The 110,521-nt window shown below is 56.6% G+C and carries 118 protein-coding genes and 3 pseudogenes (2 of these 121 only partly in view); 72 read left to right on the top strand and 49 right to left on the bottom strand.

What is annotated here, in order from left to right; all coding sequences use genetic code 11:
• The 8 genes from AC1Q8Q_RS11930 to AC1Q8Q_RS11895 all read left to right on the top strand — a co-directional run.
• On the top strand, positions 1-4,904 hold the 3' portion of the coding sequence (locus AC1Q8Q_RS11930; RefSeq protein ID WP_102685512.1) for a DUF4165 domain-containing protein. 2,491 nt of this gene lie to the left of the window's left edge; the window shows 4,904 of its 7,395 coding nt (coding positions 2,492-7,395); the start codon falls outside the window, past its left edge; its stop codon occupies positions 4,902-4,904.
• 140 nt (positions 4,905-5,044) lie between these two features.
• Positions 5,045-5,389, top strand: coding sequence for a TraA family conjugative transfer protein (gene traA, locus AC1Q8Q_RS11925; RefSeq protein ID WP_013100908.1), 345 nt, complete (start codon positions 5,045-5,047; stop codon positions 5,387-5,389).
• 118 nt (positions 5,390-5,507) lie between these two features.
• Positions 5,508-6,221 (top strand): DsbC family protein, encoded by a 714-nt coding sequence (locus AC1Q8Q_RS11920; protein WP_102685514.1) that lies wholly within the window; start codon positions 5,508-5,510, stop codon positions 6,219-6,221.
• Positions 6,222-6,232: 11 nt separating this feature from the next.
• On the top strand, positions 6,233-8,698 hold the full coding sequence (gene traC / locus AC1Q8Q_RS11915; RefSeq protein ID WP_013100910.1) for a type IV secretion system protein TraC: 2,466 nt from the start codon (positions 6,233-6,235) through the stop codon (positions 8,696-8,698).
• Complete coding sequence (locus AC1Q8Q_RS11910; protein WP_102685515.1) at positions 8,698-9,270, top strand: S26 family signal peptidase; 573 nt, start codon at positions 8,698-8,700, stop codon at positions 9,268-9,270. Before traC ends, AC1Q8Q_RS11910 begins: the two co-directional genes overlap by 1 nt.
• Complete coding sequence (locus AC1Q8Q_RS11905) at positions 9,264-10,505, top strand: TrbC family F-type conjugative pilus assembly protein (protein WP_102685516.1); 1,242 nt, start codon at positions 9,264-9,266, stop codon at positions 10,503-10,505. Before AC1Q8Q_RS11910 ends, AC1Q8Q_RS11905 begins: the two co-directional genes overlap by 7 nt.
• Positions 10,492-11,544 carry a TraU family protein gene (locus tag AC1Q8Q_RS11900; RefSeq protein WP_102685517.1) on the top strand — a complete coding sequence of 351 codons (1,053 nt, stop codon included), beginning with the start codon at positions 10,492-10,494 and terminating at the stop codon, positions 11,542-11,544. The genes AC1Q8Q_RS11905 and AC1Q8Q_RS11900 overlap by 14 nt, the downstream gene beginning before the upstream one ends.
• Before the next feature lie 36 nt (positions 11,545-11,580).
• Positions 11,581-12,300 carry a nuclease-related domain-containing protein gene (locus AC1Q8Q_RS11895; RefSeq protein ID WP_256585967.1) on the top strand — a complete coding sequence of 240 codons (720 nt, stop codon included), beginning with the start codon at positions 11,581-11,583 and terminating at the stop codon, positions 12,298-12,300.
• 232 nt (positions 12,301-12,532) lie between these two features.
• On the opposite strand, the gene AC1Q8Q_RS11890 is transcribed toward AC1Q8Q_RS11895, so the two are convergent.
• A complete protein-coding gene (locus tag AC1Q8Q_RS11890; RefSeq protein ID WP_102685519.1) occupies positions 12,533-13,219 on the bottom strand; it encodes a hypothetical protein in 687 nt (228 codons plus the stop codon).
• Between the two features lie 410 nt (positions 13,220-13,629).
• On the opposite strand from AC1Q8Q_RS11890, the gene AC1Q8Q_RS11885 reads away from it, so the two are divergent.
• The 6 genes from AC1Q8Q_RS11885 to AC1Q8Q_RS11860 all read left to right on the top strand — a co-directional run bounded on the left by AC1Q8Q_RS11885 (position 13,630) and on the right by AC1Q8Q_RS11860 (position 21,439).
• On the top strand, positions 13,630-13,947 hold the full coding sequence (locus AC1Q8Q_RS11885; protein WP_102685520.1) for a hypothetical protein: 318 nt from the start codon (positions 13,630-13,632) through the stop codon (positions 13,945-13,947).
• The gene (locus AC1Q8Q_RS11880) at positions 13,944-14,561 is read left to right on the top strand and encodes a DNA primase (protein WP_102685521.1); all 618 of its coding nucleotides are present in this window, start codon (positions 13,944-13,946) and stop codon (positions 14,559-14,561) included. The genes AC1Q8Q_RS11885 and AC1Q8Q_RS11880 overlap by 4 nt, the downstream gene beginning before the upstream one ends.
• A 51-nt stretch (positions 14,562-14,612) precedes the next feature.
• Entirely contained in the window at positions 14,613-15,728 is a 1,116-nt protein-coding gene (locus AC1Q8Q_RS11875; protein WP_102685522.1) for a DUF7146 domain-containing protein, read from the top strand.
• Positions 15,729-15,846: 118 nt separating this feature from the next.
• Positions 15,847-16,872 (top strand): thioredoxin family protein, encoded by a 1,026-nt coding sequence (locus AC1Q8Q_RS11870; protein ID WP_102685523.1) that lies wholly within the window; start codon positions 15,847-15,849, stop codon positions 16,870-16,872.
• The gene (locus tag AC1Q8Q_RS11865; RefSeq protein ID WP_047297003.1) at positions 16,869-18,269 is read left to right on the top strand and encodes a conjugal transfer protein TraH; all 1,401 of its coding nucleotides are present in this window, start codon (positions 16,869-16,871) and stop codon (positions 18,267-18,269) included. The genes AC1Q8Q_RS11870 and AC1Q8Q_RS11865 overlap by 4 nt, the downstream gene beginning before the upstream one ends.
• Positions 18,270-18,280: 11 nt before the next feature.
• Positions 18,281-21,439, top strand: a complete 3,159-nt coding sequence (locus AC1Q8Q_RS11860) for a conjugal transfer protein TraG N-terminal domain-containing protein (protein ID WP_047297001.1) — start codon at positions 18,281-18,283, stop codon at positions 21,437-21,439.
• 27 nt (positions 21,440-21,466) lie between these two features.
• On the opposite strand, the gene AC1Q8Q_RS11855 is transcribed toward AC1Q8Q_RS11860, so the two are convergent.
• The 7 genes from AC1Q8Q_RS11855 to AC1Q8Q_RS11825 form a co-directional block, all read right to left on the bottom strand.
• Complete coding sequence (locus AC1Q8Q_RS11855; protein ID WP_043859881.1) at positions 21,467-21,772, bottom strand: hypothetical protein; 306 nt, start codon at positions 21,770-21,772, stop codon at positions 21,467-21,469.
• Positions 21,773-21,956: 184 nt separating this feature from the next.
• Complete coding sequence (locus tag AC1Q8Q_RS11850) at positions 21,957-22,328, bottom strand: hypothetical protein (RefSeq protein ID WP_169715582.1); 372 nt, start codon at positions 22,326-22,328, stop codon at positions 21,957-21,959.
• Positions 22,329-22,346: 18 nt separating this feature from the next.
• Complete coding sequence (locus tag AC1Q8Q_RS11845; RefSeq protein ID WP_028621615.1) at positions 22,347-23,648, bottom strand: RNA-guided endonuclease InsQ/TnpB family protein; 1,302 nt, start codon at positions 23,646-23,648, stop codon at positions 22,347-22,349.
• Positions 23,649-23,730: 82 nt separating this feature from the next.
• A complete protein-coding gene (locus AC1Q8Q_RS11840) occupies positions 23,731-24,765 on the bottom strand; it encodes a hypothetical protein (protein ID WP_013100922.1) in 1,035 nt (344 codons plus the stop codon).
• Between the two features lie 10 nt (positions 24,766-24,775).
• The gene (locus AC1Q8Q_RS11835) at positions 24,776-25,345 is read right to left on the bottom strand and encodes a transglycosylase SLT domain-containing protein (RefSeq protein WP_013100924.1); all 570 of its coding nucleotides are present in this window, start codon (positions 25,343-25,345) and stop codon (positions 24,776-24,778) included.
• On the bottom strand, positions 25,338-25,610 hold the full coding sequence (locus AC1Q8Q_RS11830; RefSeq protein ID WP_080922816.1) for a hypothetical protein: 273 nt from the start codon (positions 25,608-25,610) through the stop codon (positions 25,338-25,340). Before AC1Q8Q_RS11830 ends, AC1Q8Q_RS11835 begins: the two co-directional genes overlap by 8 nt.
• Positions 25,611-25,646: 36 nt before the next feature.
• Positions 25,647-26,627 (bottom strand): ParM/StbA family protein, encoded by a 981-nt coding sequence (locus tag AC1Q8Q_RS11825; RefSeq protein WP_028621613.1) that lies wholly within the window; start codon positions 26,625-26,627, stop codon positions 25,647-25,649.
• A gap of 260 nt (positions 26,628-26,887) precedes the next feature.
• Here AC1Q8Q_RS11825 and mobI point away from each other — a divergent pair, with 260 nt between their 5' ends.
• Positions 26,888-27,382: a conjugative transfer protein MobI(A/C) gene (gene mobI, locus AC1Q8Q_RS11820; protein WP_013100926.1), complete on the top strand. Its 495-nt coding sequence runs from the start codon at positions 26,888-26,890 to the stop codon at positions 27,380-27,382.
• Positions 27,383-28,164: 782 nt separating this feature from the next.
• Here the strand turns inward: mobI and AC1Q8Q_RS11815 are convergent.
• Positions 28,165-28,425, bottom strand: coding sequence for a hypothetical protein (locus AC1Q8Q_RS11815; protein ID WP_158247788.1), 261 nt, complete (start codon positions 28,423-28,425; stop codon positions 28,165-28,167).
• A 386-nt stretch (positions 28,426-28,811) separates the two neighbouring features.
• Here AC1Q8Q_RS11815 and AC1Q8Q_RS11810 point away from each other — a divergent pair, with 386 nt between their 5' ends.
• The 8 genes from AC1Q8Q_RS11810 (at position 28,812) to AC1Q8Q_RS11775 (ending at position 35,495) form a co-directional block, all read left to right on the top strand.
• Complete coding sequence (locus AC1Q8Q_RS11810) at positions 28,812-29,288, top strand: hypothetical protein (RefSeq protein ID WP_011154398.1); 477 nt, start codon at positions 28,812-28,814, stop codon at positions 29,286-29,288.
• Positions 29,289-29,317: 29 nt separating this feature from the next.
• The gene (locus tag AC1Q8Q_RS11805; RefSeq protein WP_256585968.1) at positions 29,318-30,025 is read left to right on the top strand and encodes a DUF2786 domain-containing protein; all 708 of its coding nucleotides are present in this window, start codon (positions 29,318-29,320) and stop codon (positions 30,023-30,025) included.
• A 321-nt stretch (positions 30,026-30,346) separates the two neighbouring features.
• A complete protein-coding gene (locus tag AC1Q8Q_RS11800; protein ID WP_013100930.1) occupies positions 30,347-30,976 on the top strand; it encodes a hypothetical protein in 630 nt (209 codons plus the stop codon).
• A gap of 73 nt (positions 30,977-31,049) precedes the next feature.
• Positions 31,050-31,262, top strand: coding sequence for an exodeoxyribonuclease VII small subunit (locus tag AC1Q8Q_RS11795; RefSeq protein WP_013100931.1), 213 nt, complete (start codon positions 31,050-31,052; stop codon positions 31,260-31,262).
• Entirely contained in the window at positions 31,249-32,643 is a 1,395-nt protein-coding gene (gene xseA, locus AC1Q8Q_RS11790; protein ID WP_013100932.1) for an exodeoxyribonuclease VII large subunit, read from the top strand. The genes AC1Q8Q_RS11795 and xseA overlap by 14 nt, the downstream gene beginning before the upstream one ends.
• Before the next feature lie 89 nt (positions 32,644-32,732).
• Positions 32,733-33,203, top strand: a complete 471-nt coding sequence (locus tag AC1Q8Q_RS11785) for a ParB/RepB/Spo0J family partition protein (protein ID WP_102685525.1) — start codon at positions 32,733-32,735, stop codon at positions 33,201-33,203.
• Positions 33,204-33,218: 15 nt separating this feature from the next.
• Positions 33,219-33,449, top strand: a complete 231-nt coding sequence (locus AC1Q8Q_RS11780) for a hypothetical protein (protein ID WP_028619968.1) — start codon at positions 33,219-33,221, stop codon at positions 33,447-33,449.
• Between the two features lie 105 nt (positions 33,450-33,554).
• Positions 33,555-35,495 (top strand): DEAD/DEAH box helicase family protein, encoded by a 1,941-nt coding sequence (locus tag AC1Q8Q_RS11775; protein ID WP_102685526.1) that lies wholly within the window; start codon positions 33,555-33,557, stop codon positions 35,493-35,495.
• Here the strand turns inward: AC1Q8Q_RS11775 and AC1Q8Q_RS11770 are convergent.
• Entirely contained in the window at positions 35,474-36,364 is an 891-nt protein-coding gene (locus tag AC1Q8Q_RS11770) for a hypothetical protein (protein WP_102685527.1), read from the bottom strand. The two genes, AC1Q8Q_RS11775 and AC1Q8Q_RS11770, sit on opposite strands and share 22 nt — an antisense overlap.
• A 223-nt stretch (positions 36,365-36,587) precedes the next feature.
• Here AC1Q8Q_RS11770 and AC1Q8Q_RS11765 point away from each other — a divergent pair, with 223 nt between their 5' ends.
• Genes AC1Q8Q_RS11765 through AC1Q8Q_RS11750 form a run of 4 tightly spaced genes read left to right on the top strand, consistent with a single transcriptional unit; the run spans position 36,588 to position 38,220 of the window.
• Positions 36,588-37,175, top strand: a complete 588-nt coding sequence (locus tag AC1Q8Q_RS11765) for a hypothetical protein (protein WP_102685528.1) — start codon at positions 36,588-36,590, stop codon at positions 37,173-37,175.
• 12 nt (positions 37,176-37,187) lie between these two features.
• A complete protein-coding gene (locus tag AC1Q8Q_RS11760; protein ID WP_102685529.1) occupies positions 37,188-37,724 on the top strand; it encodes a hypothetical protein in 537 nt (178 codons plus the stop codon).
• Between the two features lie 34 nt (positions 37,725-37,758).
• Entirely contained in the window at positions 37,759-37,953 is a 195-nt protein-coding gene (locus tag AC1Q8Q_RS11755; RefSeq protein ID WP_102685530.1) for a hypothetical protein, read from the top strand.
• 12 nt (positions 37,954-37,965) lie between these two features.
• A complete protein-coding gene (locus tag AC1Q8Q_RS11750) occupies positions 37,966-38,220 on the top strand; it encodes a hypothetical protein (protein WP_102685531.1) in 255 nt (84 codons plus the stop codon).
• Between the two features lie 35 nt (positions 38,221-38,255).
• Here AC1Q8Q_RS11750 and AC1Q8Q_RS11745 read toward each other — a convergent pair whose 3' ends face one another.
• From AC1Q8Q_RS11745 to AC1Q8Q_RS11680, 14 genes are all read right to left on the bottom strand, one after another.
• Positions 38,256-38,507: a hypothetical protein gene (locus AC1Q8Q_RS11745; RefSeq protein ID WP_102685532.1), complete on the bottom strand. Its 252-nt coding sequence runs from the start codon at positions 38,505-38,507 to the stop codon at positions 38,256-38,258.
• Between the two features lie 69 nt (positions 38,508-38,576).
• Positions 38,577-40,352 (bottom strand): phosphoadenosine phosphosulfate reductase domain-containing protein, encoded by a 1,776-nt coding sequence (locus AC1Q8Q_RS11740; RefSeq protein WP_102685533.1) that lies wholly within the window; start codon positions 40,350-40,352, stop codon positions 38,577-38,579.
• 123 nt (positions 40,353-40,475) lie between these two features.
• On the bottom strand, positions 40,476-41,594 hold the full coding sequence (locus tag AC1Q8Q_RS11735) for a phosphoadenosine phosphosulfate reductase domain-containing protein (protein ID WP_102685534.1): 1,119 nt from the start codon (positions 41,592-41,594) through the stop codon (positions 40,476-40,478).
• A 201-nt stretch (positions 41,595-41,795) separates the two neighbouring features.
• Positions 41,796-41,984 carry a hypothetical protein gene (locus AC1Q8Q_RS11730; protein WP_033039631.1) on the bottom strand — a complete coding sequence of 63 codons (189 nt, stop codon included), beginning with the start codon at positions 41,982-41,984 and terminating at the stop codon, positions 41,796-41,798.
• Positions 41,985-42,002: 18 nt separating this feature from the next.
• Entirely contained in the window at positions 42,003-42,413 is a 411-nt protein-coding gene (locus tag AC1Q8Q_RS11725; protein ID WP_102685535.1) for a hypothetical protein, read from the bottom strand.
• 119 nt (positions 42,414-42,532) lie between these two features.
• Positions 42,533-42,775, bottom strand: a complete 243-nt coding sequence (locus AC1Q8Q_RS11720; protein WP_146024091.1) for a hypothetical protein — start codon at positions 42,773-42,775, stop codon at positions 42,533-42,535.
• A gap of 252 nt (positions 42,776-43,027) precedes the next feature.
• Positions 43,028-43,333, bottom strand: coding sequence for a hypothetical protein (locus tag AC1Q8Q_RS11715; RefSeq protein WP_102685536.1), 306 nt, complete (start codon positions 43,331-43,333; stop codon positions 43,028-43,030).
• A gap of 10 nt (positions 43,334-43,343) precedes the next feature.
• Positions 43,344-43,793, bottom strand: coding sequence for a hypothetical protein (locus AC1Q8Q_RS11710; RefSeq protein ID WP_102685537.1), 450 nt, complete (start codon positions 43,791-43,793; stop codon positions 43,344-43,346).
• Between the two features lie 49 nt (positions 43,794-43,842).
• Positions 43,843-44,034, bottom strand: a complete 192-nt coding sequence (locus AC1Q8Q_RS11705) for a hypothetical protein (RefSeq protein ID WP_102685538.1) — start codon at positions 44,032-44,034, stop codon at positions 43,843-43,845.
• Positions 44,031-44,720, bottom strand: coding sequence for a hypothetical protein (locus AC1Q8Q_RS11700; RefSeq protein WP_047883083.1), 690 nt, complete (start codon positions 44,718-44,720; stop codon positions 44,031-44,033). The genes AC1Q8Q_RS11705 and AC1Q8Q_RS11700 overlap by 4 nt, the downstream gene beginning before the upstream one ends.
• A gap of 84 nt (positions 44,721-44,804) precedes the next feature.
• Positions 44,805-45,152 (bottom strand): hypothetical protein, encoded by a 348-nt coding sequence (locus AC1Q8Q_RS11695; protein ID WP_047883084.1) that lies wholly within the window; start codon positions 45,150-45,152, stop codon positions 44,805-44,807.
• A 127-nt stretch (positions 45,153-45,279) separates the two neighbouring features.
• Entirely contained in the window at positions 45,280-45,591 is a 312-nt protein-coding gene (locus tag AC1Q8Q_RS11690; protein WP_033039648.1) for a hypothetical protein, read from the bottom strand.
• A 10-nt stretch (positions 45,592-45,601) separates the two neighbouring features.
• A complete protein-coding gene (locus AC1Q8Q_RS11685; protein ID WP_158247789.1) occupies positions 45,602-45,760 on the bottom strand; it encodes a hypothetical protein in 159 nt (52 codons plus the stop codon).
• Between the two features lie 192 nt (positions 45,761-45,952).
• Positions 45,953-46,510, bottom strand: coding sequence for a hypothetical protein (locus AC1Q8Q_RS11680; RefSeq protein ID WP_102685539.1), 558 nt, complete (start codon positions 46,508-46,510; stop codon positions 45,953-45,955).
• 129 nt (positions 46,511-46,639) lie between these two features.
• Here AC1Q8Q_RS11680 and AC1Q8Q_RS11675 point away from each other — a divergent pair, with 129 nt between their 5' ends.
• Positions 46,640-46,939 carry a helix-turn-helix domain-containing protein gene (locus AC1Q8Q_RS11675; RefSeq protein WP_011600738.1) on the top strand — a complete coding sequence of 100 codons (300 nt, stop codon included), beginning with the start codon at positions 46,640-46,642 and terminating at the stop codon, positions 46,937-46,939.
• A gap of 1 nt (position 46,940) precedes the next feature.
• Here the strand turns inward: AC1Q8Q_RS11675 and AC1Q8Q_RS11670 are convergent, their stop codons facing one another.
• The 6 genes from AC1Q8Q_RS11670 to AC1Q8Q_RS11645 all read right to left on the bottom strand — a co-directional run bounded on the left by AC1Q8Q_RS11670 (position 46,941) and on the right by AC1Q8Q_RS11645 (position 52,353).
• Complete coding sequence (locus tag AC1Q8Q_RS11670) at positions 46,941-47,714, bottom strand: PRTRC system ThiF family protein (RefSeq protein ID WP_084341307.1); 774 nt, start codon at positions 47,712-47,714, stop codon at positions 46,941-46,943.
• Positions 47,711-48,415, bottom strand: coding sequence for a PRTRC system protein B (locus AC1Q8Q_RS11665; RefSeq protein ID WP_096069747.1), 705 nt, complete (start codon positions 48,413-48,415; stop codon positions 47,711-47,713). The genes AC1Q8Q_RS11670 and AC1Q8Q_RS11665 overlap by 4 nt, the downstream gene beginning before the upstream one ends.
• Positions 48,405-49,679, bottom strand: coding sequence for a hypothetical protein (locus AC1Q8Q_RS11660; protein ID WP_173677895.1), 1,275 nt, complete (start codon positions 49,677-49,679; stop codon positions 48,405-48,407). Before AC1Q8Q_RS11660 ends, AC1Q8Q_RS11665 begins: the two co-directional genes overlap by 11 nt.
• A 195-nt stretch (positions 49,680-49,874) precedes the next feature.
• Complete coding sequence (locus tag AC1Q8Q_RS11655) at positions 49,875-50,087, bottom strand: PRTRC system protein C (protein ID WP_011600742.1); 213 nt, start codon at positions 50,085-50,087, stop codon at positions 49,875-49,877.
• Positions 50,088-50,098: 11 nt separating this feature from the next.
• The gene (locus tag AC1Q8Q_RS11650) at positions 50,099-50,578 is read right to left on the bottom strand and encodes a hypothetical protein (RefSeq protein WP_096069749.1); all 480 of its coding nucleotides are present in this window, start codon (positions 50,576-50,578) and stop codon (positions 50,099-50,101) included.
• A 14-nt stretch (positions 50,579-50,592) separates the two neighbouring features.
• On the bottom strand, positions 50,593-52,353 hold the full coding sequence (locus tag AC1Q8Q_RS11645; protein ID WP_096069750.1) for a PRTRC system ParB family protein: 1,761 nt from the start codon (positions 52,351-52,353) through the stop codon (positions 50,593-50,595).
• A gap of 170 nt (positions 52,354-52,523) precedes the next feature.
• On the opposite strand from AC1Q8Q_RS11645, the gene AC1Q8Q_RS11640 reads away from it, so the two are divergent.
• Together AC1Q8Q_RS11640 and AC1Q8Q_RS11635 are read left to right on the top strand one after the other, a co-directional pair.
• The gene (locus AC1Q8Q_RS11640) at positions 52,524-52,796 is read left to right on the top strand and encodes a hypothetical protein (RefSeq protein WP_033039663.1); all 273 of its coding nucleotides are present in this window, start codon (positions 52,524-52,526) and stop codon (positions 52,794-52,796) included.
• Between the two features lie 9 nt (positions 52,797-52,805).
• Complete coding sequence (locus AC1Q8Q_RS11635; RefSeq protein ID WP_011600745.1) at positions 52,806-53,147, top strand: hypothetical protein; 342 nt, start codon at positions 52,806-52,808, stop codon at positions 53,145-53,147.
• Between the two features lie 77 nt (positions 53,148-53,224).
• On the opposite strand, the gene AC1Q8Q_RS11630 is transcribed toward AC1Q8Q_RS11635, so the two are convergent.
• From AC1Q8Q_RS11630 to AC1Q8Q_RS11620, 3 genes are all read right to left on the bottom strand, one after another.
• A complete protein-coding gene (locus tag AC1Q8Q_RS11630) occupies positions 53,225-53,563 on the bottom strand; it encodes a hypothetical protein (RefSeq protein ID WP_143484432.1) in 339 nt (112 codons plus the stop codon).
• A 96-nt stretch (positions 53,564-53,659) separates the two neighbouring features.
• Complete coding sequence (locus tag AC1Q8Q_RS11625; RefSeq protein WP_096069752.1) at positions 53,660-53,929, bottom strand: nicotinamide mononucleotide transporter; 270 nt, start codon at positions 53,927-53,929, stop codon at positions 53,660-53,662.
• A 285-nt stretch (positions 53,930-54,214) separates the two neighbouring features.
• The gene (locus AC1Q8Q_RS11620) at positions 54,215-54,448 is read right to left on the bottom strand and encodes a hypothetical protein (protein WP_096079078.1); all 234 of its coding nucleotides are present in this window, start codon (positions 54,446-54,448) and stop codon (positions 54,215-54,217) included.
• A 214-nt stretch (positions 54,449-54,662) separates the two neighbouring features.
• On the opposite strand from AC1Q8Q_RS11620, the gene AC1Q8Q_RS11615 reads away from it, so the two are divergent.
• From AC1Q8Q_RS11615 to AC1Q8Q_RS11555, 13 genes are all read left to right on the top strand, one after another.
• Positions 54,663-55,118, top strand: coding sequence for an RDD family protein (locus tag AC1Q8Q_RS11615; protein ID WP_083377966.1), 456 nt, complete (start codon positions 54,663-54,665; stop codon positions 55,116-55,118).
• A gap of 116 nt (positions 55,119-55,234) precedes the next feature.
• Positions 55,235-55,669 (top strand): hypothetical protein, encoded by a 435-nt coding sequence (locus AC1Q8Q_RS11610; RefSeq protein ID WP_096069755.1) that lies wholly within the window; start codon positions 55,235-55,237, stop codon positions 55,667-55,669.
• A gap of 56 nt (positions 55,670-55,725) precedes the next feature.
• Positions 55,726-56,061, top strand: a complete 336-nt coding sequence (locus tag AC1Q8Q_RS11605) for a hypothetical protein (protein ID WP_096069756.1) — start codon at positions 55,726-55,728, stop codon at positions 56,059-56,061.
• A gap of 114 nt (positions 56,062-56,175) precedes the next feature.
• Positions 56,176-56,946, top strand: coding sequence for a hypothetical protein (locus AC1Q8Q_RS11600; RefSeq protein ID WP_096069757.1), 771 nt, complete (start codon positions 56,176-56,178; stop codon positions 56,944-56,946).
• 23 nt (positions 56,947-56,969) lie between these two features.
• Positions 56,970-58,214 (top strand): DUF1173 family protein, encoded by a 1,245-nt coding sequence (locus AC1Q8Q_RS11595; RefSeq protein WP_096069758.1) that lies wholly within the window; start codon positions 56,970-56,972, stop codon positions 58,212-58,214.
• A gap of 91 nt (positions 58,215-58,305) precedes the next feature.
• Complete coding sequence (locus tag AC1Q8Q_RS11590) at positions 58,306-58,749, top strand: hypothetical protein (RefSeq protein WP_031325712.1); 444 nt, start codon at positions 58,306-58,308, stop codon at positions 58,747-58,749.
• 422 nt (positions 58,750-59,171) lie between these two features.
• Positions 59,172-59,621 (top strand): Xre family toxin-antitoxin system antitoxin, encoded by a 450-nt coding sequence (locus tag AC1Q8Q_RS11585; RefSeq protein WP_011078033.1) that lies wholly within the window; start codon positions 59,172-59,174, stop codon positions 59,619-59,621.
• On the top strand, positions 59,618-60,055 hold the full coding sequence (locus tag AC1Q8Q_RS11580; RefSeq protein WP_011078034.1) for an RES family NAD+ phosphorylase: 438 nt from the start codon (positions 59,618-59,620) through the stop codon (positions 60,053-60,055). Before AC1Q8Q_RS11585 ends, AC1Q8Q_RS11580 begins: the two co-directional genes overlap by 4 nt.
• A gap of 351 nt (positions 60,056-60,406) precedes the next feature.
• Complete coding sequence (locus AC1Q8Q_RS11575; protein ID WP_023663043.1) at positions 60,407-60,766, top strand: hypothetical protein; 360 nt, start codon at positions 60,407-60,409, stop codon at positions 60,764-60,766.
• A gap of 205 nt (positions 60,767-60,971) precedes the next feature.
• Positions 60,972-61,745: a tellurite resistance protein gene (locus AC1Q8Q_RS11570; protein ID WP_011600753.1), complete on the top strand. Its 774-nt coding sequence runs from the start codon at positions 60,972-60,974 to the stop codon at positions 61,743-61,745.
• A gap of 10 nt (positions 61,746-61,755) precedes the next feature.
• Positions 61,756-62,874 (top strand): toxic anion resistance protein, encoded by a 1,119-nt coding sequence (locus AC1Q8Q_RS11565; RefSeq protein WP_023663042.1) that lies wholly within the window; start codon positions 61,756-61,758, stop codon positions 62,872-62,874.
• Positions 62,874-64,262 (top strand): hypothetical protein, encoded by a 1,389-nt coding sequence (locus AC1Q8Q_RS11560; protein ID WP_023663041.1) that lies wholly within the window; start codon positions 62,874-62,876, stop codon positions 64,260-64,262. The genes AC1Q8Q_RS11565 and AC1Q8Q_RS11560 overlap by 1 nt, the downstream gene beginning before the upstream one ends.
• A gap of 104 nt (positions 64,263-64,366) precedes the next feature.
• Positions 64,367-65,320 (top strand): endonuclease, encoded by a 954-nt coding sequence (locus tag AC1Q8Q_RS11555; protein WP_173677897.1) that lies wholly within the window; start codon positions 64,367-64,369, stop codon positions 65,318-65,320.
• 187 nt (positions 65,321-65,507) lie between these two features.
• Here AC1Q8Q_RS11555 and AC1Q8Q_RS11550 read toward each other — a convergent pair whose 3' ends face one another.
• A complete protein-coding gene (locus AC1Q8Q_RS11550; protein WP_031325709.1) occupies positions 65,508-65,783 on the bottom strand; it encodes a hypothetical protein in 276 nt (91 codons plus the stop codon).
• Positions 65,784-66,097: 314 nt separating this feature from the next.
• Between AC1Q8Q_RS11550 and AC1Q8Q_RS11545 the strand changes: the two genes are divergently transcribed.
• The 7 genes from AC1Q8Q_RS11545 to AC1Q8Q_RS11515 all read left to right on the top strand — a co-directional run bounded on the left by AC1Q8Q_RS11545 (position 66,098) and on the right by AC1Q8Q_RS11515 (position 72,444).
• On the top strand, positions 66,098-67,915 hold the full coding sequence (locus AC1Q8Q_RS11545; RefSeq protein WP_024075432.1) for a TnsB C-terminal domain-containing protein: 1,818 nt from the start codon (positions 66,098-66,100) through the stop codon (positions 67,913-67,915).
• Positions 67,912-68,772 carry a TniB family NTP-binding protein gene (locus AC1Q8Q_RS11540; protein WP_024075431.1) on the top strand — a complete coding sequence of 287 codons (861 nt, stop codon included), beginning with the start codon at positions 67,912-67,914 and terminating at the stop codon, positions 68,770-68,772. The genes AC1Q8Q_RS11545 and AC1Q8Q_RS11540 overlap by 4 nt, the downstream gene beginning before the upstream one ends.
• Positions 68,773-70,234: 1,462 nt before the next feature.
• Positions 70,235-70,393, top strand: coding sequence for a TonB-dependent receptor (locus AC1Q8Q_RS11535; protein ID WP_023628987.1), 159 nt, complete (start codon positions 70,235-70,237; stop codon positions 70,391-70,393).
• 278 nt (positions 70,394-70,671) lie between these two features.
• Entirely contained in the window at positions 70,672-71,061 is a 390-nt protein-coding gene (locus tag AC1Q8Q_RS11530; protein WP_090515957.1) for a PepSY-associated TM helix domain-containing protein, read from the top strand.
• Positions 71,048-71,188: a PepSY domain-containing protein gene (locus AC1Q8Q_RS11525; protein WP_196448528.1), complete on the top strand. Its 141-nt coding sequence runs from the start codon at positions 71,048-71,050 to the stop codon at positions 71,186-71,188. The genes AC1Q8Q_RS11530 and AC1Q8Q_RS11525 overlap by 14 nt, the downstream gene beginning before the upstream one ends.
• Positions 71,189-71,199: 11 nt before the next feature.
• Positions 71,200-72,030: a PepSY-associated TM helix domain-containing protein gene (locus AC1Q8Q_RS11520; protein WP_196448527.1), complete on the top strand. Its 831-nt coding sequence runs from the start codon at positions 71,200-71,202 to the stop codon at positions 72,028-72,030.
• Between the two features lie 96 nt (positions 72,031-72,126).
• Complete coding sequence (locus AC1Q8Q_RS11515; RefSeq protein ID WP_024075430.1) at positions 72,127-72,444, top strand: DUF3325 family protein; 318 nt, start codon at positions 72,127-72,129, stop codon at positions 72,442-72,444.
• A gap of 897 nt (positions 72,445-73,341) precedes the next feature.
• On the opposite strand, the gene AC1Q8Q_RS11510 is transcribed toward AC1Q8Q_RS11515, so the two are convergent.
• Positions 73,342-73,632 carry a helix-turn-helix domain-containing protein gene (locus tag AC1Q8Q_RS11510; RefSeq protein ID WP_023628984.1) on the bottom strand — a complete coding sequence of 97 codons (291 nt, stop codon included), beginning with the start codon at positions 73,630-73,632 and terminating at the stop codon, positions 73,342-73,344.
• A gap of 82 nt (positions 73,633-73,714) precedes the next feature.
• On the opposite strand from AC1Q8Q_RS11510, the gene AC1Q8Q_RS11505 reads away from it, so the two are divergent.
• The 4 genes from AC1Q8Q_RS11505 (at position 73,715) to AC1Q8Q_RS11490 (ending at position 76,705) form a co-directional block, all read left to right on the top strand.
• Complete coding sequence (locus AC1Q8Q_RS11505) at positions 73,715-74,152, top strand: hypothetical protein (RefSeq protein WP_023628983.1); 438 nt, start codon at positions 73,715-73,717, stop codon at positions 74,150-74,152.
• A 401-nt stretch (positions 74,153-74,553) separates the two neighbouring features.
• The gene (locus tag AC1Q8Q_RS11500; RefSeq protein WP_370694611.1) at positions 74,554-74,754 is read left to right on the top strand and encodes a hypothetical protein; all 201 of its coding nucleotides are present in this window, start codon (positions 74,554-74,556) and stop codon (positions 74,752-74,754) included.
• A gap of 240 nt (positions 74,755-74,994) precedes the next feature.
• The gene (locus AC1Q8Q_RS11495; RefSeq protein WP_023628980.1) at positions 74,995-76,239 is read left to right on the top strand and encodes an ATP-binding protein; all 1,245 of its coding nucleotides are present in this window, start codon (positions 74,995-74,997) and stop codon (positions 76,237-76,239) included.
• 232 nt (positions 76,240-76,471) lie between these two features.
• Positions 76,472-76,705, top strand: a complete 234-nt coding sequence (locus tag AC1Q8Q_RS11490) for a hypothetical protein (protein WP_023048074.1) — start codon at positions 76,472-76,474, stop codon at positions 76,703-76,705.
• 329 nt (positions 76,706-77,034) lie between these two features.
• On the opposite strand, the gene AC1Q8Q_RS11485 is transcribed toward AC1Q8Q_RS11490, so the two are convergent.
• Entirely contained in the window at positions 77,035-78,153 is a 1,119-nt protein-coding gene (locus AC1Q8Q_RS11485; RefSeq protein WP_028688847.1) for a site-specific integrase, read from the bottom strand.
• A gap of 117 nt (positions 78,154-78,270) precedes the next feature.
• On the opposite strand from AC1Q8Q_RS11485, the gene AC1Q8Q_RS11480 reads away from it, so the two are divergent.
• Positions 78,271-79,260: a site-specific integrase gene (locus tag AC1Q8Q_RS11480; protein ID WP_023628979.1), complete on the top strand. Its 990-nt coding sequence runs from the start codon at positions 78,271-78,273 to the stop codon at positions 79,258-79,260.
• Positions 79,261-79,558: 298 nt separating this feature from the next.
• On the opposite strand, the gene AC1Q8Q_RS11475 is transcribed toward AC1Q8Q_RS11480, so the two are convergent.
• The 5 genes from AC1Q8Q_RS11475 to AC1Q8Q_RS11455 all read right to left on the bottom strand — a co-directional run bounded on the left by AC1Q8Q_RS11475 (position 79,559) and on the right by AC1Q8Q_RS11455 (position 83,041).
• A complete protein-coding gene (locus AC1Q8Q_RS11475) occupies positions 79,559-79,843 on the bottom strand; it encodes a LysR family transcriptional regulator (protein ID WP_071576115.1) in 285 nt (94 codons plus the stop codon).
• A 10-nt stretch (positions 79,844-79,853) separates the two neighbouring features.
• The gene (locus tag AC1Q8Q_RS11470; RefSeq protein WP_223194054.1) at positions 79,854-80,186 is read right to left on the bottom strand and encodes an ArsR/SmtB family transcription factor; all 333 of its coding nucleotides are present in this window, start codon (positions 80,184-80,186) and stop codon (positions 79,854-79,856) included.
• Positions 80,187-80,195: 9 nt separating this feature from the next.
• Entirely contained in the window at positions 80,196-80,867 is a 672-nt protein-coding gene (locus tag AC1Q8Q_RS11465; protein ID WP_023048077.1) for an alpha/beta hydrolase, read from the bottom strand.
• Entirely contained in the window at positions 80,864-81,679 is an 816-nt protein-coding gene (locus AC1Q8Q_RS11460) for a DODA-type extradiol aromatic ring-opening family dioxygenase (RefSeq protein WP_023048078.1), read from the bottom strand. Before AC1Q8Q_RS11460 ends, AC1Q8Q_RS11465 begins: the two co-directional genes overlap by 4 nt.
• 462 nt (positions 81,680-82,141) lie before the next feature.
• On the bottom strand, positions 82,142-83,041 hold the full coding sequence (locus AC1Q8Q_RS11455) for a LysR family transcriptional regulator (protein ID WP_023048079.1): 900 nt from the start codon (positions 83,039-83,041) through the stop codon (positions 82,142-82,144).
• A gap of 162 nt (positions 83,042-83,203) precedes the next feature.
• Between AC1Q8Q_RS11455 and AC1Q8Q_RS11450 the strand changes: the two genes are divergently transcribed.
• Together AC1Q8Q_RS11450 and AC1Q8Q_RS11445 are read left to right on the top strand one after the other, a co-directional pair.
• Entirely contained in the window at positions 83,204-83,560 is a 357-nt protein-coding gene (locus tag AC1Q8Q_RS11450; protein ID WP_023048080.1) for a putative quinol monooxygenase, read from the top strand.
• Positions 83,561-83,654: 94 nt separating this feature from the next.
• Positions 83,655-84,449 (top strand): SDR family NAD(P)-dependent oxidoreductase, encoded by a 795-nt coding sequence (locus tag AC1Q8Q_RS11445; protein WP_023628975.1) that lies wholly within the window; start codon positions 83,655-83,657, stop codon positions 84,447-84,449.
• 308 nt (positions 84,450-84,757) lie between these two features.
• On the opposite strand, the pseudogene AC1Q8Q_RS11440 reads toward AC1Q8Q_RS11445, so the two are convergent.
• The 3 genes and pseudogenes from AC1Q8Q_RS11440 to AC1Q8Q_RS11430 form a co-directional block, all read right to left on the bottom strand.
• Positions 84,758-84,932, bottom strand: a pseudogene (locus AC1Q8Q_RS11440) (transposase); the annotation flags it as partial.
• A 291-nt stretch (positions 84,933-85,223) separates the two neighbouring features.
• Complete coding sequence (locus tag AC1Q8Q_RS11435) at positions 85,224-85,628, bottom strand: DoxX family protein (protein ID WP_023048084.1); 405 nt, start codon at positions 85,626-85,628, stop codon at positions 85,224-85,226.
• Between the two features lie 83 nt (positions 85,629-85,711).
• A pseudogene (locus AC1Q8Q_RS11430) lies at positions 85,712-86,356 on the bottom strand (NADPH-dependent F420 reductase); the annotation flags it as partial.
• An 88-nt stretch (positions 86,357-86,444) separates the two neighbouring features.
• Here AC1Q8Q_RS11430 and AC1Q8Q_RS11425 point away from each other — a divergent pair.
• Entirely contained in the window at positions 86,445-87,389 is a 945-nt protein-coding gene (locus tag AC1Q8Q_RS11425; RefSeq protein WP_023048086.1) for a LysR family transcriptional regulator, read from the top strand.
• A 39-nt stretch (positions 87,390-87,428) separates the two neighbouring features.
• Here the strand turns inward: AC1Q8Q_RS11425 and AC1Q8Q_RS11420 are convergent, their stop codons facing one another.
• The 4 genes and pseudogenes from AC1Q8Q_RS11420 to AC1Q8Q_RS11405 form a co-directional block, all read right to left on the bottom strand.
• Entirely contained in the window at positions 87,429-87,626 is a 198-nt protein-coding gene (locus AC1Q8Q_RS11420) for a tautomerase family protein (RefSeq protein WP_023048087.1), read from the bottom strand.
• Between the two features lie 233 nt (positions 87,627-87,859).
• A pseudogene (locus AC1Q8Q_RS11415) lies at positions 87,860-88,315 on the bottom strand (IS5 family transposase); the annotation flags it as partial.
• A gap of 214 nt (positions 88,316-88,529) precedes the next feature.
• On the bottom strand, positions 88,530-89,684 hold the full coding sequence (locus tag AC1Q8Q_RS11410) for an acyl-CoA dehydrogenase family protein (protein ID WP_023048089.1): 1,155 nt from the start codon (positions 89,682-89,684) through the stop codon (positions 88,530-88,532).
• A gap of 61 nt (positions 89,685-89,745) precedes the next feature.
• Positions 89,746-90,612, bottom strand: a complete 867-nt coding sequence (locus tag AC1Q8Q_RS11405) for an IclR family transcriptional regulator (RefSeq protein ID WP_023048090.1) — start codon at positions 90,610-90,612, stop codon at positions 89,746-89,748.
• A 236-nt stretch (positions 90,613-90,848) separates the two neighbouring features.
• Between AC1Q8Q_RS11405 and AC1Q8Q_RS11400 the strand changes: the two genes are divergently transcribed.
• From AC1Q8Q_RS11400 to AC1Q8Q_RS11345, 12 genes are all read left to right on the top strand, one after another.
• Positions 90,849-91,634, top strand: a complete 786-nt coding sequence (locus AC1Q8Q_RS11400; RefSeq protein ID WP_023628973.1) for an enoyl-CoA hydratase — start codon at positions 90,849-90,851, stop codon at positions 91,632-91,634.
• 3 nt (positions 91,635-91,637) lie between these two features.
• Positions 91,638-93,179 (top strand): 3-hydroxyacyl-CoA dehydrogenase, encoded by a 1,542-nt coding sequence (locus AC1Q8Q_RS11395; RefSeq protein ID WP_023048092.1) that lies wholly within the window; start codon positions 91,638-91,640, stop codon positions 93,177-93,179.
• 9 nt (positions 93,180-93,188) lie between these two features.
• Positions 93,189-94,391, top strand: a complete 1,203-nt coding sequence (locus AC1Q8Q_RS11390) for a 3-oxoadipyl-CoA thiolase (RefSeq protein ID WP_023048093.1) — start codon at positions 93,189-93,191, stop codon at positions 94,389-94,391.
• 26 nt (positions 94,392-94,417) lie between these two features.
• Positions 94,418-95,656, top strand: coding sequence for a CaiB/BaiF CoA transferase family protein (locus AC1Q8Q_RS11385; protein ID WP_023048094.1), 1,239 nt, complete (start codon positions 94,418-94,420; stop codon positions 95,654-95,656).
• Positions 95,657-95,712: 56 nt separating this feature from the next.
• A complete protein-coding gene (locus tag AC1Q8Q_RS11380) occupies positions 95,713-96,477 on the top strand; it encodes an electron transfer flavoprotein subunit beta/FixA family protein (RefSeq protein ID WP_023048095.1) in 765 nt (254 codons plus the stop codon).
• Complete coding sequence (locus AC1Q8Q_RS11375; RefSeq protein WP_023662939.1) at positions 96,478-97,422, top strand: electron transfer flavoprotein subunit alpha/FixB family protein; 945 nt, start codon at positions 96,478-96,480, stop codon at positions 97,420-97,422.
• Between the two features lie 646 nt (positions 97,423-98,068).
• Positions 98,069-99,430: a purine-cytosine permease family protein gene (locus tag AC1Q8Q_RS11370; protein ID WP_033902867.1), complete on the top strand. Its 1,362-nt coding sequence runs from the start codon at positions 98,069-98,071 to the stop codon at positions 99,428-99,430.
• A gap of 153 nt (positions 99,431-99,583) precedes the next feature.
• Positions 99,584-100,756 (top strand): porin, encoded by a 1,173-nt coding sequence (locus AC1Q8Q_RS11365; protein ID WP_031637015.1) that lies wholly within the window; start codon positions 99,584-99,586, stop codon positions 100,754-100,756.
• A 499-nt stretch (positions 100,757-101,255) separates the two neighbouring features.
• Positions 101,256-102,629, top strand: coding sequence for a group II intron reverse transcriptase/maturase (gene ltrA, locus AC1Q8Q_RS11360; protein ID WP_049950174.1), 1,374 nt, complete (start codon positions 101,256-101,258; stop codon positions 102,627-102,629).
• A 300-nt stretch (positions 102,630-102,929) separates the two neighbouring features.
• Positions 102,930-104,675, top strand: a complete 1,746-nt coding sequence (capB, locus tag AC1Q8Q_RS11355; protein WP_024075427.1) for a caprolactamase subunit beta — start codon at positions 102,930-102,932, stop codon at positions 104,673-104,675.
• Between the two features lie 35 nt (positions 104,676-104,710).
• Entirely contained in the window at positions 104,711-106,801 is a 2,091-nt protein-coding gene (gene capA / locus AC1Q8Q_RS11350; RefSeq protein ID WP_023662936.1) for a caprolactamase subunit alpha, read from the top strand.
• Positions 106,802-106,898: 97 nt separating this feature from the next.
• Entirely contained in the window at positions 106,899-107,858 is a 960-nt protein-coding gene (locus tag AC1Q8Q_RS11345; protein WP_033902870.1) for an AraC-like ligand-binding domain-containing protein, read from the top strand.
• A gap of 377 nt (positions 107,859-108,235) precedes the next feature.
• Here AC1Q8Q_RS11345 and csiR read toward each other — a convergent pair whose 3' ends face one another.
• Positions 108,236-108,955: a DNA-binding transcriptional regulator CsiR gene (gene csiR / locus AC1Q8Q_RS11340; protein WP_023048102.1), complete on the bottom strand. Its 720-nt coding sequence runs from the start codon at positions 108,953-108,955 to the stop codon at positions 108,236-108,238.
• 192 nt (positions 108,956-109,147) lie between these two features.
• Between csiR and glaH the strand changes: the two genes are divergently transcribed.
• Together glaH and lhgO are read left to right on the top strand one after the other, a co-directional pair.
• Entirely contained in the window at positions 109,148-110,125 is a 978-nt protein-coding gene (gene glaH / locus AC1Q8Q_RS11335; RefSeq protein ID WP_023628647.1) for a glutarate dioxygenase GlaH, read from the top strand.
• A gap of 84 nt (positions 110,126-110,209) precedes the next feature.
• Positions 110,210-110,521: the beginning of an L-2-hydroxyglutarate oxidase gene (gene lhgO / locus AC1Q8Q_RS11330; RefSeq protein WP_023048104.1), read on the top strand. Its footprint extends 918 nt past the window's final position; 312 of the gene's 1,230 nt are visible here — the first part of the coding sequence; its start codon is at positions 110,210-110,212; the stop codon falls past the right edge of the window.

The raw sequence follows: 110,521 nt of genomic DNA, 5'->3' as shown, positions 1-110,521 counted from the left end.
TGCCCAAGGTCACGCTTGGCATCAACAATAAAAATCCTGTACAGGCAATGACTGACACCACGGTAAAGTTGTCCGCTTCGGCTAGCAGCATTTGCCCTCTAACGACATCTTCCGCGGTGGCAAGGTCTGCCGATCCCATCAAGTCGCCCATCTGCTTGCTTGAGTGGACGAGCATTCCCCGAGGCCTTCAGCAAGTAGAGGTTTCTGGTGCACCGCACCCGGTCACTCAGCTGACAGGGCGAGTCCTCGACGCAGGCCAGCAGAAGGTCGCTTATTCCCTCTATGTATTCAACAAGGGTACGGAAAAGGTACTGCTGAGCAGCGGTGAGGAAATACTGAGCGTCAAAGCTGCGACCGGCTCAACAACCTTCATCCAATCGCTGCATGAGAAAAGTGTTACTCGTGCGATTGAGACTGCATCCGTCACCATGACGCAGCGCTCGGGCCCAACGTGTTCGATCACTGGTGATGACGCAGCGGCAAAGAGTGCTGGCATGAGCGGCGGTGCCTTGAAGTGCTTGATTGAGTTCTCGGTCATCCCGAAAGACCTGAGCATCAAAGCGCTCGATCCTCTTGAGTTGACAGGAGTTTTCACCCGTTCCGGGCTGCATCCGATCCGCTGGACGGCTAGCGTCTACGACACAACCGGGAAAAAGATCACCCTCGAAGAGGGGCAATCGGTCATTCAGGTAATAGAGCCGCCTGTAACAACGAAACTGACGGTCAGCGTCAACGAAAGCTCATCGGTGGACGCAACTCCCGTAGAGGATTTCCCGGCGGCGTGGGAGAAGAAAACCTATTCAGTTCTGTCGAGCCCGTCCCAGGGCTCTGTAGTAGCGACCCCTACCGGGTTCACCTACACCCCGAACACTGGATACGTTGGCCCCGATGAGTTCAGGTACCGCGTGCAGGACGTGTCTGGGATGAAGGCTGAAGCCACCGCGGTTGTGAATGTCGCGAAGTTCAATTACGCCCCTACCTGGACGGGAGTAATCATTCAGGCCCGTGAAGGGCAAGTTAGTGACCAAGTTGATCCTGAGGTGCATGACATCAATCTCTGGGACAGCCATACGTTCAAGATCCTCACGAACCCGACGCACGGGACTGTCCGTGTGTTCTATGGCCGTATGGAGTACACCCCTAATCCGGGTTTCTATGGGGAAGATTCGTTCACTTTCAGCGCCACGGATCAGGAAGGGCTCAGTGTAGAAGGAGAGGGGAAGGTCACTGTTACTCAGTTCAATTTTGCACCAACGGGTATCACCCCTTCGACAGTGAAGATGTACGCAGGAATCGGTGGAACGGCCGATCTGAAAGTGATCGATCCGAACAACTGGGGCTCGCACACCTTGCAAGTCGTCAAACAGCCAGCACATGGCCACGTGACGGTGAAGGGAATGAGCATCACCTATAAGACCGATGGCCAGGCTGAAACCTCAGTACAGATTCGTGCCATTGACCAGGATGGCCTCTATGTCGATCAAGATGTTGTCCTGAAGCTTTTGCCGGCCTGGGAGATGTTCAAAGACCGCGAAGTTCAGCCTACCTCGGTGGCCCCGAGCATCCCGGCCGTGAAGCACCAAATGACGACTCGTTTGGGTGCCTATGCGCTCCGAATTCCCGACCAGGAAGTGATTCAGGCTCTCGGCGGCGAGATCATCGCCATCGTCACGCCTGACTCGAAAGTTGGGGTGACACTGGAGCATCGTGAGCTTTCTCAAGGCACTGGTATGCGTCTGGTACCTACGAAAATGACTGCCGATCTGCTGGAGGCCCGTTTAGGTGGCCTGGATGTTGGGGTCGATGGCCAGGCGCTGGTCTATCTCAGTCGCGCCGATATGACCGGCCCTGTCTATTCCGTGCCGGTAACCGTATGGGCTCCGGAGGGCGTACTGACGGCTGATGCATGGGAGATTCTGCAAGCGTCCGGCCGTGCTCAAATCAGCTTCAGCCCGAGCAATGGGGCATGCAGCATCTTGACCAGCGAAGCTGTCGCGAAGCCGAAAAATGCACTTCAAGATCGTGCTTGCTACGTCACTTGGACGAAAACCCCCGATGAATGGCGCAACGCTAGTACCTTGGCCAATCTGATGATGGATGCCGGCGGGAGTTCTTTGGGAAACCAGACTATCGAGGCTACCGCCTATGTGTTTGACCCTAGCGGCGTGAAGCACAAGATTGCGAGCTTCACTCGTGACTTGAAGATCCTTCCGGTTGCAGATCAGATCCGCTTTGGCCTGAAGCCAGCACCGGCAGAGGCCTATCAGAAGGTGCAGCAACTTTCCTTGTTGCTCCGTCACACGGATGGCCCTGTGTGTGATGCAACGGCGAACGAAGGCGTTGCGAAAAAGACGGCTCAGCAATGGTCGAGCCGCCCATCGTGCCTTATCCGTTGGATGCAGATGCCAGAAGGCATGGCCCAGCAACGCAACACCGTCACGCCACTCGCGGAAGGAACAATGACCCTGCTTGGCGCGAACAACATCTCCTGGAAGGCATCCATGTTTACGCCGAGTGGTCAGGAAATCGATATTGGCTACGGAGAGCACACCGTAAACGTGATCGAGCCGCCGGCAATCGAAATCGATATGCCGGCAAGCAACCTGGTGAAAGAAGGGCTGTATTCGGTCTCACAACTCGGCGGCTATGTTGGTAGCGCATCAGTGACTGCAATCGCAGCTTCCTTGGACGTGGCGATCAATCGGGCGGATGCAGTGATCGAACGGTCTACGATTCCGAGTTACGGTCGTGCCCAGCGGTTTACGCGCTACATCGAGGGGGTCGAGGCTCCCCTGTGGAGCGTAACGCCATACTCCGTTGACGTTGGATACACCGCGTTGCCAGAGATGAGGTCGACCAAAACCGCGTCACTCCTGGCGGTCCCTCACGACAAAATTCTCCCTGTCATTCTCAACGACGAGAGAACTGTCCTGGATACGGTCAGCCTTCCAATCCGCGTGGCCATCAAAGACACCCGCTACATGGAGGATGCATATCGGCTGAGCAGCATGGGCGACTGGGATATTCGCCTGCTTTCGACAACTGCCGGAGTGAATTATGAGCCGATGACAAACTGGGAGCCCATCGACGAGAACGGGGAGGTTGAGTTTGAGATCGATCTACAATCGTTGACGAACAAAGCGGTTCGCATCATTGCTGAAGCGCGTGTTCGCTCCCCTGTGCCGGAATACGAGCTGACTCGGGAGTCGGGTTCGCCAATGGTGCTCTCCGTTCTCAACGGCGAATCTCTCGATGGTTCAATCCAGGCATTGCGGGTTATCGGCCCAGCTCCTCTTCGCAGCAGCTTCTACGCCGTCACCAACGATCGCTACCAGTCAGGAGACCTTGGTGACGTGCGCTGGGAAATGAGCAAGGACGGCGGCGTGACGTGGGAGGACGTTGAAGCCAATGCGAAGCTGCCGCAACGGCTCAGCATGGTCTTTCAGCGGGGTACATATCTGCTGAGGGCAGAGTTGACGAACCGCCATAGCGGCGCGAAATCCATGACCCCTACCGTTGAAGTTATTGCCTATGTCGTGCCCGTTGCCCGCCTTAAAGGCCCAGCAAACGTGTTTATTGGTGATAGCGGTACGTTCACGCTCACTGACCTCAAAGGTAATGCGCTCGATACGACCGGAATGGTTGTGGAATGGTCGGAGGATCGCGGTAAAACCTGGGCCGCTGGGGAGGGCTCCTACCGGCTGAGCCGCAACTCTGCTGATCGTGTGTACCTCACGGCCAGGCTGAAATACTCAGACTCACCAGAGGATAAGCGCGTCTACAAAACCCTCCGCGCAGGCGTTGCGTTTAGACCCGTCCGGCCGCCTCGTGTCCAGATCATCGGGCCGCGCCGTCCTGAGGTAGGAAAGGAAGCTACCTGGGTCGCCAACTTGATGATGCCGTACCCGAAAATGGATATGACAATGGATGGTGAGTTCATCCTGCCTGACGGCACAGTCGTCGACTCCACTGAGGTGAAGTACACCCCAACTCGGGAGGACATGGAGAAAGAAGAGAGCTACATCAGCGTCCGATCTTGGATCAATGGGTATGAGGATCGAGGCGGTTTGGGCCTAACTCAGCACCGTCTTATTTTCTGGTCGTACGACTGGCCTGAGTGGAAGATCAACACCAAATACTCAGCCAAGTATGCGCCGGCAGACTTGACCATGACGGCTCGCTCTCTTGGCTTGTTCCGAGAGTTCGAGGGCTTGACCATCGAGTGGGATATCCCACCTTACGCCGGCCTCGAAATGATCAAGGACTCCAGCCAGACCAGTCGCATCGTTCGACTGACTGAGCCGGGGATCTACACATTCGGTGCTCATATCACCGACTCGCGGGGCAACTACAGCTATGCCGAAACAGAGATGGAGTTTTTGGAGCCAATTCCGTGGGATGTGAAATTGTCCTGGAGTGGGGATAACGACGCGAATCGTGCCCCGCTGGGCGTTCTGATCCGACCATCAATCACCGGCGGGCATCCCAAGGACCAGATACTCAGCAAAACGTTCAGTCTCAACGGGGAGACGCTATCAAGCTCAGGGGACTATGGGCGAGCGACCCTTGAAGAGGAGGGCGTGTATACGGTGAAACTGGATGTTGCCAGCGCAATGGGGCACACAGCAACAGGCCAGGTTGATATCTCGGTGGCAAGGAATAAGCCCCCGGTCTGCAAGCTGGAGCTTGTGGTAGGTCGAACCTCCTGGCTGGCAAAAGCCGTTTGTACTGATGAAGATGGCCGCATGGCCAAAAACCTTTGGTTCATCAATGGTGAGCAGCAGGCTCTCAGCTCAAACAGCATCTCTGTGCCAATGTGGCGTTATCCAGATGGCGAGCCGGTAATTACGCTGGTAGGTATCGATAACTCCGGCGCGGAATCGCCTCCAGTCTCCAACAAGTAAAAGAGAAGGGCCGCATAAAGCGGCCCTTTTTAATTTCCGTCGACAAATGCGCCTGAAAGCGAAACACAGGCTTACGGAAAGCACGAAAAATGTCTCCTGAGCGCAGCCCCTGCGCATGTCAACCTCTAGGAGCAAGACCAATGCACGTCAACAAAGCAACCCTCCAAACGATGGCCATCGCAGCGGCAATGGTGGTCGCCGGTACCGCGCTCGCGGGTACCGGCGGCGATACGTTCGATAGCGTGTGGATTACCTTGACTGAGTGGATGCAAGGTACCCTCGGCCGCATTCTGATCGGTCTGATGATCCTCACCGGCATCGGCGCGGGCGTTCTCCGCCAATCGCTTATGCCGTTCGTTACTGGCGTTGGCGGCGGTGTTGGCCTCTATGCTGCGCCGGATGTTATCGAGTCGGTAATGTCGGCAACTATCCCAGCAGCAGCTGTAGTCACCAACGCTCTCCAAGCCCTGCCTGTAGGCTTCTGATCTCAGTCAGAACGCCTCTCTGAAAGGCCTCTTTTTCCGACGCTAAAACGTCCTGAAAAAGAGGCCTTTTCTTTTCCGGGCCAAATACTCTGGGTGAATCGACTCAGGAGGTAAGCCCATGTTCAAACCAACCCGAACCATTCTTGCGATGACGCTGCTTGCATTGGCTGGCACCGCAGTAGCAGCGAGCCCTGCGGACAAGAACGCAGACAAGGTAGTGATGCTTCCTGCGTCTGCAATGCTGGCGATCGAGAAGAACGGCAAATTCGCCATCATCAGCGATACCGGCCGATTCATCATCCAGGGAACGGTTTATGACGTGTGGGCGAAGAAAGAGTTAAAAACCATCGAGGATGCTCGGATCGCCGCCCACTACATCCCAGTGGATAAGACCAACCTCGGTTTCAAGGATCTCGCCCCCCTCACAGTCGGCAACGGTGAGAAAGCAATCACCATGTTCTCCGACCCTGCTTGTGGTTTCTGCAAAGAGATCATTCAACAAGCCCGCTCATCCCTTCCCGAGGGGTATCGACTCGACGTGCTGATGTTGCCGCTGCTCAGCCAAGAGAGCGCGATTCGCACCAAAGAACTCCTCTGCGCGAAAGACAAGGTTGCTGCGTGGAAAGCCGGCGCTTCCGGCGACATGAAAACTCCTCTCGAACAGCTCCCAACCGCGCAGTGTGATCTCGATGTGATCTCGAAGCGCCGGATGACAGCTCAGTTTCTTGGAGCTCGAAATGTCCCTTTCCTCATTCGTGATGACGGTTTGACCCGAGAAGGCAAGCCTGAAGAAGGCCTGCGCGCCTGGATTGAATCGAATCGCACCCTCTAAGGAATTCAGAAATGCTCAAAGCGCTTATCCGCTCAACACCGCGGCTCTCGAAGCTGATCAACGGCCTCGCCTACGAGCCGAATCTTTACCTGTTCCAGCTGGAAGGGAACCGCCTAGGATTCGCATTCCTGTGTTCCCCGCTCTCAGGCTCAAACGGGGATGAAGGCGACCGCCTGAAGGCTGGTTTGACGGTCGACTGGCCTGAGAAGACAACAATCCAGTTCAGCCTGATTTGCACTGAAAATATCAATGAGATGAAGACGGGATTCCTTCGCCTGCGTCGGGCCTTCCGTGAATCTGGCCGCACTGACCTTCCCGTGGAAACCCAAGCCTTGCTGGAGAAAGTGACGAACGCGCGGGCCGAGTATTTCAGTGACCGAACCATGCGCCCAGTTGATTCAATCTCAGGTGTACGCATTCGTGAACAGAGCCTGGTCGTATCCGTAACAATTCCGATCGCCAATGCGTTGCCTACCCAGACAGAAGCGAACGCGGCGAAGGAGCTTTTCGACGGACTGCGAACCTCGCTGGACAGCTGCAACCTGGCAGCCGTGCCGCTCACCAACGATTCCTACCGTGAAATTTTCTCCTCCATCCTGAACCAAGGGCCATCGGCATCGTGGCGCGAAGATCCGGACATGAAGGCGGACACAGACAAGCCCCTGAATGAGCAGATCCTCGACTACAACCGCAGCCTCGACGTGAAGAAAGACCACCTTCAGATCGGAGATGACTGCTTTGTAAAAACGCTGTCGGCCAAGCGCTTCCCTGATGTCATGTGGCAGGGCGATGCCTCTCAGTACCTCGCTGACATTCTGTCCCAGCGCGGCGGAATCCGGGGTAACTGCATCATCAACATGACCCTGTATTTCCCTCCCCAGCTGGAAACAAAGGACAAGCTGTCGAAGCGCCGCCAATGGGCCATCAACCAGAGCTTCGGCCCGATGGTGCATTTCGTACCCGTTCTACGGAAGACGAAGGAAGCCTATGACACGCTGTTTGAAGATCTCGACAAAGGGCTTCCCAACGTACAGGCGACAATGACCCTCGTGGTATTCGGCCGGAACCGGGAAGACCTCATTCAGGCAGCGTCGAATGCGAAGAGCCATTTTGCCACGCAGGGCTTCAGCCTCATGGAGGACAAGTTCTGTGTGCTGCCCGTGTTCGTGAACTCCCTGCCTATGTGTGCCGACCCGGATGCGATGAGGGAGCTGTTCCGGTTCAAGACATTGAGCCTCACCCAGGCATTACCTTTGCTGCCGATTTATGGCGATTGGAAGGGCACTGGAACCCAGGTGGCCCCGTTCATTTCCCGAAACGGTCAGCCGGTTAGCTTCAACCTCTTTGACTCCGACACCAATTACAACGCGATGATCGCGGCCCAGTCGGGCTCCGGTAAGTCGTTTGCGACCAACTATCTCATCACGTCGTATCTGAGCATTGGAGCGAAGGTGTGGGTCATCGACGTGGGCCTGTCCTACCTAAAGCTATCTGAGGCGTACAAGGGCGACTTTGCACGCTTTGACCAGGAGTCGAATCTCTGTCTCAACCCCTTCGAGCTGATTGAGGACTACAGCGAGGAGGAGGATGTCCTGGTTGGGCTGCTCTCTGCCATGGCTGCCCCAACCGTGCCCCTGATCGACTTCCAAACTGCCGGGCTAAAAAGGCACCTCACACAATGCTGGGAAGAGCTGGGCAAGACGATGATCGTCGACAACATCGCCGATTCTCTACTTGGCGACCCAGATCCGCGTATTCAAGACATTGGCCATCAGCTCTTCGCATTCACCTCGAAGGGGCAGTACGGCCGTTTCTTTAACGGGAAGAACAATCTCAACTTCAAGAATCCCTTCACCGTACTCGAGCTTGAGGAACTGAAGGGCCGCCAACACCTTCAGCAAGTGGTGCTCCTTCAGCTGATCTACCAAATCCAGCAGGACATGTACCTCGGTGAGCGTGACCGCCCGAAAATTGTGATCATCGATGAAGCCTGGTCGCTGCTCTCCCAGGGCAACGTTGGTGAATTCATTGAGCACGGTTACCGGCGATTCCGGAAATATGGGGGTAGTGCCATCGTCATTACCCAGGGGGTCAACGACCTCTATCAGAACAAAGTCGGACAGGCCATTGCTGAAAACTCCGCGTTCACCCTCCTACTCGGTCAAAAGGCCGAAGCTATTGATGCTATCCAGGAAAACAAGCGTCTGCCGCTGGGAGAGGGTGGCTATCGAATCCTGAAGACTGTTAAGTCGTACAAGGGGCATTACTCCGAGATCTTCATGCTCACCCCCCGCGGGGCCGGTATCGTGCGCCTCACGGTGGACCCATATTCGATCCTCCTCTACTCGACCGCACCTGAAGATGTGCAGGCGATCCGAAATTACACGCTCACTGGCGTTCCGCAGGATGAGGCAATTCTGCGCGTGCTCCGTGACCGAGGTGTCGAGTACAGCTCTAATCCGGCGGAAGTCGCGTAATGGCGTTGTCGAACCCCTTCAGCATTGAGGCCAAGGTGCGAAGGGCAATGGCGAAGGTTGAGCGAGATCGAGCTCCAAAGCGACTCTCGGCAGCCTTTCTCGGCAAAGGCCTACTCTTTTCCGCAGTGGTTGCCGGCAGCGTTGTGCTGCTGGCATCCCGTTATTCGATCGCTATCGCTAGCCAGGACTCCCTATGCCTGCCCCCTTACAGGCTATGGATCATCGATAAAAAGCAGGATGACCTGGTGCGAGGGGAAATCTATGCCTTTCACTCCAAAGGTCTGAGTCCGATTTTTGCTGACGGCACGATCATCGTGAAGGTGCTCGAGGGGATGCCTGGCGATCGCGCCAAGGTCACGCTTGATGAGACAACCATCAATGGCGTGTCCGTGGGCAAAGGGCTTCAGGTAGCCAACCAGCACGGGATTGATCCCCAGAAATACGTTCGGGAAGGGGAAATAGGCGAGGGCCGTTACTGGTTCTTCGGCCGCACGCCAGATTCTTTCGACTCCCGCTACTGGGGCTCAGCGTCGACGGACCAAATCATCGGGAAGGCGTATCCAATATGGTGAAAAAGCAACTAGCCATGTGCATTGGGCTGGCCTTCGGCTGCACGATGGCCATCGCCGGCGATGACCTTGGCATTCGCAAGTACGACATCAATGAATTCGATCCGGCGCTCCTCGAGCAGGTCAGGGAAATCAGCCGAAATGCGAAAGCGGCACGCGATGAAGTAAGCGGCCGCGATGACATGAGTTGGGTGGGTGAGATGGCCGAAAAGGCGATCGCTCAAGGCAGTGATGAGGAGTCCCTGCAGAACGAGTCAGCACTCGCCAGCGCAGATGGCTCAGATCGCGAGAAAAAACATCCCCTGGGCGATGGAAACCGCACTCTAATATTCGTGTCGTGGTCGATGGGAGCCACTGCCCTCAAAGACATACTGCTGTCCTTTGACGGACTGCCTGGTGTTGGCATCGTTTTTCGAGGCATCCCTGATGGTATGTCGATGAGCGATGCTGTGACCAAAATGCACCTCCTCACGCAAGAGACGCAAAGCACTGTGAGTGTTCTGCTCGATCCTCTCGCATTCCAGCGTCATAGCGTTTCAGCCGTCCCCACCGTCGCTCTCGAAGCACCGAATGATGCATTGATCGCTAAAGCTGCTGGTTCGTCCTCTGTCAGCTATATCGAGGGGGCCGTTAAGGATGGTAAGCGTGGGGATCTAGGCACTATTGGCACTACACAGGAAATCATCGAGCCAGACCTCATGGAGGTTGCGAAACAGCGCATCGCAGAGCTGGACACCGACGCCATGAAGAAGCGAGCGATCGCTCGATTTTGGGATAACCACAAAGGGCACCCATTGCCGCCGGTAACGGAGAGTGCGACACGTCTCGTCGACGCATCTGTCATCGTTCCTAATGACATCCTCGACAGCCAAGGAAGGGTTGTTCAGAAGGCGGGGAGGATCAATCCACTCGACATGATGCCGTTTGACCAGAAACTGGTCGTGATTGATCCGACGCAGCCTTGGCAGGTTGCCCTGGCCAGGCGTGAATATGCAGACCATGGGGCAAATCTGACCGTCACGGTGATGGCGACTCAGATTCCCACTGCCTCTGGTTGGGATCTGTTCAACAGCGTTCAAGACAGCCTGGATGCGCCCTTGTACCTGCTGCCGCCTGACATGGCGGAGCGCTTCCAAATCCTTCGAGCCCCATCTGTCGTAACAGCCGACACCAAAAACTTTATCGTCCGCGAGGTTGCTCAAACAGCCTTCGAGGAGGCCAATCATGAGCATCAATAAGGTAATAACCGCCGCAATTCTGGTGATTGCAGGCATGTTTTCCCTGCCAGGGGTAGCGGCTGAGGCGTCCTCTTCCGGAGAGGTGATGTGTGAGGACTCTGGCCTTTTTGGTCCGAAGCTGTTCACCGACATCTGCTGGGCGTGCCTTTTCCCAATTCGTGTTTCTGGTGTGCAAATAACCCCCGGCACAGCCCCCGCGAAGGCTACAAAAATGGTCTTCTGCATCTGCCAGCAAGGCTCGTCCTCGATCTACAAGCCCGGAATCATCACGGCAATGTGGGAGCCAGCACGGATGGTTGAAACTGTCCGTAAGCCCGGCTGCTCGCCAACCCTAGGTGGTGTAACGCTGCCGCTTGGCAACAAGCGCAGCTATGGCCGGCTTCGGCAGGACAACAGCACCCAGACAGGTCAGGCTGCCGGTTCGTTCTACCACGCCCATCTGTATGCATTCCCGCTACTTCAGATCCTCGATCTCTACACGCCTACCAAATGCAACCCGGACGGTTATCTCGACCTCGATATCATCTCTTTCACTGAGATCGACCCGACTTGGAACAACGGCACGTTGGCTTTCTTCCAGCACCCTGAGTCCGCGGCCGTAGCAAATCCAATTGCCATTGCGGCCTGTGCTGCCGAATCCGCCCTGGTAACCGCCCGGAAGGAGCCTCTGGAGTCGCTTTGGTGGTGTACCGGGACGTGGGGGAGCATCTATCCGTTTGCCGGCGTAACAGTGGCGCAAGATGCAAACCGGACGACAGCATTGCTGGCTGCGCGAGTGATCGCTCAGCAACACCGCAGGGGCCTCGCTCGTCGCACTATGGGCGATGAAAACGTGTGCAAGGCGGGTATCTACCCGACGATTCCGAAAAGCCAGTACAAAGTGACCCAGTTTTGGCCAAAGTCGCAGAACAGCAGAGCAATGTGGCTCGGAGAACCGCCGCAGACTTGGGAGGGTGGGCCTAGTCGGCATGTTCCAGGTACAGGGAACGATGCCATGTACATGTTCTGGCGATGGACAGATTGCTGCTCGAAGCTCTAATGGAGAATCCGCCCGTAAGGGCGGATTTGCGATGGTATGAATGACTTTCTAATGCTGTACCTACCCCCGGTTTTTATTCTGGGGATTCTCGCGGGCATCGCCCACGTTCGTCTACTTGAATTCCCGGCCTACCGAGGGTGGTGGGGTGAGTACAAGGTGAACTTCATGCTCCGCCTATGCCTCAGTGGCGAATACAAAGTGTTCGCCAACGCGATCTATCGCGGCAAGACAAGGGGAGAGTCGACACAGGTTGACCACATTATCGTGTCGCGCTACGGGATCTTTGTCCTGGAAACGAAGTGTTTCAAGGGAAAGATCATTACCTACCCAGAAGCCCCCGAGAGCTGGTTGCAGATCGTCGGCCGAAGGAAATATCGCGTGCAAAACCCGCTGATGCAGAACTATGCACACGTGAAGGCAGTTCAGAAGGTCACCGGAGTCCACTCTCAGAAAATCCACAGCTACGCAGTGATGGCAGGGCAGGCCAGCTTCACTTATGGAATGCCTGAGCGGGTCTACAGCATTTGGGGCGTGATTCGTAAAATCCAGTCCTACAAAGCCCCGGTTTTTACTCGGGGCCATGTGGTGTCAATTTGCCGGGCGCTGAGCGAGCGCAGAATCAAGGGAGGGTATTGGGCTGCAAGACGGCATGTCGAAAAGCTGAAGCGCCGAGGCGAGGATGGATCTACAACGTGCCATGAAGATAGACCCCGAGAGGAACACCTATCGCCACCCCAACAAGAACAGCAGCAGTGACAGAGATGATTGCGACCGTATCCCAAAATACTGCCTCTGGTGGCGCTTCAAGCGATTCGTGGGTGGCCAGCTCTTCTGCCCACAGTGGGATGGCTTCGCGGGGAGGAGGCTGATCCGTCGCTTGTATGCGTCTTCTACTGGTTCTTGCCGGTGTTGACGTAAGATCATCAAGCATAATGACTCTCCTAAGTAAAACGCCCCGCAATGCGGGGCGTTTTCATTACTGGCGCGATCAAGCAACGGCTTCTTCAGGAAGCGAGTCGAGAGCGTCGGCATTGCCATCAGGCTCAATGTGACCCGCAGCCTCGCGCTCCTCCTTCTCAGCGCTCACTTTGGCTTCAGCCTTCTCAATATCTTCCTGGAGCTCTGCAACCTTGCTGGCGTATGCCTTTGCTCGCGCGCTCTGACCGAGGCCAACGAGTGAGCGGATCAGCCGGGCCATTTGGTTGCTCTTGTTTGCACGAAATTCCTCAGCTTCCGAGCTATCGATTTTCTCATGCAGCCAGGCGGTATCGACCTGGATAATCAGATGGTCAAATGCCTGAAGCAGGCTGCTCATCCGCTTGATTTCTGGGCTGGTGATTTCGAATTCACGAGTCAGTGGGGAGCTGTACCCTGCAAGCTCTTTGATTCCCAAGCTCTTCAAAAGCGTGTCCATCCGCTCAGACTCGTCACGCACGGCTACTTCCATGCGCTCGATTTTCTTCGAGACCGCATCAACCACCGCTTTGTGATCAAAGGTCTTGAGGTTTTTCGCCAGCTTGCGGGACGTAACGTCGATGATAAAAAGGGCCGTCATGAGGCTATCGAAACGGTTGCCGGCGAAGAACTTGGCCTGCTCCGTGTTCAGTACCATTTTTCCTTTGAGGGATGGCTTGGAGTATTGGTATTTCGTAGGTTGTGGTTGAGCGGTCGCCATTAGCGGTTTCTCCGGATGTTGGTGGCCAGCCTATTGCACCAGCTTGCGGAGCCTCTGGATTTCGATTTCACGCACGAATAGCGTCGGAATTTGAGGTGCGTTTTTCTGGTTGACGACAGAGTGAAATGGCGGCGAGAATTGCGGCACTCATCGGCCAAGGTCGATTAAGAATTTGCCTCCTGGAGGCCATTGACCCTAAGTGACAGCATGCTGCTGCCACTGGTACCCAAGACGTGTATGCGTCTGGGAGAAAGCCAAGCTGAGCTTATCAGCTAAAAAACCAAGCCTGCGTTCGCGTAGTGCCGATCAAAAAAGGAAGCCATAGGGCTTCCTTTTTTTGTGTCAAAAAAACCCTGACGGGGAACTCCCGTTAGGGCGTTCTCCGTTCTTAAAAAATGGAGAACTGAAAAATGGCATCTACAACCCTCAAAGTTAAAGTGCTGACCGCGTTTGGCTTCCTCGTTGCGATGTTGGGAGCTGTATACGCACCGCAGTTTGCAGAGCAGATTTTGCCCTTCGCATTCTGTGTGTTCCTCGCTGTGGTACTTCTGAACGCTGAGCAGATCCTGCTGGGTGTTTCTCGGTATCTGCGCAGCTGCCTGAAGGCCTCGTACCCTCAGGCAACTAAGACCTCTCAAGTCGCAGCCAACGCCAGTTGGTGTGACAGCATCGATTATGACAACTACTACATTCCCTCCTACCTGCGTCGCCAGGGAGAAGAGCAATGATCCGTGTTGACTTCGATGTTCCTAGCTACCTCCGACTGCAACAAGGCCTTTGCATTGTCTCTGACCGCCTCGCGCACAAGCTGCCCGAGCCGGAGCATCAGGAAACGACGCAGCCTCTCGAAACTGTTGTGATCAACAAGCTGTATCGGCCGCAAGATCGCAAACAGGTTGCACCGATCGAGAATCAACAGCCGGACGAGATCAAGGGAGAGTTCATCCCTCGCGATTCACAACCCGAGCGCCAAGAAAAAGCGTCAGCAGTCGAATCCGCCGAAGGCGGTGATGACCATGGCGCGCGTGCTACTGAGATCAACTTTCAGGGTGTGGCTGGCAAGTCCGTGACCGGTGAATACCGCGGGTCTGGATTTGCGCCGTATCGGTTCCGCAAGAAGAACGGAAACTCGTTCTTTCTTCGGATCGGTGAGCACCTGGTTTGGGGGATTGAGCTTAGCGCTCAGCTCCGCCAGTCCGGCGCGCAACAAGGTGACGTTATCTCGCTGACCTTCCTCGGGAAAACCCCCGTGAAAGTGCTCAAAGAGGTCGATGTCAACGGCAAGAAAGAACAGGACTGGGTTGATACCTACCGCAACTCCTGGGAAATCAAGATCGTGTAATAGCCAGCAAATGCGCCCTTCGGGGCGCATCTCAACCAAACGGAGGTACCCATGTCCAAAGACTCAGAAGGCAATTACGCCCCAGAGAAGCAAGATGTGCTGGTAGCCGCTGATGGCCGCTGGCATGACATATACGCAAGCCTCGCATCTTCATTGGTGCCGGCTCACAAAAAAGCAGGGCGTGGGGTTCCATGTCCGGTGCATGGTGGGGAAGACGGTTTTAAGATTTTCCGTAAGACGGCAGGCTCGTCGAGCGGCGGGATCTGCCGTACCTGCGGGGTCAAGGCTGATGGCATAGCCTTGCTGATGTGGGTCAACCGCTGGAGCTTTCACCATGCTTTACAGGAGGTTGGAGCATTGCTCCGGGTCAAAGACCCGTATGGACGCACCGCTGATGGATTTATCCCAAGCGTTGTAATCCGTAAGGAGCGAGCCCCAGCAAAACCAGAGGTTTCAGACGATTGGCTGCGTGAAGCTATGCGCAACCTGTGGAAGGGAACCGTTCCTCTCACAGACCCATCAGCGGAACCAGCAAGGCTCTATCTTCGCTCCCGAGGCATTCTTGCTTGGGACCGACCAGAGCTGAGCCGCTACGTTCGCTTTCATCCGGAATTGACCTACAAGGACAAAGCCGGCAAGCGTTCTAAGCATCCAGGGATAGTGTGTACGCTTATCGATCCTGAAGGCCAGGCTGTGACCATCAACCGTCACTATCTGACAATGAAGGGTGAGAAAGCTGATCTCGCTGAGCCGAAAAAAATGTTTCCAATCCCCAGCAACCGCAAGCTTCCCGGTTGTGCGGTGCCAACATCGCATCCAGGAGAAGTCTTGGATGTATGTGAAGGATTGGAAACAGCTCTGTCGGTGGAAACAGCCATGGGTATACCCGTATGGCCCTTGGTGAATTCCTACCTTTTGGAGAGCTTCGTACCACCAGCCTGCACCAAAGCAGTCCGAATCTGGGCTGACAAGGACCGCAAGGAGGGCGGCCAGAAAGCGGCATTCGCTTTAAAAAAACGTCTGTGGGAAATGGGGATCAAGGCGCAAATAATGTTGCCGGACATGCCCATCCCTGACGGCTCCAAAGGTGTCGATTGGAATGATGTTCTTCGTGAACGTGGTTCTCTCGGCTTCCTCGGCCACGAGGTCTATCGCGCACAGCGATAGGCCTCTGGCCTTCTCGACTCTCCTCTCTTTTTCCGACCGTAAAAGCGCCTGAAAACGCGCCCCCTCCTGTTGGCCAACGCTCACAATTCGAGCATCCCCATCTTGGCCAGACGGACTCATGACGCCCCTAAAATTCCCCATCTTGTTGCTTGCTGCCGCTATAAGCAGCATTTCTCTTGCGGGAGAGACCAAGCCCGCCGAGTCAAAAACGCCCCAGGTTGCTGGTTCTTCGTTCTATCAGGACAAAGAACGCGGCTGGTTCTGGTACGAAGATCCGCCTCCTGAACAGGAACCCCAGAAAACTGAGCCCGCGCCGGTTCCAGCGGCCCCACCACCTGCCGAAACGGAAGCCTCCGAGCCGCCCGCGCCCGAGTTGCCACCGACTGGCAGCGTGGCGTGGATTCGGGAAATGCTTCCGAAGCTGCGTGATGCAGCCATGGATAACCCCACGAAGGAGAATGTGAGTGCGTACTTCTGGGCTCAGCGAATCATGCTCGACAAGGCCGAGCGATTCTCGCGTCACTCCGTCGAGGTAATCCGTAATGACCCCTTCCTCGACGAGGATATGCGTTATCCCGCCTCCAACGCCGCCTCCGACGCTCTAGCGACGGCGGCCGGCAAGCAGAAAGAAACCCTGCTGAAGCTCATCGCTGGCAGCTCTGCGCTGATGTTCTTCTACAACGGTAACGACTGCATTCTTTGCGAACAGGCCCTGGCAGCGGTCTCTGCACTCGAGTTCAGGTACGGGTTTACTGTCATGCCCGTCTCTATGGATGGGGCACCCCTTCCTGGCGGCAAATACCCAAACACGCAGTACGACACTGGGCTCGCAGAGCAGCTTGGCATCATCACCTCGCCGGCGCTGGCCCTGGTCATCCCTCCGAATGACGTGAAGATCGTCAGCTTCAGCACCGTTTCAATGGAGACGGCAACCACTCGGATTCTAATGGCGGCGAATGAAGCGGGGCTTATTTCCGATCAGGAATACAACGCCACATCCCGCCTTAACACCATGGGTTTGATCGACGCCACAAAATTGGCTGACGCCCCGCCCGATGCAACCAAAAACCCTAACGAATTCGTGAATCGGATGCGCGATGAAGCTCGTCGTGCCTTTCAAAAAGACAACGGAGGTGCCCAGTGAAAATCAAACCGATCGCCCTTGCTGTAGCGCTGATGGTGCCCTTCGGGGCTCACGCGAACATTCAACAGCAGGTCAATGAAATGTTCAGCGGCATGATCAACGTCACCAGTCCAGGGGCATATAAAACAGCCACACGCGGCGTTATTACCGGCGGGTCCGTTGTCCTTCGGAATCGGATATCCACCGCCAACCTCATCAGCATTACCCCGCCAAGCGCAAAGGGTGGATGCGGGGGGATCAACCTTTACAGCGGCTCGTTCTCCTTTATCAACGGCGAAGAGTTTGTAGCGCTCATGAGGAATGTGGCGTCGAACGCGGCTGGCATTGTTTCGGGCTTTGCCTTTGAGTTGGCCCTCGATGCGATGGACGCTCAGACAGGTGGTGTGATCCGCAACCTGGCCAACAAGATCCAGGCGCTCAATCAAATGTTTTCCAACAGCTGCCAGCTGGCGAGTGGGTTGGTTACGAATGCCAAAAAGGCATACGAAGAAAGCACCGACTTCAAATCCGCGATGACGGCCTTCGGGTCGAACGTCTCATCTGACTTCTTTACCGCGAAATCCACCAAAGAAGACTCACCAGCCAACCGGATTGCTGCCTCTGGTAAGGCCGTTCAATGTGAGAACACAGGGAATGTTCTGTGGTGCGCCATGATGAAGTCTGGCCTCCAGTCGCAGATCCTATTCGGCAGCGACGAAAACGCGGAATTCATCATGTCGATGGTCGGCAGCTACAACGTGTCGCTCACCAACGACGCCAGCGGGGGGAAAAACTTCGCTGCGCATCCCATGCCGAAGCTGATCACCGGCGAAGGTCTGAAGATTCTTGTTGAGGGCTCGGCCAACCTTGATGTCAAGGTCTACCAGTGCGACCAGGATGACCCGGACTGCTCAGACCCGAACATCCGAACTCTCACCAGCTTCAAGGGCCTCGAGACTCGAATCCTAGAGGATCTTCAAAACAACGGAATCCTTGAGCGTTTTGCGAACGGCACTGCAACCGCTGCTGACGGAAACCGGATTGCATACCTCGCATCAAGCCGAGTAGGGGTGAATTTGATGAAGATCACCCAGAAGGCAGGGGCTCAATCCGGTTATGACTATCTGAACCAGTTCGCCAAGAAAATTGCTGCTGATGCTTCGATGAGCCTGATTTATCAGCTGCTTGGGCATACAGAGAAAGGCCTGACCAGCCTGAATATGGCGGATGCAGGGAAGGTGATTGAGGACCTGCGGGCTACCAAGGGTGAGCTCATGGATGAATACCGCTCGTACATCGAGGAAGCAATGCAAGGCAAAGATGCCGATGGCCAAGCCGAGAAAATGCTCCAGATGGCCCCTGTGTTTGATAATGGAACCCTGCCACAGGGAACCATCAACGATAACGCAGGCGCGTAACGGAGATATCCATGGACTTCACTATCTACACGACAGGCAGCGCCGAGTTCCTTGAGATCATGCTCAATGCCTGCGCAATGATCACAGGCAGCGGTGACGCAGAAGACCTTGCCCGTATTGGCGCGCTGATAGGCTTATTTCTGTTGGCGTTCCAAGCTGTTTTCAATAACCAGGCCATTACCTTCGGAAAGGCGGGCCTTGTGCTCGTCCTTTACATGATGTTCTACGGCCCTACAGCCACCACTGTTATCGAGGATACGGTGTCGTCGCAGGTGCGGGTGGTGGACAACGTGCCTCTTGGCCCTGCCTTTGTCGGCTCAGTCATCTCAACGGTGGCCTACGGCATTACAAAAACCGCGGAGCAGGCATTTTCTACTCCAAGCATGACCGACTACGGGCTGTTCTCGAGTCTGAGCACATTGTCGAAAGTGCGCGACGCTCTTCGGAACCCGATGGCACTGGACGGCTTCCAAAACTACCGAAAAGCGGACGGGTGGGATCTGCCCCGATCGGTGAACGAGTACATGACATTCTGTTCACTGAACCCCGTGGCGCTGAGAACGGATAAGACCTTGACCGACCTGTACCGATCGCCTGGCTGGGCGGAGGTGCTGTCAAACCAGAACTCATCGATGTTCATCTACGTCTATGACGGTACCGCCGGCACCATGAAAAGCTGTGCAGAGGCGCGGTCGTTTCTCAACGCCCATTTGCAGAACGTCTATACAGACGTGCTAGAGGACATTCTCCAGAAAGGGTTCAGCGAAGAGGCCAAGACCAACCGCATGACCAGCGGTATCCAGGTTCAAGCCGCTACTGACCAAGCTATTCAGAGCCTCGCACTGAGTAGCAAGTCGGCTCAGGACTACGTTTTGACTTCGCTAATTGCGCCGATTTTCAACGATTCCCGTGTCGATGCCATGAACCATTGGCAAGAGCAAAGAGCCGCAATGGCTCTTCGCGAATCGCTCAACCAGCAAGAAATTCAATGGGCGGGGAAGGGCGACAGCTTCAAACACTACATGAGACCGATGATCGCCTTCTTCGAGGGCATGCTCTATGCGATGACGCCGTTCATGGCCTTTGCTTTGCTCCTGGGTGGGCCTGGCCTTTCTATCCTCGGCAAGTATCTCGTGTTGCCGCTGGCGGTGGGTTTGTGGATGCCGCTGTTGAGTATCGTGAATGCTTTTACCCTCTGGTATGCAGGCTCCCAGATGGAAGCCGTATTCAACGGCTACGACCCCACAGGTTCTGGTTTCGCAATGCTCCAACTCATGGACATAGACAAAGCCATCGGCAAGGCACTGGGTATTGGCGGTCTGCTTGCGGCGTCCGTGCCTCCATTGGCACTGTTCATCGTTTCCGGCTCTGCCATGGTTGCCAACAGCGTCATGAGCCAAATGACGGCAGGCGACAAATTCAAGTCCGAAGACGTGAATCCTCGGGCCCAGGATAGCGCACCTGTTCTCAGTCAAAATGCCTCGTTTACTTCCGACCAGGTAAGCTCCGGGGTGAGCAGAACGGGATCGCCGCAGCTTGCTGAGACGATAACCGGCGACCAAGCTGCGAGTGCAGTCCTTCAGAGCGCCCAAACCGCCTCGCAAACGGCCACGAGCCAGTACCAGAGCAACCTCTCAGCGGCAGGCCAGCAACTAGCCTCGACGAGTACGGGGCGCGAAGCGATGACGCAAATGGGCGAAAGCATCAAAGCTAGCGATGCTCTCAAGCAAAGCTCTTCCTATAACCAGGCAGTTGAGAATCTTCGAAGCAGTGGTTTCTCTGAGTCGTCGATAAACATGGCAACCGCAGCCTCAGCGCTTGGTGGGCAAGCCGGCCTGAAAGGCATCATGGCCAACCTCAAAACCAGTGATGGCAAGTCGCTTTCCGAAATGAGCGGCACAGAGCGTCGAACTGCCGAAAAATCTCTCTCGCAGTTAAGTTCTTCCGTGGAGAGCGCTAACACCCGTGACCTGACATTTGCCACCGGTGATGCCTTCCGTGACTCGTCGATGGCCCAAAGTAGTGTTAGCAACACTGATCAGATAAATCAAAGCCGCACTGAAGCTCTACAGGCACAGAATACGTACAGCCAAGCGGCTTCTCAGCAAGACACCATCAGGGCAAGTCAAGGCCTCAATCTTCGCGATGCAGCGATCAAGTCGCTATCGAGAGGCGGGGTATCTCGAGCAGAGTCTGGCTTAGAACTTCAGCGCATGGCTGGTGCAACTGATGAAGGGAAAAAGCTCTTCGCTGAAGCATTTAATAGCCAAAGCATCAAAGATATGTCGTCGAATACGGACGAGCAGAGGGCGATGGCGGCAATCCGGGCGATTAACCAGCAAGGCAGGCTCGGCGAATTGGTCATGAGCCAATTCAATCCATTCGACTTCAACGTAGCTCAGGGTAATGCGGGAGAGTTTGCAAACATAGCAGACAAAGCCGGCGCAGCAACGGCCGGGAACTCAGGTTTGCAAGGCGAGTTCAATTCAAGATGGCAGGGTAACAGTGACGCATATGCAGGTGCTCAGGACATGAACATTTCTGCTAAGGAAGCGGCTGAAGACCAAGGTGCTGAGCTTGTCGGAAACCGTCATGCGGAGAACAGCCTAGCCCCACAACTCGCGCATGCTCGCAACAGTGAGGATGTTAGAGGGGCGGCAGATTCAGAGGCCGCGCAGCAACTATCGACCTTCGGTAAGAACTACGATGATAAGGGCTTGATGATCAAGGCCGCATCGGCGGTTCAGAGCATCCAGTCGGGCGGCAAAACGCTTACGAACTTCCTGGCTGGCAACGAGAACACACAATTCAGCAATGACGTTTCTGAAGGGCAGCAACTGGGGCTGACAGATAGCCAAGCCGCACTTCGAGCAGCTAGCCGGGCAGGCATGCCAACGGACTCTGATATTTATCAGTGGTCCTCCTACCACACCTACTCGGAAGCCATGATCGCGTCTGGCGGGGATGAAGACTATGCGAAGGGCGTCCATGCTTCATTGACGTACCAGGCAGCAGGAAGTGATGGAACATCTGCTGACCGGCCGGTTGTGGAAACTGTCGCTGCGGGCAATCGTCACAATCCCCTGCCCAAAAACTTTAGACCTGCGGCAATTGAAAATGCTGAACAACCCAAACAGGCCAGCGGACCGAGGAGACCGTCAATCGAATGAGTAAAAAAGGGGCTTTATAGCCCCTTTTTAGTTGAAGCCGACAAAGACAAATCGGTAGATCGCCATGACAGCGAAAAAGAGGGCGATTCCACCAATGATAGTCAGCTCCAAAGAAATCGCTCGAAGCCCAAGAATGGCATCACGACGCAAGCGAGCAAGCCCGCTTTTCCGAGGCATCCCATTCCACTCCTCGCTCAAACAGAAGGGGCAGATGCTTTTGAGAGGCTTCTCACCCCCGACCTGCACACCATCGACATAAATCGATCGCTCCATAACCACACGTGGAACCATCATTTTCTTGCAGCATTGGCACTCAGCCTTGTCGTTTCGCATCTCGTTCACCCCTCGAAAGTTCTTACCCTAAGAATCTCACAGCGCGCTGTAAACCCAAGCGAATCTACGTAATGGCAGGAACTGGCTAGGGCAGGCCTCTCCCTGGATGGGTAGACACCTCACCTTCGCGACTGCGGGCGAGCCTGGCGCACAACGAAACCTTTCTCTCTATCGACTGCCCAATTCATCCCTTGAAGAGTTCGGCCAGCCAACCCTTCACCGCGATGGCAATTCGCTCCCGCAACAGGAACATCAAAACAGACAGGCCAAGGCTCACGCCCAACGCCTCGGCACCCAAGCGGGCGAACACGACGATGTTGATCAGAAGCAACACCATGATGCCAAAAAACTCAGCATTCGCTTTTGCTCCAGTGAGAACCTGCTGCTCAGTCAGCATCCACTTGGGCGACAGGCAAAACGGACAAACCGAAGACTCCGGGTCCCGGCCACCAACGGGGACGCCGCTGATGTAGAAGGGGGCGCTAGTGACCACCTTCGGGACCATCATTTTCTTGCAGCACTGGCACTCAACTTTGTCGTTTCGCATCTCGTTCACCAATGAACTCTTCCGCCACTAAACCGCATGTGCGGTTGTCGTCGGAATTTCGCGGGTCGTTGACTTGGGCTTGACCGCTTGCGCGGACAGCGGCTTGAGTCTCGCCGTCACGCCCGTCCCAGGCGTGTCTTGCAGTATCCAGGCGTCGAGCAGTACGACCCTGGCGCTGTTCTGATCCCTCGGCAGCACGCAGCCACAGGCACAGCGGTGCATGCGCTCACTGAGCAGTTTGGGCACGATGGCCCAGCAGGCTGAACAGCGCTGCGAGGGTTTTAATCGGCGCGTATCGGACAGATGCAAAACGGAACCAGCTTCGTGCGCTTTGTAGGTGAGCATCTGATGCGCCATGCTGAAGCCGGCCGAGAGAATTTCCCGGTTCAGTCCAGCCTTTTGCCGCACGCGACGGCCCGGTTTCTCAACCGTGCCCTTAGCGCTGCGGCTCATGTTCTGGGGTTGCAGTTCTTCCGTGGCGATCAGGGCGCAGCGCTGCACCAGGGAAGTCGTTTGTTTATGCAGGAAGTCGCGCCGTCCATCTGCAATGCGCTGGTGCAGACGGATGATTTCCTGGCTTAGCAGCCGATAGCGGTGCGAACCCCGCTTCCTTCTGGCGCGTTGTCGTTGCAGGTTGGCCAACTGGGGCAGCGCCTCGCGCAGCCAGCGGGGGTTTTCGATCTGGCTGCCATCATCAAAGTTGGCCCAGTGACTGACGCCCAGGTCGATACCAATTGCATCGTCGCCTGTTCGCTCACGCCGACAGGCGGACTCGGGCACCCGTAGGGTGATCGAGGCATACCACTGATCTTGGCCGGTGGCGTGATTGCGGCGGCGGCTGAGGGTCAGGTCATTCGGCGTGAAATCGGCGAAACGGTGGCGGCCCCGCAGACGAATCATCATCGCGCCCTTGCCGCTGCCCAGCCGCAACGTGCCGCCGCGCTGGCCGAGCTGCTGGAGCTTCCAGCCGGCTGGATCGGGGTAGGAGAAGCCCGAGTAGCGGGCGCTGGATTTGAAGCGGGGAAATCCCGGTGACTGGCCAGCTTTGACCCGGCGAAAGAACGCCTGAAAGGCTCGATCCAGTCGGCGCAGGGTCTCTTGCAGGGCATGACTACCCAGCTCGACCAGCTCCGGCCGAAACTGTTTTATGACGGGTAACGTGTTCTGTTGGTCGTAGTAGCTGATACTGATACCAGCTTTGCGGTACGCCTCGATGCGCTCCTGAAGCGCAGCGTTGTACAGTTCGGCGTGCAGGCGCACCCAGCCGTCCAGCCGTTCTTGCTGGCTGACATTGGGGTAAAGCCTAAAGGTCACTTTTCGCCTTTGCATGCTTCCGACCCTACAGCATCTCACCCATAACCCAAGTCGTCCGCTTGGCATGCCGCCTGGCTACGGGCCTGGCAGAGGATGTTCAGTGGTTGCACCAGATGCATCGGCCGGGCTTGAGCGCGTAACGAGCATTGATCTCCTTGCACTTGCTGCATGGGGTGAGAGTGATGTCTCCGGTCTTCATTGCGTTGCTGAGCTGGTAGCCATTGGAAGGGGAGATCATATCGCTGGCCTCGACGCCAACCGCTTTACACAGCTCCACATACTCACGATGAGCCGCAACCACCGCGCGAGCATTCGTCCGCCGAAGAGGATTGTCGGCGAGCAGCCTGTACACAGTGAGGTAGAGCAGGCTGTGAAGAGGGCTTTCAGCCAGTGTCTTATTCGGTGCCTGTATGCGCCCGCTTTGGGACTGGACAAGGGGGGTATCCCGTAGCAAGGAGCGCTTCATCCGAACTACCTCGTCTGCATTCAATCCTGTCCATTGCGCGACCAGCTTCGGCTGTAGCTTCTGCTGAAGCAACTCGGTCGCAACCACATCGAGGGGCATCGTAGACGGATAGTCTTTAACCCGGCCTATGCCACTTACGCCAGGCTTCAGGAAGTACCGAAGGTCGCCAAGCAATACGGTGGTCACGTCTCTCAGTTGATCATCTGGCGATGATAAGTTCATCCTCAGCTTCCTGAGGTTGCACCTGGTGCCAATCGAGAACCCGCCGCGGCTCACCAGCATCATGCGAGAGTCGAAAGATCCTGCCTCGAACACCCGATACCCAACATCGTCGAGGCCTACAGCCAGAATAGGGCTTGTTTCGTTGACGCGGGAGAAATGACAAAACTCCATGAACATGACCATCTTGTTGCCAATCTCCCTGAACTCCTCATCGTCCAGGTAGCCCCTGCCGACTTTCAGGGTGTTGTAGTGAACACGGTAGAGAGAAACGGGAAGGGCATCTACAGCGTTCAACTGACGCTGGTTCGCGCTCAAAGACGAAAGCCAAACCATATCGCTTTGAGTCAAGCGCTGCTCGGCGAGAATGACATTGAAATCCCGCAAGCCAGATGTCAGCCAGCGCAGGCCCATTTGTATCATCGATGCGTTGATCTTAACTCGCATGTCCCTGCCCTTACTTTAAACGCTGTAGTGAACGCCAAATGCTGAGCACATTACTCGCATACTCGCGTGCGTCAAGTTCACGCTTTGGGTTTCGTGTATGGTACCCACCAATAGCAAGTTGCATATCGACAGGATATTGAGCAATCGACTCGCAAAGTATCTGAGCACCAACGCGGATGTTCACCTCGGGGTCAAGAAGAAACTCCGGGCGCGCTACTCTATTGCCGTTCCAACGATAGTTTATTTGCATAATCCCTATGTCGGTGAGGATGTCTTCGGCAATATATTTGCCGAGTACAGCCTTGGCATCCATGTAGGTATTAGGGTACAGAGCGCCACTAGGTTCATTGCGAAGCGCAAACGGGTGTGGTGCAATCATCCCTTTTCCGGCAGATGTTTTAGATTCCTTTAGAGCTAGTGAATATAGAAGCAGAGGGTCCGGCTTGCATGCGGAGGCCATTGACGCTCGCTCCCACATCGTTCCTTTTAATGAAAAGCCATTAGCTTTAGCGCTCACTGAAGTACCTATGGCAATGCATGCAGATACTGCAATAAAAGAACTGATACGGATATTAAACATTTGCCCCCCTTATCCAGCTGGCAACTGGACGAGAGGCTGGCTCATTACTGACCTGTTCCTTTTTGTCATCAGCAACAATATTATCTTGCTGAGTATCTGCTTGCTTGCTTTTAGCATCTTCGGTCGCACTAATCATGCTTAGATATAGCGCTGCCATTGCAACAAGTCTTTTACCCCGATAATCGGGGTCAATAGTTTCAAGATGCGCGTGCAATTCTTGTGTCGCTGGCGTGACTCGACATTGTAGTCTCATCGTTTTATCCACATTCCCTCCTTAGCGCGTCCTTGCGCACCCGTTAAATTAAGAGCGTGCGATATGCCAGAAACCTTCGGCATTGCTTTTTACGCTGTTCACGGGCTTGACTACCAATGCATCGGGAAATTCTTTTCTGGCAAATGGCTCATACAATGAGGCTCCCCCGCCGCCGAGGATCACACAGTCGATAGCACGGCCCTTCAGGAATCGAAGTCCTTGCTTAATCTCAGTGAAAACGGATGGGATAACACGTTCGGCAGCACGCTCTAGATATTCTGCAAGTTCAACCTTGCGGCCATAAATCAGGATGTATGACTTACCCGACTGGAGCGCATGTTCAATCTTTTCTACGCCAGGAATACCGCCATGATCCTTCGCAATCTCTTCATTGCACGCTTCAAGTACAACAGACATAGCCTTGAGGCTGCTGCTGCTGGAGTTGACTACCAGCTCGCGATGGTCAAATACGACCCAATCAACACTGAAAAATCCCGGATCGATAATGATCGAAACTGACTCCTCAATAACTTCCGATGCATCTGAGTTGCAGTAGATCTCTGTCAGAGTCCCGATCGGCTGAGCAACAACCTCTACTCGCTTAACGGTAACCTCTCGCTTTGGCGTAATGCGATGCGTCCCAGTCATACGCTTTACTAGGGCTTCCACATAGGCCTTATCGCGAGCCTGCGAGACAGGAAGGCCAGTTACTAAGCAGTCAATCACGTCTTTATCACCCGCAGCATGCAGCAGAGCTCCCTTAAACAGGGCCTCATAGGCGTGCGAAGACGTGTAATCCTCGTGCAGTTCTCGTCCATCCTGAACACGGCCGGGCGCGGCAAATGCCACCCAGGGCGCTCCATCAACCTCCACGATTACTTCACCAGCGCGTAACCCAGAATCCCCAGGCAGAACGCTCAAGGGAGCGGCCTGCGAGGGGCGAATAATCGACTCCGGATGCCCATCCCCACTGCCAAAAACGCCAATCACGTTGCTGTAACCAATATCCAGACCTAAGGCGTTACCCATTCGAATGCCGCTCCCAGCAAAAAATGACAAAAGAAGTGCGTCAGATGACGACGCGAATGACCCCGCAGCACATGAAACCCCACATCCAAAGAATCCCAAGCGCTATATCTGCATCACCCGGTCACCAGATGACGACGCACCGTAATAATCAGCCTTCCTGAAAGCTTTGGGCTTCGTTTTCAGGACGTTTTAGCGTCTGAAAACGATCCACGCCTTCTCTGTCGACCCGCAAAATGCTCCCATCCACAAAGGAGCAACATATGAACTCACCCTCTGAAGCCCCCAAGCACCCAGCAGTAGCGGAGCTTGATCGCGTCTATTCCAGCCTTGTCGGCCGAGCGGAGGAGCTGCGCGACTCTTTCTTCCAGACAGCCCTTTCACTGCACGCAGGTAAGCCAGGGCACATACCGATCGTGATCCGTATCCGGCAATCCAGCCCGAATGCCGTCACCATCGAATGGGCGAAAGTCATTTTGCCGAGGCTCAAGGAAGGCGAAGCCAAGAAACCGCGGGTCATCCGGACAATCAATAAGGGTCAGGGAAGCAAGTACCCGGTCTCGTCGTTCTCATTCGTCAAGGAGCCCTTGAAGAACATCGTTCGGGCCTACGAAATCCAGCTCGCCGAGATCCGGGAAACGTGCTCGGTCATTCAGCGAGTCCGCCGTCAGCTTGTCCCTGCGGTGAAGAAAGCTGGCGTGGTTGACGGCTCGATTTCTGCGTTCATCACTCATGATTACCCCGCAACGTCCGACTAAGCGAGTCGCCTGGGAACTGTGCCGAAAAATGGTGGAGCCCAACAAAATCAAGGGCTCCGACCTACAACACCTCTTCACGACACCCCTTCACGACACCCTTCGACGATGACGACACCTCTTCACAGTACCGTTTGCTGCAAACTGACCCGGCTGAATAGCCGCGACGCCTTAGCGGGCGGGCGTTTCAGTCCAGCAACACCCCTTCACAACACCCCTTCACGACACCCCTTTGGCGATGACGACACCCCTTCACGGCAACCATCTGACGTGGATATCGCTACACGCCCCGTTGCGCGGGCCTTTCAGAGCGGCGCGCATGAAACTAGCCCCAATGCGATTTTCTCTCTATGTGAGGTGAACCGTCAGACTCCCATAAGCAAGCGAGGTGGTGTGAGGGTGGTTTTCCTGAACCTGTGTCGCGAAGCGGGTGAAGGGGGTGTAACGGAAGTGAGCAAGCACCTGCGGGCAGGTAGAGGGCGGGCAGCGGATTCGGAGCGCACTAAATCCTTGGGATTGATTGCGATGGTGGGAGCATTGGCACAGCGCAAATTTGCGGGCTGGAGTAAGCAGCCAGGATTGAGAGGGAGTAAATCTCATGCTCGGGAGCGAACAACTGGAACTACTGCTTGGATCAATCGGCGCGTTGAGTGCCGGGTTAGCAACCGCCTGGCTGACCTACTACGGATCGAGGTATGTACTCAGCGATGCGAAAACCGACTGCGCGAAACTGCGGGCGGCGATGAAAGCCTTGGCTGGCAAATCTGCGAGCGTAAGGGGAGGGCCTAGCGAATGATCTTCGCGAACCTGCCATACCTCGGAGCATGGACATCAGCAATCCACGGGATGATTTTCACTGGCATGTGCATTACCGGCATCGCTTGCTGCGTAAGCTTGTCGATCAAGTCAGCATTGGTTGTCACCAGCGTGATATCGAACCTAAAGAGCCGGCGAAACACGGCAATGAACAGGCGGTGACATTTGGAGTTTAGAAAAAGAGATGACGGCAGGTTATTCCCGCCGGTGCTACCAAACGGCGATTTCATAGGCGTTGCCCATGGGAGCCAACTCCGGCAGGTTCTTTTTTCAGTGCGGGATGACGGCCTGTACGGGGAGGGTGTATTTCTCCTATGGCACGAAATATCCGGCGTATCCATCACTGACGCCAAAGGATTCCAGATTCGGAGCGGAAAATATGCCAGCGGCGGAATTGGATTTTACGCAGGGGCATCTGCTCTGCTCGATTTGACTGGGGAAATCGTTACCCGGATAGATGGATACACTGTCGACTACTGCCTGATGAACCGAATTAGTTACGAATCAAACAGGAAGATCTAGTTTGATGCTGCGTGCGTGCGCTTTTAAACGTGTCGCGAAGCGGATGGATGCATGTTGTTAAGGTGAACCACAAATTTAGGGACAAGGGGATTTTATGTACGGCGTTAATGAGTTGATCGGGGCCAGCGGTAGTTTTTCTCTTGAAGGATACAACCTCCCTGCGGATAAGGAGTGGTCTGAGGAAATATTGGAGGTGCTGCATGCAGACATTCCGGGCAGTCATGATCTCCTAATTGCAATCGTACTCACTCAGGAGTGCGCAGGGTTGCGTGAGCGGAGTTCTATGGCGATGGCGGTAGTGCTTAGTGAATACGAGTCAACGCTCGGGCAAGCGGATGCGTTGCGAGCAAGAACGTTTTTTGCCGCCGCTATCACAGAGCTGAAGATGGTTCTCGATGAACTTAAAGACCAGCCGCAAGCAGAACAGGAAAAAGTGTTGTCGCGTTTGGGGGAGTATTTCGGGGCTGGCGTCCAAAAGTTGGACACCTCTTTTGAGGGGATGGAGCAAGTATACTTGCTGAGCAACCCGAATACGGGGAGATATTGGTTGTCGCTGAAACGTCATGCTTAATAACGTGTCGCGAAGCGGAGGATTGGCTGGTGAGTGAGTGCGCAATTGCAGACATGGATAAGCGCGCTCGCGCACTAGGCAGAATCAAGAAATGTTTTGCGCTCGCAAAATCCAGCAACCCGCATGAGGCCGAAGCAGCAATGCGGCAAGCCCGCAAACTTATGGACAAGTTCAAGCTGGAAGTAGGCGATGTGCGTGCTACCCAGGCGGAAGAATTCTCCCTGCGGATCGGTAAAGCCAAAAGCGTTCCGCCACAATGGATTCGCATGTTGTCGATGACTGTCTCTAAGGCGTTTGGCTGTGTGAGTTTCTACAGCTATGGGCCTGACGGGCAGTCGCTGATTTTTATTGGAGAAATCGGTAGCGCTGAAATGTCGGCCTATGCGTATGAGGTGCTTATCCGGCAACTGAAAGACTCCAAGAGAAAATACCTCTCAGGGGTCAGCATTCAGGGCACAGTGCAAAGGCGCAGAGCGGGAGTGCTGTATGCAGAAGCGTGGATCATCGGCGTACATAAACGAGTAGAGGAATTTGCCGGCATTACGGAAGAAGGGGAGCGGGCAATCCACGCTTATACCCAAAGACATTATCCTGGTGTTCCGATCACAAAGATGAAACGCCGAAAACTGGATATGGATGCGTACCGAGCGTACATTCAGGGCAAAATGGATGGTGAAAGCGTTTCTCTGCACAAACCCATGGGGCGTGACGAGCACAGGCAGTTGGAGTTGGAATGACGCAGGGCCCAGGAATAAGTCCCGCTCGAGCGGGATTTTTTTCGCCCGAGGTTTGTCCCCTGAAAGTGGGGGTAAGCCTGTGGATAAAGTCCTGGCGTGGCGGTCTGGAAACGCTCCCCCGGCGATGCTCAAATTTCAACCAGCCGGGCGAAATTCGACATCACACTTGACGTTCGCAATCGAGACAGAGATATTCCCCTCGGCACACGGGTAGGTGCCTGCCGTCCACATTGGCAAAGCGAAAGCACTACCGACAAACCAACGGAACCCTTATGGGTGCTCCGAAGTGGACACAGAGCATCAGCCTTTGGAGGCTGCCGTATGCAAAACCCAATCACACTCCGCGATATCGAAAACCTCAAAAAGCTCGCCAAACAGGCAAAGGCCCTTCACCCAGGACTGAGCCATGCGCAGCGCCTCAACCTGATGGCGCAGCATCATCTTCAAGCACGCAGCTATCACGAAGTTCGTAAGTGGGTCGCTCGCTCGTTAGAGCAGCACTACGAGCGGAAGGACGGTGGCGTGGTCTACTGCAAGCTCTGCCGCTTTTCTTTCGTCCCCGATGTAGCCGAGGACTCGACTACTCACGAGAAGCGTCACCTCAATTTTGAGGACGCTCTTTTCTCCCTCGGAGCGTTACCAGCTGCACATGCCACCCGAGAGCAAAGGAAACGCGAGGCGCATAACCTGATCCATTCCGCACCGTCCGCCGGCGAGGAACTGGCTGGAGTCGAGCAGCTGGTCAACGCCTGGTATGACCGTTCGCTGGAATCCGCGATCGGCAATGGCGACTGGAAGAAACACCCGAGCCTTGCCGAGTATGCCGCGATGATCGTTCCAACCGTTGAGGCCTGGTTGCGGCAGAGCAGGGTGTTGTACCTGTCCAAATACGGCTGCAATCGAGGCGTGATCCCAGAGGGTCAGACAACGTGGGTTCAGCCTGAAGGCTGATAGGGTTGGGTCTTTTGGGGAAGCTGCGACAATCGGCACGTTGATTGATCCCATCTTCCCCAGGACTTCCCACATGAGCCGAGATACCTACGAAGCCAACATCGCCTTCATCGACCAGACGGTAAAGCGCCTGGAACGCAATGAAGTGAGCATCGACGAGTTGGAGACCCTTGCTCGCGAATTTGCGGATGCCCGTAAGTTCTGCGCCGACCGGCTTACCCGCATCGAGGGCGTTGTTCAAGCGACCTTGGGCGCTGAAGAGGGACAGGCCGGTGAGCGCACCTGATCCGATTGAGCAGCACCTCACTCTCAGCGCATACCTTACCCAGATCCAGAAGGCCATCCGTGCTGCGGTGCCAGACAGCTGCTGGGTTGTTGCAGAACTCAGTGACTTCAAGCGCCGCCCGAACGGCCACTGCTACATGGACATCTTGGAGTCGCGTGATGGAGCCGAGGTCGCGAAGGCACGGTGCACCATGTTTGCGAACGTCGCCGGCAAGGTACTTGGTGAGTGGCAGCAGGCAACCGGAGGCCTGCCCCAAGCAGGAATGAACGTCCTGCTGAAAGTGAGGGCAGATTTTTCCCCTCAGTTTGGCTTCTCCCTGATGGTCACCGGCATCGACCCGAGCTACACGCTGGGTGACATGCAGGCCAAGATGCAGAAGATCATTGCCTCCCTGAAGGAGCGGCAGTGGTTCGACCTACAGCGGGGACTTCCCTCTCCAGGGGGGTTCTGGCGCGTTGCGGTTGTGGCTCCGCACGAGGCTGCTGGGCTGGCCGATTTTCGGCGTGATGCAGAGCAGTTGGCTGCGGCCGAGGTGTGCGGCTTCGAGTATTTCTCAGCGACGTTCCAGGGGCGTGATGCATCAGACAGCATCCGCTCTGCGTTGCGGACGGTTCATGAGCAACATCAACAGCAGCCATTCGACGCCGTATGCATCATCCGCGGGGGTGGGGCGAAAAGCGATCTGGCCTGGCTCAACGACGCGAACCTTGCGGCTTGGGTGTGCCGGTTGCCTGTGCCGGTATTCACCGGCATTGGGCACGAGATCGACGAATGCGTGCTTGACCTCGTGGCACACCGCCGGTTCGACACACCATCGAAGGTCATCGGGTTCATCAAAACAGCGCTCATGTCTGAGGCCTCAACTGCTCGGGCTCAGGTCGAGCGGGCCAACGGCATGATCTTGCGCCTGGTGTCTGGGCAAGCCCCGCATCTGGATCGCGCTTGGAGCACCTTCAGCCGGCGGGTGACGGAAACGCTCCATGGGGAGCATCGGCAACTGTTGCAACAGCAAAGCAGCCTCGACAAAGGCCGAGACCGCCTCCTCAGTCAACAGCGCATGGCCCTCCAGCTCGCGCAGGATCGATTTTCAAGGCTCGGGGCTGGTCTGTGTGTAGCTGAGCGCCAAAGGGGGCTGTTTGCCGCCTCGAGGGTGGCTTCCCTGAGTAGGGCGCTGATCGCCAAGGAAATTTCGCGCCTGGAGCTTGCATGCACGGTCTACGACAAGACAAATCCGCTTGCACTGCTCGGGAGAGGCTTTGCCTTAGTCCGTGGCCCTGGTGGGGAGATAATCAGCAGTGCCCAGCAGGCTCGCGATGCAGGCAAGCTGGATCTGGCCTTCGCCGATGGCCATGTCATTGCGGAAGTGGCAAAAGCGCAATGACGCAGCAGAAATATTCCATCTAAATTGCCGAAGAAGGCTGCGAGTGGCGAACCGCAGAGCACTAACCCGAAAGGTTGAGGAAACCAGACTTGAAAAAACCCACGGCGGTTCAAACGAACAAGCTGGTGCGAAGCAAGCTCAGCCCAAAAACTCCCAGTCAGGCCCAAGTCGATGCTATGGCTGAGAGCATTCTCAGTTACGGAATCATGGAGCCCCTTTTGGTTACCCGTCTTGGTGACCGCTATGAGATCACCCCTGGCGGTGGCCAGGTTCGCTGGCTGGCAGCTAAGAAACTGGCTATGGATATAGTCCCTATCCGTGTCGTGGAGCTCGATGATCATTCCAAGGCCGCAGTAGCCCTTATTTGCAACACTGTCCGAGAGAATATTGCACCAGAAGAGGTCATCAACAGCCTCGAAAGGCTGGTTTCCGAGTTCGGGGTAAATGCGGCCGATATTGTGACTGAGCGACTACCTGAGCTTCAGGAGATATCTGCTGAGCACCCGGAGTTTCAAGACCGGATCAAATCCTTACTTGATAGCTGTGAAATCGAAAACTGATCAAGGAAAGCGGATATGGCCAGCCGACGCCAGCCCTTCACCCCATGCAAGCTGTACATCGATGGCGCCGACGACCTAAGCGCTGGCGACTACATCCTCACTTCCGGTGGGTCGGCCTACCTGGTGCAGGCTACTCGGCCCAGCCCGAGCAAACCTGAGCGTCTGTATCTGAACTGCCTGCGCTGGCCGTCCGATCAGATCCCCGAGGACGCCAGGTGCTACCAGCTCAACTGGTACCGGCGTTGAGATAGTGTGACCTCCGGCTGGCCTGGCATACACTGGATAGCTGGGCCCGCCTCCGGCGATAGTGCTGGTTGCGGTCGACGATGTTCATTTCACCGAGATAAAAGCGTGAGCGACCCGGTTCTTTACATCCCACTGCTGGCTTCACAGGCCGATACCTTGGTTGATCCGAGTGGTTCTGCCCGTGTCCTGCTGGGGCAATGGGACGTGGCCCAAGTGGCGTCGGTAGCTGTCATCCAGAACTTACCGGCCCTGGACGGAAAGCCGAAAAGCGAAATGCTCGTTGAGAAGGCCCTGGCCGAGTTGATCTCAGTCGGAACGGAACTGAGCCAAACGCATCCACCTGGTACGTTTTCTAGCCTGATTGCCGGCCGATTTAAGCGAGAGTTGTTTGAGCGAGGGCTGGCGCTTATGCCTCGGCTGCGGCTGCGCTTCCTGGATGAGGAGACGCTGGACGCGAAGCAATTCCTGAATGGTGGCCACTGGGACTTCAACTTCTGTGCGGCGCACACCCAAAAGCTCAACCCGCTCAAGCATTCGTTCGAGACCCCATCGGGGAAAACAATTTCTCTGTCGAATCAGCAGAGCCGGACGTTTCGCGTTATTCACGCCGAACCCGATGAGAGCATCCATATCCAGGGCCTGGCTGGTACCGGCAAGACCCACATGATCGAACGCTTGGTGGACTCGCTTTCATCATGTCGACCACTCATGCTGGCGTTCACCGCGGTGCAGCTCCAGGCCCTGATGCAGCGAATCGGAGCCGCGAACGTGAGAGGAATGACGTTCGGAGATCTCGCCAACTACGTGCTTGAACGAAGTGTCGGTTATTACAGGCCGGGCAAGCGGGCATCCGCTCGGCACCAGGTTACCCCGGAAGACATCGCTTCCCGGTTAGGCTTCGGGTCGATAAGTAGGCTCAGTCCAGCCCAAGTAGCCACGGCCTGCGCGAGGATGGTTGCCTCCTTTTGCAACAGCACTGACCTTGCCTTATCAGAGCAGCACATCCCCAAAGGGCTTACCCTCGATGCCGTAGATCGGTTGGTGCTGGTAGGGTATGCGCAAAGGCTGTGGGACCAGACCATAGAACCAACCGATCAGCGCCTTCAGCTCCCGCTTCGCGGCTATCACCGAATCAAGCACATGACCCTTCTTCATGAGGCGGTCATAGGTCTGGAGTTCACCCACATCATTGTCGATGAAGCTCACGACCTGAGCTGGCCACTCTCGGTATTTCTCGACCGCTGTACCCAGCCCGTGATTACCCTGGGTGACGCCTGCCAGCGCCTGGATGGGAGCTACTATCAACGGGCTAGCACACTCCGCAAGCACGAGATCACCCACTCCATTCGCGCCGGCCGGCAGATCGAGGGAGTCATAAACCCCCTCATCGACAAACACCCGATACTGAAATTGGCTTCGCTCGAGGGCAACAACGGCATCGAGACAAAGGTTGTCTACTACGACAAGCCAGAGGTTCCCTCCGGGGCCGTGACGATACTGGTTGATTCCGAGTGGGGATTATTCGAATGGTTTCAGCGCCTGGGGAGCGCTGGCGCGACTTTCAGCTTGCTACCTGGAGCAATCAACACCTTCCGCCGGTTCATTCTCGATTGCATTGGCCTGTTCCATGATCAGGTACGGCCAACCCACAGCGCGCTCTTCAGGTACACCAACTGGGATGATCTCCGGGCGGACATGGGCAGCAAAAACAGTAGCTTTCAGCGCATCGACCGGATGCTCAGTAAGGGCTATAGCTCATCAGAGTTCGAGGCATCGTTACTCAACCTCGATGCATCAGGGACAGCCCAACTACAGCTCGGTCGGGTCATGGACGCACGCAATTCAGAGATCGACGCTGTGATGCTCGCACCAGACTTGCTCAGTCAAGTAGGGCCTGGTGACCGCATTGCAGCGAGCAAGGCTTTTGCAGCCCTTTACACGGGTGGATCGAGAGCTCGTCACAAGCTCATCGTTCCTGGTTATCTCCGCGACTGGGCGTCTGATATGTCCACGGCAGCGAAAGCTCAGATAACCCCATCTTCATGATGGTGGGCTCCATGAAAACAGTGCTGTCTCGAAGGCAGCGGCCAACAGCAATTGAATGGCGTTGCTGCAACGTCCTCCTTGGCTAGAGAGAAAAGATCACCCTGGTAATCGGCATAGCACAGCGCGGCATGGAGCGCAGGCAGCGTGTCGGCGAAGCGTGTCACGCTGGTACCGTCGAAGGAATTAGCACTGGCGGCAGCGCACATTCCGATCCGTCGAGCGCTGTTGACCCGGCCAACGTGGTAGTAGCAGTTGCGGCGACGAGAAAGGACACCCCAGGCAGCCATGGTTTGCAGCTTCCAAGGGGTGCTCCCTCCGAGAAATATCCCTACGGATGGGCTCAAGAACTCACGCACATCGTCTGGCTCCATTCCATCCTGCACAGCAATGAGCAACCTTTGAGGGAATCCCTTTAGCCGATCTAGCCAGCGCAGGCTGAAATCCAGCGACTCCATCCCACCTGCCACGATGTCAGGTAGGACAACCCAGTCAGCGTCTTCGCCAAGAAGATCCACGGCACGGCCGAAAGCACGCTCATCGAACGGCGTGCCCTGCTGGAAAGCGCTCCACGCTCCGTTGTCCAAGGCGTAATGCTCGAACCCCTCCGTGCGCAGAACCCCGGTCGCAGAAACGAGTAAACGCCAACCCGCCCCGCGCATTGCTGCGAGGTTGCGGCGTGTGCCCGTTCGGCTTGCATACGAGACCATCGGCGGAGGGATGTAGCCAAGCCGCTCCTCAATATCCAGCTCCATGTCGGCTGACCCGTCCATGCAGTAGTAATCGGCATAGGCTGCTAGCGCTTGGGCATTGCCTTGACGATGGCCATCGCGGTAAGCCTGAAGCCAAGCGGGGAGGCGGTTGATTTCCATGCTGGTGGTTCCTGGTAGGAGGTGGCCACCGTCTCATTTCCTACCGAAATCCCAACGGCCGCCGGCGCAATGCCTGATAGGGCCAGATACAAGCACTCCAGATAGAAATTATCCCCCTGAGTAGGGAGAACGTTTTCTGACCGCTTTACGACCTGATTACGGCCTTGCTGGCGCTGACGGCGTGGAATAATCGGCCGACATCAGCGATCCAACGGTTTCCCTTATGAAAGATATTGACCTGATCAAGCTACTGCCGGAACTCCAACCAGCGGTACTGCACCTCGACGACCATCCTGGTGGGGAGCCTATGAGCAGAGCAGTGATGGTTACTTACCGCCTCTCAACACCACCGCAAAGGGCGCGGATTTTCGACGAATCAGATCGCCCACAAGGTGATCTTCTATCGCCTACAAATTTCCCGGCCGAAGGGTGCCACGAGATCTGGGTTGGCAACAATTTGGCTGGGCTGTGTTCCCTTGAGTTGACAGCACTCCAGAGCAAAGGCGAGACCAGCTTTCATCTGATGCTCAAGGCCATTTATCTTGCGCCGGTTCACCGTAAGACTGGTCTGTGTCGCCGACTCTGTGAGGTGGCGTTTGAGCATGTCATGCAGCAGGTACTGCTGCTGATCATGACAACGCCGGATCGTACGACACGCCTGTTCGAGCTAGAAGCAGACGCACACCTGTACAGCTTGGGAGGTCAGGCAGCGATCAAGATCATCGCCGAGTTATTGGAAAGTAAGGTGCAACTGATTACTGCAAGCCGCGGTTATGCAGTTGAAGCGCACACGACGACATGCAATTTATAGCGAGGACGCATAATGAATGATCTGTCGAAAGCCCTACTGGGGATGGCGATACTGCCCCTCCCGTTACTGGGCTCGCTTGCTGCGTTACCTGACGTAGACGCACCCAGCCAAGGAACCTGGGTAGTCGCCGGCATCGTCGCTGCTGCTGGCGCTCTCGGGGCTTGGTTTCTTGAGTGGACGGAGCGGAAAGTGGTGGCGAATCGCGTCGTCATCGACCTGAAGCCGAATCAAGTGATCGTCGACGGAGTGCCGATCGACTGCCCGTTTTCCTCCATGACTCATTTCTTCAGGAGCCGCGATGCTCTTGTCGAGGCTGTTGGTATCGCCGTCAACGAGGCCATGCTCAAACAGGAGAAATTCCTTGTCGCACGAAAATCGGCACTCATTAGGATCTGGCCAGGGAGCTTTCAGGTGACCGACTTCGAGCTGGAGGCGCTTTCCGAGGCCATGACAGCCGAGTTCATTTCGCCGGCGTTTGAGCTGATGGGGCAACCGATGGCTCCGCAGGAAAACCGCAACCTCCCCAGTGCTCCGGCAGTGAATCGCTGAGCACACAACGCCTTCCGGACAGAGGAATCGAACAGTGGCCATCAACGAAGAAATTCAAGCGGTACTCAGCAGCCCTGAAACCAGCTACTGGCTGAAGAGCAGTTTGGAGAATGCGCTCCACCGCGATTGCGTGGATGCGGCCAATGACGCCGAGCTGCTGCACGACCTGCTGACTCGGCGGTGCGATGCAGTCTTGAATGGTCAGTTAGAATCATCTCAATCGAAATAGGGAAGTAACCGCATGCTTTTGAAATCTGTAAAGAAGTCACTCGGCACGGCTACGCTGCTCGCTGTCTTTGGGCTGTGCGTCTTCGGTTATCCGACCGAGATCAACAGGATGCTCGGTATCCAAGGGCTCCTTCGTGAGGGCGAGAGGCTGAATGGGCCAGAGGACATCACCATGCTCATACGAGCAGTTTTGGGGATTGTTGTGGGGGCGGCGGCCTGCGTTGGTGTTTGGAAAATCCTCAGATCCCTGTTTCCAACCCCTTCTTGATACTGGGTATAGCTCAGAAACGGCAGGGCCGGTCATCATGGCAGGCGCATCCGTTCGTGATACATGATCTGTTTCAAGAGGTGCAGGGCCACTAGATCACCGCCCACCTGGGCGCGCCAAGACTGGTGGACGGTCTTATAGAGCTTGTCGACCTCTGCCAGCACACGCCGATATCGAGCTACTTCGAGAGCCAGGCGGCGTATGTCAGGATCGTCATGCGCTGACCAAATGCGACGCAGCTCGTCGAGCGTCACCGGCTCGAATGGCGGCAGTTCCGAAGAGGGCATAGTACGCCTCACTGTATGTAAAGACAGTATAGTCGCACAGGATTATGGTCGTTGCTTACACGGACCGAATCAGAACAGATCGATCTGACCCAGTGAGTTACCACCCAGCCGGGCTATCAGCGCAGCACGGTCATGCAGGATGGGCTGAAGATCGCTTCTGAAAATCTGGTTGGACATCCGCATCATCCGATCCCAGTCGCCATGGTCGCCCTTGTAGATCGCGATGGTTCCCAACCCCATCAGGTAATGCAGCCCCGCAGTCGGAGACTGGTCGAAGGTCACGCGGGACAGGGCGTTATCCAGCTCGAAGTTCACGAACAGCTCTGCACCTTCGCGATCGATCTCGAATCCGCTGCTGGTCACCACGTCCATGACCACCATGCCACTGCGTGTTGTGGTCAGGAACTCAGCATCGGCAGCAGCATGGGAAATACTGCGCAGGCCGTTGAACATTCCCTGGTACTGATCATCACAGAACGGCACCTCGACCTCGGGGTAGCGCAGGTCTGCCTCGGTGTACTTTGGCAGCGCCGCGATATCTGGGATCTCATAGCGAACACCTTGCTCGTAGACCTCCAGGAACACCCTCATTGCGGTAAACGGCTTCTGGTATCCATACCGGCCCCAAAGCGCCTCGACCGCCAGCAGTTGCTGGATATCCAGGAGCGTGAAGCGCGGCTTGATACCGGCTTGCTCGGCGGCGTCAAACTCGTCGAGCTGGATCGTGAGCATGATTCCCAGCAGCTCTTTGGTGAATGTCGGCGAGTAGGAATTCGGAGCGATTTTTATCGTCCCCGTTTCCTTATCAACCGTCCGTGCCAGCCAGCATCGAGCGCTTGGATCGAAGTGGCGGGCCTTGATGTAGTTCCGCAAGTCGTTCAGGGGCTTGAGCCAGTCGTACTCGCCGCCTTCTTTGGCAATCATGCTCTCGGCCGACGAGTCTCGAGAGACGCGGGTACATGACCAGCAGCCTGTCCGATGGCCACACGCTGGGCGCTCGGATTGTTTCCCGGCCAGGTAGACGTTCACCATGCAGTCACCGCCATTCATGTCGCGGTAGATCTCAACCAGCTGGTTGAAGCGGTCGTAGCACTCAATCCGGCCGGCTATCACCTGGCCGATGTAGCTGAACACGTCCATGGTGGTCATTTCAGCGATTGGGCTGAGTACCCAGTCGTGCCCGCCAGCGCCGGCGGCGAGGTTCACAGCTTCAAAGGCGCTCTCGCCGCGCTCAGACATTTTCCGCTCGCGCTGCACGGACTCATCGAACCGGGTACCGATCAGCGAAACGATATCGTCATCAGCACACTTGCGGCCGAGGCGAGCCGCGACATCCCTGAGGATTGCCTTCTTCACTCGCTTCAGTGGATCTGCTTTGGTCATTTGCTGGCATTTGGCGTTGGAGCCAACGCTGGCGATGATGCGCCCACCGACCAGGCTAACAAGGTAGTCATTGCTCAGACCCGGCTTCGCTACCCACACCTTCAACTCGATGCCCGCAGCCTTCGCGTAGGCCTGCATTTGCTGCATCTGGCTCTGGTTGTAGCAGTGGATCACCGGGTTTTCCATGCGGGTGTCGGAGTGCATGACGTTCAAGGTTGGCACCGCGAAACCTTCGGTGGCCAGCTCGCGAATTGCAGTGAACGCGATGTTCAGCGTAACGCTTGAGTCCTTGCCGCCACTCCACGCCACAACAGGCTGCTTGCCGGCCCGCACGACGCGCTTCACAGCTTCGACCGCACCGGCAATCTTCTCGGTCAGAGTCTTCTCAGGCCCACGAACAACATTGGCAGGCATCTCCTGGACGCCAGCGGAAGAGAACAGATCGACATCGAACAGCTGCATGACAAGCTCCGTGCTTGAATCCGGCTCCTCACTGGAGCTGATGGGTTCAAGGTACGGCAGGCATCGGAAATCCCAAGGGAATGAGGACGGCCTCGGTTCAGGAGGAGTCCGCGGAGGAGTTTTCTAAACCGATCCGCAGCCTTCGGTTACGAATGCTCCTGCTGGCAACTGCCAGGCTTTGCCCTCGGGCGTGAAGATCGGCAGCACGTACTCGCGCTGGCGCGCCTGGGCAAGTGCGTCCAGATCGGTGATATCAAACGCTTCGGCCGTGGCCGACAGATCCACCACGTTGATTTTCTGCCGACTGATGGTGCAGCCGAACTCGTCCTCGTAACCTGCTATCGGGGTGACTCGTTCAGGGAAGTATTTTCGGATGGTGGCCCATACCTTCGGTGAGTTGTAGATGCACGTCATGCAGCTGAAGCGCCCCCATCCCAAACGGTAGGGGACAGGTGCCTCTACCCGGTGGCGAGCAAGCAGCTCCCACACCTGTTCTTCGCTGTAGTGCAGCACCGGTCGCCAAGCATCTACGTGCCGGCCGAGACGACCCTTGCGTCGGTCAACTGCATGAGGCTCCAACTGGTTGTATTTGCTGCGGTTGCTCGACTCAGCACGGCGCTCGCCAGTAACGAACAAGGTCTTGCTACCGAGGAAGCGCTCCTGGTTGGTGATGGCCCGGCGGCCCACGTCGATCTTGGCCGCGGAACTACACCAGCGCGTTGCCAAGTTGGCGCTTTGCTGAGGGAACCGGCGGCGGGTCGCTGGTGAAGTCCGACTGGTATCACGATCCAAGCAGATAATTCCGCCTGGAGTTTCGACCATGTGAGGCTTGGAGTAGGCGTCCATCTTGAGCATTTCGCCCTCGATGCCACCCTGCAACCAGGAGAAATAGAGCGGCAGATTGAATGCAGCTGCGAACTTCTCGATGAAACTGTCATTGAAAGCCCAGTCCATGAGGGTGCTCCCCTCTGCACCGTCCACCCGATGGTGCCAGAGCTCAACACGACGCAGATCCACACCCTGTTCGATCAGTGCCAGCAGACAAGCGATGCTGTCCTTGCCAGACACACAGACTACAACGTGGTCATAGCTGTCCAGATCCACTGTCGGCGCATCGAAATAGGTTCCCTCTGCCAGCACAGCAGGCTCAGGCTCGAACCCAAGCAGGGTGAGCTGCTGGCCCAGTGCCGGGATAACTACCTGGTCGTCGAACTGGTGTGCGCGGGAGATTGACGGGTGCATTGGCTGTCCTCTGAGCACCTACCTGGTGCCTACAGACTCAGCCTACGGCGGCAACGGGAAATCCCAACTGATGGGCGGTGGAGGCGGCTCCTCCCTGCGCCAGGAGGAAGCCGAGGAGAAATCATCTACAGGAAACAGAGCACGATCGGCTGCTACTTGACAGCGCTTCTCCTGGTTGGGATGGCTCTTGCGTGGCCGGGCTCACCAATCCGACCGATTCAGACGGTACGTGCCTGGAAGGCAGTTCTCGGCATGGCTCAACTTCGCTTCGGCTTCGGCCTGATCGTCCGCGCGGTCGATGGCGATCCAGTCGCCGTTCAGCTGGCGCTCCTCCACGAACCACACAGGGTCATCTTGTTGCTGCATCAACTCGCTGGGTGCGTTTGCCATCGTGGTCTCCATTCAGTTTTATTCGTCGATCCAGCCCTTCGCCTTCATGCGTTCAGTTTGCCGGTTCAGCCAATCCAACTGGTCGAAATAATCTCGCTCCGAGCCGTCCGGGTACTCTTTCGGGTTGATCGCACGGTGCTCGGCTAGCTCGGCCAAGTGCTTTCGCCCGCGATCACGACGATCCGCCCAGATGGCCGCGCCGACCTCGAGCAAGTGTGGATCATTCTCGCGGTGCTGGTAGTAGTAGGTGGCCATCTCGACAAAAATTGCGAAGTGCTGCTGGTCGAAGTTGGCCAGGGTGTCACCCCGGAACTGCCCTAGCTGGCCGTTGTAGCAGCTCAGGGCAAAATCTTGGAGCGCGCCAGCGGCACTGTAGGATTGGTGGAGCAAGATCTCTCGGTGCTTCAGAAACGGAGATTCAGTTGCCATGATGTGTCCTTCTTCATTGTGAGGCCCGAAAGTGGCCCTCTCCTATGACCCCAGCCCCGCTAAGCGGGGCGTGGGCATTAACGGGGTTCGCCCTGCAAAACTCCACTGAAGAATGGGAGTTAGCAATAGGGCTTCTGACCACGAGCGACACGCTCTTTGACAGATTCAGTGGCGGCACGGGTTACTTTTCGACATTGGTACCAGCTATACAGCCAACGTGCCGCAGTCAAAACCACAACTAAGCAACCGAGAGCTATTACCAGTTTTAGGATGCCCAGGAACGGTTCCATCGGTTCGCCTTGACCTGCCGCCTTGACAGAAAATGACACTGCCAGAATTAACAACCCGATAGGTACGTTCATCATTTTTGTTCCCTCTCCGTTGTCCTAGGCGGACTCCCACTCGATCACGTCCCAGTCATAACTCACTTCGCAAAGGTCGCCGGCAGTTCGCCAGGTACAATCGTCCTCGACCACGCGGACTAGGCGATGCTGCTGGACAGTCCCACTGCTGCAATGCCTGAGTTTGCACTGCACGGGCACCCCTGGAGCAGGCATGAGGTCTTTTGTCTTGATCCAGACCAATGTTTTCGCCTCCGCTTTTCGTCAAACAGATCAGTCGTCAGCCTGGTTGCCGGCAATGATCGCGTTCAGCACGGTTTCGTCATCGTCAAACCAGCCGTCTTCAGCCAGGCCCAAGTTCCCGTCGAGGATGACGCAGACCGCCAGAGCGGCTTCCGCAGGATCTGCACCGTATTCACGAATCACACCCTCGATCTGTTTGCGCAGCAGGTGTGCAGGCTCGACTTGGCCTACGCCACGCTCAGCAGCAGGATCTGCAAGCTCCAGGGGTGTCTGCCTCTCAGCCATAGGATCGGCGGTGACGATGGCACCGGACTGGGTGCGAAATTTCATTTCCATGGATGGGTTCCTAGAACTTGATGCTTGTGGGCGCATAGGCGAGTTTGAAGCGGTACGCAATGATCGGCCCTCGCTTGACGCCACCCCAGTACGTCGTTGCAGTTGATGACTTATCTGGTACCACGAGCGTTCGCATAAGCAGGGTGAGTTCTTTGGCTGCATCCAACAGCCACAGCGGCTCGTAGTCGGGCTGGGGGCGGTCAGCATCAGCAAACAGCAGGTATGCCCGCTGAAGCTCGACGCTATATGCGAGGCCGACATTCTTGTGTCCGATGAGCGAATGCATGCACACCAACTCATAGCGATCACTGTCCGCGTCGACACCATCTCTGAGGGCGTGGCGATACTCGGCCAACATCTTTTCTGCTTCAGCGCATGCGTCAGCAATGGGCGTTTTGCCCTTCCCACTGGAGCGCAACGGGTCGCCGATAGTGAATGTTCCTGTAGGCATATCAGTCATTTTTCGTTCTCCATTGGGTCAGCTCCTGTCGGGCTTCTGGTTCCTTGGGTTAGCAGTCGTCACACAGAAACAGCCGCTCGGCATGGCTGCGTGGGTCGTTCTTGTGAGGGCCGCAATTCATGTTGCAAACCTTCGACGCCGGGTCGAACTTGGCCAGCTCGGCCGGGTCGGCGCGCGGCCACTCAATAGGCATTTCAGCCGGTGGCTGTGCTGGCTTTGACTTGCGGGCTTTCGCACTCATAGCGGGGCGGACTCCTCTTCAGAGTCTTTCGCCACTTTCGCTTCGCTTTTGATTTTCAGGATGACATCTGCGAGCTGCTGGCTTGAGCCGTTATCGTTGTGTGGCCATGGGCCGAAAGGCTGCGATGAAAGCCGGTTGAAAACGATCAAACCAGGGCAGCGGTATTCAAATGGGCCAGTGGATTGGAACCGGACAAAGGCAACCGGGCTGGTGCATCCCGGCATATCGGTTATTTCTCCGATTTCCTTCATGAGAGCAACATCTGCCCAGCCAGCTTGATCGTTGTTGAAGAACGTCAGGTGGTCATATGCGGACTTACCACCTACGAAGCATGCCAAAGCAACGAGTGTCAGCTGGCCCATCGGCCAAAAGCCTTTGGAGTCAGCAGCTCTTTTCCACAACGAGGGGATGTAGAAGAGTAGGGCCACTGAGGCAGCCAAAAGCAGATAGACGGTTAGCCGCGCAGTATCGACGCCAAGAGTTTCCCCCGGAGCACCATCTGGGCCAAAGAAGAGGTAAAGCAGTGGTGCGCAGTAGGCCATGCCTACAGCATAGGAAGCCAGCACGAGAACCATTTGACGTAGCCGCTGCCCAGGGCCGGGGGAAACCAAGGCCAACGTAGCGCGAGCGACGGTACCAATGACCACGATCAGCAGAACAACGGAGCATAGGAGGATGTAGAGCATTATGATTGACGCCTTTAGCGCTTTTCGGTGGATTTACCGCCGAGTTGGTAGAGATCGAGATTTATGCGAGGGGTGCGTACTCGGTTATCCACTGCCTTCCTTCTTGCTGCCGTTACCCGAGAAAAGCAGCACGAATGGGGTTACAAGTAGCCCGACCCCCATGAAGAACATGAAGAAGATGCCCAGGCCATCGCCCGGCTGTAGCCCGGTGCCAGCAGCGGTCGCCATCGCCCGATAGTGGTCGGCCTGTGCCCCAACGACCCGCACAAGAACTATCGTCACGGCGCACACCACCAGAGCTTGCCAACCCTTGCGGATGTCCAGGTGATCGACGAACGTCCACAACCAAGTGAGGGCTGCGCCAATTGCCAGTAGGATCAACAGCCAGTAGAAGAGACCAGCTATATCGGCGATAAATGCAGCTCCCAACATGTTCAGCACTCCTTCAGCGCGTCATACCTTTGATGACCAAGACATCGTTGCGTAACCGAAAATTGGCACCATCTCACGGACTTAGCCCCAATTAAGGGGCTGTGGTCTGCTGCGGGATTTTCTTGTATCAGCTGTATAGCGCGTCGTTATACGGCACAACCTCGTCAATGGCATCCCAAGCGTCCGAGCAGCAACTTTTTCCTCGAATGTGCTGGAGAACATCTACAAGCTCGGATTCGCGTGCTTCTGCGTTGGCTTTTGTTGCAGCCAACTCATCAAGCAGATCGTTCACACCTGAACCGCCAAACGGCCCAAGCACACTGGTAGCATCGCACCAGGTATCAGGCTCATGGCCAACGCCTTCGCTCAGGTACTGCCAGCCTTCCTCTGTCTTGCGCAGCTCCAGGGGGCCGAACTGCATCGTTACTTGCTCGCTCATGGGCACTTTCCTACTTCACTTCTTCGTAATGCCACTGGACAAGCTCAAACGCCGCCTGCTTTGCCTCGGCTTCGATTTGTTCAGCAGTAGCGTTGTCATCGACCTCGAATTCAAAGTCCACCTCAGATCCTTGTACATCAGTCTTAATTGTGCCGGTGAAAGTGCGCATCGCGGTCTCCTCTATTTGCCTGCGACTAGGATAAAGGCCGGCGCAGATATCCCAAGTCGGGGCAGGCATTTTCCCACACCGATTGAAGAGGAATTTATCTGGGTAAGAGGTACAGGGCGGGCGGAAGCTTTCGAGTGGCCTGCGCCAAGCCCCGAGGTGCATCAGTGGCTGGCGCGGTATTCGTGCGGGGCTTTAGGGGAGCGAGCGTCGGTGCAGGGCCAGCAGTTGAGCCAGAACCCACTGCCAGTATCCAAACTGGGTCTGGTTGTTGCGCACTGCTTGAAGCCACTGGTAATTGGTCAAGAAAGGGTGATCGTTGCCACGCTGTGCATATTTCCCCTCCAGTTGCGCCGGGGTGAGATCGAGATCGGGAAAGTAGGCTTCCGGTAGGTGATTGGGCACCAAAGCGAAGTCTGTGATGGCTCTTCCAATCGAGATGGATATTTCCTGGCCGGTTTCGTCACACCGGAGCGTCCTGATCTCGCCCTCACGGCCAGTCACTCGCCACGCATACCCGGTCGGGGGAGCAGACGCCGGATCATCCGAGGGCACCGTCTCTTCTTCGCTGTAAACAACGAACTCCAGTGGAAAAAATATCTCTGCAATCATGCGATCAAGCTGATCCAGTGTCCGCCGATGGATGCCGGAACCCTCGGCCTCAATCAATGCCAGCAGGGTCGCTCTCGATGCGTTCAGTTCCTGGTAAAGCTCTGCCAAGTGCTGAGGTACGGAGGGGTCAACGTGAGTCATATTTGCTAGTCCTAACCAGGGGAGTGTGCACATAAAACCGCTCCGCTGGCCCTCTGGGCATAGCGTAAATAGCGAAACGGGTATTCTTAAACGTGGTTTTAATTGTTCCTGCCGATAACGCTTCTGTCTATGGAGAAGCGACCACCTACACGCGGGCGACCGGCAGGAACATCAAGCTTTGACCCTCAGGTGGCAGGAGCTTTTGGCAATGTCGTACGCGAAGAACGCCTAAAATCGGGCCTAGCTCAGGAGAAACTTGCTCTCCTGGCTGGGGTTGAGCGGGCGCACCTGGGGAAAATCGAGCGGGGCGAGAGTCTGCCCACACTTCCCTTGATTATGAGATTATCTAAAGCCCTCGAAGTTAAAGCCGCTGACCTGATATCGCAGATGGAGCAGCGGCTGGATCAATGCGAAGACGGAAGCGGTTGAGTTAGGCGGATTGCGGAACAGCAGGGAACGGAAAAGCGTTTTGAGAGCCGGACGCCAGATCCACTGTGATCCAGTGCTTATCGGTTTCCCCCGTCCGCAGCAACTCCCACACAATGCTCATTCCGGCAGTTGTAACTGCCCGGTTGACCAAGCAGTCCTGCGAACGAATGGCTTCCGCAACCGAGCAGGATTTTTTGGTGTCATCTTCGAGCGTTTCGATTTCAGGGTAAGCGTCCATCACGTTGGGGTAGATGCCCCTCTTGTCTACATGCGCAGCGCCGAACACAACCTGTCCATGGCGGGCCTCGTTGCCGAGGTCAAGCCACATGCAGTGTCGGGATAGCAGCGCGCTGCTGGCGATTGCGCGACGGGCCGAAGAAAGGTCAACAGCGGAAATGATCAAGTCGGCGGCGCGCATCGCCTCTATCGTCTCTTGGCTTGGAAATCGGAAGGGCAGGGCCTCCCAGGACGTACCCAGCATGAGATTGTAACGATTCACCAAACTGATTGCTTTGAATTGGCCCAAGTCACACGGCCAGAAACGCTGACGTACGAGGTTCGGCTCGCGCACGATGGCATCGTCAATGACCGTGACCTCCAGACCCTCTGGATGGCCGAGGGAGCGAAGCGCATGGTGGAAGCTGGCCAGCGCATCAACCACCTCACTGCCATTGCCACCGGCCCCGATAACCACAATGCGTGGTGCGCGTTCAACCCACGAGGCTGGCGTCTTGTAGATCGGCGATTGGTGAGCTGTGATCGGATGAACGCTCATCGCGCACCCCCTTTGATAGCTTGCGCTAGCGTTAGCGGGCCACTGTATGACCCTGCTGAAACCAGTTTCGAGGCTGGGAACCGCTTCGATCCTTTCTCGCTCAGTGCTCGATAGAACTCCTTCAAGGCCTCAAACGAGCGGCAACCCGCCACCGGCTCAACCGTGCCGCTGTGGGTGTTGTCGCTCTCCAGCACGAAGTTCTCCCAGGCCGGGATGTTCTCACGTCGAACATCGCGGGGAACATTGCCGCTGCCAGTACAGAAGGTTCCGCCTTGGTACACGTTCCCCAACGGGGCATAGAAGAGTTCTGTCTCTGGCGTCGGGCGCTGATTGCCCTTGAACGCAAAGCAACGGAAGGATTGGTTGGCCGCAGCGATGAAGATCAAGCCCGGCAGCGGGGCGCGTATGCGCTCGCCAAGGATCGGAATATCGTGCACACCAGGGCGGCGGTACCATGCCAAGACGGTGCGTGAGCTGAACAAATAACTCTCAGGGAGAAATTCTGCTCCGGCATCCTCATTCAACAGCAGAGCAGCCAGTTCGGATTTGTCGTAGGGACTGAATGCCCTCCCAGCGCCCAGCGTGAAGCCAGCCTTACCATCTTCCAGCGCGATGACGCTGTGACTGGTGACGGTGACCACGCCGGTCTGGCTGTGGTGATGTATCAGCATGGCCTTGCTCGAAACTTTTTCACTCAGCATTACCGCATTCCTCTAAAGCGTCGGCGATTCGCTGCAACAGACCTAGCGTCAGCGATAGCGCATCTAGAACTGGCAGGGTGACGGTGCGCAGTTGATCAGGACTCAGCGGTAACCCAATTGCAGGGAAGCCAGAGCCGCTGACAATGCCGTCAAAACCGTCATAGCTACTCTGCTCTAGATTTGGAAAATCCCTAGTCAGGCACACCAGAATGCTCTCGAAAAGAGAAACCCCATCACCGGCTGTGCCTGGGAAATCATGGGGGTTGAACTCTTTGAGCGATCCACTGGCCTCATGCTCCAGGCAGTGCTGCAAGGCTTCCGCCAGCACTTGAACCAACGGGGCGTGTGCATCATCACGCTCACAGATTTGCCGCGCCTGATCGGACAGCTCCTCGATCTCGCACCGATCTCCCTGGCCAAGGGTGGCTCCAGCTATCTGTTTTAGTTCATCCATCTCATAGATGGCGTCAAGCAAGCTGTTTACAGAATCCTCGTCTTGGCCGTGGCAGTAGAGATATTCGGCGATGTAATCATCATGCTCGACCGAATCGTCCAGCAGGAAGGCGCACAGTTCCTCTCTAGAGTGCGTGGCCAAGCGCGGAGACAGCTCCTCGAAAGCTTCCGAAAGCCCGTGGTTGTGGTAGCTATGCGGCCCCAGGAAGGTCATTGGCGTATGGAACGGCAGCAGATGGCGTGTCATCGCGTCGAGTGTCTTGAAAAGAAGCACCCGCAGTTCCAGGCTCGCTGGCGCTTGAACTGTGAAAGTAGCGAAGCAGCTCGACTCCAGGATGAAATGACCGTCCTGGATTCCGAAGGCGTAGGCGTCCTCGACGGATGTGGGCAGCTTGACCCGGCCAATCAACGAGCGCTCCAGCTCCGCCATTATCCTGCCTGCCCCATCAGGGCCTGCCTCGATGTGGGGGGCGAGCGCATCAAGTCCGACCAGCCCAGCCTCTACAGCGGCTATTGCATAGGATGCCGTCTCAACTGGATCGACGTATGGGGTATTCAGCCGATTCAGCAGGCTGGTGCGCTGTGGAAAAAGGCCTTCATCACTGATGGCAAAGGACGCACCAAGGCGCTGTACCACTTCGCCCGTAAGGCGATGCAGCCCGTAGCTATTTGGGTACTGCCGAAGCCATTCGATTGAGCTTTCAGCTACCAGGCCAGCTTCCAAGGCCTCCCGGCACAGCATGCTATGAGCTTGGTGGTCGACCACCCCTGCATAGTCCCGGCTGAACAGTTGGGCCTGTGCTTCACGCATCACAGGCCCAACATTCGGCAAGCTAAGAGGTGTCAGCGCGGCAGTTGGAAGTCGATAGTGCCGGGATTGGCGGGGGAGGAGAGCAACTTCCATAGCCTTTGTCTCTGCTGGTGGTCTAAACAATCAGGTTCGGTACCGGATGGGAGGTGGCGATCCAGTTCGCCACGCTCCCACGCTTTCAGGACTTCAAGCGGGTCAACCTTTTGCGCCGAATCCGCCGTCTCGGAACTCGTAGACATAGCTGTCATTCTCCACAATGGGGTCGATAATTTTCGCTCCGTTGAGCTTTGGGAACTGACGGGCATAGTGTTTCAGCACGTCAGTCACGGACATTTCGGGCTGCGGGTCGGGGAGGTCGCGACCGGCGTAGCGAAAAACGCGGGCAAGAGAGATTTCAACAAGTGCCATGAGTGCAATTCCTAGAAAGAGGCCGCGAGGTTCAGATTGGGTTCATCCGAGCGGCTGTCCACGCCAGAACCGCCACCTACCTGCGCAGCGTCGCCATCCTCGGCATCGGCATCGGCATCGGCATCGGCATCGAGGTCAGACGTTGCAGCCTGCTCAGTAGCTGGCGTGGCGGCTTTCGCCTGCACAGTCGCACCAATCGAGCGGATTTCATCCAGCAGGCTCACCCCCTCATTCAGCGCCTGGACGTGCTGTGTCAGGCGCTTCATCAGCGCTTCCTCGATCTCAACAGCACTCCCTACCAGGATCAGCGGGCGGCACATGGCGGCGCGAAGCTGCACTTCGTGCTCGGATGCCTTCTCAGGTGTAGGGCCGAGGTCAGCGGTAATCATCACTTTCAGCGCGTCGGCGGAGGCGGTTTCGATTGCCACATTGACGCGGTGTTGAGTGCCCGCCAGTGCAGCAGCCATTACGGAAAAAAACGTGGATTGCATGATGATGTTCCCTGTCAGGCTTGGGTCGATTCGGATTGCTGGGGAGCGGGGTTCTTCCCGCCCTGTGCCGATAGTTGTAACGCAGGCGGCAAATAACCCAACCAGCTGAACTCTTTGAAAGCCAAGATGGCGTCGATAAGAGCGCTTGCCTTGCCGGTGGTCAGCCCTTCAAAAGCCTTTTCGCCCTTCGCCTCGTTGTAGGCGGCGGCAAAGCCTGAACGCTTGCAATCTTCGATGATGCCCGCCTTAACCTGGGCCTTGAGGTAGCTCTCGTTCATCACGAACCCTTTGGCCGGATCGACGTTCGCGTACTCCATGAACTTGAGCGACTGAGCACCCGACACGGATTTCTCGAATGCGTCAGCGCTATCCGTGCGGAATAGCGAGGCAGCAGCCATGCTGCCCATGAACGTGAGGAGCTTTTCCTCCCCGAGTTGCGCAAGCCGAATCTCGGCATCGGCGCGAGCCGTGGTCATCAGGGCGCTTGTGACACCCATGGCCTTTTCCATCTGTGCCCGCAGCTCGCTCTTGAGGTCGCTGCGCATCTCGAAATACATGCTGACGATGGCCACAGCCAACGCTAGCGAGCGGTCATTGAGCACGACTTGCTTGCTCATGCGGGCGTAAAGGTCGAAGGCTTCACGGCGTAGCGACTTCTTCACCTGGGTGGGCTTTGCGCTTGCGGCCTTCGGCTTGGCCGGGGCTGCTCCAACAGCGCCCCCGGCAACGGTGGCTGGTGCTGTGTTCGTTACGGTGGCCAGGGCTGTTTTGTAGGCGGCGGTTTTCTCCTTGTGGCAAGGCTTGTTGAAGCACATACCGCCGATCACGTCGCCTTCGCGCCCCCTCGACACCATGACCACTGCGCCGAAGCTTGCACAGGTAGCGCACGCCGCTGCCTGTTGCTCTCCCACACCATCCTCGCCCCGTGCGACGAGCTTCACGTATGAGTCCTTCGCGAGATTCAGCTCGCTATGAACCACCGCGTGCTCCTCCTGCGCCTCGATCAACCGAACAGAAATTAGCTGCTCGGTTTTCCGGTTCCAGCAGACAGAGTTCTGGCAGCGAGACGCCCCAAGGCTTGCCTCGAACAAATCGGCATTCGCACCCGAGTTGTGGATGCAGCTCCGGCATTCCGTGGTGTCAAAACGTGCAGTCGAGACGTCCCGAGTCAACTCCAGCAGGCGCGCCCTGGTCTGCTCGACGGAATAGTTCTTCTCGATGATCTTCGACAGAATGCCCGCCTGATCGGGGGCGGGGAGACGACACAGCAATTCAGCGTGGCCAATCTTGATCTGCTCCTCCAGCAGGGCATCGGCCACCGCATCACAGGCATGGGCGAGCAGCAGGCGGCTGTCGAGCTTGGTTCTAGACCAATCCAAGGCCTTCATCACCGCCAAGTGGTCGTTGGCCATGTCCTCCAGCAAAATTACGGCATGCTGGGCTTCTTCGATTGGCGTCAGGTCAGCCCGCACCTGGTTCTCCAGCGCAGCGATCAACCGCGCCTCCTGATCGCTCATAGCGCGGATCAGGGCGGGAACCTCGATCAAGCCCGCATCGTGGGCCGCTGTCCAGCGCCGGTTGCCTGCGACCACCTCATGGTCGTAGTTCGGGTCATCGCTTACTGGCCTGACCAGAATCGGCTGGATGATGCCCTTGGCACTGATCGAACGCACCAGTTGCTCATAAGCGGACTTCTTCCGGCCTTTACGCGGGTCGATTTGCGGGTTGCGGCGGATACGGTCTAGGGGGAGGACTTGGGCTACTTGCTGATTCACTTGGCTAAACTCCGTGTTTGCTATGAATTCAGCTTCCCCCACTTTCTGGAAAACCCAAGTAGTAGCGGCCCATTAAATCCGACGAAAACGTTGCGTGAAAACAGCAAAATAAGCGCACGCTCCGAGCGAAAATTGGCCCCACATTCAGAGACAGGTGGACGCTCAAGCCAATGAAATTTTTCTCTGCCGTTTTGCTGATACTGGCTGCACCGGCGTCAGCGCTGGCTCAATCTTCGCTCCCACCCTATGTGGCCGCAGCAATAGCCGAATTCCACGCGAAAATCTTCATGTTCGTTGGGTGCTCGCTCGCTGGCGCATTGTTCGGAGCATTGCTGGCGCGAAGGATCGATAAGAAACGCAGGGCAATGCGGGATTTGACCTTTTCTGTATCGACGTTGGCTGGCTCCGTGGTTGGGTTGCTTTCGTTTCTCGGAAAACTGTAGGAGACGTATGTGGGACTGGACGATAGGGAGTACATGCAGGAGCGAGCGAGGCAACGCGCCCGCGAAGGGAATCAGACAGACCGCTCAGAGAACGATCCGGTAAAGGATGCCTACTACAACCCAAAAGATTTCCGTCGCGAGCGGCTTCGCATCAAAGTTCCGAACTGGGGAGGGGAAAGAGAGGGGGGCGAATCCAGTAGCCCAGGCGTTGGAACTTTGTACTCGGTCTTCCTGGTAGGGATCGTGGTGGGATTCTTTATCACCTGCCTGCTGGGCTTGCTTCGATTCGAGCTTTTCGCCTGGGGACTCCAGATGATGCAGCCGCTAGCGATGTTGTTCTTGGAAATCTAGCCAATGCCCATCGACCATTACGTTTAGATAAAAGCCCAGGTCATCGCTGGGCTTTTAGGTTTCATAGAAACAGAGAATCACTGACCAACAAATACCGCTTCAACTGCCGCCAAGGCCTGGCGCGCCCCCTCAAGCTCTGGCTGTATCAGCTTTAAGCCCCCCAGATCGTTGCTCATCACCGACACGCAATCCTGAAGCGCTTTTTTTGCCTCAGTGAGAGCAGCCAACAGAGCAGAATCTTTGGCCTCCGCATTAGCCGATGCCCCGTCTACTACGCTGAGGCGTTTGCTGAGAACGAAGTAGATGTGCGGGAAAACCAACTCCTGGACAACACCAGCATTCTTCGCTGCTTTTGCTGACGCTTCTTCGACGATAGAGATCAGCTCTGCCTTTTGGATCGGGTTGAATAGTTGCATGTGGTGGCTCCCAGTGACGAATGCCCCCAGCATGCCGAACATTCCGCAAAACCCAAGCCGTCAAGCACGCACTCTGCCGAAGGTCGCGCAAGCGGCTTACCCCTTGACGCCTGCATGGCAAGTTGCACGCATGGTCGACACAGCGGGGTACCACCAGCGGATCAACCCGGTAATGCTCGTAGCAACGAAACAACCATTCAGCAGCAACAATCCCCAGGCCTGCGCGAGAACGGCGTAGCAGCAGAGGCTCAAGCTCGACACGAGGAATAGCCACCATCCCCACGGAGAAACACGGGTATTGGTGGAGATCATCAGCGCGCCGAGGACGCCACAGAGGCTTCCGATCCACTCGAAATACAGGGTCATAGGTCAGTCCTTCACATGTTCCAGGGAGATTTCTTCGGCTCGAATTTCATTGATGATCCGATGAGCATTGAGCCGACACTGGACGGGATACGCCAGAGGATCGTGGCCTCGGCGTTCAAAAGCTACGATGAGCTGGGCCTTCCAGGCGATACCAGATGACTTCGGGTCGGGAGCTAAGCCGCGGCCAGCAGCAATGCGAGCTTGCCGGTAGCACCGACTCCAATCAGCCCTGGTCGCGCTGTACCGGCCAAGACTGGGTTTACGAGGGAAACACATAGGCACCCCTCAGATAAGCGCAAATTTGCGGAGGGAGTCACCGAGCGTCCCTGTCCATACAGCCCCCGACTTCGAGCTTTCCCCGTGATAGACGTTGAAGTGCTCGCCCTTCTTGATCGAATTCGGAACACAGGCACGCCGCACCACAGGATGCCCGTCGATATCGAAATCCTGAAAACCGTGATGGGAGTTCACCAAGCGAGCGGTGAAGGTCAGTGGCTCTTTGGAGTTTTTCTGGCTCATGCAAATGACTCGATTGAACTGGATAGCCTTCAGGGTGAATGCGTCCCCAGAAAACCCAACTCCAATAACCGGGCCGTATTTGTCCAACAGGCTGTTGGACGACCTCCATTTCAGGCACAAAACCAGCGTGAAAACGCGCCCGGCCTAGTTCCCAGCCCGATAGCATCAGGCCAAGCCAAAGTGGCTTGCTAACCAATCACAGGGAATATTTTTCATGCAGAACGAACAACTTGAATACGCGGGTTTCTGGGCGAGAACAGGGGCGTGCATTGTTGACGGCATCCTTTTCACCCTGGTTTCCCTGCCGCTCCTGATGATGATCTATGGCACGGGCTATTTCAGCAGCGACAAGCTGATCCAAGGGCCAGCGGATTTAGCAATCAACTTTGTCCTGCCAGCGATCCTGACGGTAGTTCTGTGGCGTCGTCTCCAGGCCACGCCGGGGAAGATGGCGCTGAAATTGCGGGTTCTCGACGCTGAAAGCGGCAACACCGCAAGCGTTCGACAGTGCATCGGCCGGTACCTCGGCTATGTAGTGTCGACCCTACCGCTGGGGCTTGGCTTCTTCTGGGCGGCATTCGATCGCCGTAAGCAGGGGTGGCACGACAAGCTCGCCGGAACAGTGGTGGTACGCGAGCTCAGAACACAGCCGGTGAAATTCCGGAGCTGATCACCCTGCTCAGTTGAGCCGGACGTGGCGTTCTGGCTCATCCACCAGCCGTCCGTGGTTGGGAGTTTTTCAACCCATGGGATGCTGGCCACATCAACTGATCAAGGTGAAGCGTAATGAGCAAGCAAACCACCGAAGCCCAACCGGAGCTGGAAGTCGTAGCCACCCTCGAAGTGATGAGCTACGACGAAGAAACGACCTACATCGAAACCCGCAGCGATCGGATCAACTTCGACAATGCAGTCAACGATGACGCCCTGGTGTTCAAATCCGACGCCGAGCGCGTAATTTCTGGCCTGAGCTACAAAGCCGAGCTGTACGACGAGGTATGGAGCAAAGCCAAGGCGTTGGGATTCATGAATGTGACTATGGCGTTGGAGGAGGTGGAGAAGCTGCGCACCAACCCTGCGATTGCCGGGCTGCTCGAGGCCCTGGGGAAAATCGCAACTGGCTCCACAGGCATCATGGATCGCGACTCCGAGCTTGCCCAAATAGCAACAGACGCCCTCGCCGAGTACAACGAGGGCCTGCCTCCTAAGGGCGGTGCGTAATGTGTACCACACGCCATGTCACCGACCACGCAACAGCAAATCAAGGAAAGCCTCGCATGAAATTGAAGTACATCACTCGAACCGTAGCGGTGGGATTGTTCGGACTTATAGCGCTTGTAGGCACTCAGTTTGTCATGACGTCCAAGGACGTAGCGCTGGCGCGTGAGTCTGCAATCTCGGCCTGGGCTAAATCGAATCCAGACGCGGCTGACGCAGTGGTTCGTTACCGGGAGTGCTTGCGCGGTCCGTCCGAGATCCCGCCCAATCAAGCCCCTGTGCGCCTGCTGACCATCTCCGAGTGCGCCGAAAAAATTGGCACTCCTTCACTGGCAACCGCTATTCAGGTGGCTGACGAAACGGTTGAGGTTCCGGCCCCCCTGCGCTGGCTCTGACCCGCCTGAGCCCCATCAAAAGTAATTCCGACGCTCCAGTGTCCTGAAAACGAAATTTCTACTCCTCATCCCGCGATAGCCTCCTGATCGAATACACCAGGAGGATTCGCTCTCATGAAAATCCGCAGTCTCTGCGCCCTCGGCAAAATGAGGGCGTACTCCGCTGACCGACAAATGGTCACTCTCTCGCCCAAGGCATTCAGCATCCCCGCCGGCGTAGATCCGCTTGAGCACGAGCCTGAAGCGATCCACGACTTCATCCAGAGAAACCGCTGGCTCCATGCAAACTGCATCGTCGGCCTGCACAACAGCCACAACCAGCTACTGGAACCGGGCGAGGTCGTCATGAGCGGTACCCGCTCATCCCTGATGCGCTGCCTGCTGCGCTGGGAGGCGCTGCGTATCCTCCCTGTATGGGTCGATGGCTTCGACAGCCTTTCTGATGATGAGCGCGCTACACGCGCCAAGCAGCTCGAATGCCTTGACCAGGCCCGCCACCAGCTCCTTTCCGTCGATAGCTGGTATCAGACTGACCAGGAACATTACGAGATAGCGCGTGCAGTCATGCGTACTGGTCACTGGGCGCTGGAAAACCTCCCCCCACTTGATGGGCTGGAGTGGCCAACCGGAGAGATCTTCGACCTGAAAAACCCCAGTCTTTCTGCTGAGGCCGTTGAGACCGGATACCTCGAAGGGATATTTTCCATGATCGAGCGAAAGGGACGGTTCCATGGGGAGGGCGGGAGCATTCCAGCAGACGAATTGTTCGGTATTGCGCTCATGAGCCCCAAGTCTGGATACGAGTTGCTGGTGAAGCTGCATATACAGATCGAAGCAAACCGGGCTGAAGCAGCCTATGCCCGCCGGCAGCGGGCGATTGCCTGACCCGAATCAGGAGAGAAAAGATCATGCTCAACCGTCGATATCCCGTACTGATCTCTGGGAAACGTTACTCGCCGGAGTTCCAGACCGATCTGCAGTACGCAAAAAACTGGAAAATCGTTTTGGAGAAGGCCTACGGCACTCATGCAATTTGCCAGTGCCCAAGCCCCGGTTCCCGAAAACTCTCGATCAAGCGACGTGAAGATAGCGATGGTTTTCACCTGGCGCGGTTCGCCGGTACAGGTCATGAACACTCAAACGATTGTCGGTACTACGCGCCGGCCCCGGAGCGTTCCGGTATGCAAGGGTATGCCGTTGGCGTAGTCGAGGAGGGCGAAGATGGCAGCATTCGCGTGCGCCTGGCTCGAGGCATTCGAGTCCAGGCTCCTCGATCCGAGGAAAGCGAAAGCACCTCGGTGACAAGATCGCCTGGAAAGAGCAAGCCGGCTATGACGTTGCTTGGGCTTCTGCACCTGCTTTGGTCTGAGTCCCGACTCTCTACCTGGTATCCAGCAATGGAGGGCAAGCGCAATAGCGGCATTGTGAACTACGCGCTTCTACAGGCTGCGGAACGTGTCGCCGCAAGCCGAATGAAGTTGAGCGAAGTGCTGCTGCTGGCTGCTCAAAAGGACAGCAAGGGAGCGGTTCGCAATCAGGCGATCGTCAAGTCTGCAATCACGCGGGATCTGCGACTCGTCGCGATATCGCCGCTGGCACGCTACAACCCTGAGCGCCATTCTGGAGACATCAGCAGATTGCCTCTGGCCGGGCCCTTCGGGATGCCCATGCTGAATTTGCCCCCGGCAGTCTGGGTAACCGCCGCCCGCAGATTCGAGAGAGAACTTTCCGCCTGGAAGCGCGGAAGTCGAGTTATCGCCATAGCTCAGGTTACGCCGCGGAAGGGCGAGTCGTTTTCGCAAGCAGATGTCGTTGAGCTGGCCCTGATGCAGGTCAGTGAGCGTTGGATTCCTGTCGACTCAGATTACGAAGGGGTGATTGAGGCCAAGCTCCACGCCGCTGGCCGCAGCTTCGATAAACCTCTTCGCTACGACGCTGATGAAAGTGAGGTTTTCCCTGACTTCTGGCTTTTGGACACGGGCAAGGACTACCCCCTGGAAGTGTTCGGCATGAGCACACCTGCCTACCTGGAACGGAAGGCCGTCAAAACGGCTTGGTACAATCGGGAGTACGGCGGGGCAGGGTGGTGGTCGTGGAATGCCGCGGCTGACCCGAAAGGAAAAAATATCCCTCCTTTCCCTGCCAAGTCCTGATCACAACGCATCGCTGAACAGGGATGTACTTGGGTTTCCGAGGCCTCGTGAGATGCTGAGGCCATCGCCAGATTGAACGAGGAAATCAGCCATGAGCAACGTTGAGAAGAAGGAACGCATACCATCCTGCATCGGACAGAAGCCGCTAGTGGGGAGCTACTATGCCTCCGAGTGCACTCTCTGCGGGTGGGTCGGTAGTTCGGAAGCACTTACCGACGATTGCCAATGTACTCAGGAGGTGGGCGACCGCTACTGCCTGGGCGATACCGATGAAATTGGCACCGATCGCTTGCTCGAAATCGTCCAGGCCATGGCCCGGCGCCATGTTGAGTCGCAACAGGCTCACCAACGGCTCATTGAGCACACCAACGAAACCGAGAAGTACCTGGACAACGCGGCCGAGCTGCTGGGCGAAATCGTCCAGAGCGGCCAAGCCTACCGCGAGTGCACCGACAAGGGCAGTGCGACGGGCCTGCGGGTTGCTGCCGTGCTCGGCTACGTCGCTCAATTTCAGCCTGAGGCGCATCAGCCGTGACAGCTGAGGGAAAGGGCATGTCCTGGGCAGATCGAGCAGCACCGATTGTTGGGGAGGTAATTCGCCGCATAGGGCGAAGCGACCAGCAGGCCCTCCGAAAGGCGCTGGCCGAGGCATACCCGTGGGGAGAACGAAAAAACACTCCCTACAAGGCGTGGCTCGCCGAGGTGCGCCGGCAGCTAGGCCACCCGCTCAACACGCCGAAAACAGATCCAGCGAACCAACAAACAGACATGTTTGGCCAACGCAGCCAGTAGGCTGACCCATCAAAGGCGCTCCTCGAGCATCATCCTGGATGGGTTGAAAGTGACCGCCACATCTCTACCGCCAGGCGACCGCCAGCCGGGCCACCCAAACGGTAAGCTTGCATCCTCCGGCGTTTCCCGCATACTAACCGGGAAACGCCGGACAGGAGAACCATCATGCTTGCTGAAGTCCTACGCGACCACGGGTATTCAGCTTACCGTGCTCGCTTACAAATACTGCTGGAGATCCCAGAGTCTGCCAGCGACTTCGAGATTCACACCAGAATCAGCCATGGCTTTTCCGCAGCGCGGTTAATGAGGCTCACTGAAGAGGGGGTGGTTACCCCGCTGGAGCGAGACCAGATTATCCCGCTGCGCACCCTGAAAAACCGGATCGAGCGCGATCAGCCCCTCACTGTCGAGGAAAGCGACCGGCTCTTCCGATCGGCGCACATCACCGCGATGGCTGAGGCTATTTTTGGGGACGCCGACAAGGCCAAGCGATGGCTCTCCAAGCCCAAGGAACGATTCTCTGGGTTGACGCCCATGCAACTGCTCACAACTCAGCAAGGCACAAGCCAGGTTGAAGAGATGCTGCTGCAAATCGCCGAAGGCTTCGCTCTGTGATTCTGTGGCGGATCAGCTCATATGCTGACTTGAGCGGGACAGGCGGCTTGCGGGTGAGCGGCCGTTGGCACCAGGCCGGCAGACCGGTCGTCTACACCGCGACCAGCCCGCCGGGAGCAATGCTCGAGGTGCTTGTTCATCTGGAAATTGATCCAGAGGATTTTCCGGCGACGATGCAGCTTCTCCGTATCGAAGTGCCTGACTCTGTATCACAAGCCCAGATGCCCACTTTGCCGGCTGGTTGGTCGGCAGAGACCGAGCTCACCAGAGGCATTGGTAACCAGTTCCTTGATGAGTGCAACGCACTGCTACTGCCAGTGCCCAGCGCTATCATACCGAGCACGGTGAACTACCTGTTCAACCCTCGGCACCCAGAAGCACAGAGCGCGACTATTCAGGTTGAGCTTTTCACCCCTGATTCGAGGTTGTTCTAGCAAGCGCCCTGAACAGCAAAAAGCCCAGCAGAAGTGCTGGGCTTTTTGCTGTCTTGCCGCGATGAGAAAGTCACCGTTTTGACGATGCAGCCCTTGATTTCGAGGCCCGCGGCCTGCCTCGTCCGGGGTATGCAGACTTCTTCCCTTCCAGGAAGAGCTGGCTCAGGACACACCCACAGTCCGCTGCCGCAAAACCAAAACTCATCTGTCCGCAAAACTCGCAGGTCGCAGCCAGTTGCTTGCGGGTGCTCGCGCGGCAGGGCATTTGTGGGGATGTCTCGTCTTCTCGCATGCTTGGGATTCTTGAAGTCTCCGGTAAAACCGATTTCGAACAAGTCAAAGGAGACAGCTATGCCAGACACCAACGATCCCCAGCAAGACGAGTCGCGATTGATCGACCGCATGATGACCGACCTGCTTTCCGCGATGGATCAAGACAACTCAGACATGCGCTCGACGCTGATTCAGAACGGTGACGACATCCGGGCCCTGGCCGAAATCTGCCGGCAGACCGGCGTTTTCGAGCATAGCCACGCAAAGTTCGCCGAATTCAAGCAGCACCTGGAGGATTCAACACCTCCTGAAGAACGGCTCGTCAAATCGTGGACGTGGCTGCTTGACCGGATTGTCCATTCGCCGACCACTCTGCACATGCGGGGAGCCGTTCGCCTATGCGTGCCACTGGTTGCGCTCTACCTACCCCCTGAATGACTTCAGGTCGAAACTCGCATAGCTAGGGAAATGTGGCGATTATTCGCGCCATTTTGAAGCGACTCGGGGAGGTTTGGGTTATTTCGAGATCGCGATACAACGACTTCGAGCTGCGCTTTCAGTCGGTAAAAGCGTCTGAAATAACAACCCGCCAAGGAATACGGCAGGTACGATCTCCAACAAATCCAAGGAGAAATTTTCCGCCATGACTCATTCAGTGGTCAACATCGACCACCTCAAACAGCAGGTACTCCCTGAGTTGTTTGCTTTCCCGGCTCGCCTCGGCGAGTACGGGGGCGTAGCGGATAGCTCTGCCAAAATCGATCAACTATCAGATCTCATGGAGAGCGGGTCGGCGGCAGCGCTTGCGGCGAAAATCGCAGAAATCCTCTCGAAAATGGCCGACGCCTCGCCGGAGCAGATTACCCGGAAGCCGACCTGGTTCGAGAAGGTTCTGGGCGGAGCCGTGGAAAAGCAGGTTCGCTATCAAGTCGCCCGGTCAACACTGGAACAGCTACTGGCCGAAGCTGAAGGGCATGCCCAAGGTGTACGCGATACGGTCAGTGCCATCAGCAGAATGATCGTTGCCCACGCCGAAGAGGCGGAAGCACTGAAAGTGTTCATCCAGGCCGGGCGCGAATTCCTCGAAGAGAACCCTCTCATCGGGACGGTAGCGGAGGGGGAGATCGAGTTTGATCGGCCGCGAGAGCGGCTGGCGCGAAAGCTCGCCAACTTGGCAACACTTCTGGCTTCACACGAACTGAGCGTTAGCCAGATGAAGCTGAGCCGCGCTCAAGCCCTCGACATGCTCGATCGCTTCCGAGAGACAGTCACCGTACTGGTTCCAGTATGGCGGCAACACACCCTTACCCTGATCACTACCAAACACATGAGCCCGGCGATGGTCGAGGCTGCCAGCAAGGCGCATCAGGCGCTGATGGCCAGCCTGTCTGAAAGCCTGAATGGCGTGAAGCACTGAGGAGCAAAACATGCAGCAGGAAATTACCGTGACAGATCTCGCCACTACCAACACCGAGCTTACTCCAGCTGGGCTTCAGGCTCTTGGTCTCCAGGAACAGGACATCCCCCAGATCAAGGCTGTAGCGGCACTGATCCAGGCAGAAAACCCGCTCTCGGTTTCTCAGTTCGGCAGGGAAGTGGCAGAACACACGTCCTCCTACGCCGACAGCTTGCTCGACCAGGTTCGTAACAGCGACCTGGACGATGCCGGCGCAAAGCTGAGCGAGGTGGTTGCCGTCGCGCAGTCGCTCAATGTCAGCGCGCTTTCCAATCGCCGTTCGCGCATCCCTGTCATCGGCCCGCTGATCGACAAAGTAACCCTGCGCGGCAAGTCCGTCATGGGTCAGTTCGACACCACGCGAGAGCAAATTGAAAAGCTCGTTGCTGAAGTCGACCAAACACAAGCGGGCATTTCTGCTCGGAATACCGGCCTCGAGTCCATGTTCGTTGCGGTACGCGAGGAGCATCGCCTGCTTGGCATCCACATTGCCGCCGGTAAGCAGCGCCTTGCGGAGCTACAGATGCAGGTTTCTCAGCTTCGGGCGAACATCGGGAACGACCCGGCCCGCTTGCAGCAAGTTGCGGATCTGGATGCACTGATCTCCAACCTCGACAAGCGTATTGGCGACCTCACGGCGCTCCAGCAGTCTGCGATGCAGAGCCTCCCGACGATTCGGATGATTCAAGCGAATAACCAGATGCTGGTGGACAAGTTCCACACCATCCGGGAAATCACTGTGCCGGCCTGGAAGCGCCAATTCATGCTGGCTTTGACGCTGAACGAGCAGCGGAACGCCGTCCAGCTGGCCACCAAAATCGACGACACCACCAACGATCTCCTCAAACGCAACGCCGAGCTGCTGCACCGCAACTCCGTAGAGACGGCCAAAGCTAACCAGCGGTTGGTAATCGACGTGGACACCTTGCAGAAGGTCCAGGCCACGCTGATCCAGACCGTCGAAGACGTAATCAAAATCCAGCGTGAGGGCGTAGCTCAACGCAAGGCCGCAGAGAAAGAGATCCAGGGCATGCGTCTCGATCTCCAGAAGCGCCTGGGCAGGGCTGATGAAGTGAAGGAGCTTCACTGATGACCGAACCAGTCCAACTTTTCCGGTTGCGGGTCGACGGCCTCGTTGCGAAGGAAAACATTCCCTTAGCGCAGCTATCGAGTCTCTTGAATGACTATGGCGTCGTGGAGGACAGTACCTTGAATAGGCTGATGGCTGGCCAGACCGAGCGCGTTCTCGGTCAAGAGCTGGAACTGTCCAGGCAGACTCCAGAGGTTGACCCGCAGTTGTACACGCTGCTTGTTGATGGAAAAGTCGCCGCGAAGGACGTTCCTGATGCAGAGCTCGACAAGCTCCTCGCTAATTACGGTGCTCGTAGAAAGGAAATATCTCGTGGTCTCGTTGCAGGCAAGACACAGCGTGTGCTCGGTCAGGATCTGAAGCTATTACGGCAGCCGGTTGGGCAGACGGTACATGTCACCGCCAAGCACGAACAAGCTTCAAACGAAGCGAAAGCAGAGCCGACAGCGCCGAAGACACATCGAGCCCAACCCGAACCAGCTTTGCCGGCAAAAGCGCCGACGCCTTTTGACGCGCCCCTCCAGGAACTGATCTCGCGGGCGAAGAAGCTACGCAAAGGCACGCTCATCTACGGTGGTACCGCCCTTGGTTTAGCGGTATTCGGGGGCGTATTTTACGCGCTGGGTATCGCCGCAGAGCCAACAACGGCTATTGACCAGATCCTGGTTCCTGATGCGATCGCCAAGGCCTTCCAAGCATCGGGCCACGAGGGCGGCGGTATTGGCGGGTTGATGGGGGTCGAATCAGCCATCGACTCGATCCTCAATAGCACAGCGCTCAAAATGATCAGTGCGGTTGCAATGATTGCGGGCATAGGCCTTGCGGTCATTACCGGACGCATTTTCAACATCGTTCCAGCTGTAATGATTGGCATGATGCCGCACGTCATGGGAGCGTTTCTGGGGATACTCGATCCGGGTACGACGAGCACCGCAAGTAAGCCCAGCGAGTTTTATTCCGCGGTTGAGTCGAAGAACCTACCGACGCTTCAGCGCCTGCTCAGCTCCAGAGAGGATCTGGACGAGGTGGCCAGGGCGTATGTGCTGGCCCAAGCATCTGTTGCCGGCGGCAGCTCTTCAAAATGGGTCGTGCTGACAGCGAAAAACCTGCGAGAGGGAAAAATCAAGGGCGATTTTTCCGTGCCGGCCGGCATTGCCTACGCCATCGAGGCAACTGCGCTTGGCCCAGAAAGCCCGTCTCTTTCTGATCGAGCCGAACAGCATCGCCAGAGTGCCTTGGCCGAGGCAAGCGACTGGAAGCGCAACAGCTTCTGGGCACTTCTCCTGGCAGGGTTGTTTGGGGTCATTGCCACGGGCCATGAATCGATCGCGCAAATTATCTTTCGCAGGGTTCGTCGCATTGGCGAGCTTCTTACCCCGCTGCGGTAGCTCCTGCGAGCAGCGCTCAAACCCAAGCCTTGCTTGGGTTTTTTTTCCCCTGAATAGCCTGGAACCACCCTTGTTTTAAGGAAAAGACCGTGAAATCGACCCTCATGATGTTTACGGCCATGCTGATGGCCACGTCTCACCTCGCTCTTGCCTCAGCCCCTACGACCTTCGAGCAGGCCAAGGTAGAACTACGTCAGAAGGTCTACTACGACCGCAACACCAGCGGAGCCGGCGATCTTTACTGTGGGTGCAGTTGGAAGTGGGTAGGGCGATCGGGAGGCCGGGTGGACTTCGCCTCGTGCGGGTACGAAGTGCGCGCCCAGGAAAATCGCGCCCAGCGCATCGAATGGGAGCACGTCTTGCCGGCATACGCCTTCGGCAGCCAGCGGCAGTGTTGGCAGAACGGGGGGCGCAAGAACTGCATCGACACCGATCCGGTATTTCGCAAAATGGAAGCGGACATGCACAACCTCGCGGTGAGTGTGGGCGAGGTCAATGCTGACCGGAGCAATTTTCGCTATGGCGTTTTACCCTCAACACCGATGCAATACGGGGCTTGCCCGACCAGAACAGATTTTCAGCAACGCGTGACAGAACCTCGCGACCAGGTGAAGGGCGCGGTTGCCCGAATCTACTTCTACATGCACGACCGTTACGGGCTATCGATGTCCAGAGCACAACAGCAGTTGCTGATGGCCTGGGATCGTCAATACCCGGTGAGCGCGTGGGAACAGGAGCGTGACCGGCGGATCGCCAGAGTAATGGGGCATAGCAACCCATTCGTAACAGGTGAAAGAACCTGGAATCTCGGTATGCGGGGGAATGGAGCGGGCACAATGGCACAGGCCATTCGGAGCGAACCAGTTGAACACCAGGTGTCCGGTGGATACTCCTCCAGCGTGCTTTCGCCGGTGATTGGCAACCGCAACAGCAATGTTTACCACCTGCCATTCGGCTGCCCGAGCTATGGAAAGGTCGGAATGCGCAACCGGGTAGAGTTTGCGAGCGCTGCGGACGCCGAAGCTGCGGGGTTCAAACGGGCCGGAAACTGCCGATAAGGGCCGTTCGGAGGGGATATGCGGTTTTGTAGCCGATCGCAGGGCCTCAGGGCCAGGTTAACCCTCCCTGAGCCTCCAGGGCGCTGTGCAGTCGTTACAGCCCGTGCTGACGGGAAGCGTGAGGTGAGGGAGCGCGTATTGCGTGCCTGGCCGGGTATCGTAAAGATCTCCCGGCCGGCCTCGATGATCAATCAACGGTCTGATGCTGTTTCGTTTTTGCAGTGTGCTGGGCCGGTACCGGACCAGAATGGCCTGGCGTAGTGGCCAAGGTGTGAGTAATCACCGAGCCGCTTTTGTTTGCCAGGTTCTTTGCCAGAGACTCGCGGACAACTTCCATCGTGAGTATTCGCGAGGTGGCAATCGCAGCTTTGAGGGGCTGGCCAGCTGCAACCAATACCTCAACCATGTCCAGGGCCGTATTCACGCCGGCTTCAATTCGTTTCTCAACGCCATCAATCATCATCTTCTCGATCTCCATTTCAGCAGCTAGCGGAATGCAAGCGGCCTCAGAGGAGCGTACGCGGTTCACGAGTGGCTTGAACAGCTCAGATGTGATGCCCGATCAAAAAAAAGAATATCATTTATCTCTAATAATCAATCACATACCTTGATTAACTTTTAAAAAATAGACTGACGCGGCAGAAAAGCTAGCAATAGTCTATTTTTTGAACGTGACGTCGTATCGTGTTCGGCAGCCAATTTCGATCGTTGATAGAGACTGATGTAAGTCGCCGCTCGGCAGACTTCGCCTAGATTAGCGTTGTGGAGAGTACATCCATGGCAAATCAGCTAACCCCTGGGGAACTCATTGTCGCCAAGGGAAAAGTTGCGAAAGTCAAACAGGTATTTAGTGACAAAACGATAAGGGTAACAATTGTCGACTCTGGTGAAGTAATACTGGTGTCGGCGCGCGACATTCAGCGAATCCCTAGTGTTACGGCAATTAATGGTAGTGATCATGGGGAGGGTTTGAATGTCAATGATTACACCGTTGATCAACTTTCATTGGCAGCTGAGCGTTTTGAAATTATCAGAAAGTGGAAGGTTGAGGGAGGGGTAGTCACTAAGTACTGTTCTTTACTGGGTGTATCAAAGAGTTACTTCTATCGTTTGGCTAAAATTTTTGACGCTGACGTAGGCCCACTATCTTTAATTGCGCAGACACGGGGTGTCAAGAAAGGCGTTACGAGACTGGATGAGTCGGTTGAGGTCATAATTTTCAAGGCTGCTAAAAAATTCAAGTCGAAAGGAGCCAGCTACAGCAAAGTGTGGAGCGAGGTGGATGTTGCATGTAAGGAGCAAGGTTTTTCATGCCCTTCCAAAGATACGGTATTGAGGCGTGTACGCTTAATCCTCTCAGAAAAAACAAGAATGAGAATTAAAGAAGGTCCTGATGCCGCGACGCAAGAATTTTCAGCTCGCCCGGGTAAAAAAAATCTTGAAAGGCCGCTGCAATGGGTACAGATGGATCACACCCTCGTCGATATAATTCTGTTGGCTGATGATCGCATAAATATTATTGGACGCCCGTGGCTGACAATTGTAATTGATGTCTATACCAGGGTTATTCTTGGTTACTATCTTAGCCTTTACGTCCCGTCTACTGTTTCAGTGGCTTGCGCTCTTAGTCATTCTGTCCTTCCTAAAGTAAACTTTTCGGCAAGTGTTGGCTTGGATCCAGAAGACTACCCCTACTATGGAAAGCCTGAAGTCCTTCATATGGACAATGCCGCAGAGTTCACCAGCCCAAAATTTAAAGTAGGGTGTGAATCTTTTGGGATTTCCCCCGAATACCGACCTGTAGGAAGAAAACATTTTGGCGGTCATGTTGAACGGCTGATAGGCACGTTCATGACTACTAAGGTGCATTTCTTGCCGGGGACTACAATGTCAAATTCTGTTGCGCGCAGAGGACTTAACAGCGAAAGAAATGCAACCATGACCTTCTCTGATTTTTTTCGCTGGTTCTCTCGCGAAGTAGTTGTCTATCACTCAACAGTTCATAGCGCATTAAAGTGTAGCCCGCGACAAGCGTGGACAAACTATTTCGCGCCCAACGGAGGGCTTCCTTACCCCCCGGCAGGCTTGAATTCCGAGCAATTAAAGATTTGGTTCATGCCTCAAGAAGACCGAAAAATTAATCCTGGTGGCATTAATTTGCATGGCCAAGTTTATTGGGATCCTATATTGGGGTCTCATGTGGGGACTAGAAATGTCATAGTCAAATATGACCCGTACGATATGAATGTTGTATGGGTGAAATTGGATGGCCAATTTTGCCCAATACACCTGTCTGACGTAACCGTTGAGGCTCCTACCTATGAGGAATATCGTGCCGGCAAGCTCTATCGTCACCCAGTCCGCATCGGAGCCATAGATAGTGATGGCGGGTTAAAAGCCTACAGAGGGAAGCAAAAAATTGAAGAGGAAAGTAAAAAGTTAACGCAGAAGGAAAGACGCCGAGAGGCCGCTGAAAAAGTCTATACTGAGGCAAATCCAAATCCTAGAAGTAGTAGCTTTAACGCTGACAGGGAACATATCAAGCCAAATTATTCAGCCTCTCCAAAAAAATTTCGACCTGGGGATGAGTCATGAGTGATGAGCACGTCCGGTCGGACATCAGAAAATATTTGTCTTCTAATATTGATACGCGAATAGCCTTAATTCATCAAGAAATATGGGTGAACAATAACTCTAGTGCAGCTGTTTTTCGCATGATGAATAATATCGCGGATGTACCAGATCGTATGAGTGCGCCTGCTTTGCTTGTGGTTGGCCCAGGTGGCTCTGGAAAGACGGCTATAATATCTAAGATTCCAAACCATGTAAAAAGGAGTGCAGGGTTGATTTTTGTCTCCTTGGCTGCATCCCCAGAAATAGATACCAAAAAAAGCCTTAAAGATGAGATAGCTTTAGCGCTCGGAATACCAGTTGGCTCTGGCTCAAGTCGCCGAAGTAGCTCTGACCTGCCAAGCGAGATTAGAGAGGTTATTAGGCTGAGGCAAATTTGGGGGCTGGTGATCGACGAGTTTCATGATGCACTGCTACGCTCGAAGCAAGAGCAGCGTTTTAACATGTCTATTCTTAAAAAGCTGCTCGGCCCTGAATATGGATTGAAACTATTTTGCTTTGGCACTGCTAGTGCGCGCAACGCACTTAAATCCAATTATGAATTTAAGAGACGTTTTCACGAAGTTGCTCTTGATGACTGGATAGAGAGTGAGGAGTTCAGGTCATTCCTCTTGGAGGTAGAGGAGTCCCTACCGCTAAAACAGCCATCACATTTGTACTCTGAGGAGATGGTAGGCACTATTTTATCTATGTCGAATGGGCGCATGGACAAAACACTCGAATTGATAAGGGCGGCTGCCTGTTATGCCATAAAAATGGGGGGGGAGAAGGTGGATGTTGATATGCTGCGGCGAGCAAACAAGAATCCTTGGGGCTATTAGTAGTGAGTTTCTCTGGCTTGCCAACACCAAGTTCTGAAGAAACACTTTCATCTTGGTTGTTTCGATGCAGCATTAATCCAAACGCCGCTGGCTTCCCTCGATTATCATCAACAGAACGCCCAGCGTATTGGTGGGAGGGTGTGGAGATCAAATATTCGGACCCAGACTCAGAATTCTTATCCGCCAGCCAGCGATTAAGTTGTGTAGCCGGGGACATTACCCCTGAACTATTACGAAATTTTTTTTGCCTTCGAGGCGATAAATTAGTCGAATGGAGGTATCGCCGTTTTTTTTGCCCTGATTGCTTACGCGATGATGTGGCGAATGGTCGTTTGCCTATATGGCGGAAGGACTGGTGTTACATTTATTCTTGTGTCTGCGCTGCCCATGATCGAGAGTTGGTGAGACTAGTTGATACACCGCGTTACTCAAGGGCATGGGATGCGTTTGTCCAAAGCTGCAATTCGATATCAAACAATGCCTCCATAGAGGAAACTCTATTCTTTCGTTTTTGCTCAAGTACCTTCACAAAGATTGAGCATGCTCTGATCAGTAGAGACAATCAACAACCTACATTGCACGATTTATTTTATAGGCTATTCAATATTTTCCTTCAATGTCCCTTTCGTGGTAGTAGAGGCGGAATCGCTAGAATCCACTTGCAAACGAGGAAAGATGCACGAGCACCCGACGCAAGCTCTTTTGAGCAGAGTATATTATTGGGGGCGTCCACGGCCGATCCATCAAGTAGATTTGGTAGTTTGGTCTTAACCGCATCACTACTGGAGATTATCCCCTACTCAAGGTTTTTGATATTTACTAAACTGTGTGAGAAAAGAAGGGGCGGGATGCTGATCCCAAGAGACCTGCATAAGGCAGCGATTTTTCCATATATCAACAGGGCAGGCTATGAAACCTTGTACCGTTTTTTAGGGGGTTTCCCTAGGAAAGATTTTCCGTTGCTAGATCGCCATCTTCAACTTCAAGAACATTCGTATGTTCAAGATGGTGTCCTTGGCAAGCGTCTATTCGGATACTCACAATGAGCTATTAAATGCGCATGCCTATCGTTGCCGGCTGGCTGCAAGGAGAAAAACTCCACATGCTAGATGCACGCAGGGCTTTTAACATTTAATTTCCTGCTAGTTAATGTAAGGATTATGCCGAGATTAAGGAAAATCAGGACATAAGACCTGTATATTATTGATATAAAGCAGTTTATATATTTGCGCCTTGCCCCTCCTGCGTCATACCTGCGAGCGTCTATGCTGATCTTTTTGCATGCTTGGGTGCTAAGCGATGGCTGCTTTGGAGAGAACGGCATACCCACGACTCCGCAGCTATTCGTTTCCTCAGAAGAGCTTGGCTGGATTTCCAGAACAGCGCAATCCTGCTCTTTCGCTTGGGCTGACGGTTCAGTTCAAGGTATTTCAATGACACCGGCGAGAGCGAGGCGACGACCTTGTTTGATGCAGCCTTCAATTACCAGATTGCCAAGGACACGGATCTGGCGGTCAATGTCAGTAATCTTTTGGATGAGCAGCATGTCGTGGGCTCCGGAACTGCGGATTACTACAATCCGGGCCGAGAACTCACCGCCAAGCTGAGCTACAGCTGGTGAGCCTGTCAGTAATGGCTCCTGTTGTGGTGGTATCTCGTGTTCTGGCCGCGATCTTCGGCTGCTATGCATTCGTCTAGGGCGTGGCGGCGCTGAATGGGGTTGGGGTCGATTACCATGCCGCCGAGCAGGCGATGATGATGCTGGCCTTCGTCCTGTATCTCGCGCTGTTTCCGCAGCCAGTCTGTGGCGGGTCTCGATGGTACTGGCGCTCGGCAGCGTCTTGATGCTGGCTGTTGCCTGGCAGCTGCAGCGCATGATCATCGGATAGGAGCAGAGCCATGCTGAACAACTTTCGCCAATCCATGGCCTGGGTACACACCTGGTTCGGTTTGGTGCTGGGCTTCGTGCTGATGGTCGTCTTCTTTTTCGGTGCACTGTCGGTGTTCGACCGCGAGATCGATCGTTGGGCGATCCCCGATACGCGCTTCGAGCCGCAGCCTATGCCGTCCTACAACAACCTGCTGAAACAGGTATTTGCCGATCTCAAACCGCATCCGGTGGATATGGCGGCAACCAAAGGGCGGGTAATCGGCGACCTGCCGGCGCCGGAAACCATGCCCATGGTCTCGCTCTATGCCTACACCACCCACCGAGATCCCGTGCTGAGCATTGGTGGCGAGTTTGGTATCCCCAACCAGCCAAAGGACCCAGCGGATGATCAATCGTAAGATCTTCAAGGAGTTTTTCACCTTCCGTCCGCGCAAGCGGACCCAGCGCAGCGCGCTGGACCTGCATAACATGACTGGCGTGGTGGCGTTGCCGTTCCACTTCTTTTTTGCCTTCACCGGTTGGTGATCTTCGCGTCGATGTACTACTTCCCGGTCTCCGGGACCTTGCTCAAACCGCTGCATAATCGGCATGAGGTGATCGAGGCGGCGCATACCGGCTTGCCCCATGATGAGGCCGGTGTGCCCGCGAAGATGGCCTCCGCCAATGCCATGGTGGCCGAGGCCAAGCGCATCTGGGCTACGCGCGATATGCCGGGAGAGGTCGGGCTGCTGACTATCGAGCATCTAAATGACGCCAACGGCTACGTCAGCATCTACCGCGCCGGCAGTGATCGTGTGGCGCTGGTCGGGGAGGGCATTCACTTCAAGGCCAGTACCGGCGAGCTACTGCGCAACGACCCGCCGAGTGACCCGGTTGGTTCCGTCAATCAATTTCTCACCGGCTTGCACCTGCAGCACTTCGAACACTGGGCGCTGCGCTGGCTGTACGTGGCGGGCGGTCTGCTCGGCTGTGTGTGCATCGCCAGCGGTTTTGTGTTCTTCGTCGAGATACGCAAGCAGGAGCACGCCCGACTCGGGCTGCAGGGCTGTCGGTTGGTTGACGCCATGGCAGTCACCACGGTTACCGGCATGCTGCTGGCAGCGGTCGCCATGCTGGCGGCCAACCGGCTGCTGCCTGAGCCCATGCCTGGCCGTGGCGAATGGGAAAAGTGGGTGTTCTGGGGTGCCTGGCTGCTGAGTTTGCTGCATGCGCTGTTGCGTAGTGCACCAGTGGCCCAGGCGCGGCACAATCCGGCCTGGCGCTGCTCTGCGTCGCTGCGGTGCTGCTCAACTGGATCACCACGGGGGACCACCTGGTCAAAAGGATGCTGCTTGAACCCTACTGGGCCGTGGCCGGCGTCGATCTGAGCCTGTTGGCCTGCGCGCTGATAGCGCTACTCACCGCGCGTCGTCTGGCAAGGCCGGTTGAGGTCGCGGACCGGACTCGCATCGGTGGGGTGGCCTATGAGTAATGCAGGTCTGTGGTTGCTGGGTGCCGCCGCCAGCATGGGCTTGGCGACCAGTTGGTTGGCGTTGTCCCTGCCGGCGCACTGGCGCCAGGTGTTCAGCGCCGACGAGGTTGCGCCGGACTATCTACGCAGCCTGGGCTGGCTGGCGCTGATGGTATCGGCTGTGTGCTGCTTCAAGGCTGACCATCCGTCGATGGCGGTGCTGGTCTGGCTCACCCTGTTGCCGGTCGCCGCCGTAGCAACGGCCATAACGCTGAGCTACCGGCTGGGGCTGCTGCGCCTGTTTTGCCCGTTATTTCTGCGCACTCGATAAGAGTGCGCGGCTTCTGTATCTGCAACATTGTGGTTGATCCGATCGTACTGCTCACCTCAAACCGGGCGAGCTTGTTCACACTGGATACGCCGACCATCCCATGTCACCTCGTTGTGGGATGCTTGCAGGATCGAGCGACGCGAACTCTTACCAACGTATTTGCGCTCTAGCGTCGGCAACAGTTGGCTGACCTCGGTTCGTTTCCGGCTAACACCCGCCCCCAACGTTTAAAGGCGCTAGACGCGATGCAGGTCGAGCCGAACGACATTCTGGCAGGAACTGTGTTGAAGTCGCAATCCGGGTTGTACCGTCCGCTTCTGGCCGTTTGCGGAAGCTAGAGGTATTTAGCCCGACAGTAGGATCACTGTTACGGTGAAAAGTGTTCGTAGGCGTCAGAGCGTCCCTTGGGCAGATCTGCCTGCTGGAGCACCCGCCGCAATCGGGAAAGAATGTTCCGTTCAATACCCTGTTCCCTGCGGCAAAATGGCCGACATCACACCTTACCATTCAGAACGGCGGTACCGAACACTTCCCATATCAAGAGCAGATGGTCGGCGTGTCGCTATCTCAGGCGCCCTCGAAGGGTTAGACATCGCATGTGCACAGGCCCTCCGGAACAGCATGGAACGCCTGCCGAAGGTCCCTTGGGGAGTAGCCTTGCCGGATCAGTGGAGGCGTGACTCTTCAAGGCTTGCGTCACGCTAAGCACGTGTCATCGATGTTTGTTGCGATGGGCGAGGTCTATCACTCGAATTCATGCAGTGGCTATTCGCGACTGAATTCATGCTCGCTGTTGATTGCGAGCAAGAAAGCCCGCGCGCCGGGCAGCAGAGCAACTGGCGACGTTGCGATCAAATGCTTTTTGGGATCGGTTGCCGATTCGATTCCATGTCGAACCTACTCAAGTCTCAGGCAACCCTTCAAGCTCGTGATTTCTCGATGGATTTTTTTCAGTAAGTCTTCGGGTTTTAGTTCGGGTGTTTGCCTTTGATAAGCCAGGAACAGAAGCGTTAGGGGATGAATGCCAATGATCTCAGCAATCTGCTCAACCTTTTCAATCGATGGTTTCCATTTGCCGCGCTCGATCGCACTGATATAGCTCTGACTAGGCCCAAGCCCTTCCTGAGGCATATCCTTCGAAATACGTAGATTCCTGATCACCAAACCAAGCGCTTCATTCAGTTCCATTTGCTGTCTCGCAAAAGGAACGATGAAGCCTTTTTAGTGCTTCTGGAGCTATGCTATATACAGCTTAAAAGAGGGTGTGCTGATGTTTATTACGTACAAGCGCGCTGAAATCATGTATCCAGCGCTGTTTGGAGACGACTCCCAGATGTGGCGATTCGTCGAGCTCGATGATCATCGCCCTTGGTTTTACGTGATGATTAACCGCCGCCAGAAGGCAGCCGCATGGAGGACGATGCTCTTGATTCCAACGGAGGATGAGTTCGAGCAGATGCTAGTGAAACGCGCTGAAGGAACACTGATTGAGGCAGTTCAGGTGGTGTTGCCATCGCGGCTGAATGGATCCGGTAATTGGACGATGGAGATGCTCATAGAGCTCGTTAGGGTCTATGATCAGGACGAGCGAGTCATGGGTTACGACTTTAAGACGGCCTCGGGCCATACCTACTCTCAAAGAGACTGCCGCCACACCTTGGCTGCAGCAAAGCAACAAATTTACTGCTCTTCGATGCGTCTTGTTTGAAGGAGGGGTCGCTGACTGGAGCAAGCCTTGAAGGAGTGCTAAAGACGCCCACGTCAGCGCCATGGCATCAGTGGCGCGCATCGCGCACATGCAATTTGCTAGTTCGTCCAGAACGGATAGCTTGGATCGTCTGTCGCCGATCAGCACTGCCCCAAGTGCGGTCTTATCTGCGCCGCAAATGCTGCACAAAATGGCGTCCGCCATTAACTCGATCTGCCGACCGTACAACAGGCCATGCCGAAAGGTACGCATGGCGAGATAGGGCGGGATCCGGGCTCATTGTGGTCCGCCTGTGCCAGGCGTTGGCGACGCCTGACCGTACAGGCGGTTACCGGAGTGATGCTGGCGGGTCGCAGGCTCGCTGCAGCAAGCTGATTCACTGGACCCAAAGGAGCCTCTCAATGAAAATCACAGCGGCGGAACAGTTCGAATGCGTCAGTGACGTCCTTTGTGATGTTTGCGGCGATAGTACGCGTGTTGAAGGATATGGGTTGCAATTTGGGACCCTTCAGGGCAGTTGGGGATTCGGCTCGGTTCATGATGGTGAGCGTTATGAGGTCCATCTCTGCGAACCCTTTTTTTCAGAACAATGGCCGACCTGAAGAGCGCGCGGATGGTGAATACCATGTTCATCGACGTCGACGAAGACTTAGGCAATTTCGGACGGGTCGCTCGCGATGATTTTTTTCAATGACGGAGGCAGCTTGGCTTGATAGGTAACTCCAGCTGGACCAACATTTGCCGAGTCTCGGGTATGCAGGTGATGGCGGGGTGAAAAGCTTGGATTTAGCTGTTTATCGGCCCATTCCCGCTGTTCGCTATTCCTATTAACGCGGGTGCATATGGACCCCGTCTGCAATCCGTACTCCCCTGGCGCTGGTACGCCTCCACCTGAGCTGGCAGGTCGCGATCAACTGCGCGAGCGGGTCCGTCAGTCGATCGGGGGAATTCGCGTGGGCCGACCTGCCAAAAGCGTAATCCTGGTTGGGGTGCGGGGTGTCGGCAAAACAGTACTGTTGAACCAGATGCTGCGAGATGCCGAAGCCTCGGGCAATCTCGCCGTCTACGTTGAGTCATCCGAGTATCGCTCTCTGCCAGCGATACTCGCGCCACAGCTCCGTCTCGCCTTGCTGCGGCTGAGCTGTATCGTACCTGCCAAGAACGCAGCGATAACTGGACTGCGAGCCTTAGCCGGTTTTGCCAAGGCTTTGGAGCCGAAGTTCAGCGATCTCAAGGTCGGTATTGACTACGAAGCCGAGGCAGCTCTGGCGGGCAAAGGTGATCTCGAGGAGGAATTTACAACCCTGCTGACTAAACTCGGTGAAGCCGCCAAAGCAGCTCACACCGTCCTTGTTATTTTCGTGGATGAGCTGCAAAACGTAGCAGAAGAACAGCTCGCCGCGCTTATCGCAGCGCTGCATCGCGTCTCGCGATTGATCTTGCCGGTTGCCCTCGTCGGTGCAGGCCTCCCACAACTCCGACACCCTGCTGGACATGTGAAAAACCACGCGAAGCGCCTCTTCGACTACCTAGAGGTCGGTTCGCTGGAGCCACACCAGACGCGTCTGGCCTTTGTAAAACCAGCGGAGGCCGAGGGCGTGACTGTAGACTCAGAAGCGGCCGACATGGTTGCTCACCTCACACGCGGCTACCCTTATTTCATTCAAGAGTGGGGCAGTCATGTCTGGGACGCAGGGCAGAATAACCACATCACGCTTGCAGACGTCCAGAAGGCGTCCGGGCACGTTATTGCTGCTCTGGACGAAGGTTTTTTTAGGGTAAGACTCGACCGAATGACCGTGGCAGAACACATTTATTTGCGCGCCATGGCTTCGCTTGGGGAGGGGCCTCATCGTTCGGGCGACATTGCGGCATCCCTGGGCCGTACAAGCCGATCTCTCACCTCAATTCGCAACTCCCTGATTAGCAAAGGGATGATCTGGTCGCCGCCCCACAACGGCGCCGCTTTTACCGCGCCGCTGTTCGATCTGTACATGTGCCGGATCATGCCCGGTGACAGCTGGCGGTCTAGCCTTCCAAGGGCTGACGGCATTTTTTGTCCACCTGAAGAGGGCTCAGATGCTTAGAAGCGAATGCACTCATCTTGCTACGGCTACGATGGTTTGTTCACATCAAGGCTGCTGTCACATCGACTCGAATTTGCACGTACGCTGTGGAGTGCTGAGCGGCTAAGTCGAGGCTTCACTGTGTGCGTCAAAAATGGGATCGACTTACCTGTGATCGGGGCGTAGGGTCGCTCATGGATATCTTTTCTACGGGCAGCATCGACATCAGGCTGGCAGGAGCAGAGAACAGAGCATGAGCGAACTCAGTGATGATGAAATAGACCGACTAGAGGCAATGATTCCTAAGCTGGCCGCCGTCGCCACTAATGCTGCGTATCTGCGTGCGGTTGCCGCAGGGCATTCACTGATAATGGCGAAGGATGGCGTGCTCGTACAAATTCATCCTGACGGTTCGGAAAAAAAGCTTCGCGACTTGTGCAGCAAGCACAGGGTCGAGTCTGGTAAGACTTTCAGTGTGGGTATTTGAAGCGCACCTGCCGACCAGGCGTATTCATAAGGCGAGCGCAGGCCACAGCGACTGGTAAGCACTTGACTATCTTGCCCCTGCGACGGAGCCTTCGCTGTCTAGCGCAGGGCCGCCAGCTGTTTGCTTAACTACCCGAGTAGACGAAGCATGCTGAGATGCTGGCTGCTTGGGCGTCGCCATGCGGTCATGTATTGGTTACACCCGGAGTTGCGAGTGCCCAGCTGGGGTTGCGCATCAATTCCGCTACCGTGCAATGGACTCATAACCAGGAGCTCCACCTCTCAATAGGACACGCGTGCGCGGCATTTTCCGACGCGGTGCGTCGACCGCTAGTCAGGCTGGTTGGTTGGGCCTGATGGGGCGGGCAGGGGTTGAAGCAACATCGAGGCGCGGCTGCTCAGCAGCACTCCGGCTTGGAAGTAGCCCATAACGGTTTCGACACTGCGATGTTCAGTCATGGCCATCACTTCACCCAATGGGGCCCCCTGGCGACCCGCTTCCGTTACAAAGCCCGAGCGTAAGCTGTGCGCGGCCCAGTCGCCGTCGAGGCCAGCCAATTTGGCGCGGCGCTGAACGATCCGTGCTACCTGATCAGACGATAGTCCGAACGGGCTGACTTTGCCGCCCTTGTAGAGGCGCCGAAAAAGCGGACCGGTATCGGCGGGCGCGGCGATGAGCCAAGCCGTCAACGCGTGTGCAGCGCGACCCAGCAGAGGTTTTTCGCGACGGGATCCCGTGGTGTCTGTTTTGGTGACGCCCAGCGTATAGAGCCAAGTGTCTTCATCCAGTTTGCGCACATCGTCGACCTGCAGGCCGGTCACCTCGGATCGACGACGCCCGCCGCCACTCCACGCCATCAGGAGGAGGGCGCTATCACGAGTACCGCGAATGCCATCCGTACAGGTCGCCAACATGGCCTCCAGAGCCTCCACCACAGCTGCCGTCTTTTTGCGGACAACTACCCCCTGGCGCGCCTGGGCTTTTCGCGCATCTCGCAGCAGCGTTTTCACTGCCAGTGCTTCAGTTGGGCTTTCCCAGTTGTTGAAGCGATGCCACCTGCCCAGTGCCGAAAGCCGATGACATACCGTGTTGTAGCTCAGAGGTCCCGGCTTTGCCTTCACACGTGCCGCGACTAACGCGGCATCGATGGTCGGCGGTAGCAGATAGGTCCATGCACCATTTGCCAGTGGGCGCGCCAGGTGATCCACCACGAACTGAATGACTACAGTCGACTGTACAGGCGCATCGCCCATCGCAACGCCGTAGCGCAGGTGCAGCCAAGCCGACCAGTAGGCGAGGGCGCTGCGATAGCTCCGTACCGTGTTTTCGGCGGTGCCGCTGGCAACAAAGCCTGCGGCCGCCTCCTGAGCCTTCAACGCCAATCTACTGGGGTCTAGGGTGGGCTCGTCGATCAACGGCATCTGATCAGTAATATATGATACGTCCAACGTATTATATTTCCACTATCCAATAAATAAGGTCGGATAATCTTTAATTATCCAAGGTGAGGCGATTTTTTCGTCGTTTGGCAGTCGCTCACCAGTACATCAAGGGGATGTGCGTCGATGAGCCACGAGATCGAGCGGTACCTGCAGGCCGGTACCCGCCCCAACACCCGGCGCAGCTACCGGCAAGCGCTCGAGCACTTCGAGGTCGCCTGGGGCGGCTTTCTGCCGGCGACCAGCGATGCCATCGTGCGTTACTTGGTCGATCACGCCGCCACGTTGTCCAGCAACACCCTCAAGCTGCGCCTGGCGGCCTTGGCGCAGTGGCATGTCAGCCAGGGCTTCCCGGATCCGACCAAGACCCCGCTGGTTCGTCAGATCCTCAAGGGCATTCGTACCTTGCACCCGAAGCCGGAGAAGCAGGCCGAACCGCTGCAGCTGCGCGAACTGGAGCAGTGCGTGGCGTGGCTGGAGCGGGCGGGCGAGAAAGCACTGGACGAGGGCGACCTGCCGCAGCTGTTGCGCTGCTGGCGTAATCGCGCATTGCTGCTGATCGGCTTCTGGCGCGCCTTTCGCAGCGACGAACTGTGCCGCCTGCAGGTCGAGCACATCCAGGTACGGCCGGGGGAGGGCATGCAGCTGTTCCTGCCGTGGAGCAAGGGCGACCGTGACAACCAGGGACAGACCTACAGTGCGCCGGCGCTGGCCCGCCTCTGCCCGGTGCAGGCCTACAACGACTGGATCTGTGTCGCCGGCATCGCCCGCGGTCCGGTGTTCCGCGGCATTGACCGCTGGGGTCACCTGCGCGAGCAGGGCCTGCACCCGCACAGCGTCATCCCGCTGCTGCGGGCGGTACTGAAAGCGGCCGGATTGCCCGCCGAGTTGTATAGCAGCCACTCCCTACGCCGTGGCTTTGCCACCTGGGCCACGCGCAGTGGCTGGGACCAGAAGGCGTTGATGGGCTATGTCGGTTGGCGCGATGCCAAGTCGGTACTGCTCTATGTGGACAGCACCGGCTTTTTCCCCGGGCAACTGCGGCCGATGGTGCCAGGCCTGGAGGCGGAGGCTTTGTCGAGTTTGCCTCGTCCAATTGCACTGCCGGGCAGTTGACCGCCTCAAGCCATTCAGCACTTCCGGTGATGGCTGCTTTGTTTCCGCGGAGCAATTACACCCAATGCTGGGCTTTGGCCTTGATGTGGCTGGTGTTATTGATACGTATCGAAAGGGCGACGGTAAACCATGAGAGTTCGCCATCAGATGATTGCTCAATTACAGACAGGAATGTTCAGCTTGCGTCGGCATAACATGATGCCACCAGCGACATAGACTCCAGTCATCTGTCAGTCCACCTGACACCGCCAGTCATGAGAGGTTAGAGCAGGCCAATAGTGCTCTGCTGCAAAGAGGATTATCTAAAGTTCGATGCTAGTGTGGCTGTAATCAGTCTCATCGCTGGACATAATTCAGAAGCAATTTTTTTCGCTTTCGGTGTTGCCACAATACCCCTGCCCGAACGAGTAAAGAGCGGATCATTAAATTTGTCACGTAGCTTGACCAGCGAATTGCTTACGGCTGGCTGTGTTACGCCAAGACTCTTGGCTGCTAACGTTATACTTTGTTCCTTGTAAATACACATAAAAACCACCAATAAATTGAGATCGATGGATGCAAATGTGTCCTCGCGAATAGTCATGGCAGAGCTCTCAAATCCCCTTTACAGCATCGCTTTCAATGTTTTCACCAGCATTTCGATGGTGTATTCGCAGCGTTTGAAAAAAATGGATCGGGCCGAGCTTTTGGCAAGTAATCAATCCTGTGCGATGCAGCGTGCGCAAGTGATCGGACACGGTCGATTGGGCCAACTTGCACTTGCGCTCAATCTGGCCGGCACACACACCGAGCAGGAATGCATGTTCCTGCTGCGGAAAGTGTTTCTCTGGGTCACGGAGCCACTCAAGGATCAACCGGCGCTGGGGGCTGGCTAACGCTTTAAGAAGTAGATCCACTTCCGTAAGTTTACTGCGGGAGTTCACCATCAAGGTCGCTCAGGCGATGTTCAATACAGGCTTCAGCCACTGAATGAAATCTTCCACTTCTTCATTGGTGATTTCGTGGCCCATGTCGTACAGGTATGTTTCATGATGCACGTTCAGTTGGTGCAACCAGGCATCCGCTTTTTGTGCCCAAGACACGGGGAGCTTGTTATCACCATAGCCATGAGCAATAAACGCCGATAGCGAACTCAATGCTTGAGCGCTGGCAATGTGTGGTGCCAGCTCAGGGAGAATTCTGCCGCTGAACAAGCCAAAGCCTAGCACGCAATGAGGGGCGCTAAGCCCGACGCTTGCACTGAGAATACCGCCCTGGCTAAAGCCAGCTATCACTGTAGGCATTTGTGGTAAGGCAGTTACAAGCTCCACTAGTTTCTGGCGGCTGGTTTCCGCTTGCTCTTCAACGATCACCGGGCCTTCGTTGGTGAAATTTACCTGAAACCAGGCAAAGCCCTCAGCTGCGATTTGCAGGCGGCTGCGTACCAGCAATATTTCAATTCCTTCTGGGATAAAGCCGGAAAGGCCTGCCAGATTGGTTTCATTACCGCCTACACCATGCAATAGCAGGAGACGTGCACGAGGGGCAGCAGCACGGATTACCCGACGATAGACAAGGCCGGATTGCGGTTCTTGCTGCAGTTCTGAAATGGCTAGTGGCAGGTTCATGCTTGAGTAATCTCCTGAGTGGCGGTTGGGCTTTTGAACAGGTAGCTGTCCATAGCCAGTACGCCGTCGGCGACACCGCCCTCTAGCACATCCACGGCGTAGTGCTCGCCTGCGGCACCGAGCGCCAGAAATAGCGGCAACAAATGTTCTTCACTGGGGTGCGCACGCTCGGCCTCCGGGGCATTGCGGCGGTAGGCGAGCAGCGCTGGCAGGTCACCGGCTTGCAGGGCGTCACGGATCCAGTCGGAAAAACGCGCTACGTACTCAGCCGGGTCGCCGTAGTTGCTACGGAACTCATAAAGGTTATGGGTCAGACTGCCGGAGCCAATGATCAGCACGCCCTGATCGCGCAGCGGCTTGAGTGCCTGGCCAAGCTGCCAGGCACCCAATGGATTGAGCGGGTGGGGCATGGACACTTGGACCACCGGGATATCCGCAGTGGGCAATAGGTGCAGCAACGGCACCCAGGCGCCGTGGTCCAGGCCTCGATTCGATTCGGTAGTTGCGGCAATCCCATTGCGGGAAAGCAGGTTGCAGATTTGCTCGGCCAATGCAGGATTGCCGGTTGCAGGGTATTGCAGGCGATACAGTGCTTGCGGAAAGCCTCCGAAGTCGTGAATGGTTTCCGGCGCCTTGCTGCTGCCTACACGCACGCTCCCACGGGTCATCCAGTGAGGAGAGACGATTACGATGGCGCTAGGCCGTGGCAGCGCTCGGCCTAGCTCAGCCAGGCGTGCCCCGGCCTGGCCGGGTTCGATGGCAAAGGTTGGTGCTCCGTGGGACACGAACAACACTGGATAGGCCAGACTCATGGTTGAAATCCTGCTTAGATATTGGGGCCGCAGCAGCAAGAGGTGGACTGATCGGCGTTGCAAAGCGTGTGCGCCGCTCACTGACCTGCCTACCCACAGCGCACTGATTGGCTGGGGATGGCTCAAAGTTTATAGATTCGATTTTGGAGATAAACTCAGATATTGGTGAATAACTATCTCGAAAACCGGGATAATTGGCGGTCACTTGTCGACTCTTCAGGCCGCTGCCAGCCGGAGCGCTGAGCTACACATCAAGGTGCCAATATTGCCCCCTGCGCCTGGCCAGAACGCAGGTTGGTGAGTAGATCCCTGGTCGGCGGGCTCTAGTATTTGGGGGCTCCCTGGCTTTGTTACAGATCAGTCCGCGCTCATCGCTATGGCTGCTGAGTGGCACCCTGAGTTAATGGGGCTGGCGTTGATCAACCCCGCGCCAAGGTCGCGCAGTAGCTGTCCGTTCTGCCGTTAGCTGTGGCCATACAGCTTCAATAACTCGTCGACCAGGTAACGAATTTTGGGCCGCAGATGATTGCTCTTCGACCATAGTGCGTGGACCTCGACAGGCGCCGGTTCAAAGGGCTCGAGTACCGTAACAACAACCTGCTGGGCGATGTCCTTTTCAAATAGACAGAGCGGCATCTGGCAAATACCGAGGCCGGCTCGCGTGGCTTCAATCATCGCTTCGGCATCGTCAAACTGATAGGTCGGTGGTGGCGAGAACTTCAAGGATTGCCCGGCCTGGGCCATTTTCCAGGGCATTAGGCTGCCGCGGCGATAGCCGACGATGCTGCGGTGCTGGCCCATGTCCTCGAGCGTCAACGGCGTACCATATTCTTCCAGATAACCCGGCGCTGCACAGGTTACCCAGCGGTGTGACGTCAGGCGTCTGGCCACCAGGCCGGGGACGTTGTCGACGCTGCCAAAACGAATGGCCAGGTCGATACCTTCTTCCGTCAGGTCCACCAGTTGGTCGCTAAAGGTCAAGGTCAGTTGCAACTGCGGGAAGCGTTTGCTCATCTCCAGTAGCACCGGCAGTACCACCTGTTTACCGAACGCGACCGGCATGTCCACCCGCAAGCGCCCTGTGGGCACGCCTAACTTGTTGCCGAGGTTGCTCTCGGTGGCCTTGATCTCCTCCAGCGCATTGGACCACACGGTGAAGTAGGCCTCGCCATCCGGAGACAGGGACAAGCGGCGGGTCGAGCGATAAAACAGGCTGGTACCCACCCGTGCCTCCAGCCGTGCAATCGCCTTACCTACGGCCGACTTGGACAGCCCCAGGCGCTCGGCTGCCTCTGTGAAGGTCGCAGAGCGGGCGGTGGCGAGAAAAATATGGATGCCGCTGAAGGAATCTTCGGAGGTCATTGCCGTTTTCCTAGGCGCAAGAGTTGGTAGCAAATTACGCTACCTATCTGTGATTTCAAGGTTGTTTATCAGCTTGCTGCTCTACCTTAGCATGGCTGCTGACTCAGCAACCCTCTGCATCTATCGCATGGGGTTGGTCATTTACTTCTGTGAGGACGCCCCATGAAAGACGAAGTCATCAGCATTTTTACCCTAAGCCTGGCTCCGGAAGACTTCCCTGAATTTAAAACGCTGGTTGCCAAGATTGTCGCCGCTACGAGCGAAGAGCCTGGCACCTTGATGTACGAATACAGCGTCAACGAGGCTCGCACTGAGGTGCACATTATCGAGCGTTACCGTGCCGATGCTGTCGTTAACCATATTGAAGAAACCTTCGCGCCGTTCGGCGAAAAGTTTCTCGAGCTGGTGAAAATCACCAGCCTGCTAGTTTATGGCAACCCAGACGCGCCGACGCGCAAGCACCTGGATGCCTTTGGCGCGGTGTACATGAATCCGTTTGATGGGTTTACCCGGACCTGACACCGCCAGTCAGTAGCCGGCGGACAAGACCGCTGACTATTCAGCAACCGATCTAACCTGCCGGGTACTACCTGGCGCTAGAGGGTCAATACGCATGCACATCAATCTTGCCGGCAAGACCGCTTTGGTTACTGCCTCCACAGGCGGCATCGGCTTCGCCATTGCCCATGGCCTGGCGCTCACCGGCGCTATCGTGATCATCAACGGGCGGAGTGACAGCTCGGTCGAAAAAGCCCTGGCACGTTTGAGCGAAGCGGTACCGCAGGCCACCTTCAGCGGAGTCGCGGCTGATCTGGGCAATGCCGACGGCGTTGGCGTTCTTACAGCTGCGCTTCCCACCATCGACATTCTGGTCAACAACGCCGGCATCTATGGTTTGGCCGATTTCTTCGAGGCCGATGACGACTGCTGGGAAGACTATTGGCAAACTAACGTAATGTCCGGTGTTCGCCTGAGCCGCGCGTTGGTTCCAGCCATGGTCCAACGAGGTTGGGGTAGGGTGGTGTTTATCTCCTCGGAGTCAGCCCGAAATATCCCGGCCGATATGGTTCATTACGGCGTAACCAAGACGGCGCAACTGGCGTTGTCGCGTGGCTTGGCCAAACGTGTGGCCGGCAGCGGCGTAACCGTTAACAGCGTGCTGCCAGGCCCGACACTGTCTGATGGCTTGGCTGAGCTGCTCAAAGGAGAGTCTGCCCGCTCCGGCAAATCCTTGGAGGCCGTCGCTGCCGAATTCGTCATGACCCACCGTCCCACCTCGTTGATTCAACGTGCGGCCACGGTCGATGAGGTCGCCAATATGGTCGTCTATATCTGCTCCACCCAGGCGTCAGCCACCAGCGGCGCTGCGCTGCGGGTCGATGGCGGCGTGGTGGACGATATCCTCTGAACCCTTGACTACCTGGCACGTGTGTTCCGCACGGGTGACCTGAAGGTCACCGGCGCGCACGCTGTCAGTGAGTGAGCAGATCTCCAATCGATTCCGCTGCCAGTTGATACGAACGGCAACGCGCCGTCGGGTCGTAGATGCGCGCATCAATCATCAGTTCGTCTACGCCGGTGGTAGCACTAAACAACCACCGACTGAAGTCGGTGGGTTAGTGAATTACGGATTGAAAGTCCGGATACGCGTCGGCTGAACGACGCGTCGCATTAGTCCGGCTCCATCTTGAAATTATCGTTCGGGCTCGGCTCTGGCATCAAGTGACCCTCCACGATCCGGCACTCACGCTGCCTCGCCAACTCATGTAGCACCTCCCCCCAGGTGCTTGCGGATCGCTCCGAAGATCGCCTTCTTACGCCTCTTCGGGATGAATACAACGTGGTACTTACAGTCCCACTTCGTGTGAGCAAGGCTTTGGTAATCTCTCATTGGGTACCCCTATCTCTTGGTCGAGATAGAAGGTTCCTGATGACCGCATCACACGGTCAACCTCAAGGAGTCCCTCGGCTAAGCCGGGGGATTACCTTGTTTATTTAAGACTTGAAAGCCAAGCGGATAGATCGTCCAACTGCCTCGATATCCCATGCCCACTCGACCCTTTCATGTGCTGCGTACGCCGGACCGGGGCATGACACCAAGGCTGAAAAGCTTTCTGGATTTTACCCTTGCCAAGTTTGGCGAGAACCCGGCAAAGGCAACCTGGCCGAAAGCAGCGAGCGGTTAGTTACGTGCTGAACGTTTCAAGGCGAAGGCTCCGTCATCCAGCAGCGCCAAGGCCAGTGCAGTGAATGCCAGAAAGACCGGGTATTCCCAGCCACCATTGGCGTTGGTGAAGCTCCAGCCATTACCGAAGTGCACGCTTGCTGCCACCAGCAGTTGCACGGTGGCTAGGGCCGCTACCCAGCGAGCGAGTACACCAAGGATCAGGAACAGGCCGCCGACCACTTCAAAGGCAATGACCGGATAGGCAAGAAAGCCGGAGAAGCCAACGGACTCAAAGAAACCTGCTGTGCCGGCCGGGGTGAACACCAGCAGCTTGGTCAGGCCATGAGCGAGAAACATCACGCCAAGGATTAGGCGTAGTACCAGGGCGGCATAGGGGAGGGTGCGGCTAGCGGCGGTCATGGGTGTTTTCCAATACGGGGAGTGTGGGTTGCCCGGGGCCACAGCTGTTTCGGCCGTGGCGCCAGGCATTGGGTAAGTGGGAATTAACGATTGAGCCAGACCGGCGCGATCTGCGTGCCGAGCCCTGCGCCATAGCCGAGGTAGATGTTCAACCCGGCCAACGCTTCCAGATAACGCGCGTTTACCAAACCGCCGGCATCCACGGTTTTCCAACCCAGGCTTTGCGCAAGAGCAACGGCGGTTTGTTTGGCTCGTGCGCTATCGCTGGCCAGGAACACGCTGCCTTGCTGCTCGTTGGCAAATGTGGGACCGCTGGCCAGCACTTGGGCGAACAGGGTGTTGAAGCCCTTGACCAGCTCCACACCTGGCAGCGCCTTGGCGATTTCCTCCGCTGCACTGGTGCTGTGGCCGATGGTCAGACCCATGTAGTCGGCTGTCAGCGGGTTGGTGATGTCGATGACCACTTTGCCTTCGAGACTGCCCAGACTTTTCAGCGCGGTTAAGGCGTCCTGGTAAGCAGTGGCGACGATCACCACTTCGTTCTGGCCAAGGGCCTGATCAGCGGCGAATGCTTCGACGTTTTGATGCTGCGCGGCGAGGGCGTGCGCCTTGTCCAGATCACGGCCGGTGATACGAACATGGTGTCCAAACTGGGACAACTGTTGAGCGAAAGCCGAGCCCATGTTGCCGGTACCGATAAGGGTAATGTTCATGTCTTTTGCCTCGTGCTGTGTGTGATGGGATCCAGTTTAAAGATTCGATTTACGAGATAAACATGATTTAATGTGACTTATAGTTCCGATAAGTGAGGCAATAATGGATCGCGCGTTGGAGATGCAGGTGTTTTGCGCCGTGGTCGACAAGGGCAGCTTTGTCGGTGCCGTCGATGCGCTGGAAATGTCCAAGGCCGCCGTTTCCAGGCATGTAAATGCGCTGGAGGAACGCCTGGGCGTACGCCTGCTGCAACGCACCACGCGACGCTTATCACTGACCGAAGAAGGACGGGTTTTCTACCAGCAAGCGCGGGAAGTGCTGGCGTTGATGGGGGAGGCGGAAAGCGCTGTTTCTTCGGGCAACCATGAGCCTGCCGGCGTGCTGCGGGTCAATGCGCCGGTGAGTTTTGGTGTGTTGCACCTGGCGCCGCTGTGGACTGCCTTTTTGGAGCAAAACCCGAAGATTGAGCTGGATATCAGCCTGAACGATCGCCAGGTCGATTTGGTGGAGGAGGGGTATGACGTCGCGGTGCGCATCGCCCGGTTGGAAAGCTCTTCACTGGTGGGGCGCCGGTTTGCCAGCACGCGGATGCGCCTGTGTGCAGCCCCGAGCTACATCAAAAGCCATGCACCAGTAGAAGTGCCGCAAGACCTGGCCGAGCACCGGGTGATTGCCTATAGCAACTTTTCCAGTGGGAACGAATGGAGTTTTACCGGGCCCGATGGCGAGCATAAGGTCAACACGCGTTCGGTCATTCGCTGCAATAACGGTGATACATGCCGATCTATTGCGTTGACTGCTGGCGGCATTTTGCTGCAGCCAAGCTTTATGGTAAGTGAGGATCTTCGGCGGGGTGATCTGGTGGAGTTGCTACCGGAGTATCGCTCGGTAGAACTGGGTATTTATGCCGTCTACCCAACCCGCAAACACCTGGCATCCAAGGTGCGGGCATTTATCAATTTTCTGGTCGAACAGTTTGAGCAGGTCGACTGGGAGTCCGGCTACCCAGCACAAAAGAGCCAAGCCCGGGCTGCAAAGAAGATGTAACACTCCTTGCAGCCCACTGGCCATTAACGCCGAATGACCTTAGGTCTTCTTCGGATCGTCGCCGAACAGCTTGCCTGCACCGGCCCAATCCGATGGCGCCACGTCTTCAAAAATGACGTAGATGTAATTGGCATCGGTACCGGTGTTTTTCACGATGCTCTGGGTGATTTCTGCAGCGACAGCTTCCTTCGCGGCGTGGTCTTTTCCTTCGAACCAGCTGACTCGTACAACGGGCATGGAGTGATCCTCTATTCAGGTTGGGTTTAGCGCGATTAGGGCTAACCATGCGGTCAGTCCGGGCTCAGCCAATCAATGCAGCAGAGCAGTCGAGAGAGAATAGGAGAGATACAGAAGGCGATAAACACGCTGTAAATCGCCTATATGTAGAAATTATTTCTCCAATCAGCCCGCCATTTACCGGCGCACCGGCGATCAACAGTTGCTAAGTACCGCTAGGGGCTGTTGCCATTTCACATGGGTAGCCATAGGAAGGCACAGGCCATGGCCACCACGCTCTCGTAATTTCTCTTGAGCTTGTCGAATCGAGATGCCACCGCCCGGTAATGCTTCAGCCGGGCAAAGGCGTTTTCCACCAGGTGCCGATTGCGGTAAAGACCTCTGTCCAGATCCGCGTTGCCTTTCACGGAGTTACGCTTTCTCGGGATCACGGCCTTGGCCCCTTGTAGCTCAACCTGCTCCCGGATTCTCTCGCTGTCATAGCCCTTATCCGCGACGATGGTTTCTGCCGCCGGGAGCTTGGAAATCAACGCGGGTGCCTGAGTGCAGTCATTGATTTGGCCACCTGTGATTTCAAACTCGATGGGCAAGCCGTGGGCGTCCACCGCCAGGTGAATCTTGCTGGTATTGCCAGCTCGACTTTTCCCTATAGCCTCATCGTTGCCGCTGGCAGCGCCTGCACTGTGCTGTGCGACCTACTGTGGCGTAGTTGGAATTCCAGTTTCGTGCAGCTACCCCGCAGTTCATCTGGGGGTAGGTTGACGGGAAGCTCGCAGGCTGAGGCTTTCGGGACCACACCAGTGGAACACGCACTCATGTCGAACAACTACCTTGAAGCCAGGATGTGGCGCTATTGAGTCTCGGCGCGACTGGAGCCCAACTGGTGTCAGAGCAGGTGCCGTGTCACCGCTGCGCTTCGCGGATCATGTTACGGGCGATAACCACCTGCTGAATCTGTGTGGTGCCTTCGTAGATACGGAACAGCCGCACGTCACGGTAGAAGCGCTCAATGGCGTACTCGCTGACGTAGCCGGCGCCACCGTGGATCTGCACGCAGCGGTCGGCGACACGACCGCACATCTCGGTGGAGAACATCTTCGCGCAGGAGGCTTCGGTACTGACGTTCTTGCCCTCGTCGCGCTTGCGCGCGGCATCCAGCACCATGCAGCGGGCCGCGTAGATTTCGGCTTTGCTATCAGCCAGCATCGCCTGGATCAGTTGGAACTCCGCGATGGGCTGGCCGAACTGTTTGCGGTCCAGCGCATAGTGCAGGGCATCGTCCAGCATGCGTTCGGCTGCGCCGACACTCAGTGCAGCGATATGCAGGCGGCCCTTATCCAGCACCTTCATCGCGGTCTTGAAACCAACGCCTTCGACGCCGCCTATCAACTGGCTGGCGGGCACTCGCGCATTTTCAAAGATCACGTCGCAGGTATGGGCGCCTTTGTGGCCCATCTTGTGGTCCGTCTTGCCCAGCGACACGCCGGGTGTGCCGCGCTCAACGATAAAGGCGCTGATACCGGAGGCGCCTTTGATTTCCGGGTTGGTACGGGCCATCACCGTGTAAATGCCCGCGTGTGGCGCGTTGGTGATGTAACGTTTGGTACCGTTGAGGATGTAGCTGTCAGCGTCACGCACAGCATTGGTTTTCAACGAGCCCGCATCGGAGCCGGCATCTGGCTCGGTCAGGCAGAACGAGCTGAGCAGCTCGCCGCTTGCCAGTTGCGGCAGGTACTGGTTGCGCTGCTCCTCTGTACCGTCAAGCAAAATGCCGATTGAGCCAATGCCGTTGTTGGTGCCGATGTAGGAACGGAAAGCCGGTGAGGTGCGACCCAACTCGAAGGCGATGTTTACCTCTTCCTCCATAGTCACGCCCAGGCCGCCATAGGCTTCCGGAATCGTTAACCCGAACAGGCCCATCTCGCGCATCTGATCGACGATGTCCTTAGGGATCGCATCCGTTTCAGCCACCTCGTTTTCCCGAGGAATCAGTACCTCACCGACGAACTGGCGAAGAGAATCCAGCAGAATCTGCAGGGTTTCGGTATCACGGATCATGTGCGCTCCTCTGGGCCCGGAAGTGGGCCGATGTAGTACGGTGCACCGTCACCCTGAAGGGTTACCGAGCGGCGGCGCCGATGTTGTTAACCATGTTGATCAGGCGAGGCCCGATATCGTCAGTGAGCTTGTCCCGTGGAAGCTGGAAGCTCGGTCCACCGCAGTTGAAGGTCAGTAACCCGAACTGCGGGTGTAACAGCGGCACGGCGACTGAGTTGACGTCGCGGTGCCACTCGCCGATCGATAGGCAAAAGCCGTAATCGGTGTAATCGCGAAACGCGCGATCCAGGCCCTTGCGGATCACCGGCCACTGTGCTGCTTCGCGTTGGCGCATGTGGTCGAGGAGAAACTCTCGCTCGCTCTCTGGCATCGCCGCCAGGCATGCGCGTCCCGCCGAGCTTTGCGCCAGTGGCAAGTAGCTGCCGATCTGCCGCCGCATCGTGGTATTGCCTTGGCCCTGAACGACGTCCAGGTAAACCATCTGCAGGCGATCCCGGGCCGCCATTGCCACTGCGGCTTGAGCGTGATTGGCCAGCTCTTCCATCAGCGGGTGCGCCACCGAGCGAATCGACAGATTCGACAGCATGGCGTAGCCGAACCCCAGCACACCGACATCCAGCTGGTACTTGCCCGAGTGCACCTCACGCTTGAGGCAGCCAAGGCGCATCAGGGTGTTGGTCAAGCGCGTCACGGTCGGCTTGGGTAGCCCGGTCATCCGCGCCAGTTCCTGATTGCCCAGCACGTTGTCGCGCGGGGTAAAGCACCGCATCAGCTCCAGCCCACGTGCCAGCGCAGTCACGAACTGGCCGCTGGTTTCGTCCTCACTCGACGCACTGGCCGGGTCGAGCATGCCCATCTTCAGTAAAGCGATTTCATCCGCTCCAGTGCTGCTCTCAGCCTTCTGCTGATCCGCTTTGTTGCGTGCCATGGTAGAACCTCATTTTTGGAAATTGCAAGCAAATAAAAGTACGTTTCGTCAGGCGAAATTATATTTGAGCCGAGATGAAATGCAAAACGCTCATTTTTAGATAGATAATATATTGATTAATAAAGAAATAATAAAATAGTTCAGATTTCTGATTTACATGAATTCGCGACCCTACCTATGATATCTCGTAAATACGAAATGCAATTTCGTATAGCGAAACGTGTTTAGAGGTGGGTATGAGTCACGAACCTGAATCTGTAGTGAACCTGGAAATTCGAGAAGACGGCGTTGCCGTCGTACGCATCGACCGGCCAGAAGCCAAGAACGCGCTCAATAGCGCGGTGCGTGAACAACTCGCCGAGCACTTTCGGGCACTGGCTCGCAATGGGCAGGTGCGGGCGATTGTACTTACCGGCGGTGACACCTGTTTTGTGGCCGGAGCCGATATCCGCGAGTTTGCCCAAGCGCGCCCGATTGAAATGTACCTGCGCCATACCGAGCTGCTGTGGGAAGCCATCTCCCGCTGCCCCAAGCCGGTCATCGCTGCAGTGAATGGTTTCGCCCTTGGCGGCGGCTGTGAGCTGGCCATGCACTGCGACATCATCGTCGCCGGCGAGTCGGCGCGCTTTGGCCAGCCAGAAGTCAAACTCGGCCTGATGCCGGGCGCCGGCGGTACTCAGCGTCTGATCCGCGCGGTCGGCAAGTTCCAGGCAATGCGCATTGCCCTTACCGGGTGCTTGGTCTCGGCCCAGCAAGCCTTGGCCATGGGCATGCTGAGTGAAGTGGTGGGCGACGAGCAGACCATTGTCCGTGCACTAGAGCTGGCCACTGAAATCGCCGCCTTGCCGCCGCTAGCCGTCGCGCAGATCAAAGAAGTGATGCTGGCCGGTGCTGACCTGCCGCTGGAGAGCGCGCTGGTGTTGGAGCGCAAGGCCTTCCAATTGCTATTCGATTCGAGCGACCAGAAAGAGGGCGCTCAAGCCTTCCTGGAAAAACGCAAAGCGATCTTCTCAGGAGAATGAGCGATGACACGTGAAATTAACCGGATGGCGGTTGTTGGCGCCGGAGTCATGGGTACAGGTATTGCTCAGATCGCCGCTCAGGCGGGCATTCGCGTCACGCTGTTTGATAGTCGCGAAGGCGCTGCGCAGGGCGCCCGCGAAAGCTTGAAAGGCACGTTGGACAAGCTGGTCGACAAAGGCAAGATTGCCAACGCCGATGCGCTGGCCACGCTCTCCCGCGTGCAAGTGGCGAGCGCCCTTACGGAACTGAGCGACGTCGACCTGGTAGTGGAAGCCATTATCGAGCGCCTCGACGCCAAGCAGGGCTTGCTCGCCGAGTTGGAAGCCGTGGTTGCCGATGACTGCATTCTGGCTACCAACACCTCATCGCTCTCCGTCACCAGCATTGCTCGCAATTGCCGACTTCCCCAACGCATCGCTGGCTTTCATTTTTTTAACCCTGTGCCGCTGATGAAAGTGGTGGAAGTCATCGATGGTCTGGCGACTGACCCGCAGGTAGGCGACAGCCTCCGAGCCCTGGCTGCCCGCATGGGGCATAGGGGTATTCGGGCGAAGGACACACCAGGGTTCATCATCAATCACGCCGGCCGTGCATATAGCACTGAGGCTTTGCAAATTCTCAAGGAAGGCGTAGCCGAACCCGCCGAGGTAGACCGTATCCTGCGCGAGGGTCTGGGTTTTCGCATGGGGCCCTTGGAGCTGTTTGATCTGACGGCTCTTGATGTTTCCCATCCAGTCATTGAGTCGATCTACAACCAGTTCTACCAGGAACCGCGGTATCGGCCTGCAGCGCTAACACGCCAGATGCTGGATGCCGGCTACGTCGGGCGCAAGGTCGGGCGTGGGTTTTACCGATACGCCGACGGCCAGATGATCGATCCACCCGCCGCACAGGCAGTACCTGCGCTGGAAGCATTTCCGCCGGTTTGGCTTGGCACTGAAAACCCCGAGGATCGTGCACGTTTCACCGAGCTTCTTCAGCAGGTGGGCGCGCGGGTCGAAGAGGGCACGGTCCCAAGCAGCGAGGCCCTGTGTTTGCTGGCACCTTACGGTCTGGATGCCACCGGCGCCGTCGGCCTGTTTGGCACCGATCCTGAGCGCACGGTGTGCATCGACCCGCTGCTGGATATCGCCCGCTACCGCACGCTGATGCTAAATCCCGCTACCCATGCCGACATGCGCGATGCCGCCCATGCGCTGTTGGGCCGCGATGGCGTGGGCGTCAGTGTGATCAATGACAGTGTCGGCTTTGTGGCCCAAAGGGTACTGGCCATGATCGTCAACCTGGCGGGCGATATCGTTCAGCAGCGTATCGCCAGTGTCGATGACCTGGATGAAGGCGTGCGCCGTGGTCTTGGTTATCCGCAAGGTCCGCTGGCCTGGGGCGATAGTGTCGGGCCCAAGCGTTTGCTCACCACTCTTGAACGCATGACCGAACTGACGGGCGATCCCCGTTATCGGCCGGGTCCCTGGCTGCGGCGACGGGCCGCCTTGGGCCTTTCATTGCGTCACAACGAACCACTCCCGACTGAACCTCAACGCTAGGATTTTCCCATGCTCGACGCCTACATCTTCGCGGGACTGCGCACGCCATTTGGCCGCCACGGCGGCGCACTCGCTTCGGTACGCCCAGACGACCTCGCCGCCCATGTGATCCACGAATTGCTCGCTCGCCACGCCATCCCTGGCGAAGCCATCGAGGACGTGATTCTGGGCAATACCAACCAGGCAGGGGAGGACAGCCGCAACATCGCGCGTCACGCCGCACTGCTTGCAGGCTTGCCCGTGACCGTACCTGGGCAGACAGTTAACCGCCTGTGCGCCAGTGGTCTGGCGGCGGTGATCGATGCCGCCCGCGCAGTGACCTGTAACGAAGGCGAACTGTTTGTCGCCGGCGGGGTGGAGAGTATGTCCCGTGCACCCTTTGTCATGGCTAAAGCAGAAGCGGCCTATAGCCGCGAACTGACGGTGTTCGACAGTACCATTGGCGCCCGTTTTCCCAACCCGAAGATCGTCGCCGAGTTTGGCAACGACAGCATGCCGCAAACGGGCGATAACGTGGCTCAGGAGTACGGCATCTCCCGTGCTGAGGCCGACGTCTTTGCTGCCGGCTCTCAGGCCCGTTATGAAGCCGCACGTAGCGCAGGTTTCTTTCAGGAAGAACTGCTCGCGGTCAGCGTGCCCACCGGGCGCAAGACGCCACCCAATGTGGTGGAGCAGGACGAGCACCCGCGCCCGCAATCGGACCTGATCGCTTTGGCTCGCCTGAATCCTCTCTCCGAAGGTGGTGTGGTTACCGCCGGCAACGCATCAGGCGTCAACGATGGCGCGGCGGCATTGCTGATTGGCTCGGCCGCGGCGGGCGAACGGCACGGCTTGGTTCCGATGGCGCGCATTCTGTCGGCCGCCGCCGTGGGTGTGGCCCCGCGCATTATGGGCGTCGGCCCGGTGGAGGCTATTCATAAGGCATTGGCTCGCGCGCAGCTCAGCCTGGCGGATATGGACATTATCGAGATCAACGAAGCGTTCGCCAGCCAGGTGCTGGGCTGCCTGAAAGGTCTGGGTGTTGCGTTCAACGACCCGCGGGTAAACCCACACGGTGGCGCCATCGCCGTCGGCCACCCATTAGGTGCATCCGGTGCGCGCCTGGCCCTGAGCACCGCTCGCGCGCTGCAACAGAGCGGCAAACGCTACGCTGTGGTGAGCCTATGCATCGGCGTGGGCCAAGGCCTCGCCATGGTGATGGAGCGTGTGTAAGTGCGCGCAAGCAAAGGTGAAATGAAATGGGTGCTTTGACTGGGTATCGCGTGCTCGACTTGAGCCGCATTCTGGCTGGTCCCTGGTGCGGCCAAACTCTGGCCGATCTGGGTGCCGAAGTGATCAAAATCGAACGGCCGGGCGCGGGTGATGACACCCGTGGCTGGGGGCCGCCATGGATGAAGGGGCAGAACGCCGAGTCCACCGGCGAGGCTTCTTATTACCAGTCCACCAATCGCGGCAAGTTGTCGGTGGCGCTAAACATCGCCAGCCCCGAGGGGCAGGAAATGGTGCGGGCCCTGGCTACCAGTTGCGACGTACTGATCGAGAACTACAAGGCCGGTTCCTTGGCCAAGTACGGGCTGGATTACGCTAGCCTCGCTGCGCTCAATCCACGCCTGGTGTATTGCTCGGTGACGGGTTTCGGCCAGACCGGGCCGCGCGCCGCAGAACCGGGTTACGACTTCATCATTCAGGGTATGGGTGGAATGATGAGCATCACCGGCGAGCGCGACGATCTGCCCGGTGGCGGCCCGCAAAAGGTAGGCGTTGCCTTCGCGGACCTGATGACCGGCCTGTACTCGACGGTGGCTATCCAAGCTGCGCTGCTCAGCCGAGAAAAGACCGGGCTTGGTCAACATATCGATATGGCGTTGCTGGATGTTCAGGTCGCCACACTGTGCAACCAGAGCCAGAACTATCTGGCTTCCGGCAAGCCGCCCGGGCGTTATGGCAACGCCCACGCCAACATTGTGCCGTACCAGGTGTTTCGCGCCAGTGATCGCGACTTCATCATTGCCTGCGGCAACGACTCACAGTTCGTCGCACTGTGCGACGCCATCGGCCTGCCAGAGCTGCCGAAAGATCCGCGTTTCGCGCGCAACGCCGACCGAGTCAGCAACCGCGAGGAGATCGTTGCCATCCTGTCGCGTCACTTTCTCGGAGGGCTCGCCGATGAGTGGGTAGGGCGCATTCACCCGCAGGGCGTACCGGTAGGGGCCATCAACAGCATTGCCCAGGCGCTGGACGAACCACAGATACTGGCGCGCAACATGCTGGTCAACATTCCCCATCCCTTGAAAGCCGACTTCGTCACGGTCGGCAGTCCGATCAAGTTGTCTCGCACACCGGTCGAGTACCTGCGCCCCGCGCCGATGCTGGGTGAGCATACCGATGAGGTGCTCAAGCGCCAGTTGGGTCTCGATGATGAGCGCCTGGCCGAGTTGAAGGCACAAGGCATCATCGAACAGCTTGGTGAACGCTGAACCTGCCATGCCCCGGCCAGCCAGCTTGCCGGGGCAATTTTTCCCATGGAGCCTTTATGAAAGTCCTCGTAGCGATCAAGCGTGTGGTCGATTACAACGTCAAGGTTCGCGTCAAGGCGGACAACAGCGGCGTCGATCTCGCCAACGTTAAGATGTCGATGAACCCCTTCTGCGAAATCGCCGTGGAAGAAGCCGTACGCCTGAAAGAGAAGGGCGTTGCCAGTGAAATCGTCGTGGTGTCGATCGGCCCGACGGCGGCGCAAGAGCAGCTGCGTACTGCTTTGGCCCTCGGTGCCGACCGCGCCATCCTGGTCGAGGCTGTCAAGGAAGAGGGTGCTGACGAGCTGAACTCCCTGGCCGTGGCCAAGCTGCTCAAGGCCGTGGTCGACAAGGAGCAGCCGCAGCTGGTGATCCTCGGCAAGCAGGCCATCGACAGCGACAACAACCAGACCGGCCAGATGCTCGGCGCGCTGACCGGCTTCGGCCAAGGCACCTTCGCCTCCAAGGTCGAAGTGGCGGGCGACAAGGTCAACGTGACCCGCGAGATCGACGGCGGCCTGCAGACCGTGGCGTTGAACCTGCCGGCGATCGTCACCACCGACCTGCGTCTGAACGAGCCGCGCTACGCCTCCTTGCCGAACATCATGAAGGCCAAGAAGAAGCCGCTGGAGGTGCTCACCCCGGACGCCCTGGGCGTTGCCACCGCGTCCACCGTGAAGACCCTGAAAGTCGAAGCGCCGGCTGCCCGCCAGGCCGGCATCAAGGTCAAGTCGGTGGCGGAACTGGTCGAGAAACTGAAGAACGAGGCGAAGGTAATCTAAATGACTATCCTGGTTATCGCTGAACACACCAATGCCGCCCTGGCGCCGGCCACTCTCAACACCGTGGCCGCTGCGCAGAAGATCGGTGGCGACATCCACCTCCTGGTTGCCGGTGCCGCCTGTGGCGCCGCCGCCGAAGCGGCTGCCAAGCTCGCCGGCGTGGCCAAGGTGCTGGTGGCCGACAACGCCGCCTTCGCCCATCAGCTGCCGGAAAACGTTGCGCCGCTGGTAGCTGCTCTTGTTCAAGAAGCAGGGGGCAAGGGTTACAGCCACATCCTCGCCGCCGCCACCAGCAACGGCAAGAACATCCTGCCGCGCGTCGCCGCCCAGCTGGACGTCGACCAGATCTCCGAAATCATCGCCGTGGAAAGCGCCGACACTTTCAAGCGGCCGATCTACGCCGGTAACGCCATCGCCACCGTGCAGTCTTCGGCGGCGGTGAAGGTGATCACCGTGCGTGCCACCGGTTTCGATCCGGTGGCCGGCGAAGGCGGCAGTGCTGTCGTGGAAGCCGTGGCCGTTGGCGGCGACGCCGGCATCTCGGCCTTCGTCTTTGAGGCGCTGGCCAAGTCCGATCGTCCGGAACTGACCGCGGCCAAGATCGTCGTCTCCGGCGGTCGCGGCATGCAGAACGGCGACAACTTCAAGCACCTGTATGCCCTGGCCGACAAGCTCGGCGCCGCCGTCGGTGCTTCGCGCGCTGCGGTCGACGCCGGTTTCGTGCCCAACGACATGCAGGTTGGCCAGACCGGCAAGATCGTCGCGCCGCAGCTGTACATCGCCGTCGGCATCAGCGGTGCCATCCAGCACCTGGCCGGGATGAAAGACTCCAAGGTCATCGTGGCAATCAACAAGGACGAAGAGGCGCCGATTTTTCAGGTGGCGGATTACGGTCTAGTGGGTGACTTGTTCGAGGTCGTGCCGCAGTTGCAGCAAGTGATCTGAAGCCCTAAAGGAATGTGTTGCAATACCTATAGAATTGTGCTATGCGTGCATACTCAAGTGGCGTGCGGGTTTCAGGGCTAATGCATTTGAAACATAGAGTTGACGTGCGGGAAAGACAATTTTTTGACTTACACGTTATGCGGTAAGTCTGATGCTTGAGCGTTTGAGCTTAGGCATTCTGGTTGTTTTCGTTATTCTTTGTACCCGGTTTTGTACCCGGTTTTGACTTCTTGTAGCATGTAGTGCTGGTTGCTGGCTTAGGGTGGTTGTGCCGAGATTGAATCGGCCTCGAGCCCGTCATTGAGTGCTTTGCTTGTAGTCCTACTGGCTTGAAACGTTTAAGCGCTATGTTGTCTGTCTGGCTATCACGCTGAGTGTAGGTGTTGTTAGGTGACTCGCTCGCTAATAACGCTCTCTCGGAAAGAGATGTAAGCCATAGCGTCATTGAGGTCTTTTATTCTGACTTGGACAGCCTGAGAGATTTTCTCATCGCTTTCCGCTGGAGGAGTTTCGTCTGGGTGGGCCATCTTCCAGAGAGCAAGAAGCTTCAGGTATGACAAAAGAGAGTGCGCTCAGCAGCAAGTGGTCGCCCGCCTGAAGTACTTATGATCATGACTCCACTCATTACAAAAACAAGAGAAGAGCCATGGCCGGAAACATCAAAAAACAGGTCGATAGTATCGACTACAGCACCGTCGCGGTTCCGGAAGAACACCGCATGAGCAAAGGCTCACTGACGATGGCTTGGTGGGCCATCTGCAGTGCTATGTTTTGGCTGGTGGTGTCCGCCACCCTGGCAATGAGCTTTGGTACGATGAATGCCATAATCGGCTTACTCTTGTCGGTCGTAACTTATGCGGCCATCAACGGGGTCATTGCCCGCTACGCCATTAAGACCGGATTATCGGTCGCACTCTTCTCCCGGGTGCTATTCGGACGCGCCGGCGCAGCACTGGCCACCCTGATTTTCTTCGCCACGGCGATCTACTACAGCGTGTTTGAAGGCTCGGTGATCGCCATTGCTATCCAACACTACGTGTCCGACATCACGCTCAATCAAGCCTACCTAATAGTGGTGCTATACAGCGTGCCACTGGTGTTCGGTAGCGTGCAGACCTGGCTGGATAAGTTCAATGGCGTGCTGCTGCCGCTCTACCTGATTGGTCTGATTGCCGTAGTAGCGATGGCCGTCGGTGAATACGGCTACAGTTCTGCCTGGTTGGAAATGGGGCCTGAGAGCGGGCCAGTAAGTAATGGCTGGTGGGACTGTTTCACCTATTTCATGGGAGTGTGGATTCTCATGATGTACACCTGGGACTACGCACGCTTCGGTCGTAAGCAGGACGCCAGCTACCACGCTAAATTTAACTTCGGCCTACCATTCTATATCTTCACCTTTCTTATTAACGGTCTGGTCGGCATCTTTCTCGCCGCCACCATTCCCGCAGAGGGCGGCCTGTCTGAGGTCTCGGTGGTGCTGGCCATTGTCGAGCTGATGGGTATCTGGGGGTTGTTGTTCGTTTGGGTCAGCCAGACCCGTATCAATACCGCAAATTTCTTCATGGCCGCTAGCAACATGCATGCGTTCTTCGGCCGTTTTGGCTTGGCGGCTGTGCCTTATATGGCATGGGCCGTAGTAGTTGGCATCGTGGTCTACACAATGATGTTGCTCAATGTGTTCAGCTACATTCTGCAAGCCCTGGCATACCAGAGCATCTTTGTAGTGGCTTGGGTAGCGATCGCTTTGGCGCATATTTTCTCGCCGAAATATACCCAGCTGTTCGAGGGCAATATTGAATTCGCTCTCGAACGAGTCAACGCCTTCAACCCGTGCGGCTTGATCGCCTGGTTCTTTGCCGCTGGCCTGGGGATAGTGCTGCTGAATTTCGGCGGAGCAACGCTGGCGACCTTCTCAGCGCCGGTGACCTTTGTCTGCGCGTTCGCCAGCTACTGGCTGCTACTCAACAGCGCCAAACGCAGCTGGTTTGTCCGCACCAGCTGCAGCTGAAACCAATATCGGCGCCCACCGGGCCGATGTATTCGGCTCCGGCAACTTGCTGCAGCTACCAAACCCGATCCAAAACTAAGCCGCAACACCGCAGCGGCTTAGTGCTGCGTAGCTGAAAAAAAGACTAACAATGCTAAGAGCCAATTCATGAAAATGATCAACCTGCACCCACAAGCAACTCTCATATTACTTCCATTGTTGGCATCGCTCGCGCTACCCGCAGGTGCGGTGGCTATCAATGACAACTTGGACATTGGCGGCGCCGTGCGTGCGCGTATCGACTACGACCCCGACCGGGATATCGAGAAGCTGAGTTTCGATACTGCCTTTCTCACCGCTACCTACAACTCCGATAGTTGGATCGGCGCGGCTAAATACCGTTTCTATGGCGACGCTTACCCTTTCGACTATACCGACAAGATCGGTGACATCGCCTTCGCCGAATATGCATGGATCGGCTACAAGTTCGATGAGTCGCGTCAGATTCAGGTGGGACTAAACAAGATTCCGTTCGGCCTGCTGCCCTATGCCGGCAGCACTTTCTTCTTGACCTTGGGCAGCGTGATCGGCCTGGAAGACATTGCGAACCTTGGTGTTAAATACATCCAGCAGCAGGATGACTGGAACTTCCAACTCGCTTACTACCTAAGCCCGGCTGATCAGGGTCAAGGTACAAGCCGCGGCGGGCGGACCTATGCAACCAGTGTTGCTACGGCAGATGACTACGTCGTCGACGGCAGCGATAACCACGAGCGCGACATCTTAGTCGGGCGTCTGGCCCGCAACCTAAAGCTTGGGAGCTGGCAGTCGGAGATCGGCGCCTCGGCATTGACCTCGACGCTGCAGAACCAGGACAGTCGTGATAGCGGCCGCCGAAATGCCCTAGCAGTCCACTACTCGGGCAAGAATGGCCCCTGGGGCGTGCAACTGCAAGCCACTCGCCAGGACATGAGCCCGGAGAATCCCGGCAGAGACAAGCTGGTTAGCTTCGGCAGCTTCGACGGCACCTTTAACGTTGCCGCCAAGGGTAACCTCTATGTAGCCGACCTCAGCTATGACATTCCTGGCTCACTCGGGTGGCTCTCTGGTGTCAAGGTTTACGGTAACTACAGCCTGTTCGACAAGGATGAGTCCAGCTTCGAGGATTCCCAGCGCTTCATCCTTGGCACATCTTTCTCGCTGAAAGACCTATGGATCGCCGTCGAGTGGTTGCACGGCAAGCACGATCCCTACATCGGTGGCGGTAGCTACACCCAGAGCCTGGGCGCCGGCGGTAGCGAACGCTGGGAAAACCAGTTGTATACCAATATCGGTTACTACTTCTGAGGCAATAAGCGCCCCTAGCAACCACTCACGCTCCTATTTTCGCCAGCCATGTGCTGGCGTTTTTTTATGGTGCGCCAGGCATGGCGCGTAGCGCCGTGACTGGCGCTGTCGGGTTCACTGTGGTGGTGAGCCTGGCGACTTGGAGGTGAAAGTCCTCTACACACCCGGCAAGGGGAAGTGTTAGCTGAAGGCAAGGGTGTCGCGGGCGACTGCGAATCTGAAGGAAGCCCGAGACAAAATGCTGGCCTGACGAACAGGAAGCGGATGAGGCGGCGCAGCGGGGTGAGGTGGCCATAATCGCCAAAGCCCGATACTTGCACGGAACGCTGCGACGTAGATCCGACAGGCATAAGCAGGAAGGTCGCGCGAATTACCCTGGGAGATCTGTACGCTTGCCATTGTGCTACCGATTGTCGAGAGGCGACGGGATGGGCGTGCAGAAGTCAGCCGAGGCCGTAGTAAGTGGCGGTCAACCACGCCATCAAGGGCCGAACAGGTCATGCCGCCAGTAGGCGTCAGCGTCTCGTCGATAACCGAAATGCAGAAATTTCTCCAAGAGAAGACTGTCACCCCGAGTCCCGGCCAGAGGCCGAGGATGACGCCTGACAGCGCAGAGGTATCGGCGGCGTCGGTGACGTGGATGAACGCGGAGCCGGACACGCTGATGGAGCGGGTGCTTGCGCCGCTCAATCTCAAGCGTGCGTATCAGCGCGTGGTCAGCAACAAGGGGGCGCCGGGTGCCGATGGCATGACGGTCGCCGACTTGGCAGGCTACGTGAAACAGTATTGGCCCATCCTGAAGGTCAGGCTGCTGGCAGGTGAATACCATCCCCAGGCAGTGCGGGCGGTCGAAATTCCCAAACCGCAGGGCGGTATGCGGCAACTGGGCATTCCCAGTGTCGTGGATCGCCTGATCCAGCAAGCCCTGCTGCAACAGCTCACGCCGATCTTCGATCCGCTGTTCTCGGACTATAGCTACGGCTTCCGTCCGGGCAGAAGCGCTCACCAGGCTGTCGAGATGGCCCGCACCCATGTGGCGGCGGGTCATAGGTGTTGCGTGGAACTCGATCTGGAGAAGTTCTTTGATCGGGTCAACCACGACATCCTGATGTTCTGTGTTGAGCGCCATGTCGAAGACAAACAGGTGCTCAGACTCATCCGCCGTTACCTCGAAGCGGGCGTCATGTCGGGCGGGGTTGTCAGCCATCGGCAGGAGGGGGCGCCGCAAGGCGGCCCGCTTTCGCCGCTGCTGTCGAACATCCTGCTCGATGAACTCGACCGTGAGTTGGAGCGGCGAGGCCATCGCTTCGTGCGCTATGCCGATGACGCGAACATTTATGTCCGTAGTCCGCGTGCTGGCGAACGAGTGCTGGCCAGTGTCGAGCGGTTCCTGAATCACCGTCTGAAACTGAGACTGAATCGGGACAAGAGTCGCGTGGCTGGGTCGTGGAAATGCGACTACCTGGGGTATGGGATGAGTTGGCACTCGCAGCCTAGACTGCGAGTGGCAACCATGAGCCTGCGCCGTGTGCGCGACCGTCTCAGGGAACTGCTGCGAGGGGTGCGGGGCCACAAGATGGCGAATGTCATCGAGCGGGTAAACCCGGTGCTGCGAGGCTGGGCAGGCTACTTCAAGCTCAGCCAGAGCAAGCGTCCACTGGAAGAGCTGGATGGCTGGGTCAGGCACAAACTTCGCTGTGTCATCTGGCGGCAATGGAAGCAGCCCTCTACGAGGGCGCGCAACCTGATGCGCCTGGGATTGAGCGAGGAGCGTGCCTGCAAGTCGGCCTTCAATGGCCGAGGCCCGTGGTGGAACTCAGGAGCGCCGCATATGAATCAGGCGCTGCCGAAGAAGCTATGGGACAGACTTTGACTGGTCTCGATACTGGATACGATCAATCGGCTTAACCGCATGGCCTGAACCGCCGTGTACGGAACCGTACGCACGGTGGTGTGGGAGGACGGCGGCCGTGAGGCCGCCTCCTACCCGATCGCAGCGTTCCGGCCTCCCGGCATTAGATCTTGAGTAGATGCACCAGTAGAAACAGTTCACTTCAGGCCAAAAAACGGTGCGCTTGAAGACAAGCCAGCCGCTAGGCCCGCGCGTAGCTTAGCGATGTGGGCAAGACATCCGTCACGCCTCCCCAGACAAAAACAAGATTTGTGGTGACCCATGAACACAGTAGACCCGATCACCCTGGCAGTCGTGCGCGGTGCGCTCGAAACAGCCCAGCGAGAAATGACCCTGACGCTGGAAAAGACCAGTCGCTCGAGCGTGTTCAACCTCGCCCACGACTATTCCAACGCACTCTTCGATCACCTCCCGGAAATGATCCTGCAAGGCCAGGACATTCCTATTCATCTCGGTTCGCTTATCCCAGCGATGAAATGCGTTGCTGGCTTCTTCGGTGATGAGATTGCCGAGGGCGATGTTATTTATCATAACGATCCAGCCTACATGGGCAGTCATATCCTCGACTGCTGCATGTACAAACCGGTGTTCTATAAGGGCGAGCTGGTGTTCTGGACGGTCTGCAAGGGCCACCTGACCGATATTGGCGGCCCGGTACCGGCCGGCTACAACCCGGACGCAAAAGAAATCTACGCAGAGGGCCTGCGCATCCCGCCTGTCAAGTTGTGGGCCCAGGGCCAGCGCCGGGAAGACGTAATCAACCTGCTGCTGACCAACATGCGCGCCCGCGCCTATCAAGAAGGCGATCTGAATGCCCAGTACGGTGCTTGCAGCGTGGGCGAGCGTCACCTGATCGAGTTGCTCGATCGCTATGGCGTCGACCAGGTCCGAGCGTGCATTACCGAGCTGAAAGATATGGCAGACCGTCATATGCGCGCATTGTTGCGTGATGTGCCAGACGGTTTCTACAGCGGCACTGCCATTCTCGAAGACTCCGGTCATGGTCTGGGAGAATTGTCGATCACTGCCCAGGTGGAAATTCGCGGCGACGAGGCGCACGTTCTGATAGAGAGCCCGCCGCAGGTGCCTTACTTCATCAACTCCTACGCGGGCAATTCGATCTCCGGGGTTTACCTCGGACTGATGATGTTCGCCCAGGTGCCACCGCCCTACAATGAAGGCCTCTATCGCTGCGTGAGTGTAGACCTTGGCCCGTCCGGTACTCTGTGCAACGCCCAGGAGCCGGCACCGCACGTCAACTGCACCACTACTCCGATGGAAACCCTCGCCGATGCCGTGCGTCTGGCCCTTGAACAGGCGGCTCCGGAGCGTGTGACCGCCTCCTGGGGGCATGCCAGCGGGATCAATATCGCTGGGCACGACCCACGCAACAACAACGATGAATATGTGACCATGGTGCTGGCCTCGGTCATCTCCGGCGCTGGCGCTAACAAGGCTATGGATGGTTGGCCTGCTTGCGGCCCGCTGTGCTGCTTCGGCGCGCTGATGTCCGGCGATATCGAACTGCTTGAGTACTCCTATCCGGTACTGATACACCGCTACAGCCTGATGACCGACAGTGGTGGCGCCGGTGAATTCCGCGGTGGCTCTGGTACTCGCCTGGAGCTCGAGCCGCTGAAGCACGCCATGACCGTGGTCGGTTTCGGTGAGGGCCGGCAGCTGCCTACCGCCGGTGCGGCAGGGGCGAAGAATGTTCTGCTCGAGCCCAAGCTCGGCCGCTTGATCCATAGACATGTCGACGGTGAGGAAGACCATTACATCCAGAACACTCTGCTGACCGCACAACCAGGTGAGCGCGTAATCAACGTCAACCCGGGCGGTGGTGGCTATGGCGACCCACTACGTCGTCCGCTGGCCACGGTTCTAGCCGATGTGCGCAACGGCTTGGTCTCGATTGACGGCGCGCGCCTTGAATACGGCGTAGTGATTGACGGCAACGGCCAACTCGATGAAGCCGCAACCCACGCACACCGAGCCGCGCACTGAGCACAGCCCCTTTGAGCAATGCAGAGAATTCGAAAATGAGCAAACAACAATATCGCCTGGGCATCGATGCCGGCGGCACCTTCACTGATTTCATCCTCGCCGACCATCAGGGCAACGTGCAGTTGTTCAAGGCGCCGTCCACCCCACATGACGGCACCCTGGCCATACGCAACGGTCTGGCGCAAATCGCCGATGCCCTCGGCCGTACACCAGCCGAGATCATTGCCGACTGCGATCTGTGCATCAACGGGACGACTGTGGCGCTCAACGCACTGATCGAAAAGACCGGGGTCAAGGTGGGCCTGCTGTGTACCGATGGCCATGAAGACAGCCTGGAAATTCGCCTTGGCCACAAAGAAGATGGCCATCGCTATGACGCCACTTATCCACCGGCGCATATGTTAGTGCCGCGCCACCTGCGCCGTCCAATCGGCGGGCGTATTATCAGTGACGGCAGCGAGTTCAGCCCGCTAGACGAGGCGGCGATTCATGCCGCCATCGACTACTTCCGCGAACAACAGGTGCAGGCGGTGGCGATCTCCTTCGTCTGGTCGGTGCGCAACCCTAGTCACGAGCAGCGCGCTATGGCTATGGTGCGTGCGGCTTTACCTGACGTATTTGTCTGCAGCGGCCACGAGGTGTTCCCGCAGATTCGCGAATACACACGCACCTCGACAACCGTGGTCAACGCCTACCTTAGCCCAGTGATGGGTCGTTATATCGAACGCATCGACGCGCTGTTCGAGGAGCTGGGCGCGCAGCAGCCTACCCGCTATTTCCAGTCCAACGGAGGTCTGGCTCCTGGCGTGGTAATGCGTGAGCGGGCGGTCAACGCGATCAACTCCGGTCCGGCATCTGCCCCGCAAGCCGGCTTGTGCGTGGCCCAGCCATTCGGTATCGACAACGTAATCACCGTCGATATGGGTGGTACCTCGTTCGACATCACTCTTAGCAAAGGCGGTCGCACCAACTTCAGCAAAGACAGCGACTTCCTCCGTTACCGTATCGGCGTGCCAATGATTCAGGTGGAAACCCTTGGCGCCGGCGGTGGCTCGATCGCCCACCTTGACGACTTCGGCATGCTCCAGGTCGGTCCACGCAGTGCCGGGGCTAACCCCGGGCCTGTGTGTTATGGAAAGGGTGGGGTCGAGCCGACTGTAACCGATGCTAACCTGGCGCTCGGTTATCTGGCTGATGGTGCACTGCTCGGTGGCAGCATCCGTCTAAATCGACAAGCCGCGATCGATGCGATCCGCAGTAAAATTGCCGAACCGCTGGGTATCAGTGTCGAGCGCGCGGCCGTCGGTATCATTACCCTGGTTAACCTGAGCATGGTTAGTGGTATCCGCCGCGTGTCCATTGAGCGTGGTTATGATCCCCGTGACTTCGCCCTGATCGGTGCCGGTGGTGCAGCGGGCATGCACGTGATGCGACTAGCTGAGGAAATCGGCAGCAAGGTTGTGCTGATTCCCAAGGTGGCTTCGGGGCTGTGCGCCTTCGGCCAGATTCTCTCTGACATCCGCTATGATCAGCTGACTACTTTGCCGATGCGTTTGGATGACGAGTTCGTCGATTTGGAGCAACTAAACCAGGCCCTGCAGCAGTTACGCGAGCGTGGTATGACGAACCTGCGAGACGATGGTTTCGGTGGTGACAATCGTATTGAATGCCAGTACAGCCTGGAGATTCGTTACCTCGGACAGATCCACGAGTGCAGCGTCGAACTGAGCTGCGACCGGCTCGACCGTAGCAGCCTGGCGGCCCTGCGCGAATCCTTCCACCAGCGGCACAAGGCGCTGTTTTCCTTCAGTGAGCCTAACAGCCCGGTCGAACTAGTTAATCTAGAGTGCTCGGTGATCGCGCGGTTACAGCGTCCACCAATGCCTGAACTTGCAACCCCGCTCAAGGCAACGGCCGCGATTCCGGCTGGTCATCGTCCGATGCTGTTCAATGCGCAAGACGATTGGCAGGACACGCCTGTGTACAACGGCGACCGCATAGAAGTAGGGCAGATTATTCAAGGTCCCTGTGTGATTGAGGAAGCGACCACAAACATCGTTGTTCCACCGGGCTGGCGGGTCAGTCTGGATCCCTCGGCCACATATGAACTGACTCCCGGTCATTGACCGTCAGGGATTTTTAACAAAGGATTGTGTAACAACGGCACCGACGGCATTCACCGTTGGTGCCGCCCTCATAATAACTACAAATTGAGGACCTTTCATGACAGATCAATTGTCTACGCGGTATTGGCCTGAGGGAGAAAGGCAATCGCGTTGGGCCGAAGCCATCGGCAATACATATTTTCCATTGTCGTTGGAGTTCAATTCCAGCGCCATTTTCCAAGGCAGCCTGAAAATTTGGAAAACGGGCAGTACGCCGTTGGCGTTATCGCGCCTGCGCTCCAGTCAGCTAGGCTATTCGCGCAGCGAGAGCCAGGTTAGCGAAGATACTGAACCCTGTTACCTTGTAACAGTGCCGCGCCTTACCGAAGTACACTTCGAGCAAGACGGTCGTGAGCTCCATTGTAAGCCAGGTGGGTTCATCTTCGAGCGAGGCGATGCGCCTTATCGTTTTCACTACTCCTGCGACAACGACCTTTGGGTATTCAAGCTGCCTGAGCGCGCGCTACATGGACAGATACGTGGAGCCGAGCGCTACACCCGTTTCTGTTTCGAGGCTCGGCGTGGATTGGGACGAATTTTTGTTGATCAACTGGCGATGTGTGCCGCGCGCTTCGACGAATGCGATGCGGATGCCCGTCATATGCTGCTGGAACAGGTGCTTTCGACGTTGTTAATGGCTCTGCGCCAAGATGAGCGCGTCCTTAATAGTGAGAGTTCGAGTCTAGCTGCCCTGCATTTGCAGCGTATCGAGCACTACATCGACCGAAACTTGTGTTCAGCTGAACTAAACCCGCAGCATATTGCTCAGGCCTGCGGCTTATCGGTTCGCTATTTGCATAAATTATTTTTCAGTACGCCCTACAGTCTCGGTGAATGGATTCGCCTGAAACGATTGGAGGCTGTATATCAACGCCTACGTGATCCCCACTGCCACCTATCAATCGGTGAGCTGGCATATCGTTGGGGGTTCAGTGATCAGGCACAATTTTCCCGGCATTTTCGCCAGCACTTTAGTTGTACTGCCAGTGAAGCCCGAGCCGTTTCGTTAAAGCCGTAGCCGGTTACTTTATTGTCAATGTGCTCTGGGGGATTAGAAGTCACTCGGCGTAGCTCCCCATAAAGGCTCCACGCCTTTTCACCGTTGCGGGAGTACCAGTTATATATCGGCGTCTGATATTCCATACGGGCGCTAACTTGGGTAAGCCTTTGTCGTCTGCATTGGCAAACTCATGCGTAGCTGGTGTTGCTGATCAAGCCAAGCTTATTGTTTTAGGTTCACGCGAGCGGGCTGAGAGCGGCGCAGGCTTCACAAGCGTAAGACGGAACCATGCTAGGTGCAAAGCTATGGTGTTGGGTAGTAATTGCTTCAGGTCTGTCCTGCAAAAAACATGCTGAAATTCCGCAGGCACCCCCTCTAAGGGCGAGACACGGTAACTATCCCATGATTTCAGGGGCGGACTGGGATGCTCTCAGGTTGCTGTTGCGCATGATCCCTTCGATGATCGGTACTGGTGTCATCAGATGAGCCTGCATCATGGCGCTTGCTCGCGTTGCGTCACGGGCAAGGATAGCTTCTACCAGTTCGCTGTGCTCTTGACGTTTCAGGGACAAGGCCTCCTCGGATAGCACCGTGCGCCGCAGCCACAGCTGGCGATAGCGCTCGGCCTGATCGAACAGATAGGCGCGCGCCTGCAGCAGGTGTCTAGACCCACAGCCGGAGGCTATAGCTGTATGGAAGGCCTTGTGTCGGGCATCCCATATTTCCAGCATCTGCTCCTGGGTCTTGACCTCCATTACCTTGGCCAATGTATGCGAATAGGCCAACACCTGGGCCTCCCAGGCGTCATCGCCGCGTTCGATGGCGAGCTTAAGTACCAGCGCTTCGAGATTGGCCCGTGCGTCATAGATGTCCTGCATTTCGCTCAGCGACATAGGAGCGACGCGGTAGCCACGCTGACTGATAGCTACTACCAGATTTTCCGCAATCAGATGCGATAGCGCTTCACGCAGAGGGCCTACGCCTAGGTCGTAGCGCTCCTTAAGCGCAGTCATTCGCAGTTTTTCTCCGGGCTTGAACATGCCCTGAATTATGTCCCGCTTGAGCCACTCATAGCCGCTGACTGCTGAGTTTTGGCGGGGGGCGAGCGTATCCATAAACCATGCTCCTCAACGGGTTTTATCCATCATACGCAACTGCAGAAATATTTACTAAGTGGAGATGCAGTTGCCGAGTGTCGCTATTTTATAAAAGCGTAGACATTTTTATAAAATAGCTATATTTTTAGTCCGGCTGTTCTGGTAAATCTCGGGGCGGCGTACAGACAATTTTTTCGTCAGGACTCTGCCATGAATGCCTTTACCCAGCTCAAAGATCTTGTGATGCCGCTACCGACCGCCGTTAAGGGGTTTTCTCTTTCACCCTCCGCTCAGTCGCCCCGTTTGTTCGAGCTGACCTTCACTAAGGCGACGATAGAGGCTTTCTGTGTAGCAGTGGCCGAGTGGCCGGTGCAGGCGCTGGAATACAAGTCCTTCTTGCGATTTCGCTTCGCCAAAATTCTTGACGATCTCTGCGGTAACAGCCTGCGCCCGGTGCTACTCAACGCCCTAATGGATCGTGCCACCGGAGGGCTGTTAATCAAGCAGGAGGCCCTGAATGATGTGGCACAAGCTGATGATATGGTCAAATTCTCGACTGCTGTGGCCCACCTGCTGGGGCGGTCGAACTTTGATGCGATGAGCGGCCAGTTCTACGCACGCTTCGTGGTCGAGAACGTCGATAATTCGGACAGCTACCTGCGCCAACCTCACCGGGTAATGGAGTTGCACAACGATGGTACTTTCGTCGATCAGATCACCGACTACGTGCTGATGATGAAGATCGATGAGCAGAATATCGAAGGTGGCAACTCGCTGATCCTGCATCTGGACGACTGGGAGGATCGCCATGCTTTCTTCCATCATCCGCTAGCACGGCGCGTCATGCGCTGGACCGCGCCGCCGAGTAAAAGGGTCGATACGGACGTGTTCCATTCGATCTTTGATGTCGACGCCGAAGGGCGGCCGACTATTCGCTATATCGATCAATTTGTTCAGCCCAAAGACTTCGACGAGGGCAACTGGCTGACCGACCTGTCTATCTCCCTGGAGGGCAGTAAACAGAAGCTTTCCGTGCCGGTGCCAGTTGGCTGCTTCCTGCTGATTAATAACCTGTATTGGCTGCATGGCCGCGATCGTTTCACCCCTCACCCTGGGCTGCGCCGTGAACTGATGCGCCAGCGCGGTTACTTCAGTTACCCCAAACTCGGCCATCAGCAAGGCCAATAATTGCCATTAATTGAACAGGGGCTGCGCGGTTTAGCCCTTGTCGTTTGTCCACGGGGCAAAACAGATCGAGTAGAGGTGATAGCGGTGTACGATTTTGTGATCATCGGGGGCGGCATTATCGGCATGTCGACTGCCATGCAATTAATCAAGGCCTACCCAGAGTCGAAAATCTTGTTGCTCGAGAAAGAGTCCGGGCCAGCTAAGCATCAGACGGGGCACAATAGCGGGGTCATCCACGCCGGCGTCTACTACACGCCGGGTAGCTTGAAGGCGAAGTTCTGCCTGGAAGGCAACCGTGCTACCAAATCGTTCTGTAACGAGCACGGCATTATCTACGATGAGTGCGGTAAGTTGCTGGTCGCCACCAATGAGGTGGAAATGCAGCGCATGCGCGCG

This window comes from Pseudomonas sp. GW823-FHT06B06, assembly GCF_058795195.1.
Note: the sequence above shows the minus strand (reverse complement) of the source record. Positions and strands in the feature narration are given on the sequence as shown.

What these genes read in the sequence shown, in the direction of transcription:
- AC1Q8Q_RS11675 (WP_011600738.1), top strand. Translation starts at nt 46,640, where the DNA reads ATGGAGAAGCGACCACCTACACGCGGGCGACCGGCAGGAACATCAAGC.
- AC1Q8Q_RS11695 (WP_047883084.1), bottom strand. Translation starts at nt 45,152, where the DNA reads ATGTTGGGAGCTGCATTTATCGCCGATATAGCTGGTCTCTTCTACTGG.
- AC1Q8Q_RS11640 (WP_033039663.1), top strand. Translation starts at nt 52,524, where the DNA reads ATGAAATTTTTCTCTGCCGTTTTGCTGATACTGGCTGCACCGGCGTCA.
- capA (WP_023662936.1), top strand. Translation starts at nt 104,711, where the DNA reads ATGAGCAAACAACAATATCGCCTGGGCATCGATGCCGGCGGCACCTTC.
- AC1Q8Q_RS11900 (WP_102685517.1), top strand. Translation starts at nt 10,492, where the DNA reads ATGAGCATCAATAAGGTAATAACCGCCGCAATTCTGGTGATTGCAGGC.
- mobI (WP_013100926.1), top strand. Translation starts at nt 26,888, where the DNA reads ATGAACTCACCCTCTGAAGCCCCCAAGCACCCAGCAGTAGCGGAGCTT.
- AC1Q8Q_RS11435 (WP_023048084.1), bottom strand. Translation starts at nt 85,628, where the DNA reads ATGACCGCCGCTAGCCGCACCCTCCCCTATGCCGCCCTGGTACTACGC.
- AC1Q8Q_RS11560 (WP_023663041.1), top strand. Translation starts at nt 62,874, where the DNA reads ATGACCGAACCAGTCCAACTTTTCCGGTTGCGGGTCGACGGCCTCGTT.
- AC1Q8Q_RS11555 (WP_173677897.1), top strand. Translation starts at nt 64,367, where the DNA reads ATGATGTTTACGGCCATGCTGATGGCCACGTCTCACCTCGCTCTTGCC.
- AC1Q8Q_RS11455 (WP_023048079.1), bottom strand. Translation starts at nt 83,041, where the DNA reads ATGACCTCCGAAGATTCCTTCAGCGGCATCCATATTTTTCTCGCCACC.
- AC1Q8Q_RS11765 (WP_102685528.1), top strand. Translation starts at nt 36,588, where the DNA reads ATGAAAGATATTGACCTGATCAAGCTACTGCCGGAACTCCAACCAGCG.
- AC1Q8Q_RS11470 (WP_223194054.1), bottom strand. Translation starts at nt 80,186, where the DNA reads ATGGTGAACTCCCGCAGTAAACTTACGGAAGTGGATCTACTTCTTAAA.
- AC1Q8Q_RS11715 (WP_102685536.1), bottom strand. Translation starts at nt 43,333, where the DNA reads ATGGAAATGAAATTTCGCACCCAGTCCGGTGCCATCGTCACCGCCGAT.
- AC1Q8Q_RS11760 (WP_102685529.1), top strand. Translation starts at nt 37,188, where the DNA reads ATGAATGATCTGTCGAAAGCCCTACTGGGGATGGCGATACTGCCCCTC.
- AC1Q8Q_RS11345 (WP_033902870.1), top strand. Translation starts at nt 106,899, where the DNA reads ATGACAGATCAATTGTCTACGCGGTATTGGCCTGAGGGAGAAAGGCAA.
- AC1Q8Q_RS11890 (WP_102685519.1), bottom strand. Translation starts at nt 13,219, where the DNA reads ATGGCGACCGCTCAACCACAACCTACGAAATACCAATACTCCAAGCCA.
- AC1Q8Q_RS11840 (WP_013100922.1), bottom strand. Translation starts at nt 24,765, where the DNA reads ATGCGAGTTAAGATCAACGCATCGATGATACAAATGGGCCTGCGCTGG.
- AC1Q8Q_RS11870 (WP_102685523.1), top strand. Translation starts at nt 15,847, where the DNA reads ATGACGCCCCTAAAATTCCCCATCTTGTTGCTTGCTGCCGCTATAAGC.
- capB (WP_024075427.1), top strand. Translation starts at nt 102,930, where the DNA reads ATGAACACAGTAGACCCGATCACCCTGGCAGTCGTGCGCGGTGCGCTC.
- AC1Q8Q_RS11920 (WP_102685514.1), top strand. Translation starts at nt 5,508, where the DNA reads ATGTTCAAACCAACCCGAACCATTCTTGCGATGACGCTGCTTGCATTG.
- AC1Q8Q_RS11670 (WP_084341307.1), bottom strand. Translation starts at nt 47,714, where the DNA reads ATGAGCGTTCATCCGATCACAGCTCACCAATCGCCGATCTACAAGACG.
- AC1Q8Q_RS11510 (WP_023628984.1), bottom strand. Translation starts at nt 73,632, where the DNA reads ATGGAACTGAATGAAGCGCTTGGTTTGGTGATCAGGAATCTACGTATT.
- AC1Q8Q_RS11450 (WP_023048080.1), top strand. Translation starts at nt 83,204, where the DNA reads ATGAAAGACGAAGTCATCAGCATTTTTACCCTAAGCCTGGCTCCGGAA.
- AC1Q8Q_RS11780 (WP_028619968.1), top strand. Translation starts at nt 33,219, where the DNA reads ATGGCCAGCCGACGCCAGCCCTTCACCCCATGCAAGCTGTACATCGAT.
- AC1Q8Q_RS11590 (WP_031325712.1), top strand. Translation starts at nt 58,306, where the DNA reads ATGAGCAACGTTGAGAAGAAGGAACGCATACCATCCTGCATCGGACAG.
- glaH (WP_023628647.1), top strand. Translation starts at nt 109,148, where the DNA reads ATGAATGCCTTTACCCAGCTCAAAGATCTTGTGATGCCGCTACCGACC.
- AC1Q8Q_RS11725 (WP_102685535.1), bottom strand. Translation starts at nt 42,413, where the DNA reads ATGGCAACTGAATCTCCGTTTCTGAAGCACCGAGAGATCTTGCTCCAC.
- AC1Q8Q_RS11515 (WP_024075430.1), top strand. Translation starts at nt 72,127, where the DNA reads ATGAGTAATGCAGGTCTGTGGTTGCTGGGTGCCGCCGCCAGCATGGGC.
- AC1Q8Q_RS11390 (WP_023048093.1), top strand. Translation starts at nt 93,189, where the DNA reads ATGCTCGACGCCTACATCTTCGCGGGACTGCGCACGCCATTTGGCCGC.
- AC1Q8Q_RS11465 (WP_023048077.1), bottom strand. Translation starts at nt 80,867, where the DNA reads ATGAACCTGCCACTAGCCATTTCAGAACTGCAGCAAGAACCGCAATCC.
- AC1Q8Q_RS11545 (WP_024075432.1), top strand. Translation starts at nt 66,098, where the DNA reads ATGGCAAATCAGCTAACCCCTGGGGAACTCATTGTCGCCAAGGGAAAA.
- AC1Q8Q_RS11855 (WP_043859881.1), bottom strand. Translation starts at nt 21,772, where the DNA reads ATGCGAAACGACAAGGCTGAGTGCCAATGCTGCAAGAAAATGATGGTT.
- AC1Q8Q_RS11795 (WP_013100931.1), top strand. Translation starts at nt 31,050, where the DNA reads ATGAGCCGAGATACCTACGAAGCCAACATCGCCTTCATCGACCAGACG.
- AC1Q8Q_RS11740 (WP_102685533.1), bottom strand. Translation starts at nt 40,352, where the DNA reads ATGCAGCTGTTCGATGTCGATCTGTTCTCTTCCGCTGGCGTCCAGGAG.
- AC1Q8Q_RS11375 (WP_023662939.1), top strand. Translation starts at nt 96,478, where the DNA reads ATGACTATCCTGGTTATCGCTGAACACACCAATGCCGCCCTGGCGCCG.
- AC1Q8Q_RS11655 (WP_011600742.1), bottom strand. Translation starts at nt 50,087, where the DNA reads ATGGCACTTGTTGAAATCTCTCTTGCCCGCGTTTTTCGCTACGCCGGT.
- traC (WP_013100910.1), top strand. Translation starts at nt 6,233, where the DNA reads ATGCTCAAAGCGCTTATCCGCTCAACACCGCGGCTCTCGAAGCTGATC.
- AC1Q8Q_RS11630 (WP_143484432.1), bottom strand. Translation starts at nt 53,563, where the DNA reads ATGCAACTATTCAACCCGATCCAAAAGGCAGAGCTGATCTCTATCGTC.
- AC1Q8Q_RS11520 (WP_196448527.1), top strand. Translation starts at nt 71,200, where the DNA reads ATGTACTACTTCCCGGTCTCCGGGACCTTGCTCAAACCGCTGCATAAT.
- AC1Q8Q_RS11530 (WP_090515957.1), top strand. Translation starts at nt 70,672, where the DNA reads ATGCTGAACAACTTTCGCCAATCCATGGCCTGGGTACACACCTGGTTC.
- AC1Q8Q_RS11835 (WP_013100924.1), bottom strand. Translation starts at nt 25,345, where the DNA reads ATGTTTAATATCCGTATCAGTTCTTTTATTGCAGTATCTGCATGCATT.
- AC1Q8Q_RS11685 (WP_158247789.1), bottom strand. Translation starts at nt 45,760, where the DNA reads ATGCGCACTTTCACCGGCACAATTAAGACTGATGTACAAGGATCTGAG.
- AC1Q8Q_RS11550 (WP_031325709.1), bottom strand. Translation starts at nt 65,783, where the DNA reads ATGATGATTGATGGCGTTGAGAAACGAATTGAAGCCGGCGTGAATACG.
- AC1Q8Q_RS11895 (WP_256585967.1), top strand. Translation starts at nt 11,581, where the DNA reads ATGAATGACTTTCTAATGCTGTACCTACCCCCGGTTTTTATTCTGGGG.
- AC1Q8Q_RS11595 (WP_096069758.1), top strand. Translation starts at nt 56,970, where the DNA reads ATGCTCAACCGTCGATATCCCGTACTGATCTCTGGGAAACGTTACTCG.
- AC1Q8Q_RS11575 (WP_023663043.1), top strand. Translation starts at nt 60,407, where the DNA reads ATGCCAGACACCAACGATCCCCAGCAAGACGAGTCGCGATTGATCGAC.
- AC1Q8Q_RS11605 (WP_096069756.1), top strand. Translation starts at nt 55,726, where the DNA reads ATGAAATTGAAGTACATCACTCGAACCGTAGCGGTGGGATTGTTCGGA.
- AC1Q8Q_RS11700 (WP_047883083.1), bottom strand. Translation starts at nt 44,720, where the DNA reads ATGCTCTACATCCTCCTATGCTCCGTTGTTCTGCTGATCGTGGTCATT.
- AC1Q8Q_RS11400 (WP_023628973.1), top strand. Translation starts at nt 90,849, where the DNA reads ATGAGTCACGAACCTGAATCTGTAGTGAACCTGGAAATTCGAGAAGAC.
- AC1Q8Q_RS11475 (WP_071576115.1), bottom strand. Translation starts at nt 79,843, where the DNA reads ATGACTATTCGCGAGGACACATTTGCATCCATCGATCTCAATTTATTG.
- AC1Q8Q_RS11880 (WP_102685521.1), top strand. Translation starts at nt 13,944, where the DNA reads ATGATCCGTGTTGACTTCGATGTTCCTAGCTACCTCCGACTGCAACAA.
- AC1Q8Q_RS11495 (WP_023628980.1), top strand. Translation starts at nt 74,995, where the DNA reads ATGGACCCCGTCTGCAATCCGTACTCCCCTGGCGCTGGTACGCCTCCA.
- AC1Q8Q_RS11405 (WP_023048090.1), bottom strand. Translation starts at nt 90,612, where the DNA reads ATGGCACGCAACAAAGCGGATCAGCAGAAGGCTGAGAGCAGCACTGGA.
- AC1Q8Q_RS11565 (WP_023663042.1), top strand. Translation starts at nt 61,756, where the DNA reads ATGCAGCAGGAAATTACCGTGACAGATCTCGCCACTACCAACACCGAG.
- AC1Q8Q_RS11650 (WP_096069749.1), bottom strand. Translation starts at nt 50,578, where the DNA reads ATGCAATCCACGTTTTTTTCCGTAATGGCTGCTGCACTGGCGGGCACT.
- AC1Q8Q_RS11750 (WP_102685531.1), top strand. Translation starts at nt 37,966, where the DNA reads ATGCTTTTGAAATCTGTAAAGAAGTCACTCGGCACGGCTACGCTGCTC.
- AC1Q8Q_RS11480 (WP_023628979.1), top strand. Translation starts at nt 78,271, where the DNA reads ATGAGCCACGAGATCGAGCGGTACCTGCAGGCCGGTACCCGCCCCAAC.
- AC1Q8Q_RS11710 (WP_102685537.1), bottom strand. Translation starts at nt 43,793, where the DNA reads ATGACTGATATGCCTACAGGAACATTCACTATCGGCGACCCGTTGCGC.
- AC1Q8Q_RS11525 (WP_196448528.1), top strand. Translation starts at nt 71,048, where the DNA reads ATGATCAATCGTAAGATCTTCAAGGAGTTTTTCACCTTCCGTCCGCGC.
- ltrA (WP_049950174.1), top strand. Translation starts at nt 101,256, where the DNA reads ATGCCGCCAGTAGGCGTCAGCGTCTCGTCGATAACCGAAATGCAGAAA.
- AC1Q8Q_RS11425 (WP_023048086.1), top strand. Translation starts at nt 86,445, where the DNA reads ATGGATCGCGCGTTGGAGATGCAGGTGTTTTGCGCCGTGGTCGACAAG.
- AC1Q8Q_RS11600 (WP_096069757.1), top strand. Translation starts at nt 56,176, where the DNA reads ATGAAAATCCGCAGTCTCTGCGCCCTCGGCAAAATGAGGGCGTACTCC.
- AC1Q8Q_RS11845 (WP_028621615.1), bottom strand. Translation starts at nt 23,648, where the DNA reads ATGCAAAGGCGAAAAGTGACCTTTAGGCTTTACCCCAATGTCAGCCAG.
- AC1Q8Q_RS11380 (WP_023048095.1), top strand. Translation starts at nt 95,713, where the DNA reads ATGAAAGTCCTCGTAGCGATCAAGCGTGTGGTCGATTACAACGTCAAG.
- AC1Q8Q_RS11410 (WP_023048089.1), bottom strand. Translation starts at nt 89,684, where the DNA reads ATGATCCGTGATACCGAAACCCTGCAGATTCTGCTGGATTCTCTTCGC.
- AC1Q8Q_RS11810 (WP_011154398.1), top strand. Translation starts at nt 28,812, where the DNA reads ATGTACGGCGTTAATGAGTTGATCGGGGCCAGCGGTAGTTTTTCTCTT.
- AC1Q8Q_RS11705 (WP_102685538.1), bottom strand. Translation starts at nt 44,034, where the DNA reads ATGAGTGCGAAAGCCCGCAAGTCAAAGCCAGCACAGCCACCGGCTGAA.
- traA (WP_013100908.1), top strand. Translation starts at nt 5,045, where the DNA reads ATGCACGTCAACAAAGCAACCCTCCAAACGATGGCCATCGCAGCGGCA.
- AC1Q8Q_RS11570 (WP_011600753.1), top strand. Translation starts at nt 60,972, where the DNA reads ATGACTCATTCAGTGGTCAACATCGACCACCTCAAACAGCAGGTACTC.
- AC1Q8Q_RS11385 (WP_023048094.1), top strand. Translation starts at nt 94,418, where the DNA reads ATGGGTGCTTTGACTGGGTATCGCGTGCTCGACTTGAGCCGCATTCTG.
- AC1Q8Q_RS11625 (WP_096069752.1), bottom strand. Translation starts at nt 53,929, where the DNA reads ATGACCCTGTATTTCGAGTGGATCGGAAGCCTCTGTGGCGTCCTCGGC.
- csiR (WP_023048102.1), bottom strand. Translation starts at nt 108,955, where the DNA reads ATGGATACGCTCGCCCCCCGCCAAAACTCAGCAGTCAGCGGCTATGAG.
- AC1Q8Q_RS11660 (WP_173677895.1), bottom strand. Translation starts at nt 49,679, where the DNA reads ATGCGTGAAGCACAGGCCCAACTGTTCAGCCGGGACTATGCAGGGGTG.
- AC1Q8Q_RS11445 (WP_023628975.1), top strand. Translation starts at nt 83,655, where the DNA reads ATGCACATCAATCTTGCCGGCAAGACCGCTTTGGTTACTGCCTCCACA.
- AC1Q8Q_RS11885 (WP_102685520.1), top strand. Translation starts at nt 13,630, where the DNA reads ATGGCATCTACAACCCTCAAAGTTAAAGTGCTGACCGCGTTTGGCTTC.
- AC1Q8Q_RS11745 (WP_102685532.1), bottom strand. Translation starts at nt 38,507, where the DNA reads ATGCCCTCTTCGGAACTGCCGCCATTCGAGCCGGTGACGCTCGACGAG.
- AC1Q8Q_RS11460 (WP_023048078.1), bottom strand. Translation starts at nt 81,679, where the DNA reads ATGAGTCTGGCCTATCCAGTGTTGTTCGTGTCCCACGGAGCACCAACC.
- AC1Q8Q_RS11615 (WP_083377966.1), top strand. Translation starts at nt 54,663, where the DNA reads ATGCAGAACGAACAACTTGAATACGCGGGTTTCTGGGCGAGAACAGGG.
- AC1Q8Q_RS11420 (WP_023048087.1), bottom strand. Translation starts at nt 87,626, where the DNA reads ATGCCCGTTGTACGAGTCAGCTGGTTCGAAGGAAAAGACCACGCCGCG.
- AC1Q8Q_RS11860 (WP_047297001.1), top strand. Translation starts at nt 18,281, where the DNA reads ATGGACTTCACTATCTACACGACAGGCAGCGCCGAGTTCCTTGAGATC.
- AC1Q8Q_RS11540 (WP_024075431.1), top strand. Translation starts at nt 67,912, where the DNA reads ATGAGTGATGAGCACGTCCGGTCGGACATCAGAAAATATTTGTCTTCT.
- AC1Q8Q_RS11825 (WP_028621613.1), bottom strand. Translation starts at nt 26,627, where the DNA reads ATGGGTAACGCCTTAGGTCTGGATATTGGTTACAGCAACGTGATTGGC.
- AC1Q8Q_RS11585 (WP_011078033.1), top strand. Translation starts at nt 59,172, where the DNA reads ATGCTTGCTGAAGTCCTACGCGACCACGGGTATTCAGCTTACCGTGCT.
- AC1Q8Q_RS11620 (WP_096079078.1), bottom strand. Translation starts at nt 54,448, where the DNA reads ATGAGCCAGAAAAACTCCAAAGAGCCACTGACCTTCACCGCTCGCTTG.
- AC1Q8Q_RS11720 (WP_146024091.1), bottom strand. Translation starts at nt 42,775, where the DNA reads ATGAACGTACCTATCGGGTTGTTAATTCTGGCAGTGTCATTTTCTGTC.
- AC1Q8Q_RS11610 (WP_096069755.1), top strand. Translation starts at nt 55,235, where the DNA reads ATGAGCAAGCAAACCACCGAAGCCCAACCGGAGCTGGAAGTCGTAGCC.
- AC1Q8Q_RS11395 (WP_023048092.1), top strand. Translation starts at nt 91,638, where the DNA reads ATGACACGTGAAATTAACCGGATGGCGGTTGTTGGCGCCGGAGTCATG.
- AC1Q8Q_RS11680 (WP_102685539.1), bottom strand. Translation starts at nt 46,510, where the DNA reads ATGACTCACGTTGACCCCTCCGTACCTCAGCACTTGGCAGAGCTTTAC.
- AC1Q8Q_RS11735 (WP_102685534.1), bottom strand. Translation starts at nt 41,594, where the DNA reads ATGCACCCGTCAATCTCCCGCGCACACCAGTTCGACGACCAGGTAGTT.
- AC1Q8Q_RS11505 (WP_023628983.1), top strand. Translation starts at nt 73,715, where the DNA reads ATGTTTATTACGTACAAGCGCGCTGAAATCATGTATCCAGCGCTGTTT.
- AC1Q8Q_RS11500 (WP_370694611.1), top strand. Translation starts at nt 74,554, where the DNA reads ATGAAAATCACAGCGGCGGAACAGTTCGAATGCGTCAGTGACGTCCTT.
- AC1Q8Q_RS11370 (WP_033902867.1), top strand. Translation starts at nt 98,069, where the DNA reads ATGGCCGGAAACATCAAAAAACAGGTCGATAGTATCGACTACAGCACC.
- AC1Q8Q_RS11905 (WP_102685516.1), top strand. Translation starts at nt 9,264, where the DNA reads ATGGTGAAAAAGCAACTAGCCATGTGCATTGGGCTGGCCTTCGGCTGC.
- AC1Q8Q_RS11875 (WP_102685522.1), top strand. Translation starts at nt 14,613, where the DNA reads ATGTCCAAAGACTCAGAAGGCAATTACGCCCCAGAGAAGCAAGATGTG.
- AC1Q8Q_RS11490 (WP_023048074.1), top strand. Translation starts at nt 76,472, where the DNA reads ATGAGCGAACTCAGTGATGATGAAATAGACCGACTAGAGGCAATGATT.
- AC1Q8Q_RS11730 (WP_033039631.1), bottom strand. Translation starts at nt 41,984, where the DNA reads ATGGCAAACGCACCCAGCGAGTTGATGCAGCAACAAGATGACCCTGTG.
- AC1Q8Q_RS11800 (WP_013100930.1), top strand. Translation starts at nt 30,347, where the DNA reads ATGCAAAACCCAATCACACTCCGCGATATCGAAAACCTCAAAAAGCTC.
- AC1Q8Q_RS11770 (WP_102685527.1), bottom strand. Translation starts at nt 36,364, where the DNA reads ATGGAAATCAACCGCCTCCCCGCTTGGCTTCAGGCTTACCGCGATGGC.
- AC1Q8Q_RS11690 (WP_033039648.1), bottom strand. Translation starts at nt 45,591, where the DNA reads ATGAGCGAGCAAGTAACGATGCAGTTCGGCCCCCTGGAGCTGCGCAAG.
- AC1Q8Q_RS11365 (WP_031637015.1), top strand. Translation starts at nt 99,584, where the DNA reads ATGATCAACCTGCACCCACAAGCAACTCTCATATTACTTCCATTGTTG.
- AC1Q8Q_RS11815 (WP_158247788.1), bottom strand. Translation starts at nt 28,425, where the DNA reads ATGAAATCGCCGTTTGGTAGCACCGGCGGGAATAACCTGCCGTCATCT.
- AC1Q8Q_RS11665 (WP_096069747.1), bottom strand. Translation starts at nt 48,415, where the DNA reads ATGCTGAGTGAAAAAGTTTCGAGCAAGGCCATGCTGATACATCACCAC.
- AC1Q8Q_RS11910 (WP_102685515.1), top strand. Translation starts at nt 8,698, where the DNA reads ATGGCGTTGTCGAACCCCTTCAGCATTGAGGCCAAGGTGCGAAGGGCA.